General features: G+C 44.9%; 75 protein-coding genes, 1 tRNA gene and 1 riboswitch. Of the genes, 46 read left to right on the top strand and 30 right to left on the bottom strand.

Annotated features, from left to right (window positions below):
- The 4 genes from AC6R05_RS08865 to rnt form a co-directional block, all read right to left on the bottom strand.
- Positions 1–2,349 (bottom strand): transporter substrate-binding domain-containing protein (locus AC6R05_RS08865; RefSeq protein ID WP_500647172.1); only part of this gene is annotated, 2,349 nt, incomplete at its 3' end.
- Positions 2,350–2,387: 38 nt separating this feature from the next.
- A complete protein-coding gene (locus AC6R05_RS08860; protein ID WP_500647171.1) occupies positions 2,388–3,734 on the bottom strand; it encodes a response regulator in 1,347 nt (448 codons plus the stop codon).
- Positions 3,735–4,003: 269 nt separating this feature from the next.
- Entirely contained in the window at positions 4,004–5,329 is a 1,326-nt protein-coding gene (locus AC6R05_RS08855; protein ID WP_032551986.1) for a Na+/H+ antiporter family protein, read from the bottom strand.
- A gap of 73 nt (positions 5,330–5,402) precedes the next feature.
- A complete protein-coding gene (rnt, locus tag AC6R05_RS08850; protein ID WP_032551987.1) occupies positions 5,403–6,047 on the bottom strand; it encodes a ribonuclease T in 645 nt (214 codons plus the stop codon).
- A gap of 188 nt (positions 6,048–6,235) precedes the next feature.
- On the opposite strand from rnt, the gene motY reads away from it, so the two are divergent.
- Positions 6,236–7,117: a flagellar protein MotY gene (motY, locus tag AC6R05_RS08845; protein WP_032551988.1), complete on the top strand. Its 882-nt coding sequence runs from the start codon at positions 6,236–6,238 to the stop codon at positions 7,115–7,117.
- An 86-nt stretch (positions 7,118–7,203) separates the two neighbouring features.
- Here motY and AC6R05_RS08840 read toward each other — a convergent pair whose 3' ends face one another.
- The 10 genes from AC6R05_RS08840 to AC6R05_RS08795 all read right to left on the bottom strand — a co-directional run bounded on the left by AC6R05_RS08840 (position 7,204) and on the right by AC6R05_RS08795 (position 15,795).
- Positions 7,204–7,638 carry a DUF2753 domain-containing protein gene (locus AC6R05_RS08840; protein ID WP_150893929.1) on the bottom strand — a complete coding sequence of 145 codons (435 nt, stop codon included), beginning with the start codon at positions 7,636–7,638 and terminating at the stop codon, positions 7,204–7,206.
- A 197-nt stretch (positions 7,639–7,835) separates the two neighbouring features.
- Positions 7,836–8,252 (bottom strand): lactoylglutathione lyase, encoded by a 417-nt coding sequence (gene gloA / locus AC6R05_RS08835; protein ID WP_150893931.1) that lies wholly within the window; start codon positions 8,250–8,252, stop codon positions 7,836–7,838.
- A gap of 48 nt (positions 8,253–8,300) precedes the next feature.
- Complete coding sequence (nth, locus tag AC6R05_RS08830) at positions 8,301–8,936, bottom strand: endonuclease III (RefSeq protein WP_032551991.1); 636 nt, start codon at positions 8,934–8,936, stop codon at positions 8,301–8,303.
- A gap of 130 nt (positions 8,937–9,066) precedes the next feature.
- The gene (locus AC6R05_RS08825; RefSeq protein ID WP_150869004.1) at positions 9,067–9,759 is read right to left on the bottom strand and encodes an electron transport complex subunit E; all 693 of its coding nucleotides are present in this window, start codon (positions 9,757–9,759) and stop codon (positions 9,067–9,069) included.
- Positions 9,759–10,388 carry an electron transport complex subunit RsxG gene (rsxG, locus tag AC6R05_RS08820; RefSeq protein WP_500647170.1) on the bottom strand — a complete coding sequence of 210 codons (630 nt, stop codon included), beginning with the start codon at positions 10,386–10,388 and terminating at the stop codon, positions 9,759–9,761. The genes AC6R05_RS08825 and rsxG overlap by 1 nt, the downstream gene beginning before the upstream one ends.
- Before the next feature lie 14 nt (positions 10,389–10,402).
- Entirely contained in the window at positions 10,403–11,449 is a 1,047-nt protein-coding gene (rsxD, locus tag AC6R05_RS08815) for an electron transport complex subunit RsxD (RefSeq protein WP_500647169.1), read from the bottom strand.
- Positions 11,449–14,265 carry an electron transport complex subunit RsxC gene (gene rsxC / locus AC6R05_RS08810; RefSeq protein WP_500647168.1) on the bottom strand — a complete coding sequence of 939 codons (2,817 nt, stop codon included), beginning with the start codon at positions 14,263–14,265 and terminating at the stop codon, positions 11,449–11,451. The genes rsxD and rsxC overlap by 1 nt, the downstream gene beginning before the upstream one ends.
- Before the next feature lie 7 nt (positions 14,266–14,272).
- Positions 14,273–14,857: an electron transport complex subunit RsxB gene (rsxB, locus tag AC6R05_RS08805; RefSeq protein WP_500647167.1), complete on the bottom strand. Its 585-nt coding sequence runs from the start codon at positions 14,855–14,857 to the stop codon at positions 14,273–14,275.
- Positions 14,858–14,859: 2 nt separating this feature from the next.
- Positions 14,860–15,438, bottom strand: a complete 579-nt coding sequence (gene rsxA / locus AC6R05_RS08800; protein WP_032551997.1) for an electron transport complex subunit RsxA — start codon at positions 15,436–15,438, stop codon at positions 14,860–14,862.
- 281 nt (positions 15,439–15,719) lie between these two features.
- Positions 15,720–15,795, bottom strand: a tRNA-Asn gene (locus AC6R05_RS08795).
- A 509-nt stretch (positions 15,796–16,304) separates the two neighbouring features.
- Here AC6R05_RS08795 and uvrB point away from each other — a divergent pair.
- The 3 genes from uvrB to luxU all read left to right on the top strand — a co-directional run bounded on the left by uvrB (position 16,305) and on the right by luxU (position 20,360).
- Positions 16,305–18,335, top strand: a complete 2,031-nt coding sequence (gene uvrB, locus AC6R05_RS08790; protein WP_152469050.1) for an excinuclease ABC subunit UvrB — start codon at positions 16,305–16,307, stop codon at positions 18,333–18,335.
- 269 nt (positions 18,336–18,604) lie between these two features.
- Complete coding sequence (luxO, locus tag AC6R05_RS08785; protein WP_032551999.1) at positions 18,605–20,005, top strand: quorum-sensing sigma-54 dependent transcriptional regulator LuxO; 1,401 nt, start codon at positions 18,605–18,607, stop codon at positions 20,003–20,005.
- Between the two features lie 19 nt (positions 20,006–20,024).
- A complete protein-coding gene (gene luxU / locus AC6R05_RS08780; protein ID WP_032552000.1) occupies positions 20,025–20,360 on the top strand; it encodes a quorum-sensing phosphorelay protein LuxU in 336 nt (111 codons plus the stop codon).
- 51 nt (positions 20,361–20,411) lie between these two features.
- Here luxU and AC6R05_RS08775 read toward each other — a convergent pair whose 3' ends face one another.
- Entirely contained in the window at positions 20,412–21,299 is an 888-nt protein-coding gene (locus AC6R05_RS08775; protein ID WP_150868998.1) for a YvcK family protein, read from the bottom strand.
- Positions 21,300–21,494: 195 nt separating this feature from the next.
- Positions 21,495–21,648, top strand: a riboswitch (molybdenum cofactor riboswitch).
- Between AC6R05_RS08775 and moaA the strand changes: the two genes are divergently transcribed.
- The 12 genes from moaA (at position 21,637) to AC6R05_RS08715 (ending at position 31,741) form a co-directional block, all read left to right on the top strand.
- Entirely contained in the window at positions 21,637–22,626 is a 990-nt protein-coding gene (gene moaA / locus AC6R05_RS08770) for a GTP 3',8-cyclase MoaA (RefSeq protein WP_032552002.1), read from the top strand. (Overlaps the previous riboswitch by 12 nt.)
- Before the next feature lie 88 nt (positions 22,627–22,714).
- Complete coding sequence (gene moaB, locus AC6R05_RS08765; protein ID WP_150868996.1) at positions 22,715–23,227, top strand: molybdenum cofactor biosynthesis protein B; 513 nt, start codon at positions 22,715–22,717, stop codon at positions 23,225–23,227.
- An 11-nt stretch (positions 23,228–23,238) separates the two neighbouring features.
- On the top strand, positions 23,239–23,715 hold the full coding sequence (gene moaC / locus AC6R05_RS08760) for a cyclic pyranopterin monophosphate synthase MoaC (RefSeq protein WP_032552004.1): 477 nt from the start codon (positions 23,239–23,241) through the stop codon (positions 23,713–23,715).
- Complete coding sequence (gene moaD, locus AC6R05_RS08755) at positions 23,715–23,960, top strand: molybdopterin synthase sulfur carrier subunit (RefSeq protein ID WP_032552005.1); 246 nt, start codon at positions 23,715–23,717, stop codon at positions 23,958–23,960. Before moaC ends, moaD begins: the two co-directional genes overlap by 1 nt.
- A gap of 2 nt (positions 23,961–23,962) precedes the next feature.
- Positions 23,963–24,418 (top strand): molybdopterin synthase catalytic subunit MoaE, encoded by a 456-nt coding sequence (gene moaE / locus AC6R05_RS08750; protein WP_032552006.1) that lies wholly within the window; start codon positions 23,963–23,965, stop codon positions 24,416–24,418.
- A 594-nt stretch (positions 24,419–25,012) separates the two neighbouring features.
- Positions 25,013–26,644 carry an ABC transporter substrate-binding protein gene (locus tag AC6R05_RS08745; RefSeq protein WP_500647166.1) on the top strand — a complete coding sequence of 544 codons (1,632 nt, stop codon included), beginning with the start codon at positions 25,013–25,015 and terminating at the stop codon, positions 26,642–26,644.
- Positions 26,645–26,762: 118 nt separating this feature from the next.
- The gene (gene oppB, locus AC6R05_RS08740) at positions 26,763–27,683 is read left to right on the top strand and encodes an oligopeptide ABC transporter permease OppB (RefSeq protein ID WP_032552008.1); all 921 of its coding nucleotides are present in this window, start codon (positions 26,763–26,765) and stop codon (positions 27,681–27,683) included.
- Between the two features lie 15 nt (positions 27,684–27,698).
- The gene (oppC, locus tag AC6R05_RS08735; protein ID WP_032552009.1) at positions 27,699–28,601 is read left to right on the top strand and encodes an oligopeptide ABC transporter permease OppC; all 903 of its coding nucleotides are present in this window, start codon (positions 27,699–27,701) and stop codon (positions 28,599–28,601) included.
- Positions 28,602–28,654: 53 nt separating this feature from the next.
- Complete coding sequence (locus AC6R05_RS08730; protein WP_032552010.1) at positions 28,655–29,626, top strand: ABC transporter ATP-binding protein; 972 nt, start codon at positions 28,655–28,657, stop codon at positions 29,624–29,626.
- The gene (gene oppF / locus AC6R05_RS08725; RefSeq protein ID WP_285467439.1) at positions 29,623–30,615 is read left to right on the top strand and encodes a murein tripeptide/oligopeptide ABC transporter ATP binding protein OppF; all 993 of its coding nucleotides are present in this window, start codon (positions 29,623–29,625) and stop codon (positions 30,613–30,615) included. The genes AC6R05_RS08730 and oppF overlap by 4 nt, the downstream gene beginning before the upstream one ends.
- Before the next feature lie 33 nt (positions 30,616–30,648).
- Entirely contained in the window at positions 30,649–30,807 is a 159-nt protein-coding gene (locus tag AC6R05_RS08720; RefSeq protein WP_500647165.1) for a hypothetical protein, read from the top strand.
- Positions 30,800–31,741 carry a glutathione S-transferase family protein gene (locus AC6R05_RS08715; protein WP_500647164.1) on the top strand — a complete coding sequence of 314 codons (942 nt, stop codon included), beginning with the start codon at positions 30,800–30,802 and terminating at the stop codon, positions 31,739–31,741. The genes AC6R05_RS08720 and AC6R05_RS08715 overlap by 8 nt, the downstream gene beginning before the upstream one ends.
- On the opposite strand, the gene AC6R05_RS08710 is transcribed toward AC6R05_RS08715, so the two are convergent.
- From AC6R05_RS08710 to AC6R05_RS08700, 3 genes are all read right to left on the bottom strand, one after another.
- A complete protein-coding gene (locus tag AC6R05_RS08710) occupies positions 31,738–32,742 on the bottom strand; it encodes a GGDEF domain-containing protein (RefSeq protein WP_500647163.1) in 1,005 nt (334 codons plus the stop codon). The two genes, AC6R05_RS08715 and AC6R05_RS08710, sit on opposite strands and share 4 nt — an antisense overlap.
- 115 nt (positions 32,743–32,857) lie before the next feature.
- Positions 32,858–35,023, bottom strand: a complete 2,166-nt coding sequence (pta, locus tag AC6R05_RS08705; protein WP_032552013.1) for a phosphate acetyltransferase — start codon at positions 35,021–35,023, stop codon at positions 32,858–32,860.
- A gap of 141 nt (positions 35,024–35,164) precedes the next feature.
- A complete protein-coding gene (locus tag AC6R05_RS08700) occupies positions 35,165–36,361 on the bottom strand; it encodes an acetate kinase (protein WP_032552014.1) in 1,197 nt (398 codons plus the stop codon).
- Positions 36,362–36,702: 341 nt separating this feature from the next.
- Here AC6R05_RS08700 and yfbV point away from each other — a divergent pair, with 341 nt between their 5' ends.
- From yfbV to AC6R05_RS08680, 4 genes are all read left to right on the top strand, one after another.
- A complete protein-coding gene (gene yfbV / locus AC6R05_RS08695) occupies positions 36,703–37,155 on the top strand; it encodes a terminus macrodomain insulation protein YfbV (protein WP_032552015.1) in 453 nt (150 codons plus the stop codon).
- Between the two features lie 310 nt (positions 37,156–37,465).
- Positions 37,466–38,434 carry an ABC transporter substrate-binding protein gene (locus tag AC6R05_RS08690; RefSeq protein ID WP_500647162.1) on the top strand — a complete coding sequence of 323 codons (969 nt, stop codon included), beginning with the start codon at positions 37,466–37,468 and terminating at the stop codon, positions 38,432–38,434.
- A gap of 151 nt (positions 38,435–38,585) precedes the next feature.
- The gene (gene malZ, locus AC6R05_RS08685; RefSeq protein ID WP_500647161.1) at positions 38,586–40,424 is read left to right on the top strand and encodes a maltodextrin glucosidase; all 1,839 of its coding nucleotides are present in this window, start codon (positions 38,586–38,588) and stop codon (positions 40,422–40,424) included.
- A 186-nt stretch (positions 40,425–40,610) separates the two neighbouring features.
- Complete coding sequence (locus AC6R05_RS08680; RefSeq protein ID WP_500647160.1) at positions 40,611–42,077, top strand: sensor domain-containing diguanylate cyclase; 1,467 nt, start codon at positions 40,611–40,613, stop codon at positions 42,075–42,077.
- A gap of 54 nt (positions 42,078–42,131) precedes the next feature.
- Here the strand turns inward: AC6R05_RS08680 and dusC are convergent, their stop codons facing one another.
- Complete coding sequence (dusC, locus tag AC6R05_RS08675; protein WP_500647159.1) at positions 42,132–43,094, bottom strand: tRNA dihydrouridine(16) synthase DusC; 963 nt, start codon at positions 43,092–43,094, stop codon at positions 42,132–42,134.
- 191 nt (positions 43,095–43,285) lie between these two features.
- Between dusC and AC6R05_RS08670 the strand changes: the two genes are divergently transcribed.
- On the top strand, positions 43,286–43,909 hold the full coding sequence (locus AC6R05_RS08670; RefSeq protein ID WP_500647158.1) for a YecA/YgfB family protein: 624 nt from the start codon (positions 43,286–43,288) through the stop codon (positions 43,907–43,909).
- Between the two features lie 83 nt (positions 43,910–43,992).
- On the opposite strand, the gene dsbB is transcribed toward AC6R05_RS08670, so the two are convergent.
- Positions 43,993–44,496 (bottom strand): disulfide bond formation protein DsbB, encoded by a 504-nt coding sequence (gene dsbB / locus AC6R05_RS08665; protein ID WP_032552225.1) that lies wholly within the window; start codon positions 44,494–44,496, stop codon positions 43,993–43,995.
- A 146-nt stretch (positions 44,497–44,642) separates the two neighbouring features.
- Entirely contained in the window at positions 44,643–46,232 is a 1,590-nt protein-coding gene (nhaB, locus tag AC6R05_RS08660; protein ID WP_032552020.1) for a Na(+)/H(+) antiporter NhaB, read from the bottom strand.
- 633 nt (positions 46,233–46,865) lie between these two features.
- On the opposite strand from nhaB, the gene fadR reads away from it, so the two are divergent.
- A complete protein-coding gene (fadR, locus tag AC6R05_RS08655; RefSeq protein WP_032552021.1) occupies positions 46,866–47,705 on the top strand; it encodes a fatty acid metabolism transcriptional regulator FadR in 840 nt (279 codons plus the stop codon).
- 105 nt (positions 47,706–47,810) lie between these two features.
- Here the strand turns inward: fadR and AC6R05_RS08650 are convergent, their stop codons facing one another.
- Together AC6R05_RS08650 and metG are read right to left on the bottom strand one after the other, a co-directional pair.
- Positions 47,811–48,290: a YehS family protein gene (locus tag AC6R05_RS08650; RefSeq protein ID WP_500647157.1), complete on the bottom strand. Its 480-nt coding sequence runs from the start codon at positions 48,288–48,290 to the stop codon at positions 47,811–47,813.
- A gap of 173 nt (positions 48,291–48,463) precedes the next feature.
- On the bottom strand, positions 48,464–50,539 hold the full coding sequence (gene metG / locus AC6R05_RS08645; RefSeq protein ID WP_500647156.1) for a methionine--tRNA ligase: 2,076 nt from the start codon (positions 50,537–50,539) through the stop codon (positions 48,464–48,466).
- 159 nt (positions 50,540–50,698) lie between these two features.
- Here metG and apbC point away from each other — a divergent pair, with 159 nt between their 5' ends.
- The 3 genes from apbC to AC6R05_RS08630 all read left to right on the top strand — a co-directional run bounded on the left by apbC (position 50,699) and on the right by AC6R05_RS08630 (position 54,838).
- Positions 50,699–51,775: an iron-sulfur cluster carrier protein ApbC gene (gene apbC / locus AC6R05_RS08640; RefSeq protein ID WP_500647155.1), complete on the top strand. Its 1,077-nt coding sequence runs from the start codon at positions 50,699–50,701 to the stop codon at positions 51,773–51,775.
- Between the two features lie 195 nt (positions 51,776–51,970).
- Positions 51,971–52,612, top strand: a complete 642-nt coding sequence (udk, locus tag AC6R05_RS08635) for a uridine kinase (protein ID WP_032552025.1) — start codon at positions 51,971–51,973, stop codon at positions 52,610–52,612.
- 123 nt (positions 52,613–52,735) lie between these two features.
- The gene (locus tag AC6R05_RS08630; protein ID WP_500647154.1) at positions 52,736–54,838 is read left to right on the top strand and encodes an AsmA family protein; all 2,103 of its coding nucleotides are present in this window, start codon (positions 52,736–52,738) and stop codon (positions 54,836–54,838) included.
- A 167-nt stretch (positions 54,839–55,005) separates the two neighbouring features.
- Here AC6R05_RS08630 and cobO read toward each other — a convergent pair whose 3' ends face one another.
- The gene (gene cobO, locus AC6R05_RS08625) at positions 55,006–55,611 is read right to left on the bottom strand and encodes a cob(I)yrinic acid a,c-diamide adenosyltransferase (protein ID WP_032552027.1); all 606 of its coding nucleotides are present in this window, start codon (positions 55,609–55,611) and stop codon (positions 55,006–55,008) included.
- A gap of 84 nt (positions 55,612–55,695) precedes the next feature.
- Between cobO and AC6R05_RS08620 the strand changes: the two genes are divergently transcribed.
- Positions 55,696–56,145 (top strand): low molecular weight protein-tyrosine-phosphatase, encoded by a 450-nt coding sequence (locus AC6R05_RS08620; protein ID WP_500647153.1) that lies wholly within the window; start codon positions 55,696–55,698, stop codon positions 56,143–56,145.
- Between the two features lie 92 nt (positions 56,146–56,237).
- Here the strand turns inward: AC6R05_RS08620 and AC6R05_RS08615 are convergent, their stop codons facing one another.
- Positions 56,238–57,785 carry a SulP family inorganic anion transporter gene (locus tag AC6R05_RS08615; protein WP_032552029.1) on the bottom strand — a complete coding sequence of 516 codons (1,548 nt, stop codon included), beginning with the start codon at positions 57,783–57,785 and terminating at the stop codon, positions 56,238–56,240.
- 261 nt (positions 57,786–58,046) lie between these two features.
- Positions 58,047–61,139 carry a ribonuclease E gene (rne, locus tag AC6R05_RS08610; protein ID WP_500647152.1) on the bottom strand — a complete coding sequence of 1,031 codons (3,093 nt, stop codon included), beginning with the start codon at positions 61,137–61,139 and terminating at the stop codon, positions 58,047–58,049.
- A gap of 594 nt (positions 61,140–61,733) precedes the next feature.
- Between rne and rluC the strand changes: the two genes are divergently transcribed.
- A complete protein-coding gene (gene rluC, locus AC6R05_RS08605) occupies positions 61,734–62,678 on the top strand; it encodes a 23S rRNA pseudouridine(955/2504/2580) synthase RluC (protein ID WP_150868980.1) in 945 nt (314 codons plus the stop codon).
- A gap of 307 nt (positions 62,679–62,985) precedes the next feature.
- On the opposite strand, the gene AC6R05_RS08600 is transcribed toward rluC, so the two are convergent.
- Entirely contained in the window at positions 62,986–63,567 is a 582-nt protein-coding gene (locus AC6R05_RS08600) for a Maf family protein (RefSeq protein WP_500647151.1), read from the bottom strand.
- Between the two features lie 149 nt (positions 63,568–63,716).
- On the opposite strand from AC6R05_RS08600, the gene yceD reads away from it, so the two are divergent.
- The 15 genes from yceD to AC6R05_RS08525 all read left to right on the top strand — a co-directional run bounded on the left by yceD (position 63,717) and on the right by AC6R05_RS08525 (position 76,692).
- Positions 63,717–64,244 carry a 23S rRNA accumulation protein YceD gene (gene yceD / locus AC6R05_RS08595; protein ID WP_032552033.1) on the top strand — a complete coding sequence of 176 codons (528 nt, stop codon included), beginning with the start codon at positions 63,717–63,719 and terminating at the stop codon, positions 64,242–64,244.
- 35 nt (positions 64,245–64,279) lie between these two features.
- Positions 64,280–64,450, top strand: a complete 171-nt coding sequence (gene rpmF, locus AC6R05_RS08590) for a 50S ribosomal protein L32 (RefSeq protein ID WP_004414666.1) — start codon at positions 64,280–64,282, stop codon at positions 64,448–64,450.
- 10 nt (positions 64,451–64,460) lie between these two features.
- Entirely contained in the window at positions 64,461–65,486 is a 1,026-nt protein-coding gene (plsX, locus tag AC6R05_RS08585) for a phosphate acyltransferase PlsX (protein WP_032552034.1), read from the top strand.
- Between the two features lie 5 nt (positions 65,487–65,491).
- Positions 65,492–66,442 carry a beta-ketoacyl-ACP synthase III gene (locus AC6R05_RS08580; protein ID WP_032552035.1) on the top strand — a complete coding sequence of 317 codons (951 nt, stop codon included), beginning with the start codon at positions 65,492–65,494 and terminating at the stop codon, positions 66,440–66,442.
- Positions 66,443–66,522: 80 nt separating this feature from the next.
- Entirely contained in the window at positions 66,523–67,446 is a 924-nt protein-coding gene (fabD, locus tag AC6R05_RS08575) for an ACP S-malonyltransferase (protein WP_032552036.1), read from the top strand.
- Positions 67,447–67,466: 20 nt separating this feature from the next.
- A complete protein-coding gene (gene fabG, locus AC6R05_RS08570) occupies positions 67,467–68,201 on the top strand; it encodes a 3-oxoacyl-ACP reductase FabG (RefSeq protein WP_172974268.1) in 735 nt (244 codons plus the stop codon).
- Between the two features lie 166 nt (positions 68,202–68,367).
- Entirely contained in the window at positions 68,368–68,601 is a 234-nt protein-coding gene (acpP, locus tag AC6R05_RS08565; protein WP_004737381.1) for an acyl carrier protein, read from the top strand.
- A 93-nt stretch (positions 68,602–68,694) separates the two neighbouring features.
- Positions 68,695–69,939, top strand: coding sequence for a beta-ketoacyl-ACP synthase II (gene fabF / locus AC6R05_RS08560; RefSeq protein WP_032552037.1), 1,245 nt, complete (start codon positions 68,695–68,697; stop codon positions 69,937–69,939).
- A 102-nt stretch (positions 69,940–70,041) separates the two neighbouring features.
- Positions 70,042–70,851 (top strand): aminodeoxychorismate lyase, encoded by an 810-nt coding sequence (pabC, locus tag AC6R05_RS08555; RefSeq protein ID WP_500647150.1) that lies wholly within the window; start codon positions 70,042–70,044, stop codon positions 70,849–70,851.
- On the top strand, positions 70,848–71,864 hold the full coding sequence (gene mltG / locus AC6R05_RS08550) for an endolytic transglycosylase MltG (protein WP_500647149.1): 1,017 nt from the start codon (positions 70,848–70,850) through the stop codon (positions 71,862–71,864). Before pabC ends, mltG begins: the two co-directional genes overlap by 4 nt.
- An 11-nt stretch (positions 71,865–71,875) precedes the next feature.
- On the top strand, positions 71,876–72,508 hold the full coding sequence (tmk, locus tag AC6R05_RS08545) for a dTMP kinase (RefSeq protein ID WP_500647148.1): 633 nt from the start codon (positions 71,876–71,878) through the stop codon (positions 72,506–72,508).
- Between the two features lie 7 nt (positions 72,509–72,515).
- Positions 72,516–73,481, top strand: coding sequence for a DNA polymerase III subunit delta' (locus AC6R05_RS08540; RefSeq protein WP_500647147.1), 966 nt, complete (start codon positions 72,516–72,518; stop codon positions 73,479–73,481).
- On the top strand, positions 73,472–74,239 hold the full coding sequence (locus AC6R05_RS08535) for a TatD family hydrolase (RefSeq protein ID WP_032552042.1): 768 nt from the start codon (positions 73,472–73,474) through the stop codon (positions 74,237–74,239). Before AC6R05_RS08540 ends, AC6R05_RS08535 begins: the two co-directional genes overlap by 10 nt.
- Positions 74,240–74,684: 445 nt before the next feature.
- Complete coding sequence (ptsG, locus tag AC6R05_RS08530; RefSeq protein WP_500647146.1) at positions 74,685–76,115, top strand: PTS glucose transporter subunit IIBC; 1,431 nt, start codon at positions 74,685–74,687, stop codon at positions 76,113–76,115.
- A 172-nt stretch (positions 76,116–76,287) separates the two neighbouring features.
- Positions 76,288–76,692: a hypothetical protein gene (locus tag AC6R05_RS08525; protein WP_500647145.1), complete on the top strand. Its 405-nt coding sequence runs from the start codon at positions 76,288–76,290 to the stop codon at positions 76,690–76,692.
- A 102-nt stretch (positions 76,693–76,794) separates the two neighbouring features.
- On the opposite strand, the gene AC6R05_RS08520 is transcribed toward AC6R05_RS08525, so the two are convergent.
- Positions 76,795–77,388, bottom strand: a complete 594-nt coding sequence (locus tag AC6R05_RS08520; RefSeq protein ID WP_500647144.1) for an outer membrane protein — start codon at positions 77,386–77,388, stop codon at positions 76,795–76,797.
- Between the two features lie 143 nt (positions 77,389–77,531).
- Between AC6R05_RS08520 and cydH the strand changes: the two genes are divergently transcribed.
- Both cydH and AC6R05_RS08510 read left to right on the top strand, forming a co-directional pair.
- Positions 77,532–77,621: a cytochrome bd-I oxidase subunit CydH gene (gene cydH, locus AC6R05_RS08515; RefSeq protein ID WP_150868968.1), complete on the top strand. Its 90-nt coding sequence runs from the start codon at positions 77,532–77,534 to the stop codon at positions 77,619–77,621.
- A gap of 43 nt (positions 77,622–77,664) precedes the next feature.
- On the top strand, positions 77,665–78,846 hold the full coding sequence (locus tag AC6R05_RS08510; protein ID WP_500647143.1) for a patatin-like phospholipase family protein: 1,182 nt from the start codon (positions 77,665–77,667) through the stop codon (positions 78,844–78,846).
- 398 nt (positions 78,847–79,244) lie between these two features.
- Here the strand turns inward: AC6R05_RS08510 and pyk are convergent, their stop codons facing one another.
- Positions 79,245–80,690, bottom strand: a complete 1,446-nt coding sequence (pyk, locus tag AC6R05_RS08505; protein ID WP_285467355.1) for a pyruvate kinase — start codon at positions 80,688–80,690, stop codon at positions 79,245–79,247.
- Positions 80,691–81,008: 318 nt separating this feature from the next.
- Here pyk and mlc point away from each other — a divergent pair, with 318 nt between their 5' ends.
- Positions 81,009–82,226 (top strand): sugar metabolism global transcriptional regulator Mlc, encoded by a 1,218-nt coding sequence (mlc, locus tag AC6R05_RS08500; RefSeq protein ID WP_032552048.1) that lies wholly within the window; start codon positions 81,009–81,011, stop codon positions 82,224–82,226.
- 168 nt (positions 82,227–82,394) lie between these two features.
- Positions 82,395–83,336, top strand: coding sequence for a chemotaxis protein CheV (locus AC6R05_RS08495; protein ID WP_150868965.1), 942 nt, complete (start codon positions 82,395–82,397; stop codon positions 83,334–83,336).
- A 346-nt stretch (positions 83,337–83,682) separates the two neighbouring features.
- Here the strand turns inward: AC6R05_RS08495 and AC6R05_RS08490 are convergent.
- Positions 83,683–83,996, bottom strand: a 314-nt coding sequence (locus AC6R05_RS08490) for an OB-fold nucleic acid binding domain-containing protein (RefSeq protein ID WP_500647142.1), incomplete at its 5' end; no start/stop codon positions are given.

The raw sequence follows: 83,996 nt of genomic DNA, 5'->3' as shown, positions 1-83,996 counted from the left end.
TCCATGCAAGCTCTGCAGCTCTTCATTCAATTGATGCTCCTGCATCAGCTCTAATAGACCTAAGATACCGCTAATTGGCGTACGAACTTCATGGCTGATGGTAGCGAGGAATTGGGATTTGGCCGCGGTTGCACTTTCCGCTTTCTGCCGCGCGTTATCCAATGCTTGTTGTTGTTTCTTGAGGAGGGTGATATCGGTAATCACCGTATTCCACTGCATGGCGCTTTGCTGGTTACTTCGATTCTTGTTCGGCGCTTCCACATCATTTTGTTCGGACGATTTGGAGCTGGTTGTATCCGAGCTATGGGATACTTGGCTGCTGAACTTAACCCACTTAGTTTCGCCAGTGGGGAGCTTCACTTGTTGCTCGCTCTCCCAATGCCCCGTAGGCAAGGCCTGGACAATAATGGTCTCTAACTCGCGTATTCCTTGAGCAGAAAACAGTTGAAATAGCCTCTGTGGCGTGTCTTGAACGGTTTGTGCTGTTAGACCAAACATGTCGTTCACACCGGCACTGACGAAGCTAAATTGAACGCTTAAGGGTTGGTTTATGTCGACTTGAGTGTGCTTTAACACCACACCATCAATGTTATCGGCCAAGGTTTGCAAGTGGGTTTCTGCGGCTCTAGCGCGCTCTTCAGCAATCTTTCTTTGTTTGATTTCAGCCGCCATCTTTCGGTTCCAAAAGACGATCGCTAAGATGATCAAACCTATGGTTAAGCCAATGATGGCTGACCATTTAGCGACTTCGCGAGGCGATAAACCTTCTTGATATTCATACGTTAACCATTTGCTTTCCAGACGCTCGAGCTCCTTTAGAGGCAGGGCGCTAATCGTTTTGTTAAGGATGCTAAGTAGCATAGGGTGGCGGAAGTTAACGGCCATTGCCAGCTGAGCATTGTTTTGCTCGGTAATGGTTCCAGTGATTTTAAACTGCCCTAAGTAGTCTTGATGGAGAAGGGGGGCGGCATGATGCAAAGAAGCCAACACATATTCAATTTCTTCTTTTTGCAACGCTTGGAAAGCACTGACATGATTGATATAGGTTTGTCCCTGACAGGCTAGGCAGAGCGAAGGGAGTACGGTTGCTCCACCACTATTCTCAATGATTCCGATACTCTCGGAACGGCTTGGTGTGAAGCTACCAAAGCGATCCGCTCGACTGAGTATTACCCAAGGCTCGTAACTGTAGGCCTGAGTAAAATCCATATATCTCGCCTTTTCCGAGGTTGGCGTCATGTTGGTCAATAACATGGTTTCACCACGATTAAATGCAACTTCTGCCGCTTCAGTGGTGATGTAGGTCTTGGTCTCAAATGAGACGCCCAGGACGTTACCAATCAGCTTAAGTACATCAGCAGATAGACCATCGTGTTGCTTCTGATCATTGATGAAGTCATAAGGGTACCAATGTCCGTGAACTCCAACAGGAATTGTCGGGTTTCTTTCCAACCACTCTTGCTCTTCTAACGTAAGGTTGAGCGTCCCGTAATTTAAAAGCATTGAGTGTTGAGAAGGCGCAAGCCATTGATTGTATATGGAAGTAAGTGAATCTTGCTTGATGTCTTCTAAGGCAAAGTTAATTCTACTCAATAGCCTATGTTTGCCTTTCTTCACAGCAAAGTGGAGATGGTCAGCGGGTAAATCGGGCAATAATGAAAGCATCAGCGACTCTTGGGGCTGCTCTCTCAACAGGGCTGATAGAGCGAGCGCATCACCGATATAAGCATCAACGTGGTTCTCTTTGATGGCGAGGAAAGCATCTTGCGTACTCGTTAACCTGGTTATCCGACTGTCGGGTAGCAAGCTAGGAAGCAAATCATTCAACGCAAAACCTTCTTCAAGAGCAAGATTGGCTGTCGCGAGATCGCTCAGTTGGTTAATGCTTCGTTGTTGGGTGATTACCGCTCGACGAATTGAAAACATCGGTTCACTGAACGCCATATAATCTTGGCGCTCTTTTGTCGCTGAAACCCCAACCAATAAATCGAGTTCACCTTGTCTAAATGCGTCTAGTACTGCACTGAAAGTAGGATAGAGCGTGAGCTCATATTCAAATCCAGCTTTAATCGACGTTTGATCTAGCATGGTTATCAATAACCCTTCGGTAACGCTGCTACCGCTAGGAGTCTTATGTTGATAGCTATATGGCACCATGTCGTAAGAGGGGAGGCCAACTCTTAGAACAGGCTTGTTCGATGAGCTTATAGTGCTTGAACTCAATGCGTGGTTTGACTGTGCTTGAACTTGAACCTCGGCATGGACATAGAGCGGCTGCGCCACTAAACATAGCCAGATAAAGGGCAGTAAGAAGCGTTTAACTAGGTTTTGAACACAATCGTCATGCATAAAGACATCCTGTCATTAGCGGTTTATTTGTAGAGGAACTAACAGTTAGCTGCGGCTGGCACAGCTTTAACAAGTGGTGGTAGAGCAAAGTTGTCTGCTTGTTGTAATGCCATTTGTTGTAAATGCGCCAAACCACTGCTGTCTGATTGAAGTAGGCTATCTAAATGGCGCTTGAGTTGTTCAACTTTGTCATGTGCTCCTAATGCTTGATAACACACCGCCAGTAAGAAAAATGCCTCGATATCATTTTCAGAAAACTCATTGGTGGATGTGTTTTCGATATGTTGCAGTGCCGAATCTGGTTGATTGAGTTGGATAAGCTGTATGGTGCGACACAACTTGAGTAGTGGTTTGCTGAGTGCATAGCTCTTTTCTGCATGAGAAAGTCTCTGCCATGCCGCTTCCGGTCGCCACAATTGCAGCTCCTTCTCTGTCAGTTTTGAAGAGTCAAACCATAGGATCAGAGCCCGTTTTCCTGATGTATCCCAGATCGAGTGAGGTAGAAGCGGTGCTAAAGATTTTAAATGTTGGGTGGCTTTATCAAAATCGCGGTTGAGCAGTTGTAGCCACACCATGGTATTAGTGAGTTCGATATTGCTACTATTCACTGATAACACATGATCAATCATGCTGTCAGCCATCTCTAACTTATTGGTGTTTAAGCACACTTTTACTTTAAGCCGCTGCAATTTGAGACTGCGCGGGTTGGCCGTGATCAAGGCATCGAGTTGGGTTAGCGCGTCATGATATTGTTGCTTAGCTATCAGGATTTCAACGAGCTTTGTCTTGGCTGGGAGGTAATCATGCAACTGCAACAGGCCGTTGAGCATGGCTTGCGCTTCATCGAGTTTTTGGTTTTTGATAAGGACTTTCGCCATATAGACAATGGCATCTTTCAAAGCTGAAGGATCCGGTGCTTTGGCGAAGAGAGGCTTCACGGCATTGAGACCACTTTTAACGTATGTTTGCTCGAGTGTTGAAAAGTAGTGTTGTCTGGAGAGTCCTGACGTGACACGTTTGATGATATCGTCTGCACGTATCGGTTTAATTAAATACCCATCTGGTTCGAAGTTTGCGTAACCAAAGAAGATATCTTGACTGTCATTACCAGTCACAATGAAAACCAGAGTTTGTGGTTTGATCAGCTCTTTTTGTTGTAAGTACTCCAATAGCTGCAGGCCATTACTGCCAGCACCAAGGTCGTGGTCGACCAATAGAATATCAAATCGGTGTGCTCGACACGCCTCAATAGCATTTTGAGCATTGGACGCACTGATAACGTTGTTGTTAGGTACACCAAGCTTGATAAGAAGCGCTCTGGTCGCACTCTGAATTACGCTACTGTCATCAATGATCAGGTAGCGTGATTGGGCAAGTATATCCATATATTAGCCTTATGACGTTTGAGCCTTTACCGTACATATCCATCTGTTTATCGAATTATTTATCTAGGATTGCACAGCTTATTTATTAGACACTTAAGTGTAGAAGGGCATGTTATGAAATGCCACCTGGTGCATAAAAACAGAGTGTTTTTGGAAAGGGCATCACGTACGTAATAAGGGGGAGGGTATGTAAAAGGTAATAAAAAGCCGCCTAATGATAGGCGGCTTTTAAACGGTATGCGTTTCGCTCTTAGCTTCTTAGCTATGGGCTAAAGAACCATTGCAGCAATCCAACCGAATGCAATCAGTGGAAGGTTGTAGTGTAGGAAAGTTGGTACTACCGTTTCCCATACGTGCTCGTGTTGACCATCTGCGTTAAGGCCAGATGTTGGACCCAACGTAGAGTCAGACGCTGGAGAACCTGCGTCACCCAATGCTGCAGCAGTACCCACTAGTGCGATAGTCGCCATTGGAGAGAAACCAAATGCTGCCGCTAGCGGAACGTAAATCGTCGCAAGAATTGGAATCGTAGAGAACGAAGAACCGATACCCATGGTTACCAGTAGGCCTACAACCAGCATTAGGAGTGCAGCAAGAGGCTTGTTGTCGCCGATTGATGTTGATAGCGCTTCAACCAGAGACTCAACGCCACCAGTTTGTTTCATCACCGCTGCAAAACCTGCTGCTGCGATCATGATGAAGCCGATCATCGCCATCATGTGAACGCCTTTCGTGAACACATCTTGTGTCTCTTTCCATGCAATCACGCCACCAAACGTAAACACCATGAAGCCAGCCAAAGCACCAATGATCATAGAGCCAGTAGAAAGTTGTACAGTCAGTGCTGCTACAATACCCACTGCTGCAACAATGATGTGTTTCTTGTTGATTTGCTTAGTCTCTGTAGAAACCGTTGTAAGTTCAGTTTCTTTGTATTGACGAGGTTTGCGGTAAGTAAAGAACACTGCAGTCAGTAGACCAAAGATCATACCTGCTGCTGGTAGTAGCATCGCGACAGGAACTTGGCTCGCAACAACATTTTCTAGGCCGTTGTCATGAAGGTTCTTTAGCAGGATGTTGTTTAGGAAGATACCACCGAAACCGATTGGAAGAACCATATAAGGTGTGATCAGACCGAAAGTCAGAACACACGCGATCAAACGACGATCGAGGTTCATTTTTGCAAACACGCCTAGTAGAGGTGGAATCAAAATTGGGATGAAGGCGATATGCACAGGGATAACGTTTTGAGAAGACATCGTTACAAGAATAAGTGATGCAAGAATGCCGTATTTCAAACCAGTCGAAGCTGTGCTGTTCTCTTTGCCGTGAATGCGCTTGATAACGCTTTGAGCAAGCAGGTCAGTAATACCTGAGCGTGAGATAGCAACAGCAAATGTCCCTAACATTGCGTAGCTTAGAGCGATAGTCGCGCCGCCACCTAAGCCACTTTCAAAAGCAGCAACGGCATCGTTAAGAGTCATGCCCGACACAACGCCACCGATGATCGCACTGAACGTGAGAGCAACGACAACGTTAACACGCATCAAGGCTAGAACTAGCATGATGCAAACTGATATAACAACAGGGTTCATAATTTTCTCGGAGTGTTGTGTTTAACTATTTTTAATTAATGACATTACGAAAAGACGTGTGTCGATTTTATTTTTATTCTGGTTCAACAAGTGGCCAGCCGCCAAGCGCTTTCCATTTGTTGACAATACCGCAAAACAGTTCAGCTGTTTTCTGGGTATCATACAAAGCAGAGTGTGCTTCTTTGTTGTCGAATTCCATCCCTGCAGTACGGCAAGCTTTAGCCAGAACGGTTTGGCCGTAGGCAAGTCCACTTAAGGCAGCAGTGTCAAAAGTTGCAAAAGGATGGAAAGGGACGCGTTTAAGCTTACAACGCTCACTAGCAGCATTGACGAAGTTTAAGTCGAATGTTGCGTTGTGTGCCACCATAATGGCGCGGCTGCAGTTGGAAGCTTTTTGTTCTTTTCTCACAAGTTTGTAGATCTCTTTGAGGGCTTCTTGCTCAGAGACCGCACCACGTAATGGACTGAAAGGGTCTTTGATGCCGTTGAAATCTAAGGCTTCTTGCTCGATGTTGGCACCTTCAAAGGGCTCGATATGAAAATGAAGCGTCGATGCTGGATGGAGATCTCCGTTTTCATCCATTTTTAGGGTAATGGCACAGATTTCTAATAATGCATCGGTTTTCGCGTTGAACCCTGCGGTTTCCACGTCAATGACTACTGGAAAATAGCCACGGAAACGTTTTTTTAGGGTCAGAGCTTCGTTTTCTACAGTCATGTTAGCCCAAATAAGTGTGATTGAGGCTGCATTATTGCAGATAATAGCAGTGATAAAAACTCCAGAAAGTGATTAATTCATAAATTAGCTACCCACACTCGGCGCGATATTTGCATTAATCTGTTCAGAGAGAATATGCGGCAATTGGCTGCATTGTTAAACGAATTGCTTAAGAGATATTCCCCCTTATGAATAAACGACTAATTACAGGTTCAATTCTGTTTTCGTTACTGATGTCGTCGACGGCGCTTGCGCAAGAGAAGCGATATGGGGCATCTCCTCAACAGTCGACTTGGGAAATGGTGGCAAATACCCCATTGGAATGTCGATTGGTTCACCCAATTCCAAACTTTGGTGATGCGGAGTTTTCATCCCGTGCCAGCAAAAAGATCATATTAGACTTTGAATTGAAAATGCGCCGTCCAATGGGGGCAACACGCAATGTCAGTTTGATCTCTATGCCGCCTCCGTGGCGTCCAGGTGAGAGTGCTGATCGAATGACAACGATTAAGTTTTTCCAACAATTTGACGGCTATGTTGGTGGTCAAACTGCTTGGGGTATCTTGAGCGAGTTAGAGAAAGGGCGTTACCCAACGTTTAGCTACCAAGAGTGGCAAAGCCGAGACCAACGAATTGAAGTGGCACTCTCTTCGGTATTGTTCCAACAGAAATATAATGTGTTCAGTGACTGTATTTCGAATCTACTGCCTTACAGCTTTGAAGATATCTCATTTACGATTCTGCACTACGATCGAAACAGTGACCAGTTGAGTAAGGCATCGCAAAAGCGCTTGAGTCAGATTGCCGAATACATTCGTTATAACCAAGATATTGACCTTGTGCTGGTGGCGACCTATACCGATTCGGCGGACAGCAAAGGTGTTAGCCAAAACTTATCGGAGCGTCGAGCAGAGTCTTTACGTGAGTACTTTAAATCGCTTGGTCTTTCCGAAGAGCGAATTCAGGTGCAAGGTTATGGTAAGCGCCGCCCAATTGCTGATAATGCGTCTCCAATTGGCAAAGATAAGAACCGACGCGTGGTGATTTCGCTTGGACGAACTCAGGTCTAGATTTTACGGTTCTTGCCGCTTTAATAAGTTAACTGATAAAAAATGCCAGTCTGTTGAGACTGGCATTTTTTGTTTCCGGGCAGGAACTAATTCAGACGGAACTTAGCAATGATTTCACAATTGGTTGCGGTATCGATCTTTTCAACCATGGACGCTATCTGGGGGTTCGGGTGACGTTTCATGAAGTCAATCAATGCCTTTTTGCAGCAGCCAATAGAATCGATGAAGCTTGAGCATTGCGTGTTAGGGCACTGAGGAATAAGGGTTAACACTTTTTCAGAAGCCAGTTGAAGATACTTCAATTCATAATCAGTGTCGCCCGCCCAACGCCAAAATTGCGCTAAGTTGTGGCAAGAGATAACTGAAATTAATAGTCGCTCGTCAGCTTCAATATCAGTGCGTTCAGTGATTTTTTCACTGAGAGTCAGAGCTTGCTGATAATGAAGGATGCTTCGAATAGGATCGTCGAGTTGCAGTGCAGTATCGGCAAGTAATGTGTGTTTTTCCCATTCGTTTATCATGATGATAGCTCCCTAATTAAAACTGGCATCAATCTAAACGATAATCATTATCAAGTAAAGTCTAATGATTGAGAATTCGGCAAGATATAGTGTTTTCTGAGACGCGCTGCTACAAAATAGAGGCAAATAAAAAGCGAGCACCATGCTCGCTTTATGTCTTACAGAATGTTGCTATTCAGTGAAGTTTAGATAAGGAATTAACCTTCTAGACCTGCACTTGCTTGTTTGTTTTGAATCAGCTCAATCATGTAGCCGTCAGGGTCTTTAACGAATGCAATGTGAGTTGAACCGCCTTTCACAGGGCCTGGTTCACGAGTAACGTTGCCGCCTGCCGCTTTGATAGCGTCACAAGTACTGTAGATGTCGTCAACGCCAATCGCTACGTGACCAAATGCGTTACCAAGGTCGTACTCAGACGTACCCCAGTTGTAAGTCAGCTCGATTACAGAGCCCTGTGACTCATCGCCATAGCCCACGAATACTAATGTGTATTCGTACTCTTTGTTTTCGTTACGACGAAGTACATTCATACCCATAACGTTTGTGTAGAACTCGATTGAACGGTCAAGATCACCAACGCGCAGCATGGTGTGTAAAATACGGCCATTTGACATAGTGTTTTGCTCCTAGCTTAGATGTTTTTATAGAAAACCGATAATTGGTTAGACTTCGGTCTTCTCTTTGAATTCGCATAAGTCTTCAATGATGCAGCTACCACAGCGTGGCTTGCGCGCCACACAAGTATAGCGGCCGTGCAGAATCAGCCAGTGGTGTACATCTAGCTTGAACTCCTTTGGTACGACTTTAAGCAGTTTTTGCTCAACGTCATCAACAGTTTTACCCATTGCGAACTTACTACGATTCGATACGCGATAAATGTGAGTATCGACGGCAATGGTTGGCCAGCCAAATGCAGTGTTGAGCACCACATTTGCTGTTTTTCGGCCAACACCAGGTAAGGCTTCAAGAGCGGCACGGTCTTCAGGAACTTCGCCGTTGTGCAGGTCGAGCAACATGCGACAGGTCTTGATAGTGTTCTCGGCTTTAGAGTTAAACAGGCCGATCGTCTTGATGTACTCTTTTAGCCCCTCGACACCTAGGTCGTAGATAGCTTGAGGTGTGTTGGCGACAGGATAAAGCTTGTCGGTTGCCTTGTTCACACTGACATCAGTCGCTTGGGCTGATAGTAAAACAGCGATTAACAGCTCAAACGGCGAACTCCAGTTAAGTTCGGTTTGAGGATTCGGGTTGTTCTCCCTTAAACGCTCTAAGATCTGAACGCGTTTGACATTATTCATAGTGACATTACTTTCCAGTTTTAAAGCTTGGAGTCGCTTAAGCGTCAAGCTTGCTCATTTTTGCACTCTTATGAGTGTCTCTATTTATATTTGCAAAAGGGGCTAAATTAGCCCCTTTGAATAGTTTGAACTACGCGTTAGTAACACGAGCACGTTCGATGGTTGGTTTTTCTTGTTTTGGCTGTCTTGCTTTCGCTTGATGGTCGATGAGGTTTTTCAATGCAATCAAGAAGCCAACGCCAATAAACGCGCCCGGCGGAAGCAGTGCCAGTAGGAAGCTATTATCGAATTGGAATATTTCAATTCGTAGTGCGGCTGCCCAATCGCCAAGTAACAGATCCGCACCGTCAAACAGAGTGCCATTACCAATGACCTCGCGCATAGCGCCCAGTACAACAAGAACGGCAGTCATGCCCATACCCATCCAGAAGCCGTCTTGTGCTGCTGGGAGTACGGTGTTTTTAGAAGCGAATGCCTCTGCGCGACCAATAATAATACAGTTGGTTACGATAAGCGGAATAAAGATACCTAGAGACAGATATAGGCCGTAAGCGTAAGCATTCATCAATAGTTGAACGCAAGTTACTAACGACGCGATGATCATGACAAATACGGGAATACGTACTTCTTTTGGAACATGGTTACGAACCAGAGATACGCAAACATTCGAGCCAACTAGAACTAACAGTGTTGCAATGCCCAAGCCTAGCGCGTTAGTCACAGTCGACGACACCGCTAGTAATGGACAAAGGCCAAGCAGTTGTACAAGGGCAGGGTTGTTTGCCCACATACCATTTTTGATTAGTGTTTTATGTTCACTCATTACGCTCCTCCGCAGTTTTTAGGCTGAGATAATAGTGTTTGTTGGTTTTCATTAACGAAAACGACGGCGTTTTTAACCGCTTTGACAACAGCTCTTGGTGTGATAGTCGCACCAGTAAATTGGTCAAAGTCACCGCCATCTTTGCGTACTTTCCATTTATCTTGGTTCGCTTCAGTGACTTGCTTGCCAGTAAATGAAGTGATCCAGTCGGTGACGCGTAGATCGATCTTATCCCCAAGTCCAGGTGTCTCTTGGTGTGAAAGCACACGAGTTCCCAATATAGTACCATCGATATCAAGACCAACGATCACCTTAATCGCACCGTTATATCCATCAGGTGCAATCGCTTCAATCGCAATTGCGCTCGGTTCACCATTGATGGTTGCTATGTACGCTGGCATGGCTTGTTTACTGCCAAGTGCTTCAGATTCAACCAAGGTACAGGATGAAAAAAGTTCATTATCGTGCTTCTCGTGAGGAATCACTTGATTCAAAACCGACAGCAGTTGAGCTTGTTCTTGTAGCTTGATCTGATCTTTGGTCAGGTAGTGAGTCACAGCCACTAAACCAGTCGATGCACAGGCAAAAATCGCAAGGGTTAGACCATTTTTTCTAATCGCATTTAGCATTGTCTGTCGTTTCCTTAATGGCCGTATGTACGAGGTTTGGTGTAGTAGTCGATCAACGGAACGCACATGTTTGCTAACAATACTGCAAATGCAACGCCATCAGGGAAACCACCCCAGCTACGAATAATGAAGACTAAGCCACCGATCATTGCACCGAAAACGAGTCGACCTTTAACCGTGGTTGAGGCTGAAACCGGATCTGTTGCAATGAAAAATGCACCTAGCATAGTCGCACCAGAAAGTAGGTGAACCATAGGCGATGCTGTCTCACCCGGAGTAAGCACACTGAACACCAGACTAAACAGCGCCAGACTCGCTAAGAAAGAAACAGGGATATACCACTGAATCACGCGCTGTTTGATAAGTACTAAACCGCCCAGAAGGTAAGCGATGTTTACCCACTCCCAACCGATGCCTGCAAGCCAGCTAAACTGTGGCTGTGAAAGTGCTTCAGAAGCTGTGTTACCTGCAGCTAATGCTGTCTTAAAGGCATCCAGTGGCGTTGCCATTGTCGTGCCATCGATACCGATACGAGCTTGCTGCAATGATAGGCCTTCATTGTTGAAGCCAGTGAAGATCATCAAGAACGAATCAACAAAACTTGCAGGCTCTGCACTCAAACTGATTGGCGCATTCCAGCTGGTCATTTGTACTGGGAATGAAATCAGCAATACCACGTACGCGACCATGGCTGGGTTAAATGGGTTTTGTCCTAATCCACCATAGAGGTGCTTAGCAATAACAATGGCAAAGAATAAGCCGATAACCATCAACCACCACGGAGAGTGTGGAGGGATTGCAACACTAAGCAACCAAGCTGTCACGACTGCACTGTAGTCACGCAGAGCCATGATAGGTGGGCGCTTACGAAGCAACATAACACCAGCTTCAAAAGCAACGGCGAGCAAAATAGCCAAAACAAGTTGGATAATTGTGCCCCAACCAAAGAAGTAGGTTTGCGCCAATAATCCAGGTAATGCCGCAATCGCCACCCATTTCATTAGATCTGGCGTGCTTCTGCGGCTATGCGCGTGCGGTGAGCTGGCAATAAAGAAGGCCACTACTCTTTCTCCTCAATGTTCTTTTTATTCTGCTCTTGCTGAGCTTTTCTAGCTTTAGCGCGTGCAATAGCGGCAGCGACTGCAGCTTTTTTCGGATCAACCGCTTCGTCTGCTGATTCCGTATCTACTTCTTCCACTTGTGGTTGAGCTTGCTGTGCCTTTTTCGCTTTAGCGCGCGCAATGGCCGCGGCAACTGCAGCTTTTTTCGGATCAACCGTTTCGTCTGCTGATTCCGTTTCTACTTCTTCCACTTGTGGCTGAACTTGCTGTGCCTTTTTGGCTTTGGCGTGCGCAATGGCAGCGGCAACTGCAGCTTTCTTCGGGTCAACCGCTTCGTCTGCTGGTTCCGCTTCTACTTCTTCAGCTTGTGGTTGAGCTTGCTGTGCCTTTTTCGCTTTCGCGCGCGCAATGGCAGCAGCAACTGCAGCTTTCTTCGGGTCAACCGCTTCGTCTGCTGATTCCGTTTCTACTTCTTCAGCTTGTGGTTGAGCTTGTTGTGCCTTTTTCGCTTTAGCGCGCGCAATGGCGGCAGCAACCGCAGCTTTCTTCGGGTCAACCGCTTCGTCTGCTGACTCCGTTTCTACTTCTTCCACTTGTGGCTGAGCTTGCTGTGCCTTTTTGGCTTTGGCACGATCAATGGCAGCAGCAACCGCAGCTTTCTTCGGATCAACCGTTTGGTCTGCTGATTCGGTATCTACTTGTTCAGTTTGTGGCTGAGCTTGTTGTGCCTTTTTCGCTTTAGCGCGTGCAATGGCAGCAGCAACTGCGGCTTTTTTCGGATCAACCGTTTCGTCTTCTGATTCGGTATCTACTTGTTCATTTTGTGGCTGAGCTTGCTGTGCCTTTTTCGCTTTGGCACGCGCAATAGCTGCAGCTACAGCGTCTTTTTTGCTGTCCGAACTCGCATCAGAGTTTGTTTCTGATTGTTGAGCTTTCTTAGCTTTAGCTCGAGCTATTGCGGCAGCTACGGCATCTTTCTTGTTGTCACTGCTTGCGTCTGAGCTTGTTTCTGCCTGTTGGGCTTTTTTCGCTTTAGCGCGTGCAATGGCAGCAGCGACCGCATCTTTTTTGTCTTCGCCTGACGTTTGGTTTTCTGCATTAGCTTGTTGAGCTTTACGCTCTCTTGCTAGCTTCTTACGCTCCTCACGCAGCTTGGACATTTCAGAGTTATCTGGTTCTGCACTGTTGCTTTGTTGAGCCGCAGCTTGTTTCGCTTTTGCTTTCGCAATGGCTGCGGCGACTGCTGGTTTCACAGCAGGCTCTGTACTTGTAGTGTCCGCAGCCGCTTTTTGCGCTTTCACTCGTGCGATAGCTGCAGCAATAGCATCATCCCCGTCAGATGTTTTCATCTCTTTACGACGGTTATCTGCTGCTTTCTTAAAGCGGTTTTCGCGTTCTGCTTTATCGCGTTCCATACGAGCATTTTTCTCTTCAAAACGCTGTTTGGCTCTCTCGGCTGCAGCAGCTTCATCGCGGCGAGTTTTGATTTCGGCTTTCGCTTGGCGGTAGTACTGAACTAATGGGATCTCACTCGGACAGACAAACGCACAAGCTCCACATTCAATACAATCTTTAATGTTCAGTTCTTCACACTTATCGAGCTCATTCGCCTTAGCGTGCCATTGCAGTTGCTGTGGTAATAGAGAAGCTGGGCAAGCCTCTGCACATTGACTACAACGGATACACTCCATTTCATAGCTATTTGGAGAAATCTCGCGACGTGTCGGCGCTAGAATACAGTTCGACGTCTTAGTGATTGGCACATTTTCATGCGGCAGGGTAAAGCCCATCATTGGGCCACCTAGAATGAGTCGCGGTAACTTTTTATCGGCTTTGTATCCAAATTCTTCGAGCAATGCGCTTACTGGTGTGCCCAGTAGAGCCCAAACGTTACGTGGCTGCTTAAAGGTTTTCCCGGTAAGTGTGACTACGCGATTCACAACAGGCTCGCCATCAATAACAGCACGTTTGATTGAGTAGAGTGAGCCAACGTTTTGAACTAATACCCCGATATCGGCTGGAATGCCACCGGCAGGTACTTCTTTGTTGGTCAGGATCTTAATCAGCTGTTTTTCACCACCCGATGGGTATTTGGTAGGGATAACGCGGATGACAATATCTTTCTCTTTCGCGGCAAGTTCGAGAGCTTTGATCGCCTCGGGCTTGTTGTCTTCGATACCAATGACAGTCAGCTTTGGCTGCAGCAGGTGCTCGACAACTTCGATGCCTTTGAGCACTTCGTCTGCGTGCTCTTGCAGTAACTTGTCGTCAGAGGTGATGTAAGGTTCACACTCTGCCGCGTTAACGATTAGAATCTCTGTGCGACCTAATCCTGATTGCAGTTTTTTCGCAGTCGGGAAGCCAGCACCACCCATACCGGAAATACCAGCCTGACGAATGATATCAAGTAGCTCATCTGATGTTTTTTCGGTGTAATCTTCAGTACCTTGGCGCTCGATCCATTGATCATTGCCATCTGGTTTGATCACAATGCTAAGTTCAGATAGGCCAGAAGGGTGCGCTGTCGTTCTTGGTTCGATTGCGACAACGGTACCTGATGTAGGAGCATGAACAGGAAGTGTGAAGCCTGTATCGAGAGCTGTCAGCTGTTGGCCTTTCAATACATTATCGCCAATGGCGACCAGAAGGTTGCCCGCTTTACCAATGTGCTGTTTTACAGGCAGGACAATTTCTTGCGGGATCGCAGCGTGAGCGATAGCTAAACCGTTAGATTGCTTTTTGTTTTCAGCAGGGTGAACACCACCTGGAAATGTCCAAACAGAGCCGGTACGAATTTGTTCAATTAATGAGTTCATACTAACCCTACGCTTGTTTTTCTGCGTTTGCAGCTTGGTTAGTAATATCAGTAACCGGAATCATGTTCATCTGCCATTTCCAATTTTCAGTTGTTGTTGCTACTGGAATCATCTCGATACAGTCTGTAGGGCATGGAGCCACACAAAGATCACATCCAGTACATTCATCTTTGATCACCGTGTGTAGGGCTTTGGTCCCGCCAACAATCGCATCGACCGGACATGCTTGAATACATTTAGTACAGCCGATACACATATCTTCATGAATGAAGGCAACGGTCTTAACTTTGTTGTCGAGATCGTGTGCTGAATCTTCAACTTCTACACCCATCAAATCGGCAAGCTTTTCGATTGTTGCCTGACCGCCTGGAGGACATTTATTGATGTTATCTCCGTTGGCAATAGCTTCCGCGTACGGTCTACAGCCAGGGTAACCACATTGACCACATTGTGTTTGAGGCAGAATAGTGTCGATTTGATCGACGATAGGGTCAGCCTCAACTTTAAATCGGATAGATGCAAAACCGAGAATGGCGCCAAATACAGCGGCCAATACAGCTAAGGCAATAATTGCAATTAAAATGGTACTCATGGTTACTTCACCAATCCTGTAAAGCCCATGAATGCAAGAGACATCAGCCCAGCTGTGATCATCGCAATGGAAGCGCCTTTGAATGGCATTGGTACATCAGCCACGGTAATGCGCTCACGCATAGCGGCAAATAGGATCAGCACCAAAGAGAAACCAATCGATGCACCGAAGCCGTAAACGATCGATTGAATAAAGTTGTGATTCTCGTTGATGTTAAGAAGTGCCACACCTAATACTGCACAGTTGGTTGTGATCAGTGGCAAGAAGATACCCAGAAGTCGGTATAGAGTTGGACTGGTTTTGTGCACAACCATCTCAGTAAACTGAACCACAACAGCAATCACCAAGATGAAGCTCATGGTTCTTAGATACTCAATGCCCAGTGGCGCAAGGATGTAGTTTTCTACAAGGTACGAGCAAACCGACGCCAGTGTTAACACAAACGTCGTGGCAAGGCCCATACCGATTGCCGTCTCCAGTTTTTTGGAAACGCCCATGAAAGGACACAGCCCTAAAAATTTAACTAGCACAAAGTTGTTGACCAGCACAGTGCCAACCAACAACAAAAGGTATTCGGTCATAATGGATTAATTCTTGAAATTCCGATCCCAATATTATCCTGCTTTGCTCACCTAATAACAACCAAGGATCGTTAGGGATTTAGGCAGTTGATGAAAAAATCTACGCCTAATCGTTTGATTCACTTGGTTGTAGCAAGTATAGACGCTCTTAATCCCAAGGATCGTTGCAAAATGTAAGACTAAGAATGCAGATATTACGAGTAGAGTGATACGAAGTTTCGAGGATTTCAGGTCAACAAAAACGCAAAAAGCCGCATCAAGTGATGCGGCTTCTTTAAATTTGGCTCCCCCTGCGGGACTCGAACCTGCGACATACGGATTAACAGTCCGCCGTTCTACCAACTGAACTAAGGGGGAATTGCTTGTTAGCGACGCGAATATTAATAACACCACCGATTTCTGTCAACAGAAAATAGCGACAAAAAAATAGATAAATTACTTTACTTTTCTGTATCCCTTGTAGAATTTGGCTTTGCTTTAGTTATCCACCAAAATTGTGGATAAGTGTGTGGGCGAAACTTTGACAACGCTAATAAGGCGTTTTCTTCGGAAAGGGTGGTTTGTTGTAAGTGATTGGCTAGTATGGCTTTATTCTGATTGTTGGCGCGTGTATAACTTTTTGTGGTTACTGTGTGAACAGCATAAAACGTGGTTATTTCAGATATTTTGGGGAAAAGTCGTGGATGAAAATATTCGAGATTAAGCGGAGAAGCTTGGGTAGGGCGACGGATAATATCAATTAATCTGAATAAAAGCTATAACTTAACAACAATAATATGAAGTGATTATCTCGATAAAGGTTGCATCTATAGCCAACCTAAGGAGACAATACCCTGATTAAATAAACAGTATGGGAATGACAACCTATGAGTAAGCTCTTTGACTTGGTTTCTGACTATAAACCTTCAGGTGACCAACCTACCGCTATTGCAAAGCTGTTAGATGGTTTAGATTCTGGGCTAGCGCACCAAACGTTATTGGGGGTTACTGGTTCGGGTAAGACCTTTACCTTAGCTAATGTCATTTCCGAAGCACAGCGTCCAGCTATTTTACTCGCACCAAATAAAACCCTAGCGGCTCAATTGTACGGTGAGATGAAAGCCTTCTTCCCGAATAACGCAGTTGAGTATTTCGTTTCTTACTATGACTACTACCAGCCGGAAGCTTACGTACCAACCACTGATACCTTCATTGAGAAAGACGCGTCGGTTAACGCACACATCGAACAAATGCGCCTCTCCGCAACTAAGGCCCTGCTTGAACGTAAAGATGCCATTATCGTAGCGTCAGTATCTGCGATATACGGTCTGGGTGATCCCAAGTCTTACCTCAAAATGATGCTTCATGTCTGTCGCGGTGATGTGATTGACCAACGAGATATTCTACGTCGTCTAGCTGAACTGCAATACTCAAGAAACGATGTTGCCTTTGAGCGCGGCCAGTTCCGTGTGCGTGGGGAGGTGATCGATATTTTCCCAGCTGAGTCTGATCAAGATGCCGTTAGAATCGAGATGTTCGATGATGAAGTTGACTGTATTAGTATTTTCGACCCACTTACTGGGGTGGTAAAGCAGCGCGACTTGCCACGTTTTACTGTCTACCCGAAAACGCACTATGTGACGCCACGCGAAACCATATTAGATGCGATTGAGAACATCAAAGAAGAACTGCGTGAACGAGCGCAATACCTAAAAGATAATAATAAACTGTTGGAAGAACAGCGTATTTCTCAACGTACACAGTTTGATATTGAGATGATGACGGAGCTTGGTTTCTGTTCAGGCATCGAGAACTACTCCCGTTATTTAAGTGGGCGTGCGGAAGGTGAAGCACCACCGACTTTATTTGATTACTTACCTGCTGATGGGCTTTTGGTTATTGATGAGTCACACGTAACAGTGCCGCAAATTGGTGCTATGTATAAAGGTGACCGCTCGCGTAAAGAGACGCTGGTGGAGTTTGGTTTCCGTCTTCCTTCAGCACTAGACAACCGGCCAATGAAGTTTGATGAGTTTGAGGCGATTGCGCCACAGACTATCTTTGTCTCGGCGACACCGGGTAACTATGAGCTTGAGAAGTCTGATGGCGATATTGCTGATCAAGTGGTTCGTCCAACAGGTCTTCTGGACCCTGAGATTGAAGTTCGTCCAGTTGCAACTCAAGTCGACGATCTTCTGTCTGAGATTCGTATCCGTTCACAAAAAGAAGAACGAGTACTGGTAACAACATTAACCAAGCGCATGGCTGAAGACCTCACTGAGTATCTTACTGAGCATGATGTTAAGGTTCGTTACTTACACTCAGATATTGATACGGTGGAACGTGTTGAGATCATCCGAGATTTGAGGCTTGGTGAATTTGATGTCTTGGTGGGTATCAACTTGCTGCGAGAGGGCTTAGATATGCCTGAGGTCTCGCTGGTGGCGATCCTCGATGCAGATAAAGAAGGTTTCCTGCGCTCTGAGCGTTCCTTGATTCAGACGATTGGTCGTGCGGCGCGTAACCTACATGGTAAGGCGATTCTTTATGGTGACTCGATCACCAAGTCGATGAAAAAGGCAATTGATGAGACTGAGCGCCGCCGAATCAAACAGATGCAATACAATGAAGAGCAAGGTATTACCCCACAAGCATTGAAGCGCAATGTTAAAGATATCATGGAGCTTGGAGATATCACCAAGTCGAAGAAACAGCGCCAATCTAAACAAGTACCACTGTCTAAAGTGGCTGAAGAGCCAGCTAACTACGCTACATTGAGCCCTCAAGAACTCGATAAAGCAATTAGCAAGCTAGAAGCTGAAATGTATCAGCACGCCCAAAACCTAGAGTTCGAGCTTGCCGCACAGAAGCGTGATGAGATTGAACAGATGAGGCAGCAGTTCATTACCAACAGTTAATCGATAATAATCATTTGCTTGTGACGTAAAAAAAAGCCAGTAGCAAGTAATCTACTGGCTCACATTTGTGGGAATGTCATCCACTAACAACGTCAGTTGGCTAGGTGACCCGTAGGTCAATTAATAATCTGCATTCTTCATGCCGGATGTTTAACTGTATGATTTTCAGCCTGAGTAAAAAGTAAAACCATAAAAAGCGTGTTGTAATTTGCATAATGCAAAGCGGAATGCGATTATTACAATAAATGCAAAATAATATCGGCTAGGATATGCAATCAAAAACATTTGATAACAAGTCAAAGTACTTGTTAATGGTGGAAGATACAGCATCAGTTGCGGCGTTGTATCGTTCTTACCTGACCCCGTTAGAGATAGATATCAATATCGTGGGTACAGGTAAAGAGGCTATTGAGAGCCTTAACCATAGAATCCCAGACCTCATTCTTTTGGATCTTCGTCTTCCTGATATGACGGGGATGGATGTCTTATTTGCTGTAAAACAGAATTTCCCGGAAGTCCCTGTGATCTTCATGACCGCACATGGCTCAATCGATACTGCCGTCGAAGCGATGCGTCACGGGTCTCAAGATTTCTTGATCAAGCCATGTGAAGCAGACCGTCTTCGTATCACAGTAAACAATGCAATCCGTAAAGCAACCAAGCTGAAGAATAGCGCTGAGCATCCGGGTAGCCAAAATTATCAAGGTTTTATCGGCAGTAGCCAAACCATGCAGCAGGTGTATCGTACCATCGATTCAGCCGCATCAAGTAAAGCCAGTATTTTTATCACTGGTGAAAGTGGTACCGGTAAAGAGGTGTGTGCCGAAGCGGTCCATGCTGCGAGTAAACGTGGTGACAAGCCGTTTATTGCCATTAACTGTGCCGCAATCCCTAAAGACTTGATTGAGAGTGAACTGTTTGGTCACGTGAAAGGTGCGTTCACGGGAGCGGCTACCGACCGACAAGGCGCTGCCGAATTAGCCGATGGAGGGACCTTGTTCCTCGATGAGCTGTGTGAAATGGACCTCGAGCTTCAAACAAAACTTCTTCGCTTTATCCAAACGGGTACGTTCCAAAAAGTAGGTTCTTCAAAAATGAAGAGTGTGGATGTGCGTTTTGTTTGTGCGACGAACCGTGACCCATGGAAAGAAGTGCAAGAGGGTCGCTTCCGCGAAGATTTATATTACCGCCTGTACGTTATCCCGTTGCATCTTCCGCCATTGCGCGAGCGTGGTGAAGACGTCATTGAAATTGCTTACTCATTGCTAGGCTATATGTCAGTGGAAGAGGGCAAAGCGTTTGTTCGTTTCTCTCAAGAAGTGATCGACCGATTTAATCAATATGAGTGGCCAGGTAACGTACGTCAATTGCAGAATGTTTTGCGAAATGTTGTGGTGCTTAATAACGGCAAAGAGATCAACTTAAACATGTTGCCACCACCACTCAACCAACCGCTGGAAAACAGTCTACGATTGAAAGAGAAACAGAGCGAAGATATATCCGTTAAAGATATCTTCCCACTGTGGCTCACTGAAAAAACTGCGATAGAACAAGCAATTAAAGCGTGTGATGGTAATATTCCGAGAGCGGCTGGTTTCTTAGATGTCAGCCCATCAACTATTTATCGCAAATTACAGGCGTGGAACGCAAAACAATCATCCTCAGAATAATTAGTGCATAAGAATAACGATGAAAATACTAAACCAAGAAAAAGTTGATGAACTTGCTAGTGAAATTGGCCAAGAAAATGTCCCTGTTTTACTAGAGATATTTTTAGGGGAACTCAAGGGTTATCACGAGCATTTAGAACAAAGTAATGCGGTGGACTCTGCCAAGTATTTGGCTGATATTAGCCACGCACTTAAGAGCAGCGCAGCAAGCTTTGGGGCAGATTCATTGTGTAACTTTGCGATTGGTTTGGATGCTAAGGTAAAACAAGCCAAATCTATTACAGACGAAGACTATCAAGATATGAAGGTCCTATTGGTCACAACGTACACTGAGTACCAACAGTTGATGAATTAATAAAAAGGAGCGTAATGCTCCTTCTTTGTATGACTTAGATAAGTAAACTGTTTAAGCCAATTGAGCTTCAATCGCTTGCTGAAGTTTGACCCTGTCGTGGCGCCAATCTCGATTAGGTGAGGCAAGTTCAGTCGTAACGCAATGCCATAGGCCATCGAGTTCCGGGTGAGCTGTATCGCCAATAATCACGTCAATTTTGCGCGCTTTACATGCGCGTTCACACCATTCGATTTTCTCTCTTAGTGTCATCATCCCTGCAGGGCCCGCCTCAGGCGAGAGGTTTTCGACCAAAATCACCTTAGCTTTGGTATTGTCAGCAATCGCCTTACCAATTTCTGGTAATAGCAATGGAGGCATAATGCTGGTTAAGAAACTGCCTGGCCCTAACACGATACAATCAGCTTCTGCGATTGCTTGTACCGCTTCTTTGGTTGCCGGTACCTCTGGAGAAAGATCGAGGCGGCGCAGACGCTCGTCCATGTCATCGACATTGGTTTCACCTGTAACCCAGCGGCCTTCCATCGAAAGTGCAGTTAGATCAGAAGGGTGCTCGGTCATTGGGACAATGTTGACATCGACTTTGAGCATACTGCGGATAAGATTAATTGCTTCTAATGGTCTAACAGAGAGGTTATCCAAAGCCGTGAGCATTAGGTTACCTAGGTTGTGGCCATCCAGTTCACCTTGACCTCGGAAACGATACTCAAACATCATCGAACTGATGGAAGGCTCGGTAATCAACTGGTTGATACAGTTTCGAGTGTCACCCCATGCGATACCACCTTGGCAGTCTCGAATTCGGCCTGTTGAGCCGCCATTATCAGTAGTGGCGACAATTCCCGTCGCATTACTGCCAAACTGTTTAAGTGCCGCCAACATGCGACCTAAGCCGTGGCCGCCGCCGACTGCGACGACTTTCTTTGAAGAGTACAAATTCATTTTTTAGTTCTTATTAGATTATTACCAACTATAATTTAGGGTAAATGCTTATAGGCAGATACTCAACAAGAGTTATTTTGAGGGTCTGGTGCGGTTTTTTTGCTGTTAAGGTTCGTTTTTTTGGCAACAGAACTAGATTCACACACAATTATTAAGTATTTTATACGCAGCTGCTACGCGTGCCTCAGTGTACCGTAGTTGCCATAACTCCGAGCTCTTACATGCTAAGTCGCACAGTGGTATTTTGCTGTATTGATAAGCGTTGGGAGCCAGTGACATGTTGTCACAAGGGCTTAATTGGAAATGATTATGCCTCCCGTGTTTGGAAAGGTGTTCCGTGGCGCAACAATTCGAAGATAGATTCCATCGCAAGTTTTATTACTTGCGCTTGTCGGTTACAGACGTATGTAACTTTAAATGTACGTATTGCTTACCTGATGGCTACAAGCCTTCGGGTCAAAAAAACTCGTCTTTTCTCAGTGTTCCCGAGATCAAACGTATCGTAAGAGCGTTTGCTGATTGTGGTACCTCCAAGATTCGTATTACTGGTGGCGAGCCAAGCCTACGTAAAGATTTCACTGAAATTATTGATACAGTAGCCAGCACTCCGGGTATCCAAAAAGTGGCAACCACCACCAACGGTTATCGTATGGAGAAACAGGTAGCGCAGTGGCGTGAAGCTGGTCTAACGAACATTAACGTCAGCGTTGATAGTTTAGATTCGCGCATGTTTCACCAAATCACAGGTGAGAATAAGTTCACCGAGGTGATGCGTGGTATCGATAAAGCGTTCGAAGTCGGTTATGAGCAGATCAAAGTCAACGTAGTGTTGATGAAAGATCTTAATAGCCAAGAGCTGCCTTCATTCCTTAATTGGATTAAAGACAAACCTATCCAACTGCGGTTTATTGAGCTGATGCAAACCGGCGAAATGGACGATCTGTTTGATAAACACCATGTATCAGGCGTTGCCATTAGAAACCATCTGATCGCCAACGGTTGGCTTTTGAAAGTCAAAGCCGTGAATGACGGACCTGCACAGGTATTTGTCCACCCAGATTACAAGGGTGAGATTGGTTTGATCATGCCTTATGAGAAAGACTTCTGCGAAAGCTGTAACCGCTTGCGCGTGTCTGCGACCGGCAAGCTTCACCTGTGTCTCTTTGGAGACCATGGTGTTGAGTTGCGTGATCTTCTCCAAGAGGATGAACAAGAAGACGCGCTCATCGCACGCATTCAGGCCGAGCTACAGACCAAGTCAGTGAGTCACTTTCTCCATGATGGCAACAGCGGCATGACACCGCACCTTGCCTCCATTGGCGGCTAAGCTCCCATATCAACAACATTTAATCACCTAGCTTAGATAAGCTGGGTGAGTCAGTATAATCATTGAAATAGATAGAATAGGTGAACAAATGGGTCACGCAGAGAGTAAATTCCAACCTGCAAATATCGCAGTACTAACCGTTTCAGACACTCGTACAGAAGAGAACGATACATCAGGTCGTTACTTGGCAGAAAACGCTCAAGAAGCGGGTCATAACGTTGTCGACAAGCAGATCGTGATTGATGACATGTACAAGATCCGTGCAATCGTTTCTAAGTGGATTGCCGATGAAACAGTACAAGCAATCATGATCACCGGTGGTACTGGTTTTACTTCTCGTGATAGCACTCCAGAAGCACTGAAACCGCTTTTCGATAAAGAAGTCGAAGGTTTTGGTGAGCTATTCCGTCAGGTTTCTTACGAAGAGATCGGCACATCTACAATTCAATCACGTGCGATTGCGGGTTTTGCTAATCACACAGTGATCTTTGCAATGCCTGGTTCAACAGGTGCATGTCGCACAGGCTGGACAAAAATCATCAAACAACAACTTGATGCTAGCCACCGCCCATGTAACTTCATGCCACACCTTTCTGTATAAGGCAGGTGCTCATGAGTCAATTTACTCACATTAACGCTTCGGGCGAAGCAAACATGGTCGATGTGTCGGCAAAAGCAGAAACAGTGCGTGAAGCACGTGCAGAAGCTTTTGTTCATATGGCGCCTGAGACGCTTGAGTTGATTATGTCGGGCAGCCACCATAAAGGTGATGTGTTTGCGACAGCGCGTATTGCTGGTATTCAAGCAGCAAAGAAAACTTGGGACTTGATTCCACTTTGTCATCCGTTGCTACTATCAAAGGTTGAAGTTCAACTTGAACCAGTTGTTGAAGAAAACAAGGTACGCATCGAGTCTGTTTGTAAACTGGCGGGTAAAACCGGCGTTGAGATGGAAGCTCTGACTGCAGCTTCTGTAGCGGCTTTAACCATTTACGACATGTGTAAAGCGGTACAAAAAGACATGGTGATCGATCAGGTACGCTTGCTAGAAAAAACGGGTGGCAAATCAGGCCACTTTAAGGCGGAATGATGATTACAGTTCTTTTCTTTGCACAAACTCGCGAATTGGTTGGTGTAGACAGCGTAGAGGTTGACGCAAGCTTTAACACTATCGAAGCGATTCGCAGCCACCTTGTTCAGCAAGAGGGGAAGTGGGACATCGCTTTGGAAGAGGGCAAGCTTTTGGCGGCTCTGAATCAGTCGATTGTTCCACTAAGTACTGAAGTGAAAGATGGTGACGAAGTCGCATTCTTTCCACCAGTAACCGGAGGCTAGCGATGGACTCAAGAGTATTAGTGACAGCTGAAGACTTTTCAGTTGCTGACGAATACGACTTTCTGGCTCAAGGCACCTCAGCGGGGGCTGTGGTAACTTTCGTGGGTAAGGTTCGTGACATGAACTTAGGTGATAACGTTATTGGTTTATCTCTAGAGCACTACCCAGGTATGACTGAAAAGTCTTTAAGCGAAATTTGTGATCAAGCAGAAGCCCGTTGGCCAATTCAAAAAATGCGTGTTATCCACCGAGTGGGTGACCTCGATATTGGCGATCAGATTGTATATGTTGGTGTGTCTAGTGCTCACCGAGGTGCCGCGTTTGAAGCGTGCGAATTTGTCATGGATTACCTGAAAACTAAGGCACCGTTCTGGAAAAAAGAGCGTACAACCGAGGCAACCCGTTGGGTAGAATCTCGAGATTCAGACGCGAAAGCCGCTGAACGTTGGCAGAAATAAACACCTATTTTGATGTTCGAAAACCGACTCTTTGAGTCGGTTTTTTTTTGCCTGAAGAATAATTAACCAAAAGATGCAGTAGGTTTGTGTGAATAAATACGCATATAAACTGATTAAAACAATTTGTTACACCAATATAATTCACTAAGCAGCTATTTGTTCTGCTTTTTATAGAGTGATAATCCTCACAATTAACGTAAGCAACTTAGGTGATATGTGATGCCCGATTAGCTTTCATGTGGCAATAATGTTAATTTGTCAGGGTTGTTCTAGCATAAGATGCTAAAAATAAGTATCAAAACAGATATATCAACATTTACGGCTGACTTTTAATAATACATCGTATTTAAATAGCTATAAATTACGTTTTTATTAGAGTTTATCGCTGAATCATTGAGTATTTCGGAGAATTATCCGATTTTTTGCTAGTTCTTTATGGCAAATTAATTCAATGATTGATAGTGTGTGCCGCAATCTTTGTAAGGTTTTAGGTTTTTATGCTCAAAAATTGAGCTAAATAAATCTAAATCACTAACCGTTCAGTGAACCAAGCAAAGAAGTCATGGATGCAATACAAAAACTTGGAGTTTATGCATGTACAAGAATAAAATCACTCAGGCCCTGCTTCTAGGTGCTGGTCTGGCAGTGGCTGCCACTTCTACTACATCAATCGCTGCGGACGTTCCAGCGGGTACAAAATTGGCAAAGGTTCAGGAACTCGTTCGTGGTAACGGTACTGAAGTTGCAACAATCGACCCACACAAATCTCAAGGTGTACCAGAGTCTCACGTAATTCGTGACCTACTAGAAGGTCTAGTGAATCAAGACGCGGACGGCAACACTATTCCTGGCGTAGCAAAAAGCTGGGAAACATCTGACAACAAAACTTTCACTTTCCACCTACGCGACGACGCAAAATGGTCTAACGGCGACCCAGTAACTGCTGGCGATTTCGTTTACAGCTTCCAGCGTGCGGTAGATCCAGCAACAGCATCACCATACTCTTGGTACATGGAGTACACGAAGATGGTGAACGCGAAAGACATCATTGCTGGTAAGAAAGACAAGAGCGAACTAGGCGTTAAAGCACTAGACGATAAGACTCTTGTTGTTGAGCTAGAAACAGCAGTACCATACTTCGTAATGATGACTGGCCACACAACAATGAAGCCAGTACACCAAGCAACGGTTGAGAAGTTTGGTGATCAATGGACTAAACCAGAAAACTTCGTTGGTAACGGCGCGTTCAAAGTAAACAACTGGGTTGTGAACGAGCGTCTAGAAATGGTTCGTAACACAAACTACTGGGACAACGACAAAACTGTCCTAAACAAAGTTACTTTCCTACCGATCGAAAACCAAGTAGCGGAAATGAACCGTTTCCTATCTGGTGAGATCCACTTCACTTCAACGCTGCCAACTGAGCACTTCAAGCGTCTGAAGAAAGAGCATGCAGATTCTGTATCTGTTGAAGGTAGCCTGTGTACTTACTACTACTCTTTCAACACGAAGAAAGAACCATTCAACGACGTACGTGTTCGTAAAGCGATCTCTTACGCTATCGACCGTGACATCGTATCGGGTGCTATCCTTGGCCAAGGCCAAAAACCAGCTTACTTCCTAACACCTGAAATCACAGCTAACTTCGATCCAGAAATGGCTGCATACGGTGAGCTATCTCAGAAAGAGCGTAATGCAGAAGCTGCACGTCTTCTTGAAGAAGCAGGTTACGGCAAGAGCAACCCTCTAGAATTCACTCTTCTATACAACACTAACGAAAACCACAAGAAGATTGCGGTAGCACTTGGTTCTATGTGGAAGAAGACCCTAGGTCTTAAAGTAACTCTTGAGAACCAAGAGTGGAAAACATACCTAGATTCTAAAGATCAAGGTGACTTCGAAGTTGCACGTGCTGGTTGGTGTGGTGACTACAACGAAGCATCTTCATTCCTAACTCTAATGGTAAGTGCGAACACAACAGGTGGTCAGCACTGGGGCAACGCAGAATACGATGCTCTTATCGAAAAAGCACTGAAATCTACTTCTGAAGAAGAGCGTAAAGCTATCTACTTAGAAGCAGAGAAGATGATGGCTGACGATATGCCAATCGCACCGATTTACCAATACGTGCGTTCACGTCTACTTTCTCCGCAAGTTGGTGGTTTCCCAGCTGAAAACGCGGAAGAGAAAATCTTCTCTAAAGACCTCTACATCAAAGCTCAGTAATCTGCGCTTCGATTCTAGAAAGTTAATATAAAAATATAACGATACAGACACTACATGCGCAGGGCGCGCATGTAGCGTCTTTCTAATTTTAATTGTCACAGACTGAAAGAGTGAGTTTATGCTTAAATTCATTATGAAAAGGATATTTGAAGCGATCCCAACAATGTTGGTGTTGATCACTATATCTTTCTTTCTTATGCGTTTCGCACCGGGTAACCCGTTTTCAAGCGAGCGTCCTTTACCGCCAGAAGTTATGGCGAACATCGAAGCTAAATACGGTTTAGACAAACCAGTATTTGAGCAATACACAACATACTTAACGAACATTCTGCAAGGCGACTTCGGTCCTTCGTTTAAGTATCAGGATTACACAGTAAATGAGCTGATCGCAGTAGCATTACCTGTTTCTGCTAAGGTTGGTTTCGTTGCCTTCATCTTTACGCTGATTATGGGGGTATCGGTCGGAACCATTGCCGCCTTGAAGCATAATACCTGGATCGACTACACCATAATGTCGACAGCCATGCTCGGGGTTGTAATGCCATCCTTTGTATTGGCACCCGCTCTGATTTACCTATTCTCGCTTCACTGGAACATCTTCCCAGCAGGTGGCTGGCATGGTGGTACCTTTATTTACCTCGTTCTGCCTGTAATCGCAATGTCGCTTCTATACGTTGCAACGTTCGCTCGTATTACTCGTGGTAGCATGATCGAAACTCTTAACAGTAACTTTATCCGTACAGCTCGTGCTAAGGGTCTAAGTTACCGTTACATCATTCTTAAACATGCGCTTAAGCCAGCGATGCTGCCTGTTGTTTCGTACATGGGCCCGGCATTCGTAGGTATCATCACAGGTTCGGTGGTTGTTGAAACCATCTTCGGCCTACCAGGTATCGGTAAGCTGTTCGTGAACGCTGCGTTTAACCGTGACTACTCGTTAGTAATGGGTGTAACCATCTTGATTGGTTTCCTATTCATCTTATTCAACGCAATTGTTGATATTTTGCTAGCGGTTATTGACCCGAAAATTCGCTACTAACAGGGACGCATGGTTATGTTGAAGAAAAAAGAAAATTTAGAAGCGATCGAAAAGTTCTCTGAGAACTTAGAAATTGAAGGTCGTAGTTTGTGGCAAGATGCGCGTATTCGTTTTATGCGTAACAAAGCTGCGATGGTGAGTCTGTTTATTCTGACACTGATGGTATTGGCGGTTATCTTCCTACCAATGCTGGCTCAATACACTTATGACGATACTGACTGGTATGCAATGCACGTTGGTCCAAACGCTGACCACTGGTTTGGTACTGATAGCTTAGGTCGTGACCTTTACGTACGTACTCTCATTGGCGGACGTATCTCGTTGATGGTTGGTGTGATGGGTGCCTTCGTAGCGGTATTGATTGGTACGCTTTACGGTGCAGCTTCAGGCTTCATTGGCGGTCGTACTGACCGAGTGATGATGCGTATCCTTGAGATCTTGTACGCGGTTCCATTTATGTTCCTAGTTATCGTACTAGTAACCTTCTTTGGCCGTAATATTGTACTTATCTTCGTTGCGATCGGTGCGATTGCTTGGCTTGATATGGCGCGTATTGTACGTGGTCAAACGTTGAGCCTACGTAGTAAAGAGTTCATTGAAGCTGCTCACGTATGTGGTGTAAGCAAATGGAAGATCATTACACGTCACATCGTTCCAAACGTACTTGGTATCGTAGCGGTTTACTCAACTCTACTTATCCCAAGCATGATCCTGACGGAATCATTCCTATCTTTCCTTGGTCTTGGTGTTCAAGAGCCTATGACAAGCTGGGGCGCACTGCTTCAAGAAGGTTCGCAGACGATGGAAGTTGCTATTTGGCAACTGGCATTCCCTGCAGCATTCATGGTAGTTACGCTGTTCTGCTTTAACTATGTAGGTGATGGCCTGCGCGACGCGCTTGATCCAAAAGACAGATAAAAACTAAATAGCAAATAAAAATATAAAAGCTATAAAAGATTAAGGAAGCAATGATGAGCTTATTAGATGTCAAAGACCTGCGCGTCGAATTCACCACTCAAGATGGTATCGTAACCGCAGTAAATGACTTGAACTTCTCACTTAACCAAGGCGAAACGCTAGGTATCGTAGGTGAGTCAGGTTCAGGTAAATCACAGACTGTATTCTCTATCATGGGGTTGCTGGCAAAAAATGGCATCATCTCTGGTAGTGCAAAATTTGAAGGTAAAGAGATTCTTAACCTTCCAGAAAAAGAGCTAAATAAAGTTCGTGCTGAACAGATCGCGATGATCTTCCAAGATCCAATGACTTCGCTTAACCCTTACATGAAGGTAAGCGATCAATTGATGGAAGTTCTAATGCTTCATAAAGGCATGGGCAAAGCAGAAGCATTCGAAGAATCTGTACGTATGCTTGAAGCCGTTAAGATTCCAGAAGCGCGTAAGCGTATTACCATGTACCCACACGAATTCTCTGGCGGTATGCGTCAGCGTGTAATGATTGCAATGGCGCTACTTTGTCGTCCTAAGCTGCTTATTGCCGATGAGCCGACAACAGCACTGGACGTAACCATTCAGGCGCAAATCATGGAGTTGCTGAACGAACTGAAAGATGAGTTCAACACAGCAATCATCATGATTACCCACGATTTGGGTGTTGTTGCGGGTTCTTGTGACAAAGTACTTGTTATGTACGCAGGTCGTACCATGGAATACGGCACCGTAGATGAAATCTTCTACAACCCAAGCCACCCATATGCGGAAGGTCTGTTGAAAGCGATCCCTCGTCTAGATACTGAAGGTGAGATTCTTCCAACTATCCCAGGCAACCCGCCAAACTTACTTCGTCTACCACCAGGCTGTCCTTACCAAGACCGCTGTCATCGTGTAATGGACCGTTGTAAGCAAGAAGCACCGATTCTGACGCCATTCGGAAATGACCGTCAACGTGCATGTTTTTCTGATTGGGAGGCTTGGAAAAAATGAGTGTAGATAAGCAATTACTATTAGACATTAAAGACCTTAAGGTTCACTTTAGCATTGCTGCTAAATCGGCATGGCCTTGGGCTAAGCCTTCTAACCTTAAAGCGGTTGATGGCGTTGATATCCACCTTTACGAAGGTGAGACGCTGGGCGTAGTAGGTGAGTCAGGCTGTGGTAAGTCAACATTTGCTCGTGCAATCATCGGATTGGTTGAAGCAACAGACGGTGAAGTAATGTGGTTAGGTCAAGACCTAACGAAAATGGAAGAGATTCAACGTCGTGAAACTCGTAAAGAGATTCAGATGATTTTCCAAGACCCACTTGCATCGCTTAACCCGCGTATGTCAGTAGGTGACATCATTGCTGAGCCGCTAGAGACATTCTATCCAGAACTTTCTAAGCAGGAAGTGAAAGACCGAGTTAAAGAGATGATGGCGAAGGTAGGTCTACTACCAAACGTAATCAACCGTTACCCACACGAGTTCTCAGGTGGTCAGTGTCAGCGTATCGGTATCGCACGTGCACTTATCTTGAAGCCTAAGATGATCATCTGTGACGAACCGGTTTCGGCACTTGACGTATCTATCCAAGCGCAAGTTGTTAACCTTCTGAAAGAGCTGCAAAAAGAGCTAGGTCTTTCACTGGTATTCATCGCGCACGATTTGTCAGTGGTTAAGCACATCTCTGACCGTGTATTGGTAATGTACCTAGGTAATGCTGTTGAGCTAGGTGAATCAGATGCACTGTTCTCTGATCCTAAACACCCATACACCAAGGCACTGATGTCTGCGGTTCCAATCCCGGATCCTCGTATTGAGCGCAGCAAGACAATTCAGATGTTGGAAGGTGATCTACCATCGCCAATCAATCCACCATCAGGCTGTGTATTCCGTACTCGTTGCCCTCAAGCGACAGAAGCGTGTGCTGAGACAAAACCTAGAATTCAAGGTAACGACGTTCACGCGGTATCTTGTCTTCATGTTCAGGTTTAATCGAACGTAATTCAGCCTGTGACAGGCTTAAGCGTGGCTGGTCAAACGGTCACGCTTTTTTTGTCTGTAGCGCTTATTCAAATAATTCGAACAACTAAGCCAACTTCTTCTAGTTTTGAAAAAGTTGGCTTTTTTTATACTAGTTTTGACTGGAATAAAAACTTTGGCTTTGAAGAGGTTCAAAATGGGTAAGTTAATACAAGGTGAGTGGCATGATGTCTGGTACGACACAAAGGCAAGCAATGGAAAGTTCGTTCGTGAAGATGCCGGTTTTCGTAGCTGGGTAGAAAATCGTGCAGACGCACCGTTTCAACCTGAAAGTGGACGTTATCACCTGTATGTTTCACTGGCTTGCCCTTGGGCACATAGAACACTCATTTTCCGCGAGCTTAAAGGCCTAACTGAACATATCGATGTCACCGTTGTATGCCCTGACATGATGAGTGAAGGCTGGCAGATGGGGTTGCCTGAACCATTGTTTGGTCATACCCGTCTACATCAAATTTACACACAAGCTAAGCCGGATTATACGGGGCGCGTTACGGTGCCAGTTCTGTGGGATAAGAAAACCAACACTATCGTGAGTAATGAGTCATCAGAGATCATTCGCATGTTCAACTCTGCGTTTAACGACCTAACGGGTAATGACGATGATTACTACCCACCTGCACTTCGCCACGCGATCGATGAATGGAATGATTTTATTTATCCGAATATCAACAATGGTGTTTACCGTTGTGGCTTTGCGACTACCCAAGAGGCTTACGAAGAAGCATATGAGGGATTATTTGGTGCTCTAGATAAAGTCGATGCGCACCTAGCAAAAAGTCGTTACTTAGCTGGAGATACCATTACCGAAGCGGATTGGCGTTTGTTCACGACTCTGATTCGTTTTGATGCTGTGTATGTAGGGCACTTCAAATGTAATAAAAAACGTATTGCTGATTACCCACATCTGAATGGCTATATGAAAGAGCTTTACCAAGTTAAGGGTGTTAAAGAGACGACGGATTTCTACCACATCAAACGTCACTATTACTACAGCCATACAAGCATCAACCCAACACAAGTGGTACCAAAAGGTCCTGAGCTGGACTTAGAGTCACCTCATGGGCGTGATATCTAAGCAATACAGATTGTGTTCCTGCCGGAAGTCTTGGCTCTATAAAGCGCTTTATCTGTCCTTTGTAGAGCCAAGTCTAACTCTTCACTCATGCATTGAGTGGGTAATGCTACTAAGCCGCCGCTAATCGTAACACGAATCTCAGATTCACGACTCTTGATTACTAGTTCTTCAATACTCTTTCTAATGTTTTCACTTGTATCTTTGGCTTGAGCTAAGTCTTTAGCACAGAAGATAACGCAAAACTCTTCTCCACCAATTCTATAAACCTGACCATTTGGTAGTAGCGTCTGTACTTGCTCCACCAGAGTTTTTAGCACTTTGTCTCCGGCACTGTGGCCATATGTGTCGTTTACCTGTTTAAACCAATCCAAATCAAAATGAAGTAGGTGATTGATAGAATGATAATCCAGCGTCGAAGCGGTATCTTGCTGAAGAGCTAAACGGTTTAGTGCGCCAGTGAGCGTATCGGTTCTTGCTAGTTCTTCTAACCGTTTCTGAACACCAATTCTAACTGTTTCATGGTTGTAGGCGATAACCCATATCATGGTGTAAGGGATGGCGAAATTCACAAAAGCAAAAGGGTAGACGTCTTCATTGAAAAGGTTCGGGAAGTAAATCAGTGATGTCGCGGTAAACATGGCAAAGGTTGCAATGGAGCCGATGACTCGATTGAATAACAGCTGATAGAGGGCAGGAAGCACATATACCCACATCACAATCGCTGAGTTAGGTCTAGTGTGATAAAAGCCATAAAGTAGCCCTGCCGTGATAAAGAATGCGACAAGAAAGGGCTGCCATGTTAGTTCTTGCTGTTTCCGTACCTTATAGTAGATCTGAACAAAAGTTAACGAAATCAGTATCTCTATTAAGCCGAGAATATGGTTGTTGGTGAGGAACAAGTTGGTTGATGCGACAACTAAAACAAAGATAGCGAGTAAGATACTGACATTTCTAAGTACATGGTCTCTGATTGCTGAAACCTTGGCAAACTGCATGGTCATATGTCTATATCCTGCTAAATGTTCTAATTGGTACTTCGTTCTATATTCTGACATAAAAAAAGCCCATGCATCAACATGGGCTTATAGATAGTTGCATTTATATAGCTGAGTTAAATTAGTTAACTACTTTTTCTTCAGCTTGTGCAGCTTGGTCTGCTTGGATAGCCGTTAGAGCTACTGTGTAAACGATGTCGTCTACTAGAGCGCCACGAGACAAGTCATTTACTGGCTTGCGCATACCTTGAAGCATTGGACCGATAGATACTAGGTCAGCTGAACGTTGTACCGCTTTGTAAGTCGTGTTACCAGTGTTTAGGTCTGGGAATACGAATACAGTCGCTTTACCTGCTACTGGAGAGTTCGGAGCTTTAGAAGCTGCAACGTTTTCCATGATAGCTGCGTCGTACTGTAGAGGACCGTCGATGACTAGATCTGGACGCTTCTCTTGAGCAAGTTTCGTTGCTTCACGTACTTTATCTACGTCTGCACCCTTACCAGATTCACCAGTAGAGTAAGAGATCATAGCAACGCGTGGTTCGATACCGAATGCTGCTGCAGAATCAGCGGATTGGATAGCGATTTCAGCAAGCTGTTCAGCTGTTGGATCTGGGTTGATCGCACAGTCACCGTAAACCAGTACTTGGTCAGGTAGCAGCATGAAGAATACAGAAGATACGATAGACGCATCAGGTGCAGTCTTGATGATTTGGAACGGAGGAACGATAGTGTTCGCCGTCGTGTGAACAGCACCAGAAACTAGGCCGTCAACTTCGTCATTCTCAAGCATCATTGTGCCTAGGAATACTGAATCTTGTAGCTTCTCACGAGCAACAACTTCAGTCATGCCTTTCGCGCCACGTAGCTCAACTAGGCGAGCAACGTAGTTTTCACGTACTTCGTCAGAGTTGATGATCTTAACGCCAGCACCTAGCTCAACGCCTTGCTGTGCAGCAACACGTTTGATCTCTTCAGGGTTACCTAGAAGTACACATTCCGCGATACCGCGCTCAGCACAGATAGCTGCAGCTTTAACTGTACGTGGCTCGTCACCTTCAGGAAGAACGATACGCTTAGCTGCTTTACGAGCGAATTCAGTTAGCTGGTAACGGAATGCTGGTGGGCTTAGACGACGAGACTTCTGAGTACCTTCCGTCATAGACTCGATCCAGTTGCCGTCGATGTGGCCTGCAACGTGTTCGTTGATGAACTCGATACGCTCTTTATCGTCAGCTGGAACTTCTAGGCTGAAGCTCTGTAGGTTTAGAGATGTCTGCCAAGTGTTACCTTGCGCTTTGAAGATTGGTAGACCGCTTTCTAGAGCTGGTTTAATTAGCTCTTCGATTTCCGCAGGGATATCGTAGCCGCCAGTCAGAAGAACTGCACCGATTTCAACGCCGTTCATTGCTGCTAGTGCTGCTGCAACGATTACGTCAGGACGGTCAGCCGAAGTTACTAGTAGTGAACCTGGCTTGAAGTGCTCAATCATGTGAGGTAGTGAACGCGCACAGAACGTGATGCTCTTGATACGACGAGTGTTCAGTTCACCTTCGTTGATGATTTCAGCGTTTAGGTGAGAAGCCATGTCTGCAGCACGAGTCGCGATTAGCTCAATGCTCCAAGGCACACAACCAAGTACACGGATTGGAGAAGTGTTGAAGATCTCCATCACTTTTAGTTCGCTTTGCTGAGCGCTGTCTGAGTCGTCAAAGATTTCAGATAGGTCAGGGCGAGTACGGCCTGCTTCATCAACTGGAGCGTTAAGCTTGTTGATGATAACACCAGAGATGTTTTTGTTCTTAGTGCCGCCGAAGTTAGAACATGCTACTTCGATGCGCTCTTTAAGTTGAGCTGGGTTGTCTGTACCCGGAGTTGCAACAAGTACAATCTCAGCACCTAGAGTCGCAGCAATTTCTGCGTTTACTTGGTTAGCGAATGGGTGCTTACGAGTTGGCACTAGACCTTCGATAAGTGTTACGTCAGCATCTTTGTTGATCTGGTTGTAACGCTCAACAACAGTTTCTAGTAGCTCGTCCATGTTGTCGTTACCGATTAGGCTTTCAGCAACAGACATCGCTAGAGGTTGACCGATCTTAACATCGCTGTTTACGCCAACGATAGTTGAAGTTAGATCAGGTTGGTCACCACCAGAGCGTGGTTGAGAGATTGGTTTGTAGAAAGAAACCTTAACGCCTTTGCGCTCCATTGCGCGAAGAACACCCATGCTTGCGCTAGTTAGACCAACACCAGCACTTGTAGGGATAAGCATAATAGTACGAGACATTCGTATAAGTACCTTTAGCTATTGGATTAAAAAAGCTCAACTTCATATTCCTATTGGAGGGTAGGAATAGGAATAGAAGCTGAGCCCCATTTTTGTATCAAAATACCGCTAGCCCGGATGAGCTAGCGGTATAAATCTTGATTAAAGACCTGCTAGACGTGCAGTGTCTTCAGCGATTACTAGCTCTTCGTTAGTAGAGATAACCATCGCAGGGATGCGGCTGTCAGCAGTAGTGATAACACCTTCACCACCGAAGCGAGCTTTCAGGTTAGCTTCGCCGTCAACTTCGATACCGAAGATGCCTAGGCGGTTAAGTACTAGTTCACGGATTGGAGCGCCGTTCTCACCGATACCACCAGTGAATACGATAGCGTCTAGACGACCGTCAAGAGTTGCAGTGTAGCCAGCGATGTATTTCGCTAGGCGGTGGCACATTACGTCCATCGCGCGAGTTGCTGCTTCTTCTTTACCGTAGTTGTCTTCAACGAAACGACAGTCTGGAGAAACTGCAGTTAGACCAGCTAGGCCAGACTCTTTAGTTAGCATGTTGTTGATTTCTTCAACAGAGTAACCTAGAGAATCGTGTAGGTGGAAGATGATCGCAGGATCGATGTCACCACAACGAGTACCCATTACTAGACCTTCAAGAGGAGTAAGACCCATAGAAGTGTCTACAGATTTACCGTTCTTGATTGCACAAACAGATGCACCGTTACCTAGGTGACAGTTGATGATGTTTACTTCATCAGCTGGCTTGCCTAGTTGCTCAGCTACTTCGCGAGCGATGAACAGGTGAGAAGTACCGTGCATGCCGTAACGACGGATGCCGTGCTCTTCGTATAGGTTGTACGGTAGAGCGTATAGGTAAGACTCTTGAGGCATTGTTTGGTGGAATGCAGTATCAAATACAGCAGACATTGGTAGGCCAGGGAATGACTTTTGAGCCGCCTTGATACCGATGATCGCAGCTGGGTTGTGAAGTGGCGCTAGAGCAGCACAGTCTTCGATACCTTTTAGTACGTCGTCAGTGATTAGTGCAGACTGAGTGAACTTCTCGCCGCCGTGTACAACACGGTGACCAACTGCTGCTAGGTTTTCAGCAAGTTCTGGCTTAGAAGCAAGAATAGTTTCTACCATAAACGCTAGCGCTTCTTCGTGAGCCGCGCCATTACCTAGCTGAGCTTCGTGTTTGCCGTCAAGTTTCCACTTGATGCGAGCTTCAGGAAGGTGCAGACACTCTGCAAGACCTGTTAGATGCTCGTCACCGTTTTCTGCGTCAACAACAGCGAATTTAAGAGAAGAACTACCGCAGTTTAAAACTAAAACTAGCTTAGACATGAATGACTACCTGTAAATTTGTCTGATAAAATCAGTTAAGGGTGAAAATCAATCACAAGAATAGACGAAGCACACAAGCTTGCGTACTAATCTTGGTCAAAAAAACATTAATTTCCGTATAAGTGAATGTCGCCTTTCGTCATAAAAGGGACAGGTGCAATCCTTGCAGAGGTCGTCACAAAGTTGCTTAAATTGTAAATAAGGGCAACAATGAGATTGAGGTCTGCAAATAATAGCGATATTGTGCAAATATAACAAAAAAATTTGAAAGAATATTATTTTTCGTCAATTTTTTGCGTTTTTAGTTGATGATTTCAACTTTTTTTTAACGGGAGACTCATATGAGCAATAGAGTTGGGTTAGCCAGTAGTTTAAAAGATGGCCAAAAGTACATGGATCTCTGGCCTGTCAGAAAAGAGTTAAATGCGATCTTTCCCGAGCAACGCATTATTAAGGCTACTCGCTTTGGTATTAAGGTTATGCCAGCGATCGCCGCGATCAGCATTTTAACGCAGATGGTATTCAACAATTATCAAGCGATGCCGCAAGCTGTGGTTATGGCCTTGTTTGCGATTAGCTTACCACTGCAAGGTATGTGGTGGTTGGGCAACCGCTCCAATACGCAACTGCCACCAGCATTGGTATCTTGGTATCGTGAACTGCATGAAAAGATTACTGAAACGGGCTTTGCTTTAGAGCCAATGAAGTCTCGCCCACGCTATAAAGAGCTAGCGATCATTTTGAATCGAGCCTTCCGACAACTTGATAAGTCATCAATGGAACGTTGGTTCTAAGTTAAACCAAGATTCAAACAACACCATAAATCACTGCGCCCTAGAGATTCCTTTGGGGCGTTTTTGATCTCTCCTGCTCCTGCTTTTCTTTTGTGCGCTTAGTCGCCTTTTCAATTTTCCATTTCAGACCTTTCACTCTAACTTTTGAAGCTAGCTCATAAATTCGACACTTATTGCACTTTTGTTATTTTTAGCTTTCGTTACTTTACTCTTACTGGTAATACTATCAGTAATGTAATAATACGCCATTCCATTTATGCAACAGTGGTTATATGGAAGCAGGCAGGAGAGTACATCACAGGGAGTGCTGATGAAAATAAGGTTGAATTGGTCGAGTGCCATGTTGATGAGTGTGGTGGCGCTCTTTTATTCTGGTGTCTCTATAGCAAGCAGTGCAAAAGTTTCTATCTCCCAGATTATCGATCACCCCGACTTAAACGCAGCGCACAAAGGGCTGATTGATGGCTTAAAATCTCGTGGCTATGAAAATGGTAAGAATTTAGAGCTGACATCACAAGTCGCAGACGGTAAGCCAGCTCAAGCCGCTAGGATTGCCAGAGAGTTGGTGAGCAAAAATCCGCATGTATTGGTCGGAATAGCGACTCCATCGTCTCAGGCGTTGGTTTCAGCAACGCGCACCATTCCTATTGTGTTTACAGCAGTGACGGACCCAGTTGGAGCGCGCCTGGTAAGACGTTTGGAAAAGCCGGGTCGCAATGTAACGGGGTTGTCTGATCTCTCACCAGTACATCAACACGTCGAGCTTATTAAACAGTTGATGCCCGATGTAGATTCTATCGGTGTTGTCTATAACCCAGGGGAGTCGAACGCGGTCGCTCTAACGTCAATGTTGAAAGACACAGCGAAACAATACGACTTAACATTGCATATCGAGCCAGTGTTCACTGTTGATGAGGTGGAAGAGAAAACTCGTCTGGTGGCTGCCAAATCTGATGTGGTGTATGCGATGACCGATAATACAGTGGCAAGTGCCATCGATGATCTGATTCAAGCCGCCGATAGCCAGAACACACCTGTCGTTGCGGGGACCACCGCGTATGTCAAAAATGGTGCGGTTATTGGAGCTGGCCTTGATTACTACCAAATTGGTTTAGAAACGGCAGAGTATGTGGCTGCGATTTTAGAGGGTGAAAAGCCGGGGAAGTTAAATGTAAGAACGCCTAAAAGCTCAACTCTCAAGATAAATCTTGAGGCACTAAAGAAGTTTCGAATCACATTGCCAACTTCTATTTTAGATCAAGCGACAAGCGTGCAGTAAACCATAGCCCTACAAAACACTAACCAGTGAACTTTATTTGAACAATGTAGGGCTACAAAGCGTGATCCACTTTAATTGTTGATAGTTTTCACATTGTTACGAATAGGATTTTTCATATCTTTAGCGAATCAATCAACGTTCGAGATTCGTTATGCGTCCATATCTATTCCATGCTCAAACCTGCGATTACGTTCAACTTGATCAAAGAGTACTTACTTTAAAGCTCCATACAGATCGTGGTGACTGGACCAAGGTACAAATTCGCCATGAACCAGACAATGAAGAGTATCTGGTGGACATGTCGTTGATCGGAAAGCAAGGGCGACTTTTTGTCTGGGAAGCGCAGATTCCACTTAACTCCGATCAATCCATTACCCACTATACTTTTAAACTATTGAGTAACACTGGCCAATTCTGGTTGGACTCACAAGGCGTTCATTTGCGTATTCCAAGCCGTGCGCATCACTTTAAGTACAATGCTGATCATCAACCGCCAAGTTGGGTTGCCGAACAAGTGTTTTACCAAATTTTCCCAGAACGTTTTTGTAACGGGAACCCAGAGATTAGTGTTCAGCCTGGCGAGTACCGATTAAAAGAGGGCACTCTTGATGTCGTGGTAAAAGAGTGGGGGACTGAGGTTGAAGGCCATCATGGCACTGGAGCTGCGGAGTTCTTTGGTGGTGACTTAGCGGGCATACATAGCAAACTCAATTACTTGCAAGACTTGGGTATTACGGCACTGTACTTAAATCCAATCTTCGAATCGCCAAGCAATCATAAATACGACACCACCGACTATTACAATGTCGATCCTCACTTTGGTACCAATCAAGAGTTTGCTGCGCTGTCAGCTGATTTGCATTCAAGAGGTATGAAAGTGGTCTTAGATGCGGTGTTTAACCACACGTCGGTTGAGCATCCATGGTTTGATAAGTTAGGCACAAGTGGCACTGGGGCTTTTGGTCAGCCTGACTCTGAGTACCATGACTACTACTTTTTCAATGAAGATGACGCGAAAAGTTACGTAGGTTGGAAAGGTATTAACTCTCTGCCCGTATTGAACTTCTCCAATGACTCGGTTAGAGATTACATCTATCAATCAGAAGATTCGGTGATCAAACACTGGCTTAAAGCACCCTATGGCATTGATGGGTGGCGTTTTGATGTGATCCATATGCTTGGCGAAGGCGAGGGTGCTTATAACAACGCCCACTACGTGAGAGAGTTTCGTAACGCGGCTAAAAGCCAAAACTCAGATGCCTACATACTCGGAGAGCATTTCTTTGAAGCGACTTCGTGGCTGCAGGGAGACCAAGAAGATGGCTCCATGAACTACTACGGGTTTGCTCATCCCGTTCGCGCTCTTTTAGCTAAGCAAGACATCGCTTATGAGCCAATTGATATCAGTATGCGAGATTTCTCTGATTGGTTAGCTGAAGCTCGTGCAAAAGTGCCTTGGCAGAATCAACTGTCTCAATTGAATCAACTAGACAGCCATGATACTGCGCGTTTTATCTCATTGCTTGACGGTGATGCACAGAAACAGGCTATTGCTCTGACGTTACTGATGACCTACGTCGGAACGCCTTGCCTTTACTACGGTACTGAAGTGGGACTAGAAGGTGGTCAAGACCCGGATAACCGACGTTGTTTCCCGTGGGGAGAAGAACAGACGTCGAACTGGTTTGCCTTTACTCAGAGACTCATTCGGTTGAGACATGATCGTCAAAGTTTGCAAACAGGCACTTACCAAGAGCTTTACTGTGACGACAACGTGTTGGTTTATGCCCGAAGCTTGGACCAAGAACACACGTTAGTTGCCATAAACCTTGGTTCATCAGTCTCTGAGGTTACGCTTCCAGTTTGGAAGCTAGGGTTTGAATCTGGTGAACTGAGCTCGCTATTCGATGAAAACTCTGTGTTGAGCGTTGATGATGGACAGTTACAATTAACAATACAATCGGTCTCTTCGCTAGTGCTTGTTAACTAATCCCTATTGCTCACTCACTAATTACCATGAAAGTAGCCCCTTGTTTGCCTCATCAGCGACAAGGGGCTAAGTTTTCGAGTCATATCTATTTGTGAAATAACAAATTACATAATTTTATCGGGTTGAATGTCGTTACTGATGTAATAATATTAATGGGAAATAGATAAGCAGAAGAGCATACAGTTTATGAAAGTTAATAGGCACTTTAGCCTAACCTTTGTTTTTGGCTTTCCCGCCATTATTATCAGCATGTTGCTTGCGCTTATCGCTAAAAATCACCTCGATGCGGTAGAGAAAGAAGTTACGTATGAATATCAAAGAATCATTGATGCGTTTGAACGAACGACAACGGTTGTTACTGCTCTCGACTACAGCTTCTCTAATTACTACAAATCCAGTAACCCTCTCTTCTTAGACCACAATAAGACCGTGGTAGATGGCGTGTGCCGTATATGGCCGATTGATGGCTTGTTGCTTGCCGACGGTAAAACCGCAGATATCCCTTCCGTTGATATTAACTATATGTTGGTTGGCAATGAGTCGCTGTGTTCTGAATTGAGTGATGCCTATCGAAGTGCCAGTGAGAAAGTGGCGCTCGCCCCCATTCTCTCTTTCTTAGCGCAATTAGATGATTACTACTTTGGCGTTCACTTTATTGATGCTAAGGGGTATGTGATCTCTTCACCTGAGGATTTCGCCAAAGGCTTAGGGAAAGAGCTCTTGTCGACAATTAAGAGCCGCCCATATTGGCAGAGAACAGCCAACAATCCAGATCTGTTAACCCTAGCAGGCCCTACTTATCGAACTGATACGTTGGATAGAGTGATTAGCATGACGATACCGGTATTTTACAAAGGCCGTCATCAAGGCATGCTCTCTGTGGATATTGATTCGGGTAAGCTACTGACGTCACAGAGCCATCTACTTGCCGGCCAGATAAATATTGTTGACTTGACTCATGTATTGCCGCCTGACGACGCAGTGTGGATTCAGCCTTTGGAATTAAATGGTGTTGCTGCACATCATATGATCTTTTATCAACTTGACGTGATGAAAGAGCTGAAAGGTTTTGTTAAGACGGAAACCGATAGTGTCTTTGTCGCGCTCACTGTGTATCTGTTCATGGTAATGATCTTTTTCTACATCAACAGCACAATTGAAAAGGGCTACTTTAAAGAACTTGCGGCCAAAGATCCGATGACAGGTTTGCTCAATCGACGTGGGTTAGAGGCATTCTGGCGTAATGTTCAACATGACGAGCTGTTCGTGCTGGTGGTGTTTGACATCGATAACTTTAAAAGCATTAACGATACCTTCGGTCACGATAAAGGCGATGAAGTGATTCGTTATATGGCGCGTCAGATCCACAATGGGATTCGTAGTAGTGATGTTGGCGCTCGGTTTGGTGGAGAGGAGTTCGTGGTCTACCTAAGGGGAGAAGAGCGCCAGACGTTGAAGAATATCCTCCACCGTGTGAAGACTGCAATTTGTGAACAGTCGACCCATGTTATCGAAGGAGGCTTCACGGTTTCCGGTGGTGCTTGCATTGTTGAGTCTGAAAGCACTCACTTGAACTTTGACGAAGTGTTTAAGTGTGCGGATGAGAAGCTGTATCTTGCGAAAACGACAGGTAAGAACAAGATTGTATTCTAGTGTTCAGAGCGACGTTGAATGTCGCTCTATCGACGAATACATTGTTTTGAGGGGCTAGGTTATCGGAGCTGCTAACAGTTTATCTTGGTAGCGCTGAATGTGTTCTACGATTGGTGCTGCCTTTTTAAAGGTACGGATTTCACGGAAGATCTCTTCCGCTTCTGGGTACTCTTTACGAAGATAAACAAACCACTGTTTCACACGGTTAGGGTAGTAAAGCCCTTTGTCGCCCTCAATTTCAAACTCAGAATAGCGCAACAGCAATGCTAATACCTCTTTCCAAGGCATAGGCTGGTGGTTGTGTTTTACAACGTTACCTAAATTTGGAACATTAAACGCGCCACGGCACACCATTAGGGAGTCTATACCTGTCGCTTTAATACAGTTCTGACCATCTTGGTAGTTCCAAATCTCACCATTGGCAATGAGTGGTAGCGTCGTCTTCTGACGGATCTGGTTGATGTAATCCCACTTAATCTCAGAGGCTTTGTAACCTCCAGTTTTAGTGCGGGCGTGGACTGTTAACTCATCAGCTTTCGCTTGCTCAATGGCATCGACAATCTCAAAACACTCTTCAGGATCTTCCCAACCAAGGCGAATTTTAGCTGATACAGGGATATGTTCAGGCACTGCCTCGCGACATGCTTTCACGACCTTGTAGATGAGGTCGGGCTCTTTGAGTAGAGACGCACCACCATTACTCTTATTAACCGCCTTAGCCGGACAGCCGAAGTTAAGGTCAATACCTTTAGCACCAAGGTTTGCTGCCTGAACAGCATTTTGTGCCATCCATTCTGGATGTTGACCAAGCAGTTGTACGTGAACAGGGACACCAGCCATAGTCTGAGAGCCTTGGTGCAGCTCTGGACATAGACGATGAAAGACGTGCGGTGGTAGCAGCTGATCGGTGACGCGAACGAATTCCGTCACACAAAGATCGTAGTCGTTGATTTCTGTGAGGATCTCTCGCATTAGGTGGTCTAACACACCCTCCATCGGGCCTAGTATTACTCGCATATCGAACTACCGAAACATCTCTGTCCTGAAAATAAAGAGGCGTGATTGTACGGTGTCCCTTGCTGATTGTCACTATTGGTGCGTTTTCAGGAAATTTACCTCATCTTGGTAAATTCAGACAAAGGTAAACTGTGCAGATGGACGATAACGAGTATACTTAGCGCAAATCTCATATGAACGATGAAGTATTAATGACATATCAACTATTAAAACAAGATGGCTTGCCGCAAGAGTGTACGCCTCAGTTTGTTGAAGGTGCAATCTTGGCATCTAACCTTGCTACTAAGCCACTAGACCCGAAAGAGTGGCTGGCTGTGATCTCGCCAGAAGCAGAAGAGAGCTTCATCGGTTTGGTGACTGAACAGATTAACCGTCAACATAATCTAATTCAGCGCAGTGAATACTTACTGACAGAGGTTCTTGCTGAAGGTGATTTCAATGAGCAATTTGCGGATTTCGCTGAAGGTTTTATGATGGTTTGGCCGACTGTGGAAGAGCAGTGGCAACAAGCGAATATGGCTGACGGTACACTGAGAATGCTTCAAGCCCTTCTGACGACACTGATGTTAGCAATCGATGAAGAACAGACTCAGCAGCAAATGGTAGCCGCAGGACTGGAAAATCCACCTGCGCTTGTAGATTTAGTTGGTCAAGTTGATTTAATGGTTAACGAAGTAGCATTGGCTGCAGATGAAGCCATGTTAGGTAACAAAGCTCAAAGCGTAAACCCGTTTAAAAATATTGGCCGAAATGATCCTTGCCCATGTGAAAGCGGCAAGAAGTTCAAGCAGTGCTGCGGTCGAGTACAAGCTTAGTTTTAAACTAACGGCTCGCTAAACAGAAAAACAAAAAAGTCGACCTTATCGGTCGACTTTTTTATTGGTATTTCAAATTTCGCCTATTTCGATTTAGCGAATTGAGAGATCACGATGAAACCCAGTGCAATCAGGTTACCTGCGAAAATCACCACCAACCATTGTGGCATTGATAAACCAACAAACTGCCATACAACTTTAGCGCAGTCGCCGTAAGCCTCAAACATCCAAGGTGCCCATTCATTCAATGGTGCCCAGCTTGGGAAAGTCACGAATAGATCACAGGTTGCGAAAGGAGATGGGTTGAACTGATAGTCGACGTGCTCGAGCGATAACATTAAACCTTTGTAGGCTCCGAATCCCCATCCAGCCAAGCCCAGCCAACGTACTATAGGGTTGTTAGGTGCGATAGCGCCAATCATTGCAGCAACACCAATGGCGAGCATAGCAATTCGCTCATAGATGCACATAACGCATGGGCCAAGCATCATAACGTGTTGGAAGAACAACGCACATGCTTCAAAGAAGATTACGAAGCCAAGTAACAATAGCCAAGAAAGTCGGCCTTTAGAGAAATCTTTGAGCATTACAAGAAAGTTCACGAATTTAGTCCTTCAATAAAATTAAAAAAGCCCTGATTACTCAGAGCTTTTTATCTTGGATAAGTTTCCTAATCAATGATTATTTTTCATTACTTAGATTCACTTATTAGCTTTACGACACGTTATGGCGATTAGTGGCCGTTTGAAATCACAGAGGTCACTTCACCAGTGTGTTGCACAATCCAACCTGCATCGTAGAACCAAGCTGTCATTGGCTCAACAAAGAACACGATACCTGCAAGACCAACTAGAGCCAGTACGATAGTGTAAGGCAATGCCATGATTACCATACGGCCGTAAGATAGGCGGATAAGTGGTGCTAGAGCAGAAGTCAGCAGGAATAGGAAGGCTGCTTGACCATTTGGTGTTGCAACTGAAGGTAGGTTAGTACCTGTGTTGATTGCTACTGCTAGTAGGTCGAACTGGTCGCGGCTGATGATGCCTTCAACTAGCGCAGTTTTCACTTCGTTGATGTAAACCGTACCAACGAATACGTTATCCGATACCATAGATAAGATACCATTCGCTACATAGAACAGGGCAAGCTGTGCCCCTTTGTCTTCTACGTGAAGTACCGCATCGATAACAGGCTTAAATAGACCTTGGTCGATGATTACAGCAACGATTGAGAAGAATACAGCAAGTAGAGCGGTAAATGGCAGTGCCTCTTCAAACGCTTTACCCATAGAGTGCTCTTCGATTACACCTGTGAACGCAGTTGCTAGGATGATAACAGATAGACCAATCAGGCCTACTTCAGCTACGTGTAGAGCAAGACCTACGATTAGCCATACTGCAATTGCGCCTTGAACCCAAAGCTTCGCGATGTCTTGCTTAGTGCGGCTTGCTTTCTGCGTGTTATCAAACTCAACAAGGATTTGACGAACGTTAGCAGGCAGTTTTGCACCGTAGCCAAAGATTTTTAGCTTCTCAACTAGCGCACACGTGATGATACCGCAGATGAATACTGGCAGAGTTACCGGCAACATACGGATGATGAATTCGCCGAATTCCCAACCCGCTTGTTTAGCGATAACCAAGTTTTGAGGTTCGCCTACCATAGTCATTACACCACCTAAGGCTGTACCAACACCTGCGTGCATAAGCAGTGAACGAAGGAACGCACGGTAGTCTTCAAGGTCTTCACGAGTCAGTTCTGAAATCTCTTCATCATGAGTGTGGTCGTGTGCTGAGTTAGAGCCTTTGCCTGAAGCCACTTTGTGGTAGATAGAGTAGAAGCCTACAGCCACACTGATTACTACTGCGATAACCGTTAGTGCATCTAGGAACGCTGACAAGAATGCAGCTGCAATACAGAATGCAACAGAAAGTAGAATCTTAGAACGGATGCCAAGCAGTATCTTTGTGAAGATAAAGAGCAAGAGCTCTTTCATGAAGTAGATACCGGCAACCATGAAGACGAGTAAGAGTAATACTGGTAGGTTGGCTTGGATTTCGTGGTAAACCATTTCAGGTTTGGTCATGCCAATTGCGATAGCTTGAATAGCCAACAGACCACCCGGTTGAAGAGGGTAACACTTGAGCGCCATTGCCAGCGTAAAAATAAATTCTACGACTAATAGCCAACCCGCAACAAATGGATCAACGAGGAAAAAAACAAATGGGTTGATGATTAAAAACGAAATGATGGCAACTTTATACCAATCAGGAGCCTTACCAAGAAAGTTCTTGATGAAAGCGTTTCCGAGAGACATCGGCATGTTAATACTCTTTTATGTTGATTATGAATTGACAAGCAATACAACATTCGAGCTATAGAAATTTGTTAAAAACTATAACTAACAGTGACTTAGAAAAACTACATTCCATGTAATGTTCTGTGGCCTTGCCAAGTCACTCCCTTAGAAACTCGTGCACTGCTCATTTTTGAGCGCAACTCTACTCTTAGATAACATTTAGTCAACAGGAAATGCTCTGTTGGCCTAAAAATACCTCTTTTTTGTTGAAAAACGCGATCAAAGTAGCGCAAGCATAACACTAAAATTGTGAGAAAAACCGACTAGAATCAATATTTGCGTGAAATGATTGAAATTTACATAATAATCTCACCTTATGTTCGATTATTACAACTTAATATTGCATTTTAATAGATCTAAAAATATGAGCTATATCTCTGATTTAATTGATAAAATGTTGTGTTAAATTTTTGTTTAATTTGATGTTATACCTTGCAGCGATATTAGACTAAAGGTGCAAACGTGTGCTGCAATTTAGAGTTTTAGCTCTATTGTGAGTTTGATGTCAGTAAACTTTTCGAGGTGTTTCCGCGAGGCGCTAACTAGTGGTATGATGAGTCAATTAAAGCAAAATAATTAAATTGGATTGAAGTGTAGATGGTCATTAAGGCGAAGAGCCCGGCAGGATTTGCAGAGAAGTATATTATTGAAAGTATTTGGAATGGCCGTTTTCCCCCTGGCTCAATCCTACCAGCGGAACGTGAGCTGTCTGAATTAATAGGTGTTACCCGTACCACACTACGTGAAGTATTGCAGCGTCTAGCCCGTGACGGTTGGTTGACGATTCAACATGGTAAGCCAACTAAGGTGAACCAGTTCATGGAAACGTCGGGTCTGCATATTCTAGACACGCTAATGACGCTAGACGTTGATAATGCGACTAACATCGTAGAAGACTTGCTTGCAGCACGTACAAATATCAGCCCTATCTTTATGCGTTATGCATTTAAGGCGAACAAAGAAAACTCTGAACGTACGATCATCAATGTGATTGAATCATGTGAAGCACTACTTGCGTCTAAAACATGGGATGAGTTTGTAGAGTCTTCTCCATACGCAGAAAAAATTAAGCATGCAGTAAAAGAAGACAACGAAAAAGACGAAGAGAAACGCCAAGCGATTCTTATCGCTAAAACGTTCAACTTCTACGATTACATGTTGTTCCAACGCCTTGCGTTCCATTCAGGTAACCAAATCTACGGTTTGATTTTTAATGGCGTTCGTAAGCTTTACGATCGTATCGGTAGCTACTACTTCTCTAACCCAGAAGCGCGTCGCCTAGCGATGGATTTCTATAAAGAGCTACTAGTAATCTGTGAGAGCGGTGAACGTGAAAACTTGCCTCTAGTGATTCGTAACTACGGTGTTGCAAGTGGACAGATTTGGAACGAAATGAAAACGACACTGCCAACGAACTTTACTGAAGACGATAGCTAATAAATACAGCCAATAGTCTAAGTGCTGCGAACAAACAAAAACGGCGAGCTATCTGATAGCTCGCCGTTTTTATTCTCGTTTACCGTTTTGCTAACAGGGATAGACTTACCCAGTAAACTCTTCTGAATCAGGACGCTGAGAGAACTGAACACCGCTTAAGAAGTTGCACAATAGTTGGTCTTCACACGTCTTGTAGTTCTTGTTGTTCGGCTTACGGAAGTAGGCGCCGATTTCGTACTTGCTGAGGCTAATTCCCATCACTTCTAATGCATCCAGTACATCTTCAGCCTTCATGTTTAATGCAATACGCAGTTTCATGAAAATCATGTTGTTAGTCAGTGATACTTCTGGTTTCGGTTGTTCGCCTTCTTTCTTACCACGCTTAAGATTGATGAAACCATTTAGGAAGATTGCCAGCTCTTTATCTTTCATTTTTGAGAATGACTTTTCACCTTCGGCTTTGAGCCAGTTGTTCACTTGGTCGTGCGCAACGGTCGTATCTGCTTGTTCAAAAGCTTTGATGATTTGAGCGTTCTTCAGGTTTAGCGCGTGTTTGATGCGGCGCAAGATTTCATTGTTAGTCACAGGAATCCTAATTCGGCAGTGAGTCGAGAATAGCGAGTTTCGTACTTGTACATTAAGCGTATTTTCGACTGAAAAGTTGAGGGGGGGAATGTATCAGAGAATGTGGGATATCAACAGAAATTAAAAATCCCCATGCATTGCTGCGATGGGGATTTTTAATTCAGTGGTTGGCGTTACATTACACGCATACCTGGCTGTGCACCTTCGTGCGGCTCAAGGATCCATAGGTCGCTGCCACCAGGGCCGGCTGCTAGGATCATGCCTTCAGACATACCAAACTTCATCTTACGAGGTTTAAGGTTTGCCACCATTACAGTTAGCTTGCCTTCTAGCTCTTCAGGTTTGTACGCTGACTTAATGCCAGAGAATACCTGACGAGTTTCACCGCCGATGTCTAGTTGGAACTTAAGCAGTTTGTTTGCTTTTGGCACTTCTTCACATGAGATGATGCGAGCGATACGCATATCTACTGCTGCGAATGCATCAAATTCAATCTCTTCTGCGATTGGATCTTTGTCTAGCTCAGTTTGGCTCGCCTTGTTCTTTTCCGCTTCGGCTTTCTCTTTCGCTGCAACTTCTGCTGCGGCGTCTTCTTTAGAAGCTTCAATCATCGCTTCAACCTTCTTAGGGTCGATACGGCTGAACAGTGCTTTGAACTTAGTGATCTCGTGGCCTGTCAGTGGTGCAGCCATGCCTTCCCAAGTCAGTTCTTGGTTCAGGAATGCTTCAGTACGTGCTGCTAGCTCAGGCATTACCGGTTTCAGGTACGTGATCAGAACGCGGAATAGGTTAATACCAACAGAACAGATGTCTTGCAGTTCTTGGTCTTTACCTTCTTCTTTCGCGACAACCCACGGTGCTTTTTCGTCAACGTATTGGTTTGCTTTGTCTGCTAGTGCCGTGATTTCGCGGATTGCACGACCAAATTCGCGAGTTTCGTAAAGCTCAGCAATACGATCAGCAGCTGCAACAAATTCGTTGTACAGTTCTGGCTCTGCGAAGTTGTCAGATAGCTTGCCTTCAAAACGCTTAGTGATGAAACCTGCGTTACGCGATGCAAGGTTAACAATCTTGTTTACTACGTCAGCGTTTACACGTTGAGTGAAGTCTTCAAGGTTTAGATCTAGGTCATCAATGCGGCTGTTTAGCTTAGCTGCGTAGTAGTAGCGTAGACATTCTGGATCTAGGTGATCTAGGTAAGTCGCTGCTTTGATGAACGTACCTTTAGACTTAGACATCTTAGCGCCGTTTACCGTCACGTAGCCGTGTACGAATACGTTATTTGGCTTACGGAAACCAGAACCTTCTAGCATTGCAGGCCAGAATAGAGAGTGGAAGTACACGATGTCTTTACCGATGAAGTGGTAAAGTTCAGTTGTGCTGTCTTTCTTCCAGTATTCGTCGAAGTCTAGACCTTCAGTCTTGTTACATAGGTTCTTGAATGAAGCCATGTAGCCAACAGGTGCGTCTAGCCATACGTAGAAGAATTTGTCTTTCTCGCCTGGGATTTCGAAGCCGAAGTATGGCGCGTCACGTGAGATATCCCACTGTTGTAGACCAGACTCAAACCACTCTTGCATCTTGTTCGCAGTTTCAGCTTGAAGTGAACCAGAGCGAGTCCACTCTTGTAGCATGCTTTCGAACTGAGGTAGGTCGAAGAAGAAGTGCTCAGAGTCTTTCATCTCTGGTGTTGCGCCAGATACTGCAGACTTAGGATCGATCAGCTCTGTTGGGCTGTAAGTTTCGCCACAGTTATCACAGTTGTCGCCGTATTGATCTTCTGACTTACATTTAGGACATGTACCTTTTACGAAACGATCCGGTAGGAACATCTCTTTCTCAGGGTCGAATAGCTGAGAGATAGTGCGGCTAGAGATAAAGCCGTTCTTTTTAAGCTCTAGGTAGATGTGTGAAGCCAGCTCACGGTTCTCTTCTGAGTGTGTGCTGTGGTAGTTATCAAAGCTAATATCGAAGCCAGCGAAGTCTTTCTGGTGCTCTTCACTTACAGCAGCGATCATCTCTTCTGGTGTAATACCCATCTGTTGTGCTTTTAGCATGATTGGCGTGCCGTGAGCATCGTCAGCACAGATGAAGTTTACAGTGTTGCCGCGTAGGCGTTGGTAGCGCACCCAAATGTCAGCTTGAATGTGCTCAAGCATGTGACCTAGGTGAATCGAACCATTAGCATACGGAAGGGCACAAGTGACCAGTAGTTTCCTTGAATCAAGAGTTCTTGGATCGTTTGCCATACTTAAATTTCGCTTCTTTTTGATGGGTATAAATTTGATGTGTAATACTACTTTATAACAGGTGTCACGCCAAGGTATCAAATTGACGAATCCCTTAGTTTTTTAAGGGTTCAGTCTTTCGTCAGCGGGTGATAGCATAAATCAAAAAAAGGAGCCCCAATGCGTAACTTCACATCAAAGCAAGATTTTTGTTCTTGGCTGAATGAGTTTGAATCTGTACTTCTAATCCCAGAATGGGCATCGCAACCGAATATGGTGACGGTAGACCCAAAGGGTTCATTTATCATTACGCTTCCATTTGCGGCCAATAGCTTGGTAGAAGAGCTATCACACTGGATATCACATCAAATCGCTGACCAGAAAGTCGCTGGGTTCGACTTTGAAGTTCGAATTAAGCCTGCTGCACTTGAAACAACCGTATCAAGCCCTGTGAAAGGCGTGAAAAATATCATTGCGGTGACGTCTGCTAAAGGGGGCGTTGGTAAATCAACAACCTCAGTGAACTTAGCGTTAGCACTCTCAAAGTCAGGCGCTAAAGTTGGTCTATTGGATGCAGATATTTACGGTCCTTCTGTGCCTATGATGCTTGGCCAAATGCAAGCGAAACCAGAAGTGCGTGACAATAAATGGATGATTCCTATTGAAGCTCATGGGATCTTCACTCACTCAATTGGTTACTTGGTATCAAAAGACGATGCCGCTATCTGGCGTGGTCCAATGGCTGCGAAAGCTCTTGGCCAGATCATGAATGAAACGGTATGGCCGGATCTGGATTATCTGGTGATCGATATGCCGCCGGGTACAGGTGACATTCAACTGACTCTGTCTCAGCAAATCCCGGTGACAGGGGCGATTGTTGTGACTACACCGCAAGACCTTGCTTTAGCGGATGCTCGTAAAGGTGTCGCGATGTTTGACAAAGTAGGCGTGCCGGTTGCGGGCCTTGTAGAGAATATGAGCTACCATATCTGTAGCCACTGTGGTGAAAAAGAGCATATCTTTGGTTCTGGTGGCGCTGAAGCTATGGCTGTTGAATTTAGCCTTGATATTCTTGCTCAGATCCCTCTGCACATCGATGTCCGTGAAGATATTGATGCGGGAATGCCAACTGTAGTGCGTCGACCTGACAGCGAGCATACACGTCATTACCTCGATTTGGCCGAAAATGTAGCCTGTAAGATGTACTGGACGGGCAAAGTGAAACCAGAAGCGATTAACTTCTCAATGGTTGAGTAGTTTATAATTTATACAGAGTGTGCAAGTGGTTGATGGGCACTGGTCATTAAGCAAACGTTTATTTTGATTTAATCCATTTGGATCATCAATTTGACGGTATTTTGCTGAAATGGCGACTAGAATCTATAGAGCTTAGCCCCTATAATCAGGCGGTTTATCTATTCCCATCACCAAAACCATATCGGGTGCAAAATAATGTCTGATAATAATCAATGTGTCATCGTAGGTATCGCTGGCGCTTCAGCTTCAGGAAAAAGTCTGATTGCTAGTACTATTTATAATGAGTTGCGCGAAAAAGTAGGCGACCATCAAATTGGTGTTATCACGGAAGATTGCTACTACAGCGACCAAAGCCACTTGAGTATGGAAGAGCGTGTTAAAACAAACTACGACCACCCAAATGCATTAGATCACGATCTACTGTGTGAGCATCTTAAAGAGCTAATGAACGGCAACGCGGTTGAAGTTCCAGAATACAGCTACTCTGAGCACACACGTACTTCTGAAACGACTACACTTACTCCAAAGAAAGTGATCATTTTAGAAGGTATCCTACTGCTAACAGACCCACGTCTACGTGAACTGATGCACGCGAGTGTTTTCATGGATACACCACTAGACATCTGTCTACTGCGTCGTGTTAAGCGTGATGTTGAAGAGCGTGGTCGTACGATGGACTCTGTACTGAAGCAATATCAAGAGACAGTACGTCCTATGTTTATGCAGTTCATTGAGCCATCAAAGCAGCATGCCGATATTATCGTCCCTCGTGGTGGTAAAAACCGTATCGCAATCGACGTTTTGAAAGCTCACATTGCTAAGCTATTAAAGGCGTAGTCGGTACCATCTGACAAAAGTAAGAATTTAGTTATAAGTTCTTAACTTAGCTTTATTTTTTATCGAATAAGTGGCACTTTTATAGTGCCACTTTCTTTTGGAATCTAAGCAAGGAATATGCGGATGAAGAAACTACTCATTTTCATAGCTATCCCAGTTGTTGTCGTTATCGCGGCGATTCTGGCGCTAGTGCTGTTAGTGAATCCCAACCAATTTAAACCACTGATTGTCGAACAAGCCCAAAAACACACCGGTTTAGAGCTTGTGATTGAAGGTGACATCAGCTGGCAATTTTTCCCATCGATTGGTTTTGAACTAGGAAAGACAGAACTGCGTAATCCGCAGGGCTTTACTCAACCTAACTTATTCAAAGTTGATACCGTCGGCGTTGATATCTCTGTTACACCTCTCTTTAGCAATCAACTTGAGATCGGTAACGTTACGCTGGATGGCGCAGAATTCTATTTAGAAACTCTAAAAGATGGCAGTAAGAACATTGACGCGCTAACACAGGCTCAAACCGCTGCTACTCCTGCAGAAGAAACAACAACTCAACCAGAAGAAGCGCCCACTGCGCCACAAGAAAGTGCAGCCTCAAACTGGACGATTAACCTCGCCGGTGTGACTGTATCGAATGCATTGTTCGAGATGGATGACAAACAAGCTGGTTCATTTATCAAGCTATATGATGTGGCGTTTAACCTATCTGAATTCGCGGCTGATACGTGGACTACAGCGACTTTCTCCGCATCTGGTGAGAACAATCAGCAGAAGTTCTCAGCGCAAGGCAGTGCAGACTTGAAGCTGGCAAAAGGCTTCGCGAGCTATGCGCTGCGTAATATAGACTTGAATGCGACCTTTAGCGATCCAAGTACTCAAATTGAGTCGGCTAAGATTGGTCTTAATACGTTCGAGTTCGACAAAGTGAATAACTTAACATATAGCGTTGTGGGTAATGCTGCGGGTATGGAACTGGATCTGAAAGGCGCTGGTGAACTGTCAGTTGATAGCGCGATTTCAAAAGTTGTGCTTAACAAGCTAACTCTAGACTCTACGTTTAAAGGTGATGCACTTCCTCAATCACCAATGAAAGTCGATATGCTATCTGATCTGAGTTTTGATCTAACTAAGAGTCACTTGAGCTTTGTATTAGAGAAGCTTCAAGCGAACAGCATCGCACTTGACGGTAAAGCAGATGTGACGCTCTCCGAGATTCCTAAGGTACGCTTCTCTCTTCATAGTCCGAATATTGATTTGGACGAGTTCTTAGGTTTGGGTAGCGCTTCTGATTCGTCAGCAGCCTCACAGCCAGCTAAAGAAGCTGAATCTTCAGCACCTGCGAAAGAAGTAGAACCGGACTTAACAGCCTTGAAAACGCTTGATGTTAAAGGCGATATTACAATTGATAAATTCAAAGCTAATAACGCTCGTATGCAGAATGTAAAAGCGGCATTCTCGGTTAATCGTGGTGTGGCAAAACTAGAGTCATTCACGTCTAACCTTTATGAAGGCTCTATTTCTGCGACAGCGACTCTGGATGCTCGTAAGTCACCAGCGTCATACACGGCTAAGAAAGCAATCAAGGGCGTTAAGGTTCAACCATTGCTGGTGGATGTTGCGGATAACGATATGCTCGAAGGTACTGGTAACATTGACGTGAATGTTTCTGGTAAGAGCCTAACTCCAACCGGTATCAAGCAGAATCTAGTGGGTACTATTGCTATCAACTTTGCCGATGGTGCCGTGAACGGTATCAACGTAGCACAGCTGATTCGTGAGAACTATGCGAAGATCAAGGGTGAGAAGTACGACGAGAGCGAAGGTGTTCAAAAGACCGATTTCAGTGCGATGAAGGCGACACTAAAAGTCGACAAAGGTTGGGTATCAACTAACGACCTTTCAGCGCAATCACCTCTGCTGCGTGTAACTGGTTCAGGTAAGGCTAACTTCATCAAGGAGACCGTTGATTTCCTAGTGCGCACCTCTATTGTAGGCTCACTGGAAGGTCAGGGGGGCAAGAGCATTGATGACCTTAAAGATGTGACGATTCCAATTAAGGTTACAGGTGCTTGGACAGATCCTAAGTTTAGCTTAGTGTTCGACGACGTATTGAAACAGAAAGCTCAGAAAGAGATCGACCGTGGTGTTGAGAAACTCACGGATAAGATCAAAGATGAGAAAACCAAGGAAGCAGTAGATGGACTCCTAAAAGGTCTGTTTAACTAATCCGTTTTTAGTCTGATATAAACGAAGCGCCACTCTTTAATTAGGAGTGGCGCTTTTTAATTTAAACGTCTAAAACGGAGGTTTTCTAAGACATCGGCCTTTGTTATAGAAAGTAACACGGACAAAGTCGTCATCTTCCCGAGTCGAGGATCTCAGTTCGAAGGTTATTACCAGTCAACGCCTTGCAGAGCTTTAACCCCTGATTCAAAAGCATGTTTGACATTACGTACCTCTGAAACCGTATCTGCCATCTCCGTCAGTGTGCGGTGAGCGCCACGACCTGTAATGATCACTGATTGCATCTTCGGTCGGTTATTTAGTGCTTCAACAACCTCATCGAGTTCAATGTAACCGTAACTAACCATGTACGTTAGCTCATCAAACAGAATCACATCCAATGACTCGTCAGCAAGCATACGCTTACACTCTGTCCAAACGCGTTGTGCAGCTTCAATATCTTTGGCTTTGTTTTGCGTTTCCCAAGTGAAGCCAGTACCCATCACCTGAAATTCAACATCGAGCTTCTCAAGTACGTTTTTTTCGCCGTTGTCCCATGTTCCTTTAACGAATTGAGCAACAGCACATTTTTTACCGTGACCAACAGCACGAGTAATGGTACCAAAGCCTGAAGTTGACTTGCCTTTACCATTGCCCGTAATAACAAGCAGTAGGCCTTTAACTTCCTGAGCAGCGGCAACACGAGCATCAACTTGTTCTTTAACTTTCTGTTGGCGGGCCTTATGGCGCTGTTCTTTGTTGTCTTCAGTCGACATAACTCTTCCTTATAATTTGTGATTAGCACTATCATAGCTTAAGTTAACACTATCAAAAACCATCGAAAGAACAGGTGATTAGGGATGAAAAAGATACTGGTAGTCTGTATGGGGAATATCTGTCGCTCACCAACAGGCGAAGCGATATTGCGTGCTAAAGCCAAGTCTATGGGGATCGAGGTTGAGGTAGACTCCGCTGGTACAATCGGTTTCCACCAAGGAAACCCACCAGATCCACGTTCCAAAGCGGCTGGTGAGGCTAGGGGTTATAGCTTTAAAGGAATTCGCTCTCGCAAAGTAGTGGCACAAGATTTTGATACGTTCGACCTAATTTTAGCTGCAGATAGAGCGAACTTAACAGACTTAGAATCTCAATGCCCGGCTCACTTACAGTATAAATTGGCTCTGTTTCTAAGCTTTGGTGAATCGAGTTATGAGGAAATTCCTGATCCTTACTATGGAGAGGGGGATGGCTTTGAGTTGGTTCTCGATCTAATTGAAGAGTCGAGTGAAGCGGTACTGAGATCCCTTTAAGAAGTGGAGGTTCCGTTTTATTAAACCGATACAAAAATGCCGACGTTTATCGTCGGCATTTTTTATTCTTATCTATGTAAAGCCATCAGCTGTTACTTAGACATAACCTTGTAGATAGGGTCTTCTGCAACGTTTGCTTCAACCAAGCTACCTGCTTTGTGCAGCATAGCAACACAGTCTTGGCTTAGGTGACGTAGATGCAGTGTTTTACCCTGTGCTGCGTAACGCTCAGCAATAGTATCGATCGCTTCGATCGCTGAGTGGTCAGTTACACGAGAGTTTGCGAAGTCTACGATAACGTCTTGAGGATCTTCTTGAGCGTTAAATAGCTCTAGGAAGTTCGCTGTAGAACCGAAGAAGATCGGGCCGTTCACTTTGTACTCTTTTGAGCCTTCTTCGTTGATGCAAGTATCTGCGTAGATGTGCTTAGCGTGCTGCCAAGCGAACATTAGCGCAGAAGCGATAACACCAACAAATACAGCAACTGCAAGGTCAGTCATTACAGTAACAACCGTTACTAGAACGATAACAAAGAAGTCTTGTTTTGGTACGCGGCGCGCAAGCTTGAACGTTGCCCATTCGAATGTACCGATAACAACCATGAACATTACGCCCACAAGTGCTGCTAGAGGAATCATTTCAATTAGCGACGATGCGAATAGGATGAACATCAGTAGTGCAACTGCAGCAACGATACCTGATAGACGACCACGACCACCAGAGTTTACGTTGATCATCGATTGACCAATCATCGCACAACCACCCATCGCGCCAAATACTGAACACGTTACGTTAGCCATGCCTTGACCAACACACTCACGGTTTGATTGGCCACGAGTGTTTGTCATTTCATCAAGCACTGTCAGAGTCAGTAGCGATTCAATTAGACCAATTGCCGCCAGAATTACTGCGTAAGGCAAGATGATGTAAATCGTTTCTAGGTTAAATGGTACTGCTGGAATCGAGAATGTTGGTAGAGAGCCTGCAAGCGTTGCAGCATCGTCACCAGACATAGTACGTAGGAAGTCAACTACTGTACGTGTTTCTAGATCTAAACCAACCACTAGCGCTGTCACAGTCACGATAGCAACCAGTGAAGAAGGCACTGCAGTCGTAAACTTAGGCAAGAAGTGGATGATAGCCATAGTTAGAGCTACCAGACCAAGCATAAGTGTCATTTGGTCTGTTGGAAGCCAAGTTAGCGCGCCAGTGATGTCTGGTGCTTTAAACTGGCCAAGTTGAGCAAGGAAGATAACAATCGCCAAACCGTTCACAAAACCGATCATTACTGGGTGTGGAACGATACGAATAAATTTACCGAGCTTGAATAGACCCGCAGCTATCTGTAGAAGACCCGCCAGCATGATAGCGGCAAAGAGGTATTGAACACCGTGAGTCGCAACTAGGCTAACCATTACAACGGCCATTGCGCCTGTTGCACCAGAGATCATGCCAGGACGACCGCCGAAGATAGAAGTGATAAGACCGACGATGAATGCTGCGTATAGACCAACCATTGGGTCAACACCAGCAACAAAGGCGAATGCAACGGCTTCAGGTACTAGAGCAAGTGCTACAGTAAGACCTGAAAGAACGTCATTCTTTACAGAGTGCTTTGAAAATTGTGGGAATTCGAACATGTGTGCTCAGCTATGCTTTAAATGGATTTACCGACACGAACATATTGCGGAGCTAAACAGGTGTATAAAAGAGCGGCAATAGCTAAGTGTCGAAAAAGATAAGTGCGCGAATCCTACCCAAAAATGTGATTAAGTTCAAGGTTGAACCTAACTTTGAGTAATATATCTATTAATCGTTATTCCGATAACGCATGTGAAAAAGGCTGCTTATAATAAGCAGCCTTTGATTCTATGTACTTAAGAATTTACAACAGTAAATGCTTAGTAGTTTGGCTTAGTCATACCAGAACCCGCTTGGTTCGAAGCAACCTGACTGCCTGCACCCTTCGATACGTAACGTTCGCTACGGAATGGTGCTGCAACAATTTCAACCTCTTTGATCTCTTGTGGACCAGGAGCTTTCGTCATTGGCGAGCTAGCTTGTTTCTTCGCTTCTACTGAAGGTTTCTCTTCAGTCACAGGTGCTGCTTTAACTGGTTTAGCCTCAGTGATTGGTACTTCAACAACTGGAGCTTCAGCTACAGTCTCTTCAGCTTTTGCTTCAACCGTTTCTTCAGCTTTAACTGATTCTTCAACAACAGGTGCATCTACTACTGGAGCCTCTTCAACAACTGGTGCTGCTACAGGCGCTTCAGCTACAGGTGTCTCAACAACAGGTGCTTCAACTGCAGGCTGTGCTACCACTTCTTCAGCTTTCGCTTCAACAACAGGCTCTTCACGGCGGATAATCACTTTACCCATTGCCATTTCAGGACATGCAAAACCACCAGCAATCACAACATTGTTTTGAACAGCTTCTAGTTCAGTTGACTGTTGTACTTGCGCTTCTGCTTTAGCAGCTTCAGGTTTTGCTTGTTTGTGGTGCGGTTTAGGCACGAAACGAGGCATCACTTTACCCATCGCCATCTCAGGAGAGGCTACACCACCTTTACGTAGGCGGAATGGGTTAGGGCGACGGTCACGACCGCGACGACGACGTTGACCACTTGCACGTAGGTGACGTGGAGAACGACGGTTACGACGTTGCTTCGGCTCTTCCTGTTCTGTTTGTTCAGCGTTCGCTTGGTTAGCTTCTACTTGTTCCGCTACCTTTTGCTCTTGAGCAACAGATTTATCTTTAGCTGCAACCTGCTCTTTCGCAGAGTTGTTTTCTGCTTGAGCTTGCTGGTCTTTAACGCGGATCTGCTTGTTCAGTTTACGACGTTGACGACGCTCTTTAACCTTTGCAGCTTTCGCTTCAGACTTCTGTTTTTGACCTTCAGGTTTAGACGCTTGAGCATCAGCTGCTAGCTGTTGACCTTGTTCTGCAACCTTAGATGGTACTTGCTCTTCGCGTTGTTGCTTCTGCTCGTCACGCTGCTTATTGCGGCGGTCTTGCTTCGGCTTACGGTTTTGACGAGGTTGCTGAGTTGCATTTTCTTTTTGCTCTTCAGGCTTCTCATCGCGAGCTGGCTTACGACGGCGCTTGTTGTCACGGTTCTCGTTACGATCACCACGCTGGTTGCGACGACGATTGTCATTGCGATCGCGACGTTGACGGTTGCCATTGTTGCGATTGTTCTTAGGTTTCTCTTCTTGCTTCTCTTCTTGTTTCTCTTCTTGAGATGAAGAGCCACCGAATAGGAAGCTGCCAATAGCTTTGAAGAAGCGGCTGATTAGGCCTGATTCTTGTGCCTTAGGCTCTTCTTTCTTCTCTTCTACTTTTGCAGCTGCTGCTTTTGGCGCTGGAGCTGGCGCAGATTGCGCAGGAGCAGCAAAACCTTTCAGTGCAGGTTCTTCGATCTTCTTAGGACGAATCGTCTGTTCTGCTGGTTCTTTGCTTTCTGCTTCTTTCAGAGCGTCTAGCTTCTTAGGAAGTAGGTAAGAAAGTAGATCGAACTCTTCACCTTCACGAACACGGATAACTTCGAAGTGCGGAGTTTCCATATCAGAGTTAGGTACAACAGTGATCTTAACTTCTTGAGTACGCTCAATGTGGTTTACAGAGCGACGCTTCTCGTTCAATAGGTAAGAAGCGATTGGCACAGGTACAACTGCAAGCACTTGTGCTGTGTTGTCTTTTAGCGCTTCCTCTTCGATTAGACGAAGAACTGAAAGTGCTAGAGATTCATTGTCACGTACAACACCAGTACCTGTACAGCGAGGACAGATGTGGTGGCTTGCTTCTGCTAGAGAAGGGCTTAGACGCTGACGAGACATCTCAAGAAGACCGAATCGAGAAATACGACCGATTTGAACACGTGCACGATCTAGACGAACTGCATCACGTAGACGGCTTTCTACTTCGCGTTGATGACGAACAGGCGTCATATCGATGAAGTCGATAACTACTAGACCACCTAGGTCACGTAGACGAAGTTGACGAGCAATTTCATCTGCGGCTTCTAGGTTTGTGTTCAGAGCTGTTTCTTCAATATCACCGCCTTTCGTTGCACGAGCAGAGTTGATATCGATAGAAGTTAGAGCTTCTGTTGGGTCGATAACGATTGAACCACCCGACGGAAGGCGAACTTCACGTTGGAAAGCAGATTCGATTTGGCTTTCGATCTGGTAGTGGCTAAATAGAGGAACTTCACCGTCGTACTTCTTAACGCGACTGATAAAGTCTGGGCGCACTAGTTGAATGTGTGCTTGTGCACGCTCAAAAATAGTGTTGCTATCGATAAGAATTTCACCAATATCACGACGCAAGTAGTCACGAATTGCACGAACAATTACGTTACTTTCTTGGTGGATAAGGAAAGGTGCTGCGTTTGAATCCGAAGCCTGCTTGATAGCAGCCCAGTGATTAAGTAGTACATTTAAGTCCCACTCAAGCTCTTCTGCGCTTTTGCCAACGCCAGCAGTACGAACGATTAAACCCATGCCTTGAGGAAGCTCAAGCGTGCTTAAAGCTGCTTTTAGTTGAGTACGCTCGTCACCTTCGATACGGCGAGAGATACCGCCTGCACGAGGGTTGTTTGGCATAAGAACTAAGTAGCTACCCGCTAAAGAGATGAAAGTAGTCAGTGCAGCACCTTTGCTACCACGTTCTTCTTTCTCAACTTGTACGATAACTTCCTGGCCTTCCTTTAGCACTTCTTTGATGCTTGGACGACCTTGGTATGTGTAACCTTCAGGGAAGTATTCGCGGGCAATTTCTTTAAGAGGGAGGAAACCGTGACGTTCTGCGCCGTAGTCAACAAATGCCGCTTCTAGGCTTGGTTCAATACGAGTGATACGTCCTTTGTAGATATTCGCTTTTTTTGATTCGTGACCTGGACTTTCGATATCAAGATCGAAAAGTCGCTGGCCATCAACCAAAGCGACACGCAACTCTTCTTTTTGAGTTGCGTTAATTAACATTCTTTTCATTTAGAAATACTCATTGTCTTTTCTTATTTTCATCATTGTTCTTGTCGCTTGATTTCGTTTCTCATGGTGCCTGATCCCATGGCTTTATCGGTGCAGCCTCCCGGCTGGAAGGGATGCTCTTGGGGCACGTCAGTCATCATAGATAGTGAACTATGATCCGCGATGTGGCGGTGAATACTCAACATGAGCGTACGTGAGTAGAGCGACAAGGAACTCAGTTAACGGTGTCTTACGCCAATGCAGCACGGTTTTGACTGAGTCATCTACTCATTTACTTGCTTGTGAATGGTTGGCTGTTTAAATAGTAGTCAAACCATAGATAGCAGCTGTGAACTATAGCAGTGGTCGCTAATCACAGCAATCTGCTTTATCAGAATGCGCGAAAAAAAACGGTTTTTGTTTGGGTTTTGATAGCTCTAACTCACTGTCTATCAATAATTTATCAAATGATATTTAATTTTGCGGCAGTCTTGATTGTTTTTTGTTCGAAGAATCAAACAAATATAGAAGTTTCACGCCTCCTTTTGGGTATAATCGCGCCGAAAAATGCAATTAACTCTCAATTATCAAATTTGACAGTGATACACTAACCGCATGAGCGAAATTAGAACCAAAGTCCAATTTGTCGACATCGATGAAGATATGGCTGGTCAACGTATTGATAACTTCTTACGTAACCAATTAAAAAATATCCCTAAAAGTATGATTTATCGAATCGTACGTAAGGGCGAAGTGCGTGTTAACAAAAAGCGCATCAAAGCTGAATACAAACTGAAAGCCGGTGATCTTGTTCGCATTCCACCAGTGACTGTGGAAGAGAAAGTCGAAGAGAACGTGCCAAGCACTAAGCTTAATAAAGTGTCCGAGCTAGAGCATTGCATCATTTATGAAGATGACCACATGCTTATCTTGAACAAACCTTCAGGTACAGCGGTGCACGGTGGCAGTGGCCTTAAATTCGGAGCGATCGAAGCTTTACGCGCATTGCGACCAGAAGCCCGCTTCCTTGAATTGGTGCATCGAATTGACAGAGATACTTCGGGCATCCTCTTGGTGGCGAAAAAGCGTTCGGCGCTGCGCCATCTGCAAGCTCAGTTCCGTGAAAAGACGGTCCAGAAGTACTACTTTGCATTGGTCATGGGCGAGTGGAAGAACAGTTGTAAGGTGGTGAATGCACCGCTTCTTAAAAATGAAGTCAACAGCATTGTTCGTGTAAACCCAAATGGTAAAGCTTCTGAAACCCGCTTTAAGGTGTTAGAGAAGTTCAAAGACGCGACTTTGATTCAAGCAAGCCCGATTACTGGTCGTACTCACCAAATTCGTGTTCACACACAGTACACAGGTCACCCGATTGCATGGGATGATCGCTACGGTGATCGCCGCTTTGACGCTTATACGGGCAAAGTCGGTTTAGACCGTCTGTTCCTACATGCCGCGAATATTAAGTTCACACACCCAAGCAGTGAAGAGAAGATGGATATCTCGGCTCCAATGGAAGCTAAGTTAGAGAAGGCAATCGCAGGTCTGCGTAAGCTTTAATTCTTTAAGATACGAGATACGAGATACGAGATACGAAGGGAAAGAGTGTTCTCCCAATTTGTACTTTAGTATCTTAAGTAAGAAAGGTTGACGAATATCATCAACCTTTTTTGTTTGTGCTCGTTATCAGAGATCCCCAACTCGCTCGTCCCTCACTCTTGGGGATGACGAACTTTGGTTTTTAGTGATAAAGCAACCCGGTTATGTTGGTCGAATCGTGTTGTTCTAGAGTGAGTGACAAATCTAGTCCTTCCCAAGGCTGATGAAGGAAGGAGTAGGGAATCTCTATAAGGTGCTCGAGACCAACCTAAAGCACATTCAACCCTTGCGCTTCCAACATATCAATCAGGTCGATGAGCGGTAGTCCAATTAATGTATTTGGGTCTTTACCTTCAAGACGTTCAAAGAGAGCAATACCCAGTCCTTCACTCTTAAAACTGCCCGCACAATAGAAAGGCTGCTCTTTGTCGACGTAGCTTTCGATTTGCGTAGTCGTTAAGTCGCGAAAATGAACCACAAAGGTGTCGAGACGTGTGTCAGCTTTTTGAGTAACGGAATTCCAAACAGAGAGGCCGGTGTAAAAGGTGATGCTTTTGCCGCTTTGACGTGATAGCTGTTCAATGGCCTTTTCGCGGTTGTGTGGTTTACCAATGATTTCTCCATCGATCACACACACCTGGTCTGAACCTATGATCAGGCTTGGCGAAGTGACCTGACAAGACTTGGCTTTTTCTTCTGCTAAACGCATAACTAATTGTTGCGGTGATTCTCCGGCAATTGGTGTTTCGTCGCAGTCTGGCTTAGCAGTCACAAAGTCTAAATGGAGCTTTTTGAGGATCTCTTGCCTAAATGGCGAAGTAGAGGCCAAAACTAGTTGGTAATTTTTCATTTTAATTTACAATTCGTAGAAGCATTTAATGCAGGATATAGTAACTTATCTTGATATTCATAATGCTCTGTATGGGAAAGGGAAAAAAGTGTACTTTTTTTGCCATTTCCTTTGACTAAACTCGATTTGGAAGATAATATTCGCGCCCTATGCAAAAGGTAAAAATACCGCGTACAGTTGATCCGGCTAGAACCGCTCAAAAACGACTTGATTTAGATGGCATCATCCAAACTAGTCTTTTCAAGCGCTTAAGCGAAGCAACTGAAGGCGTAAAACGTGACGCGCAAGTCTCATTGTCATTTGGGCTTGATGAACAACGATTAGTCGTTATCTCTGGTAAAGCTAACGTCGAAGTCGATTTAGAGTGTCAACGTTGTAATGAGGTTTTCGCACATGAGTGCGATGTCGAATTCACTTATACTCCTTACTACAATGAGAAAAGTGAAGAAGAAGCACCGGAAGAGTACGATTTGGTAGATCTGAACGAGTACGGTGAGTTAGACCTGATTCAACTAGTTGAAGACGAGTTCATCCTTGGATTGCCTCAAGTAGCAATGCACGACGAAGCGGACTGTAGCGTTAACTCAAATAACTTGGTGTTTGGTGAACTTCCTGAAGAAATTGAGGAAGAAAAGAAGCCGAATCCATTTGATGTTTTAAAAAGCTTAAAGAAGTAACTGCTTCTTTAAGAATTTACATAGGAGTAGGGTCAATGGCCGTACAAAAGAGCAAGAAATCACGTTCAATGCGTGGCATGCGTCGTTCACACGATGCGCTAACTACAGCTGCACTTTCTGTAGACGCAACTTCAGGTGAAACTCACCTACGTCACAACGTGACTGCGGAAGGTTACTACCGCGGCAAAAAGGTTATCAACAAGTAAGGTTGACCTTTTGCAAAATATAACCGTTGCGCTTGATGCAATGGGCGGGGATTTCGGTCCTCGTGTAACAGTGCCTGCCGCCGTGCAGGCACTGTCGTATTTCCCAGAGCTAAAAGTCATTCTCATAGGTGATCGAAATGCGATCACATCTCAATTATCCTCATTAGGTCGGCAGCCTGATTCTCGTTTGAGCATCCAGCACTGTGACCGAGTTATTTCAAACTCAGAAAAGCCTTCTCTTGCCTTACGAAACAGTCAGGGCAGCTCTATGCGTGAAGCAATCGATCTGGTTGCGGAATCTCAAGCAGACGCATGTGTCAGCGGTGGTAATACCGGTGCATTAATGGCTTTGTCTCGTTTTCGTTTGAAACTCCTTCCCGGCATTGATAGACCAGCACTTGTCTCCGCGTTACCAACTGCATCCGGTGGTAGAACGTGGATGCTGGATCTAGGTGCCAACGTATCCAGTGACGCAGACTCTCTTTTTCAATTTGCTGTTATGGGAAGCGCACTTGCAGAACAACATTTAAACCGCCCACCACGTGTCGCGATTTTGAATATCGGCGCAGAAGAAATAAAAGGCAATGACCTTGTAAAACGATGCGCGGAAATGTTGTCTAACACCCAGTCTGTGAACTTCATCGGCTATATTGAAGGAAATCAACTGCTGCAAGATGCAGCAGATGTGGTTGTTTGTGATGGTTTTGTGGGCAATGTGTGCCTAAAAACGTGTGAAGGCACTGCACAACTCTTTATTGATAAGCTAAAAACGCGCATCATGGCGTCAACGATAAAGGGTTGGATCGCCAGAATATTGTTTTCTGAGCTATTTACTGAATTAAAAACCTTGAACCCCGACCAGTATAACGGCGCAAGTTTGTTAGGATTGCGCGGCATTGTCATTAAAAGTCATGGAAGTGCTGATGTATCTGCGGTCGTCAACGCAATTGGCGAGGCAGTACACGAGGTCAAACGACAAGTCCCTAGCCGCATTAGCGATCGTTTGGAAGCGGTTTTACTCGAGAGGCATTATTAGTCTTCATGTATAGCAAAATATTAGGTACTGGCAGCTACTTGCCATCTCAGGTGCGTACAAACGCAGATCTAGAGAAAATGGTAGAGACTAGCGATGAGTGGATTGTTGCTAGAACAGGTATTAAAGAGCGTCGTATTGCTGCAGAAAATGAAACTGTAGCGGATATGGCGTTCTACGCTGCTGAAAACGCAATTGATATGGCGGGTATCGATAAAAATGATATCGACTTGATCATTGTTGCAACGACCAGCAGCAGCCATACGTTCCCTTCTTCTGCATGTCAGGTGCAAGGTAAGCTTGGTATTAAAGGCTGCCCAGCGTTTGACTTAGCGGCGGCATGTTCTGGTTTTGTTTACGCATTATCAGTGGCTGACCAACACATCAAATCAGGCATGTGTAAGAACGTTTTGGTTATCGGTGCAGATGCATTGTCTAAAACTTGTGACCCAACTGATCGTTCTACTATCATCCTATTTGGTGATGGCGCAGGTGCAGTTGTTGTGGGTGCGAGTGAAGAGCCAGGTATTTTGTCTACTCACATTTACTCTGATGGTAAATACGGTGAGCTACTAAGCCTTGAAGTTCCTGAGCGCGGCGGTGATGCTGACAAATGGCTTCACATGGCAGGCAACGAAGTTTTCAAGGTGGCAGTGACTCAGCTTTCTAAGCTAGTAAAAGACACACTGGCAGCTAACAACATGGATAAGTCGGAACTTGATTGGCTGGTGCCACACCAAGCTAACTACCGCATTATCTCTGCAACAGCTAAAAAGCTAACTATGTCACTTGATCAGGTGGTGATTACACTTGATAAGCACGGCAACACGTCGGCAGCGACGGTTCCGACTGCGTTAGATGAAGCGGTTCGCGATGGACGAATTAAGCGTGGTCAGACTCTTCTTCTTGAAGCGTTTGGCGGCGGTTTCACTTGGGGCTCAGCTCTGGTTAAGTTCTAACCCCTAAGTCGACAGAACAATCAAGGCACATAGATTATGTGCCTTATTCAATTTTTTGCATTGCTTAAAGGATAATTACAATGAGCAAGTTTGCTATCGTATTCCCAGGCCAAGGCTCTCAAGCTGTTGGTATGCTTGCTGAACTAGGCGAGCAGTATGATGTTGTAAAACAAACATTCGCTGAAGCTTCTGAAGCTCTTGGTTACGACCTATGGGCTCTAGTTCAAGAAGGTCCAGTAGAAAACCTAAACGAAACTTTCCGTACTCAACCAGCTCTACTTGCAGCATCTGTTGCTATCTGGCGTGTATGGCAAGAGCTTGGCCTCGAGCAACCTGCAAACCTAGCAGGCCACAGCCTGGGTGAGTACTCTGCATTAGTATGTGCAGGCGTTATCGACTTCAAAGAAGCGATCAAGCTGGTTGAACTTCGTGGTCAATTGATGCAAGAAGCGGTACCAGCAGGCGTTGGTGCAATGTACGCAATCATTGGTCTAGATGACGAATCAATCGCTAAAGCTTGTGAAGAAGCTGCACAAGATGAAGTGGTTTCTCCAGTTAACTTCAACTCTCCAGGCCAAGTTGTTATCGCTGGTAACAAAGCGGCTGTAGAGCGTGCTGGTGCACTATGTAAAGAAGCGGGCGCTAAGCGTGCACTTCCTCTACCAGTATCTGTACCGTCTCACTGTGCACTAATGAAGCCAGCTGCTGAGAAGCTAGCAGTTGCTCTAGAAGCACTAGAGTTCAACGCACCTGCACTGCCTGTAATCAACAACGTTGATGTGGCTGCTGAAACAGACCCTGCGAAGATTAAAGATGCACTTGTTCGTCAACTTTACAGCCCAGTACGTTGGACTGAAGGTGTTCAAGCAATGAACGAGCAAGGCGTAGAAAAACTACTAGAATTAGGCCCAGGTAAAGTACTAACAGGTCTAACTAAGCGTATTGTTAAAACAATGACAGCTGCTGCAGTAAATGATGCTGCATCACTAGAAGCTGCTAAATAACGACATAAAGAGAAGTTATGATGAATTTAGAAGGCAAAGTTGCACTAGTTACAGGTGCAAGCCGTGGTATCGGTCGTGCTATCGCTGAACTTTTAGTTGAGCGCGGTGCTAAAGTTATCGGTACTGCAACGTCAGAAAACGGTGCTGCTGCGATCAGCGAGTATCTTGGTGAGAACGGTAAAGGTCTTGCTCTGAACGTAACAGATGTTGATTCTATCGCTGCAACACTAAAAACCATCAACGATGAGTTTGGTGCGATTGATATCCTAGTGAACAATGCTGGTATCACACGCGATAACCTACTTATGCGCATGAAAGACGACGAGTGGAACGATATCATCGATACTAACCTAACGCCTATCTACCGCATGTCTAAAGCTGTACTGCGTGGCATGATGAAGAAGCGTGAAGGCCGTATCATCAACGTAGGTTCTGTTGTTGGTACTATGGGCAACGCTGGCCAAGCAAACTATGCTGCAGCTAAAGCAGGTGTTATCGGTTTCACTAAGTCTATGGCACGTGAAGTAGCTTCTCGTGGTGTGACAGTGAACACAGTTGCACCTGGTTTTATTGAAACAGACATGACAAAAGCGCTAAATGATGACCAACGTGCAGCAACTTTGGCGAATGTACCAGCAGGTCGTCTAGGTGACCCTCGCGAAATCGCTGAAGCTGTGGTATTTTTGGCGTCGCCTGCGGCAGCTTATATCACAGGTGAAACACTTCACGTCAATGGCGGTATGTACATGGTGTAAATTGTGTGCAACATTTGTGCATGATTTAAGTCAAAATCATACGTAATTTCGGTTAAAATCGCTAAAATTGTGGTTTGACCAGAAAAGTTGGCCTTGCAACTTTTAATAGATTGAATAAACTACGGAAAACATCGCATAAAGCGAACTCTGTAAAGGAAAAGAAAAAATGAGCAACCTCGAAGAACGCGTAAAGAAAATCATTGTTGAACAACTAGGTGTAGACGAAGCAGAAGTTAAAAACGAAGCTTCTTTCGTTGATGACCTAGGTGCTGATTCTCTAGACACTGTTGAGCTAGTAATGGCTCTAGAAGAAGAATTCGACACTGAAATCCCAGATGAAGAAGCTGAGAAAATTACTACTGTTCAAGCTGCTATCGATTACGTAACTAGCGCTCAGTAATAATCTCTCCCAGGCGGTCACCTCGACCGCCTGTGTTTTATCTAACTCATCTATCCTCATCCTAAATCATTTCAATCCCCGGAGTGTAAAATCGTGTCCAAGCGTCGTGTAGTTGTCACTGGCATGGGTATGTTGTCACCGGTAGGCAACACTGTAGAATCTTCTTGGAAAGCCCTGCTAGCTGGTCAAAGTGGTATCGTGAATATCGAGCACTTTGATGCAACCAATTTCTCAACTCGTTTTGCAGGTCTAGTTAAAGACTTTAACTGCGAAGAGTACATGTCTAAAAAAGATGCTCGTAAAATGGATCTATTCATCCAGTACGGCGTCGCAGCAGGTGTTCAGGCACTTGATGATTCTGGTCTAACCGTTACTGATGAGAACGCACCACGTATTGGTGTGGCTATCGGTTCTGGTATCGGCGGCTTAGGTTTGATCGAAGCTGGTCACCAAGCTCTGACTGAAAAAGGCCCTCGTAAAATCAGCCCATTCTTTGTACCGTCAACCATCGTAAACATGATCGCGGGTCACATGTCTATCATGCGTGGTCTACGCGGTCCTAACATCGCTATTTCTACTGCATGTACAACTGGCCTGCACAACATTGGTCACGCAGCTCGTATGATTGCATACGGCGATGCTGACGCAATGCTAGCGGGTGGTGCTGAGAAAGCATCTACGCCTCTAGGTATGGGTGGTTTCGGTGCAGCTAAAGCACTATCAACACGTAACGATGAGCCGCAAAAAGCTTCTCGTCCATGGGATAAAGGCCGTGACGGTTTTGTTCTTGGCGATGGCGCAGGCATGATGGTACTAGAAGAGTACGAACACGCTAAAGCTCGTGGCGCTAAGATCTACTGTGAGCTTGTAGGCTTCGGTATGTCTGGTGACGCTTATCACATGACTTCTCCAAGTGAAGATGGTTCAGGTGGTGCACTAGCGATGGAAGCGGCGATGCGTGATGCTGGCATTACTGGTGAACAAATCGGTTATGTAAATGCACACGGTACATCGACTCCAGCAGGTGACGTAGCAGAGATCAAAGGCATCAAGCGTGCTCTTGGCGAAGCAGGTTACAAGCAAGTACTCGTTTCTTCGACTAAGTCGATGACTGGTCACTTACTAGGTGCTGCAGGTTCTGCAGAAGCTATCATCACTGCAATGTCTCTGGTTGACCAAGTTGTTCCACCAACTATTAACCTAGACGATCCTGAAGAGGGTTTAGACATTGACCTAGTTCCACACACAGCTCGTGAAGTTAGCGGCATGGAATATGCGGCGTGTAACTCATTCGGCTTTGGTGGTACAAACGGCTGTTTGATCTTCAAAAAGATTTAATCATCTTATAAAAGACTCAAACATCGTAGATAGTCACTAATTAGACTTGTTTTTAAACGGCTTGATGCTTAGCATTGAGCCGTTTCTTTTTTGGAGAAAAGCATGTTTTGGGTTGATGGAGAAAGCCAACAAACAGTCGCCTTGACCGATCGCTCGTTTCAGTATGGCGATGGTTGTTTTACCACGATGCTGACACTCGATGGTGAAATTCAATATTACAATGATCACCAACAGCGAGTTGATGCTTGTCTCGTTGCTTTGCGCATTGCTCCTCTCGATTGGGAGCAAGTCAGCTTATGGTTGGGTAAAGCGCTTTGCTCTGTACCTGAAAAAGGGTTAGGAGGCGTTAAGCTGCATGTGAGTCGTGGTTCTGGTGGCCGAGGTTACAGCCCATCAGGGGCGTTTTCATCTGTCGTGACCATTAGTACGTTTGCTTATCCAGAACATTACAGTCAATGGCTGCAATCTGGCGTCGAACTCGGTGTTTGTCAGCAAAAATTAGGGCTATCCCCATTGTTAGCCGGCCACAAGCATAACAATCGTCTTGAGCAGATTCTCATGAAGGCTGAGCTAGATGAATTAGGCTTGGTTGATGGTATTGCATTAGATATCAATGAGCAGGTGGTCGAAACCACGATGGCAAACCTGTTTTGGCGTAAGGGTTCTAAGCTCTTCACTCCTGAACTTAACGCCAGTGGCGTTGCTGGGGTAATGCGTAAACAGGTGTTGCTTGAGCTAGGTAAGCAAACAGAGGTTGTGGTCGGTCGCTTTGACCTAGAACACCTGCTTTCTGGCGAAGAGGTCTTTATGACTAACTCGATCCTCGGTGTTGCGCCTGTTACCAAGATTAAAGAAACACAATTCGAAATTGGACATGTCACACGTACCCTTCAAGGACTATTAAACTCGTGATTAAGAAGTTATCTATTTTTGTCGTCTTATGCTTAGTGATTGCAGCATCAGCAGCATTCTATGTTTACAATCAAGCTGAAGCGCACCTAAAGCAAGTGATTCAGCTCGAAGAGCCGCAGGTGATCACTGTCGCTCCTGGTGCGAGTTTCCATCGTGTATTGAATCAACTGGTTGATGAAGGTTTGTTTACGGCGTCGCCATACAGCAAGCTTATTCGTAAGCTTCACCCAGAATTGGTTGATGTGAAAGCGGGTACTTTCTTGCTTGAGCCAGAACTAACGCTTAACCAAGCACTGCAAGTACTGGTTGAAGGTAAAGAGCACCAGTTTACGATCACATTTGTTGAAGGTAGCCGCTTTGATGAGTGGCGTCAGCAGTTAGAACAGAACGAATTTATTGAGCAGACGCTACAAGGCGTCTCAGAAGAAGAGATCGCAGAGCTGCTGGGTATTGAACACAAGAAGTTAGAAGGTTTATTCCTCGCTGAGACTTATCACTACACCTATGGCACCAGCGACTTAGATTTGTTGAAGCGTGCTCACAAAGATCTCATGGATGTGGTTAACCAAGAGTGGGGTGCTCGCGCTGAAAAACTGCCTCTAAAATCACCTTACGAAGCGCTTATCCTAGCGTCTATTATCGAAAAAGAGACCGCCGTTGCTTCTGAGCGTGAGCGTGTTTCATCGGTATTCGTGAATCGCCTAAACAAGCGTATGCGTCTGCAAACCGACCCAACCGTTATCTACGGAATGGGTGATAGCTATGATGGCAACATTCGTAAGAAAGATTTAAGAACACCAACACCATACAACACATACACTATCAATGGTCTACCGCCTACGCCGATTGCGATGGCTGGCAGAGCATCGATTAATGCGGCTTTGAACCCAGAACAGAGTAACTATCTTTACTTTGTGGCAAGCGGCACAGGTGGTCACGTATTTTCAAAGAGTTTGGCTGAGCACAACCGTGCAGTACGAGCTTACTTAAAACAATTAAGAAAGAACAAATAAAGAACAAAGCTATGAATCAGTCGAAGTTTATTACGGTAGAAGGCCTAGAAGGTGCAGGTAAAAGCACTGCGATTAACGCAATCTTAGCGACACTCAAAGAATCAGGCGTCGCTGAGGTCGTGAATACTCGTGAGCCTGGTGGTACTGTCCTTGCCGAAAAGATGCGCTCTTTAGTCAAAGAAGAGCATGAAGGTGAGAAGCTGCAAGATATGACCGAGCTGTTGTTGATGTATGCAGCGCGTGTTCAACTGGTAGAGAATGTAATTAAGCCAGCGCTTGCTGAAGGTAAATGGGTACTGGGTGATCGTCATGATATGTCGTCACAAGCCTATCAAGGCGGTGGTCGTCAGATTGACCGCAAGACCATGACGTCATTGAAAGAGACTACTTTGGGCGACTTCAAGCCCGATTTAACTCTATATTTAGATTTGGACCCACGTGTTGGCCTTGAGCGTGCGCGTGGTCGCGGTGAGTTAGATCGTATTGAAAAGATGGATATCTCATTCTTCGATCGTACACGTGCACGTTACTTAGAGATCGCTGAGCAAGATGAATCGGTATTGGTCATTAATGCAGAGCAAGAGATCGAGCAAGTAGCGGCAGATATCAAACGAGCACTAACAACTTGGTTAGAGCAACAGTAGGTTAAACATGACCGAGTTATACCCTTGGCTATCACCACTTTGGAACGAGTGGAAAAAGAGTCTAGATGCAGGGCGATTCCCTAATTCATCGATTGTGAATGCACCGCTAGGTTTGGGTGTAGAAAAAGCCGTGGATCAACTCACCGCGTCGTTGATGTGTATCAACTACGAAAGTGAGGCTTGCGGTTTTTGTCATAGCTGTGAGCTGATGAAATCAGGCAGTCACCCCGATTTTCATGTCATCTCTCCAGAGAAAGAGGGCAAAGCGATCACGGTCGATCAGATACGATCGAGTAATCGCTGGGCGCAAGAGTCATCCCAATTGAATGGCTTGCGTGTCATCGTGGTTAGTCCAGCCGAGGCGATGAATGAATCGGCTTCGAATGCACTACTAAAGACCTTAGAAGAACCCTCTAGTGAGTGTGTTTTTATTCTAGTTAGCCAGAATAGCCATCGTTTAATGCCGACGATTGTGAGTCGCTGTCAGCAATTTAGTGTTGCAGCGCCGAGCTTAGAGGTCGGTGCTCAATGGTTGAAGCAAGAGCTAGGAAAAGATGTGCCAGACTACGTGCTAGCTCTGAATGACAATGCTCCGCTACTGGCAAAGGTAATGGTAGAAGAGGGGGGGTTAGAGAACTCTCAACAACTGTTTGACCGCTTTCTGAAGATTATTCAGCGCAGTGACTTCAATTTGATGCAATTGGCATCTGAAATAGCGAAAGATTCAATTGTTCAGTTAAGCTGGTTATGGCACCTACTCTCAGACGTGCAGAAGGTACATTTTGGTATTCAAAGCCAATCTATTCTGCCGAGCGCACAAGCGTTATCTAGCACTCTTTCGTATCAAGCGGCTCATAAATCATCGAGTCAGCTATTGGTTCTTCTTGAACAATTAAAGCAACATCCAGGGCTTAACACAGAGCTTCTGATAATGAATTGGCTTATTGCCACTTGCGAGGAAACATGTTCGTAGATTCCCACTGTCATTTAGACAAATTGGACTATCAAGATTTACATACTGGCGTAGAAGATGTCATCAATAAGGCCAAAGAAGCTAACGTTGAACAGCTACTTTCCGTTGGTGTGACATTAGATTCTTTCGAAAATATGCTCGAAATGATCTCGCCTTTCGATAATGTTCATGCATCGTGTGGTGTTCATCCACTTGATGTTGAGAGTGACTTCGATTTTGAACGTATGCGTCGTTACGCAAGCGACGATAAGGTTGTTGCTATTGGTGAGACCGGGTTGGATTACCACTACCAACCAGAGACAGCAGAGCTGCAACAAGAACGCTTTAAGCAGCATGTTGAACTTGCAGTTGAGCTTAACAAGCCTTTGATCATTCATACACGCAATGCACGCGAAGATACTCTCGCTATTTTGCGTGATGGTGGCGCTGAGAAATGCGGTGGTGTTATTCACTGTTTTACTGAGGATCAGGCGTTCGCTGATGCTGCGATGGAGTTGGGTTTTTACATATCAATTTCTGGCATCGTGACTTTTAGGCAAGCGACAGAGTTAAAAGAAGTGGTTAAAAATATCCCACTTGATAGGCTACTGATTGAAACAGACTCTCCATATCTCGCTCCGGTCCCATATCGTGGTAAACAGAATCAGCCTGCATATGTGGTTGAAGTGGCCGCGTACATCGCTCAGCTAAAGGGAATTTCAATGAAAGAAGTTGCACAAAAAACAACGGAAAATTACCGAAAACTTTTTTTGCGATGAAAAATGAAATCGATAAACAAAAGGGAGCGTAAGCTCCCTTTTTTGCGTATTAGATCACCAAAACGCTCAACTTTTTTAATGTTTACGAATTATGTTGAACTTGAGAGCATAAAATATAACATCTGTAAATTTGTTACTAAAAATAACATTAGCCCTTATTTTATTTACCCCGTGAAATAATAATCTTTAAATAAAAAATCCATTAAAAACAAAGATTTATAGATTTGTAAACCATTGCATTTTTGGATTTGACATGTGATCCAAGACGTGTTTTGAAACTAAATTTCGTAAGTCACTAGAAAGTTTGTTACCCATCAATATATATTTAGCGGCAGAAAATATAATGCAATACATGGTTACATTTTCACTGGGTGCTAACATTTAGGCTACGGGGGTGTGCCGTTAGAACCCATATAATTATTTTATCTTTATCAGGAGCATAAACATGTTTAAGAACCTTTTTGCTAGCCTGCAAAAAGTTGGTAAGTCTCTGATGCTACCAGTATCAGTTTTACCAGTTGCGGGTATTTTGCTTGGTGTTGGTGCAGCGGACCTTCCTTTCATTCCAGAGATTGTTTCTAATCTAATGGAACAAGCGGGTGGTTCAGTATTCGGTCAAATGGCTCTGCTATTTGCTGTAGGTGTTGCACTTGGCTTTACAAACAATGACGGTGTAGCTGGTCTAGCTGCAATCGTTGGTTACGGTATCATGACTGCAACACTTGGCGTAATGGCTGGTGTTATGGGCGTTGAGAAAATCGATACTGGTGTACTAGGTGGTATCCTAGTCGGTGGTGTTGCTGCTTGGGCATTCAACCGTTTCTTCCGTATCCAACTTCCAGAGTACCTAGGCTTCTTCGCTGGTAAGCGTGCTGTGCCAATCATCACTGGTTTCTCTGCGATCGGTCTTGCAATCCTACTATCTATCGTATGGCCACCAGTTGGCGGCGCAATCGCTGCATTCTCTGATTGGGCTGCACACCAAAACCCACAAGTTGCGTTTGGTATCTACGGCATCATCGAGCGTTCTTTGATCCCATTCGGTCTTCACCACGTTTGGAACGTACCTTTCTTCTTCGAAGCTGGTACTTGTGTAAACGCTGCTGGCGAAACTCAAAACGGTGTTCTTACTTGTTACCTAGTTGCTGATGAAGCATCTCGTGCTGCAGGCAACGGCTTCGGTCAGCTAGCAGGTGGTTACATGTTCAAGATGTTCGGTCTACCAGCTGCTGCAATCGCAATTGCACACTCTGCTAAACCTGAAAACCGCGTTAAAGTAATGGGTATCATGGCATCAGCTGCTCTGACTTCATTCCTAACAGGTATTACTGAGCCAATCGAATTCTCATTCCTATTCGTTGCTCCAGTACTGTACGCAATCCACGCTCTACTAGCAGGTTCTGCATACGTTCTAGCGAACACTCTAGGTTTTGTACACGGTACATCTTTCTCTCACGGTCTAATCGACTTCCTAGTTCTATCTGGCAACGCGTCTAAGATGGGTCTAATGATTGTTTGTGGCCTAGGTTACGCAGCGCTTTACTACTTTGTATTCCGCACAGTAATCAAAGCTCTAGACCTTAAGACTCCTGGTCGTGAAGACGAGTCTGAAGACCAAGCTGTAGCGACTGGCTCTGAGCTAGCTGGCGAACTAGTTGCTGCATTTGGCGGTAAAGCTAACATCACTGGTCTTGACGCTTGTATCACTCGTCTACGTGTAGCGGTTGCTGATACTGAAGTTGTTGACCAAGACAAACTGAAGAAACTGGGTGCTGCTGGTGTAGTAGTAGTAGCTGGTGGCGTTCAAGCTATCTTCGGTACTAAGTCTGACAACCTGAAAACAGACATGGATGAGTGGATCCGTAACAACGGTTAATCACTGATTCAACAGAATAGAAGGAGGCTTTAAGCCTCCTTTTTTCGTTTTTGCATATTTCTCACTACTCTCGTTAAGTTGACTTAACATCCACCATTCTCTAACCCTAAGATGACATTTATCTTCTATAGGTATTTATGCTTCTCCGCATATGTATTTATAGGGATTGATTATGAAACAGTATGGGTTATTAGGTTTACTCATGGCGAGTGTTACTTTCACTTCACAAGCCGCAGACAACGCAGACCTTGAAGTGGGGTTAGCTTTAGACCAAGATTTAAGCGCCGTTATTGAAATTGATAACACTTACCGTGTAACCGTGGGTAATGATGGCGCCGCCTTCGATTACATGCTTAAACGTGGCAAGTTTGATTCAGAAACACCTTTAGACTGGTATGTAGGCGTTGGTGCATGGGCTGAGTGGGAGGATGACTTTGGTGTACGAGTTCCACTAGGTGTAAAAGTGAATTTCTATGACGGGTGGAACGCTTACGCCCAAGTTCATCCTGAGTTGGATCTGTACGCGGGAGCCGAGTTACAACTTGGTGGTGCAGTGGGTGTGACTTACAAGTTTTAAACTCAGAAGTTAGATAGATAAACAGGTGCGATTTTATTCGCACCTGTTTTTTTATTAGATAACATTAATGCAGATCGCTCTTAAGTATCTGACGTTGTATCTCTAGAAAGTAAATGTTAGACCGATATTCGCTTGAAACTGGTTCATCCAGTCAGTGTCGAAACGGATCACGCAGTTTTGCCCTGTAGAAGGGACGGTACAAGCTCCACTGGTATCGTTATCAACCACTGTACCTAGCCAGCGTAATTGAGAAGTTAGTGCGAGGCTGTCAGACAACTTGTATTCTACACCACCAAATATGGATGCTGAGAATCCATACTTATCTTTGGCCCAGTCGACATCGACATAGGAAGCGCCTAGCCCCAAACCTAGGTAACCAGAAAACTGGTTCGTTGCAGGGTAGTAGATACTGCTCTGGAAGTGTAAATATTGAATTGAAGAGTCTAGTTTTAGAGATTCTAGTTCAGATTTTTGATTTGAGTAGAATAGTCCAACTCGACCTTTTTCGAGTGGCGTTTCAATAGCAAGAGAGTAGCTTGCCGAATTTTCCATATCGTAGGTGTTGCCATCTTCATCCTCGACAGCACCACCGCCAGTGAAACCAATCATAGGTGTGATTTGAATCTCTGCAGACAGAGAAGCCCCTGAATAGCTCAGGAGTGCGAAAAGCGCGAGAGTATTTGCTTTGTTATTCATGGGCCTATCCTTATCCATACACCCACTAATTGTGATGCTTACGTCAATATTGTGCGACTAATTTCGACGAATCTTGAACATACTTCACACACCTGATATCACTTAAATGAGGCTAAATAAATTTATAATAACCAGAGGTGTCTATGGAACATGATCTGAAAAACGCTCTACAAATTACCGCTTTTATCTTCATCGTGCTGCTAACGTTCGGTTTTATTGCAATAACCAACTAATTACAGCAGGAAAGCGAAGTTGCACAGTTCGCTTTAAGTAGCAATGAACAGTGGCGTAATTACTAATACCGATATCGCAATAGACTTGGCTTACTATGACAAGTTTATTGCGGGTAAAACAGCTTTGGTTGCTCAAGGTGGTGGCCAAAGAGGGATATTTACATCTGGCGTATTAGACGCCTTTCTCCTCTCCAATTTTGACCCATTCGATGATTTCTTTGGTACCTCTGCTGGTGCTCTGAATCTTTGTGCTTTTGCTTGTCGAGACAAAGGTCTGGGTAAGTCTTTTATTATGGATCTGACCACGGATCCTGAGTTCTTTAATCTATTCTCTTATATTCGCCACCGTAAAGGCTTGGGAATGGAATGGGCGCTCGAAAAAATCCTAGCCTATCCGTATAAGCTCGACCTTGATTTAGGGCAGCAAGCTTTAGGTGGACGTAACATCTACGCGGCAGTAACGGATGTAAAAGATCTTAAAGATCACTATTTCCCATTATTTAGTGAAGATTGGTACAAGGTTATGCTCGCTACCTGTGCCATTCCTCGGCTTTACAATGGAGAGGTTGAGATCGCTGGGGAGAATTATGTAGATGGTGGGGTATCGGCTTCAATTCCGGTTCAAGAGGCTTGGAGAAGGCAAGCGCGCTCAATAATTGTTATACGCACTGAGCCGGCTTCTGAATGGCGTCCAGAGAATGAGTTGGCGCAAGGACCTAAGCCACCGAAACCTATCTCAGCGGAAGAGCTGGAGTGGTTTCGTAGTTCTTTCAGCAGCGTGCAAGATCATTGGCAACAGAAAGTCGAGCAATGGAAGACTGATTGGAGTTCGTTCTTCCAGCAACAGATCACTCGCTCTAAGCAACAGAAACGTGACAGGCGGCATTTAGACTTGCTTAATGGCGGGCGTTGGCTGTTTGGTGCTGATGATATCTATCGTCTTAGTCACTTGGTTGGCGATAAGTTCGATTCCGGCTTGGCGGATATGTTAATGGTTCACTACCAAACCTACTCATTAACTGAAGATTTCTTACACTCTCCTCCGGACGATACTTTCGTGATTCAAATTGCGCCGAGTGAGCCTCTCAAATCAAACTCATTGATGAGTGATAAAGAAGATCTCTTACATGATTATCAGCTTGGGATGGAAGCTGGATTTAAATTTGTTGAGTTGTATTGTTCTATACAAAACGCCAAAGCATCTCACGTTATCCAGTTCGCATAGCATCTAGCGTTTCTGCATCTAACATCTCTGCTTTTTATGCCTCTCAACTTGCGGATATCGAGTGTTAAGCACAAAAATGGCTGTGAAGTTTAGCTCCACAGCCATAAGTATGAATGCCGTAATATCAGATGACTAGGGCGTGTTGACCTTTCGTGGTTAAATTTTGTTCGAGATAAAAGCGTTTTAATCGCGGCGAGGGAGAAGTAGCCTAGTCATTCTAAGCAAATCTCCCTCAACAAAGAGTAAAACGCTTTTAGCCGAACCCTTCGGGCAGCGTTTGCTGGTCATTTCTACTGCGTTATCGACTTATCATGTAGGCTAGCTACACATCAAAGTCTCTGCCTTGTATAAATACCCAGCAACTCGCTGCAAAAACCAGCTCGAAAGATCAACACGCCCTAGGTAACAGGAAGCACACGCATGCAGTTTGTTGAGCCTGCGACATCCATGATGTCACCTTGCGTGATAATCACGAGATCGCCAAACTTGAGCATCCCTTTCTCTTTCAAACAAGTCAGCGTAGAGAGCGCGATATCAAAGCTGTCTTCTTTGTCCGTCTCAAAATAGATAGGCGTAACGCCTCGGTATAGGGTACAGCGATTTAGAGTACCTTCGTTGCGTGATAAAGCGAAGATTGGCATGTCGGCACTGAGGCGAGACATCATTAATGCTGTGCGACCAGACTCAGTGAGAGTGACAACGCCTTTAATACCTTCCATATGGTTTGCCGAGTAGATGGTCGCCATTGAGATGGTTTCTTCTGCCGTTACAAACGTGCGGTCGATGCGGTAGTTAGATTGGTTCACTCCAGCCATCTTCTCTGCACCGATACACACTTCAGCCATCGACTTAACGGTCTCCACGGGGTAGGCACCAGCTGCCGTTTCCCCAGATAGCATTACCGCATCGGTACCATCAAGAACGGCGTTGGCGACATCCATCACCTCAGCACGTGTTGGCATGGGTGCTGAGATCATCGATTCCATCATCTGGGTTGCGGTGATAATCGTACGGTTAAGTGCTCTAGCGCGGCGTATAAGCTGTTTTTGTACACCAACGAGCTCTGGGTCACCAATCTCAACTCCGAGGTCTCCACGGGCTACCATGACCACATCTGACGCCATGATGATGTCATCCATATTCTCAATACTAGAAACCGTCTCGGCTCGTTCAACTTTGGCGACTAGGTGCGCCTCCAAGCCAGCGTCTCGAGCGAGTTGTCTGGCGTAGCTCATGTCTTCCCCGTTACGAGGGAATGAAACAGCAAGGTAATCAACTTGGATCTCTGCGGCGGTAATGATGTCACGCTTGTCTTTCTCTGTCAGAGCTTCAGCTGAGAGGCCGCCGCCTTTCTTATTGATCCCCTTGTTGTTCGACAAAGGACCGCCGATGATGACTTCGGTATGCACTCGACAGCCTTCTACTGAAGTAACTTTTAGTTGAACACGGCCATCATCGAGTAGCAGGACATCGCCAGCATCTACATCATTGGGTAGCTCTTTGTAGTCCAGTCCAACCGATTCTTGATTACCTTCTCCCAGTCCTAGGCTGCTATCGAGTGTAAATTTGTCGCCGACGGCGAGTTGAATCTTTCCGTCTCTAAAGGTGGATACTCGAATCTTCGGCCCTTGAAGGTCTCCTAGAATGGCGATTTGGGTACCGAGTTTTTTGGCAATAGCACGAACGTTAGCCGCTCGTTGGATGTGATCTTCGCTACTACCATGAGAAAAGTTCATGCGAACAATGTTAGCGCCGGCTTTGATGATCTCTTCGAGAACGTTGCCTTTGTCTGTGGATGGGCCCAGTGTGGTAACGATTTTTGTTTTTCTTACCTGTGCTGTCATGAATGCTCCTACTGTGAGACCAAGTAATCTGTGTAAGATAAAATTAAGTATATGCATTAATTGATAATTTATTGGGAGCCAACGAGATATTTCTCCAATTACGTAAAATAATTGATGATCAGACGCAGGAGCGATGTTTTCTGGTGAAAATTAAGTCTTGTCGTAGAGGGAGATGTATGAATTTCTGTTAAAGTATTTGACTCGAAACACAAAGATTCATGTATATACGTGATGCTTGTCACGGCAATATACCAAGGGACTTCACAATTACTTCGCAAAGTAAAAAAATTACCCGGTTGATGATTTCTGGAGCGTAAAATGTACATGGCTCAACCGGGCCATATTGATCATATCAAACAGGTCAATGCTGGTCGTGTATATAAACTAATAGACCTTAAAGGTCCCATTTCTCGTATCGATCTGTCCAAACAAAGTGAGTTGGCTCCGGCGAGTATTACCAAAATTACTCGTGAACTCATGGAAGCTCACCTTATTCATGAAACGACGGTTCAGGAAGCGACCACGCGTGGGCGTCCGGCTGTTGGTTTGCAAACGAATAATGAAGGCTGGCAGTTTCTTTCGATGCGACTGGGGCGTGGTTATCTCACTATCGCTTTGCACGAGCTGGGTGGTGATGTGCTTATCGACACTAAGATCGATATCCACGAACGCGACCAAGAAGATGTATTGGCGCGTCTACTCCATGAAATCGACGAATTCTTTCAAACGTATGCTGAGCAGCTTGATAGGGTAACCAGCATTGCGGTGACACTACCGGGTTTAGTGAACTCGGAGCAGGGCATCGTTTTGCAGATGCCACATTACAATGTAGAGAACCTTGCTTTAGGGCCAGAGATCTACAAAGAAACTGGGCTTCCCGTTTTTATTGCCAATGACACACGTGCTTGGGCATTGGCAGAGAAGCTGTTTGGTAACTCGCAAGACAACGACAACTCTGTACTTATCTCTATCCACCACGGTTTAGGGGCAGGTATTATTCTTGATGGTCGCGTTTTACAAGGTCGTCACGGAAACATCGGTGAACTCGGTCATATTCAGATCGATAAACAGGGCAAGCTTTGTCACTGCGGTAACCGAGGCTGTTTGGAAACTGTTGCCAGCTCTCAAGCGATTCGTGAGCAAGTAAAAGAGCGTATTGCTCAAGGTGAAAGCTCGTCTCTAGAGGGTATCGAAGACGTTACCATCGAGCAGATTTGTGCAGCAGCAGCCGAAGGTGACCCTATGGCTGTGGAAGTCATTGAGCAGCTAGGCCATTACTTAGGCTCGGCGATCGCTATCGTGATTAACCTTTTCAATCCTGAAAAGATCTTGATTGGTGGTGTGGTTAACCAAGCGAAAAACGTCCTTTATCCAGCAATTCAAAAGTGCATAGAAGAGCAGAGCTTAAAGGTCTATCACCAAGACCTTGAATTGATGGAGTCTCGTTTCTATAAACAAGCCACCATGCCGGGTGCTGCACTGATCAAACAAGCACTGTACGATGGCCAATTACTTATGAAGGTGATCGAGGGTTAATTTATAAATCAACCTCGCCGTGACTCATATCTGAACACCGCCCATTTACTTCAATGGCATATTGCTTACAATGATGCCATTAGTTTAAGAACCTCCCTATGTAGTTTTGCGTTAGCCTATTGATTTAGGCTATTGTATCTGCAGTTATTGTTATCACTAAGGTGTTGTATGTCTGGCGTTTTGAACTCGGTTGATCAAAGAACCAAGTTAGTCGGTGAAAACCGTTTAGAGCTGTTGCTTTTCAGTTTGAATAGCCGCCAATTGTTTGCGATTAACGTATTCAAAGTAAAAGAGGTGCTCAAAGTACCTGCGTTAACCAAACTACCGGGTTCGCATCATAATATTACTGGTGTTGCTTCCCTACGTGGTGAGTCAGTACCTGTGATTGATTTACGCAGTGCGATTGGTTTCCCACCGTCTCGTCAAGAATCACAAGAAAGTAACCTTATCATTACCGAGTACAACCGAACCGTTCAAGGCTTCTTAGTTGGTCAGGTTCGTAATATCGTCAATACGATGTGGACTGAAATTCAACCGCCGCCGAAGACGACGGGCAGAGCTAACTACCTAACAGCAATTACACACATTGAAGAAGACAAGCAGCAGAAGATCGTTGAGATCATTGATGTGGAAAAAGTGCTTGCTGAGATTATCGACTACGATGTTTCAATCTCTGAAGGCGTACTCGATGCAGAGTTAGCCGCTCAATTGGTTGGGCGTAATGTATTGATCGTCGATGACTCGTCAACAGCGCGTAACCAGATTAAAGGTACTTTGTCTCAGCTTGGTTTGAACATTATTGAATGTCGTGATGGTCTTGAGGCTTTGAATTTACTTAAGTCATGGTGTGATGCAGGTAAAGACATCTATGAAGAGCTTCTGTTGATGATTACCGATGCAGAGATGCCTGAGATGGATGGTTACAAGCTTACCCACGAAGTACGTAGCGACCCTCGTATGCAAGACCTGTTCATTACACTGAACACTTCACTCAGCGGCAGCTTTAACGAGGCTATGGTTGAGAAAGTTGGCTGTAACCGCTTCATTTCTAAGTTCCAACCAGACTTGCTGGTGGAAGTAACTCAAGAAAGAATGCGCCAGATTTTATAATAAATGTCAGCGTACGGTTATTTTTAGATGATTTTATGGACAACGTTTGCTATATTCGTGGTGCATATTTGAGCATATCGAGTATGTATTAATGACTAACGTAACTTTTCATGAACAATCTAAGGTAGTCCCTCTTAATGATATGGTTAACGTCTAAAGTCGTTATGACTTTAAGCTTATTACTATATAGGGAATTTAAGAAAAGACGTACGGAAGCTGATGTTGAAGTTTAATTCAACGTATTAGAATTGAGGGAGGCTAATTGCCTCCCTTTTCTATTTTTTGGTTTGGTCACTTCTATGATAATGGCTTTGAAACAAACAGTTACCTCTCGACTCTCACCACATTAATGAAATTCCCGCGACTGAGTTTTTAAACCTGTTAACTCATCCGTTAGGTCAATAAGCTGGCCTGCTATCACATGAAGTACCTCACCTTCTTTCTCAATGATTCCTTTCACCTTTAAAATTTTTGCGGTGAGATAGGCTTGTTGTTGGCAGCGAGCAGTTGCCTTCCATACCACTACATTAATATTGCCAGTATTGTCTTCTAGGGTAAAAAAGGTCACGCCTGCCGCTGTACCCGGCGACTGTTTTCCTGTCACGACACCCACAACCGTGACCATGGACTTATCTCTTTGATGCTTAAGATCTTGCATGT

It is taken from the genome of Vibrio sp. R11-SG3-ISO9 (assembly GCF_059834255.1).
The sequence above is the reverse complement of the archived record's forward strand: the minus strand, read 5'-3'. Positions and strand labels throughout refer to the sequence as shown.

Bases quoted from the DNA above. Each gene is read 5' to 3' on its own strand.
- ptsG (WP_500647146.1), top strand. From the start codon at position 74,685: ATGTTTAAGAACCTTTTTGCTAGCCTGCAAAAAGTTGGTAAGTCTCTG.
- udk (WP_032552025.1), top strand. From the start codon at position 51,971: ATGTCTGATAATAATCAATGTGTCATCGTAGGTATCGCTGGCGCTTCA.
- moaB (WP_150868996.1), top strand. From the start codon at position 22,715: ATGGGTCACGCAGAGAGTAAATTCCAACCTGCAAATATCGCAGTACTA.
- metG (WP_500647156.1), bottom strand. From the start codon at position 50,539: ATGGCAAACGATCCAAGAACTCTTGATTCAAGGAAACTACTGGTCACT.
- fabD (WP_032552036.1), top strand. From the start codon at position 66,523: ATGAGCAAGTTTGCTATCGTATTCCCAGGCCAAGGCTCTCAAGCTGTT.
- rluC (WP_150868980.1), top strand. From the start codon at position 61,734: ATGAGCGAAATTAGAACCAAAGTCCAATTTGTCGACATCGATGAAGAT.
- pyk (WP_285467355.1), bottom strand. From the start codon at position 80,690: ATGACAGCACAGGTAAGAAAAACAAAAATCGTTACCACACTGGGCCCA.
- AC6R05_RS08495 (WP_150868965.1), top strand. From the start codon at position 82,395: ATGTCTGGCGTTTTGAACTCGGTTGATCAAAGAACCAAGTTAGTCGGT.
- AC6R05_RS08615 (WP_032552029.1), bottom strand. From the start codon at position 57,785: ATGTTCGAATTCCCACAATTTTCAAAGCACTCTGTAAAGAATGACGTT.
- tmk (WP_500647148.1), top strand. From the start codon at position 71,876: ATGAATCAGTCGAAGTTTATTACGGTAGAAGGCCTAGAAGGTGCAGGT.
- AC6R05_RS08745 (WP_500647166.1), top strand. From the start codon at position 25,013: ATGTACAAGAATAAAATCACTCAGGCCCTGCTTCTAGGTGCTGGTCTG.
- moaC (WP_032552004.1), top strand. From the start codon at position 23,239: ATGAGTCAATTTACTCACATTAACGCTTCGGGCGAAGCAAACATGGTC.
- motY (WP_032551988.1), top strand. From the start codon at position 6,236: ATGAATAAACGACTAATTACAGGTTCAATTCTGTTTTCGTTACTGATG.
- AC6R05_RS08690 (WP_500647162.1), top strand. From the start codon at position 37,466: ATGAAAATAAGGTTGAATTGGTCGAGTGCCATGTTGATGAGTGTGGTG.
- mlc (WP_032552048.1), top strand. From the start codon at position 81,009: ATGTACATGGCTCAACCGGGCCATATTGATCATATCAAACAGGTCAAT.
- dsbB (WP_032552225.1), bottom strand. From the start codon at position 44,496: ATGCTCAAAGATTTCTCTAAAGGCCGACTTTCTTGGCTATTGTTACTT.
- pabC (WP_500647150.1), top strand. From the start codon at position 70,042: ATGTTTTGGGTTGATGGAGAAAGCCAACAAACAGTCGCCTTGACCGAT.
- fabG (WP_172974268.1), top strand. From the start codon at position 67,467: ATGAATTTAGAAGGCAAAGTTGCACTAGTTACAGGTGCAAGCCGTGGT.
- rsxA (WP_032551997.1), bottom strand. From the start codon at position 15,438: ATGACCGAATACCTTTTGTTGTTGGTTGGCACTGTGCTGGTCAACAAC.
- cobO (WP_032552027.1), bottom strand. From the start codon at position 55,611: ATGTCGACTGAAGACAACAAAGAACAGCGCCATAAGGCCCGCCAACAG.
- luxO (WP_032551999.1), top strand. From the start codon at position 18,605: ATGCAATCAAAAACATTTGATAACAAGTCAAAGTACTTGTTAATGGTG.
- uvrB (WP_152469050.1), top strand. From the start codon at position 16,305: ATGAGTAAGCTCTTTGACTTGGTTTCTGACTATAAACCTTCAGGTGAC.
- AC6R05_RS08520 (WP_500647144.1), bottom strand. From the start codon at position 77,388: ATGAATAACAAAGCAAATACTCTCGCGCTTTTCGCACTCCTGAGCTAT.
- moaE (WP_032552006.1), top strand. From the start codon at position 23,963: ATGGACTCAAGAGTATTAGTGACAGCTGAAGACTTTTCAGTTGCTGAC.
- nth (WP_032551991.1), bottom strand. From the start codon at position 8,936: ATGAATAATGTCAAACGCGTTCAGATCTTAGAGCGTTTAAGGGAGAAC.
- nhaB (WP_032552020.1), bottom strand. From the start codon at position 46,232: ATGCCGATGTCTCTCGGAAACGCTTTCATCAAGAACTTTCTTGGTAAG.
- oppC (WP_032552009.1), top strand. From the start codon at position 27,699: ATGTTGAAGAAAAAAGAAAATTTAGAAGCGATCGAAAAGTTCTCTGAG.
- oppB (WP_032552008.1), top strand. From the start codon at position 26,763: ATGCTTAAATTCATTATGAAAAGGATATTTGAAGCGATCCCAACAATG.
- malZ (WP_500647161.1), top strand. From the start codon at position 38,586: ATGCGTCCATATCTATTCCATGCTCAAACCTGCGATTACGTTCAACTT.
- apbC (WP_500647155.1), top strand. From the start codon at position 50,699: ATGCGTAACTTCACATCAAAGCAAGATTTTTGTTCTTGGCTGAATGAG.
- AC6R05_RS08600 (WP_500647151.1), bottom strand. From the start codon at position 63,567: ATGAAAAATTACCAACTAGTTTTGGCCTCTACTTCGCCATTTAGGCAA.
- rsxB (WP_500647167.1), bottom strand. From the start codon at position 14,857: ATGAGTACCATTTTAATTGCAATTATTGCCTTAGCTGTATTGGCCGCT.
- yfbV (WP_032552015.1), top strand. From the start codon at position 36,703: ATGAGCAATAGAGTTGGGTTAGCCAGTAGTTTAAAAGATGGCCAAAAG.
- AC6R05_RS08535 (WP_032552042.1), top strand. From the start codon at position 73,472: ATGTTCGTAGATTCCCACTGTCATTTAGACAAATTGGACTATCAAGAT.
- AC6R05_RS08860 (WP_500647171.1), bottom strand. From the start codon at position 3,734: ATGGATATACTTGCCCAATCACGCTACCTGATCATTGATGACAGTAGC.
- AC6R05_RS08715 (WP_500647164.1), top strand. From the start codon at position 30,800: ATGGGTAAGTTAATACAAGGTGAGTGGCATGATGTCTGGTACGACACA.
- AC6R05_RS08730 (WP_032552010.1), top strand. From the start codon at position 28,655: ATGAGCTTATTAGATGTCAAAGACCTGCGCGTCGAATTCACCACTCAA.
- gloA (WP_150893931.1), bottom strand. From the start codon at position 8,252: ATGTCAAATGGCCGTATTTTACACACCATGCTGCGCGTTGGTGATCTT.
- AC6R05_RS08710 (WP_500647163.1), bottom strand. From the start codon at position 32,742: ATGACCATGCAGTTTGCCAAGGTTTCAGCAATCAGAGACCATGTACTT.
- cydH (WP_150868968.1), top strand. From the start codon at position 77,532: ATGGAACATGATCTGAAAAACGCTCTACAAATTACCGCTTTTATCTTC.
- dusC (WP_500647159.1), bottom strand. From the start codon at position 43,094: ATGCGAGTAATACTAGGCCCGATGGAGGGTGTGTTAGACCACCTAATG.
- acpP (WP_004737381.1), top strand. From the start codon at position 68,368: ATGAGCAACCTCGAAGAACGCGTAAAGAAAATCATTGTTGAACAACTA.
- AC6R05_RS08510 (WP_500647143.1), top strand. From the start codon at position 77,665: ATGAACAGTGGCGTAATTACTAATACCGATATCGCAATAGACTTGGCT.
- fadR (WP_032552021.1), top strand. From the start codon at position 46,866: ATGGTCATTAAGGCGAAGAGCCCGGCAGGATTTGCAGAGAAGTATATT.
- AC6R05_RS08775 (WP_150868998.1), bottom strand. From the start codon at position 21,299: ATGAATTTGTACTCTTCAAAGAAAGTCGTCGCAGTCGGCGGCGGCCAC.
- rnt (WP_032551987.1), bottom strand. From the start codon at position 6,047: ATGACTGTAGAAAACGAAGCTCTGACCCTAAAAAAACGTTTCCGTGGC.
- rsxG (WP_500647170.1), bottom strand. From the start codon at position 10,388: ATGCTAAATGCGATTAGAAAAAATGGTCTAACCCTTGCGATTTTTGCC.
- AC6R05_RS08670 (WP_500647158.1), top strand. From the start codon at position 43,286: ATGACATATCAACTATTAAAACAAGATGGCTTGCCGCAAGAGTGTACG.
- rpmF (WP_004414666.1), top strand. From the start codon at position 64,280: ATGGCCGTACAAAAGAGCAAGAAATCACGTTCAATGCGTGGCATGCGT.
- rne (WP_500647152.1), bottom strand. From the start codon at position 61,139: ATGAAAAGAATGTTAATTAACGCAACTCAAAAAGAAGAGTTGCGTGTC.
- AC6R05_RS08580 (WP_032552035.1), top strand. From the start codon at position 65,492: ATGTATAGCAAAATATTAGGTACTGGCAGCTACTTGCCATCTCAGGTG.
- AC6R05_RS08855 (WP_032551986.1), bottom strand. From the start codon at position 5,329: ATGAACCCTGTTGTTATATCAGTTTGCATCATGCTAGTTCTAGCCTTG.
- rsxC (WP_500647168.1), bottom strand. From the start codon at position 14,265: ATGAACTCATTAATTGAACAAATTCGTACCGGCTCTGTTTGGACATTT.
- AC6R05_RS08630 (WP_500647154.1), top strand. From the start codon at position 52,736: ATGAAGAAACTACTCATTTTCATAGCTATCCCAGTTGTTGTCGTTATC.
- AC6R05_RS08700 (WP_032552014.1), bottom strand. From the start codon at position 36,361: ATGTCTAAGCTAGTTTTAGTTTTAAACTGCGGTAGTTCTTCTCTTAAA.
- AC6R05_RS08620 (WP_500647153.1), top strand. From the start codon at position 55,696: ATGAAAAAGATACTGGTAGTCTGTATGGGGAATATCTGTCGCTCACCA.
- AC6R05_RS08680 (WP_500647160.1), top strand. From the start codon at position 40,611: ATGAAAGTTAATAGGCACTTTAGCCTAACCTTTGTTTTTGGCTTTCCC.
- AC6R05_RS08525 (WP_500647145.1), top strand. From the start codon at position 76,288: ATGAAACAGTATGGGTTATTAGGTTTACTCATGGCGAGTGTTACTTTC.
- AC6R05_RS08840 (WP_150893929.1), bottom strand. From the start codon at position 7,638: ATGATAAACGAATGGGAAAAACACACATTACTTGCCGATACTGCACTG.
- yceD (WP_032552033.1), top strand. From the start codon at position 63,717: ATGCAAAAGGTAAAAATACCGCGTACAGTTGATCCGGCTAGAACCGCT.
- luxU (WP_032552000.1), top strand. From the start codon at position 20,025: ATGAAAATACTAAACCAAGAAAAAGTTGATGAACTTGCTAGTGAAATT.
- moaD (WP_032552005.1), top strand. From the start codon at position 23,715: ATGATTACAGTTCTTTTCTTTGCACAAACTCGCGAATTGGTTGGTGTA.
- pta (WP_032552013.1), bottom strand. From the start codon at position 35,023: ATGTCTCGTACTATTATGCTTATCCCTACAAGTGCTGGTGTTGGTCTA.
- AC6R05_RS08825 (WP_150869004.1), bottom strand. From the start codon at position 9,759: ATGAGTGAACATAAAACACTAATCAAAAATGGTATGTGGGCAAACAAC.
- AC6R05_RS08540 (WP_500647147.1), top strand. From the start codon at position 72,516: ATGACCGAGTTATACCCTTGGCTATCACCACTTTGGAACGAGTGGAAA.
- oppF (WP_285467439.1), top strand. From the start codon at position 29,623: ATGAGTGTAGATAAGCAATTACTATTAGACATTAAAGACCTTAAGGTT.